The sequence below is a fragment of the Anaerovorax odorimutans DSM 5092 genome (assembly GCF_000426305.1).
GTDB classification, from domain to species: Bacteria; Bacillota; Clostridia; order Peptostreptococcales; family Anaerovoracaceae; genus Anaerovorax; species Anaerovorax odorimutans.
The window spans coordinates 115343-214754 of record NZ_KE384518.1; the positions used below are offsets into that span (position 1 = coordinate 115343).

The 99412-nt window shown below is 32.5% G+C and carries 87 protein-coding genes; 16 read left to right on the forward strand and 71 right to left on the reverse strand.

Features of this window, described 5'->3' with window-relative positions; genetic code table 11:
* Positions 1 to 239: 239 nt before the first annotated feature.
* Positions 240 to 1175, reverse strand: a complete 936-nt coding sequence (locus K292_RS17250) for a hypothetical protein (protein ID WP_037373224.1) — start codon at positions 1173 to 1175, stop codon at positions 240 to 242.
* A gap of 95 nt (positions 1176 to 1270) precedes the next feature.
* On the opposite strand from K292_RS17250, the gene K292_RS0113280 reads away from it, so the two are divergent.
* Positions 1271 to 2263 (forward strand): glycosyltransferase, encoded by a 993-nt coding sequence (locus K292_RS0113280; protein ID WP_027400234.1) that lies wholly within the window; start codon positions 1271 to 1273, stop codon positions 2261 to 2263.
* Between the two features lie 2 nt (positions 2264 to 2265).
* Here the strand turns inward: K292_RS0113280 and K292_RS0113285 are convergent, their stop codons facing one another.
* From K292_RS0113285 to K292_RS0113295, 3 genes are read right to left on the reverse strand one after another with little or no spacing between them, the layout of a single operon-like run.
* Entirely contained in the window at positions 2266 to 2910 is a 645-nt protein-coding gene (locus tag K292_RS0113285; protein WP_027400235.1) for an IspD/TarI family cytidylyltransferase, read from the reverse strand.
* A gap of 17 nt (positions 2911 to 2927) precedes the next feature.
* Positions 2928 to 3797 (reverse strand): glycosyltransferase family protein, encoded by an 870-nt coding sequence (locus tag K292_RS0113290; protein WP_027400236.1) that lies wholly within the window; start codon positions 3795 to 3797, stop codon positions 2928 to 2930.
* A gap of 59 nt (positions 3798 to 3856) precedes the next feature.
* Positions 3857 to 4426 carry an N-acetylmuramoyl-L-alanine amidase family protein gene (locus K292_RS0113295; RefSeq protein ID WP_027400237.1) on the reverse strand — a complete coding sequence of 190 codons (570 nt, stop codon included), beginning with the start codon at positions 4424 to 4426 and terminating at the stop codon, positions 3857 to 3859.
* Positions 4427 to 4795: 369 nt separating this feature from the next.
* On the opposite strand from K292_RS0113295, the gene aroF reads away from it, so the two are divergent.
* A complete protein-coding gene (gene aroF / locus K292_RS0113300; RefSeq protein ID WP_027400238.1) occupies positions 4796 to 5806 on the forward strand; it encodes a 3-deoxy-7-phosphoheptulonate synthase in 1011 nt (336 codons plus the stop codon).
* Between the two features lie 22 nt (positions 5807 to 5828).
* Positions 5829 to 6659: a prephenate dehydrogenase gene (locus K292_RS0113305; RefSeq protein WP_027400239.1), complete on the forward strand. Its 831-nt coding sequence runs from the start codon at positions 5829 to 5831 to the stop codon at positions 6657 to 6659.
* Between the two features lie 113 nt (positions 6660 to 6772).
* Here the strand turns inward: K292_RS0113305 and K292_RS0113310 are convergent, their stop codons facing one another.
* The gene (locus K292_RS0113310; protein ID WP_027400240.1) at positions 6773 to 7765 is read right to left on the reverse strand and encodes a YeiH family protein; all 993 of its coding nucleotides are present in this window, start codon (positions 7763 to 7765) and stop codon (positions 6773 to 6775) included.
* A gap of 118 nt (positions 7766 to 7883) precedes the next feature.
* Between K292_RS0113310 and K292_RS0113315 the strand changes: the two genes are divergently transcribed.
* Complete coding sequence (locus K292_RS0113315) at positions 7884 to 8762, forward strand: LysR family transcriptional regulator (RefSeq protein WP_027400241.1); 879 nt, start codon at positions 7884 to 7886, stop codon at positions 8760 to 8762.
* 51 nt (positions 8763 to 8813) lie between these two features.
* Here the strand turns inward: K292_RS0113315 and K292_RS0113320 are convergent, their stop codons facing one another.
* The 5 genes from K292_RS0113320 to K292_RS0113340 form a co-directional block, all read right to left on the reverse strand.
* Positions 8814 to 9371 carry a hypothetical protein gene (locus tag K292_RS0113320; protein WP_027400242.1) on the reverse strand — a complete coding sequence of 186 codons (558 nt, stop codon included), beginning with the start codon at positions 9369 to 9371 and terminating at the stop codon, positions 8814 to 8816.
* Between the two features lie 164 nt (positions 9372 to 9535).
* Positions 9536 to 10207, reverse strand: a complete 672-nt coding sequence (locus K292_RS0113325) for an NAD(P)H-hydrate epimerase (RefSeq protein ID WP_027400243.1) — start codon at positions 10205 to 10207, stop codon at positions 9536 to 9538.
* Between the two features lie 18 nt (positions 10208 to 10225).
* Positions 10226 to 10720: a DNA-deoxyinosine glycosylase gene (locus K292_RS0113330; protein ID WP_084146024.1), complete on the reverse strand. Its 495-nt coding sequence runs from the start codon at positions 10718 to 10720 to the stop codon at positions 10226 to 10228.
* Positions 10721 to 10746: 26 nt separating this feature from the next.
* Positions 10747 to 11130, reverse strand: a complete 384-nt coding sequence (gene crcB / locus K292_RS0113335) for a fluoride efflux transporter CrcB (protein WP_027400245.1) — start codon at positions 11128 to 11130, stop codon at positions 10747 to 10749.
* Between the two features lie 11 nt (positions 11131 to 11141).
* A complete protein-coding gene (locus tag K292_RS0113340) occupies positions 11142 to 11828 on the reverse strand; it encodes a Crp/Fnr family transcriptional regulator (RefSeq protein ID WP_051280752.1) in 687 nt (228 codons plus the stop codon).
* A gap of 148 nt (positions 11829 to 11976) precedes the next feature.
* Here K292_RS0113340 and K292_RS0113345 point away from each other — a divergent pair, with 148 nt between their 5' ends.
* Complete coding sequence (locus K292_RS0113345) at positions 11977 to 14514, forward strand: FAD-dependent oxidoreductase (protein WP_027400247.1); 2538 nt, start codon at positions 11977 to 11979, stop codon at positions 14512 to 14514.
* 151 nt (positions 14515 to 14665) lie between these two features.
* Here the strand turns inward: K292_RS0113345 and htpG are convergent, their stop codons facing one another.
* Positions 14666 to 16588: a molecular chaperone HtpG gene (htpG, locus tag K292_RS0113350; RefSeq protein WP_027400248.1), complete on the reverse strand. Its 1923-nt coding sequence runs from the start codon at positions 16586 to 16588 to the stop codon at positions 14666 to 14668.
* A 355-nt stretch (positions 16589 to 16943) separates the two neighbouring features.
* Positions 16944 to 17108: a zinc-ribbon domain-containing protein gene (locus tag K292_RS0113355; protein WP_027400249.1), complete on the reverse strand. Its 165-nt coding sequence runs from the start codon at positions 17106 to 17108 to the stop codon at positions 16944 to 16946.
* A gap of 288 nt (positions 17109 to 17396) precedes the next feature.
* Between K292_RS0113355 and K292_RS0113360 the strand changes: the two genes are divergently transcribed.
* Positions 17397 to 18950, forward strand: a complete 1554-nt coding sequence (locus K292_RS0113360; protein ID WP_027400250.1) for a phosphohexomutase domain-containing protein — start codon at positions 17397 to 17399, stop codon at positions 18948 to 18950.
* A gap of 635 nt (positions 18951 to 19585) precedes the next feature.
* On the opposite strand, the gene K292_RS0113370 is transcribed toward K292_RS0113360, so the two are convergent.
* The 22 genes from K292_RS0113370 to K292_RS0113480 all read right to left on the reverse strand — a co-directional run bounded on the left by K292_RS0113370 (position 19586) and on the right by K292_RS0113480 (position 43177).
* The gene (locus K292_RS0113370; protein ID WP_027400252.1) at positions 19586 to 19954 is read right to left on the reverse strand and encodes a VOC family protein; all 369 of its coding nucleotides are present in this window, start codon (positions 19952 to 19954) and stop codon (positions 19586 to 19588) included.
* Between the two features lie 84 nt (positions 19955 to 20038).
* Positions 20039 to 20389 (reverse strand): helix-turn-helix transcriptional regulator, encoded by a 351-nt coding sequence (locus K292_RS0113375; RefSeq protein ID WP_027400253.1) that lies wholly within the window; start codon positions 20387 to 20389, stop codon positions 20039 to 20041.
* Between the two features lie 505 nt (positions 20390 to 20894).
* Positions 20895 to 21290, reverse strand: a complete 396-nt coding sequence (rpsI, locus tag K292_RS0113385; protein ID WP_027400254.1) for a 30S ribosomal protein S9 — start codon at positions 21288 to 21290, stop codon at positions 20895 to 20897.
* Positions 21291 to 21308: 18 nt separating this feature from the next.
* Positions 21309 to 21737, reverse strand: a complete 429-nt coding sequence (gene rplM / locus K292_RS0113390) for a 50S ribosomal protein L13 (RefSeq protein ID WP_027400255.1) — start codon at positions 21735 to 21737, stop codon at positions 21309 to 21311.
* 235 nt (positions 21738 to 21972) lie between these two features.
* Positions 21973 to 22719 carry a hypothetical protein gene (locus K292_RS0113395; protein WP_027400256.1) on the reverse strand — a complete coding sequence of 249 codons (747 nt, stop codon included), beginning with the start codon at positions 22717 to 22719 and terminating at the stop codon, positions 21973 to 21975.
* A gap of 90 nt (positions 22720 to 22809) precedes the next feature.
* Positions 22810 to 24138, reverse strand: coding sequence for an ABC transporter permease (locus tag K292_RS0113400; RefSeq protein WP_027400257.1), 1329 nt, complete (start codon positions 24136 to 24138; stop codon positions 22810 to 22812).
* Entirely contained in the window at positions 24131 to 26176 is a 2046-nt protein-coding gene (locus K292_RS18050) for a COG1361 S-layer family protein (protein WP_051280755.1), read from the reverse strand. Before K292_RS18050 ends, K292_RS0113400 begins: the two co-directional genes overlap by 8 nt.
* 111 nt (positions 26177 to 26287) lie before the next feature.
* Positions 26288 to 27049, reverse strand: a complete 762-nt coding sequence (locus tag K292_RS0113410) for an ABC transporter ATP-binding protein (protein WP_051280757.1) — start codon at positions 27047 to 27049, stop codon at positions 26288 to 26290.
* 348 nt (positions 27050 to 27397) lie between these two features.
* Positions 27398 to 28627, reverse strand: a complete 1230-nt coding sequence (gene tyrS / locus K292_RS0113415) for a tyrosine--tRNA ligase (RefSeq protein ID WP_027400259.1) — start codon at positions 28625 to 28627, stop codon at positions 27398 to 27400.
* An 11-nt stretch (positions 28628 to 28638) separates the two neighbouring features.
* Positions 28639 to 29268 carry a uracil phosphoribosyltransferase gene (gene upp, locus K292_RS0113420; RefSeq protein WP_027400260.1) on the reverse strand — a complete coding sequence of 210 codons (630 nt, stop codon included), beginning with the start codon at positions 29266 to 29268 and terminating at the stop codon, positions 28639 to 28641.
* A 73-nt stretch (positions 29269 to 29341) separates the two neighbouring features.
* Entirely contained in the window at positions 29342 to 29773 is a 432-nt protein-coding gene (rpiB, locus tag K292_RS0113425; protein WP_027400261.1) for a ribose 5-phosphate isomerase B, read from the reverse strand.
* A gap of 11 nt (positions 29774 to 29784) precedes the next feature.
* The gene (locus K292_RS0113430) at positions 29785 to 30861 is read right to left on the reverse strand and encodes an L-threonylcarbamoyladenylate synthase (protein WP_027400262.1); all 1077 of its coding nucleotides are present in this window, start codon (positions 30859 to 30861) and stop codon (positions 29785 to 29787) included.
* Positions 30862 to 30880: 19 nt separating this feature from the next.
* The gene (prfA, locus tag K292_RS0113435; protein WP_027400263.1) at positions 30881 to 31948 is read right to left on the reverse strand and encodes a peptide chain release factor 1; all 1068 of its coding nucleotides are present in this window, start codon (positions 31946 to 31948) and stop codon (positions 30881 to 30883) included.
* A gap of 219 nt (positions 31949 to 32167) precedes the next feature.
* Positions 32168 to 32368 (reverse strand): 50S ribosomal protein L31, encoded by a 201-nt coding sequence (gene rpmE / locus K292_RS0113440; protein ID WP_027400264.1) that lies wholly within the window; start codon positions 32366 to 32368, stop codon positions 32168 to 32170.
* Positions 32369 to 32592: 224 nt separating this feature from the next.
* Positions 32593 to 33468, reverse strand: coding sequence for a peptide chain release factor N(5)-glutamine methyltransferase (prmC, locus tag K292_RS0113445; protein ID WP_037373226.1), 876 nt, complete (start codon positions 33466 to 33468; stop codon positions 32593 to 32595).
* A 21-nt stretch (positions 33469 to 33489) separates the two neighbouring features.
* The gene (locus K292_RS0113450; protein ID WP_051280759.1) at positions 33490 to 34509 is read right to left on the reverse strand and encodes a DUF1385 domain-containing protein; all 1020 of its coding nucleotides are present in this window, start codon (positions 34507 to 34509) and stop codon (positions 33490 to 33492) included.
* A gap of 35 nt (positions 34510 to 34544) precedes the next feature.
* Entirely contained in the window at positions 34545 to 36119 is a 1575-nt protein-coding gene (gene rho / locus K292_RS0113455; RefSeq protein WP_027400267.1) for a transcription termination factor Rho, read from the reverse strand.
* Positions 36120 to 36216: 97 nt separating this feature from the next.
* Positions 36217 to 37239, reverse strand: coding sequence for an LCP family protein (locus tag K292_RS18055; protein ID WP_051280761.1), 1023 nt, complete (start codon positions 37237 to 37239; stop codon positions 36217 to 36219).
* 193 nt (positions 37240 to 37432) lie between these two features.
* Complete coding sequence (locus K292_RS17270) at positions 37433 to 38407, reverse strand: LCP family protein (protein WP_051280763.1); 975 nt, start codon at positions 38405 to 38407, stop codon at positions 37433 to 37435.
* Positions 38408 to 38532: 125 nt separating this feature from the next.
* A complete protein-coding gene (locus K292_RS0113470; protein ID WP_027400268.1) occupies positions 38533 to 39381 on the reverse strand; it encodes a 3-hydroxybutyryl-CoA dehydrogenase in 849 nt (282 codons plus the stop codon).
* 553 nt (positions 39382 to 39934) lie between these two features.
* Positions 39935 to 41227, reverse strand: a complete 1293-nt coding sequence (locus K292_RS0113475; protein ID WP_027400269.1) for a glucose-6-phosphate isomerase — start codon at positions 41225 to 41227, stop codon at positions 39935 to 39937.
* A 30-nt stretch (positions 41228 to 41257) separates the two neighbouring features.
* Positions 41258 to 43177: a polysaccharide biosynthesis protein gene (locus K292_RS0113480; RefSeq protein ID WP_027400270.1), complete on the reverse strand. Its 1920-nt coding sequence runs from the start codon at positions 43175 to 43177 to the stop codon at positions 41258 to 41260.
* Positions 43178 to 43562: 385 nt separating this feature from the next.
* On the opposite strand from K292_RS0113480, the gene K292_RS0113485 reads away from it, so the two are divergent.
* Entirely contained in the window at positions 43563 to 44012 is a 450-nt protein-coding gene (locus K292_RS0113485) for a hypothetical protein (RefSeq protein WP_027400271.1), read from the forward strand.
* Between the two features lie 149 nt (positions 44013 to 44161).
* Here K292_RS0113485 and K292_RS0113490 read toward each other — a convergent pair whose 3' ends face one another.
* From K292_RS0113490 to K292_RS0113500, 3 genes are read right to left on the reverse strand one after another with little or no spacing between them, the layout of a single operon-like run.
* Positions 44162 to 44911 carry a DUF4367 domain-containing protein gene (locus tag K292_RS0113490; protein WP_027400272.1) on the reverse strand — a complete coding sequence of 250 codons (750 nt, stop codon included), beginning with the start codon at positions 44909 to 44911 and terminating at the stop codon, positions 44162 to 44164.
* Positions 44892 to 45446 carry an RNA polymerase sigma factor gene (locus K292_RS0113495; protein WP_027400273.1) on the reverse strand — a complete coding sequence of 185 codons (555 nt, stop codon included), beginning with the start codon at positions 45444 to 45446 and terminating at the stop codon, positions 44892 to 44894. Before K292_RS0113495 ends, K292_RS0113490 begins: the two co-directional genes overlap by 20 nt.
* Positions 45430 to 45813, reverse strand: coding sequence for a helix-turn-helix domain-containing protein (locus K292_RS0113500; RefSeq protein ID WP_027400274.1), 384 nt, complete (start codon positions 45811 to 45813; stop codon positions 45430 to 45432). Before K292_RS0113500 ends, K292_RS0113495 begins: the two co-directional genes overlap by 17 nt.
* 213 nt (positions 45814 to 46026) lie before the next feature.
* Here K292_RS0113500 and K292_RS18755 point away from each other — a divergent pair, with 213 nt between their 5' ends.
* The 3 genes from K292_RS18755 to K292_RS0113515 all read left to right on the forward strand — a co-directional run bounded on the left by K292_RS18755 (position 46027) and on the right by K292_RS0113515 (position 49828).
* Positions 46027 to 46191: a hypothetical protein gene (locus K292_RS18755; RefSeq protein WP_156900545.1), complete on the forward strand. Its 165-nt coding sequence runs from the start codon at positions 46027 to 46029 to the stop codon at positions 46189 to 46191.
* A 217-nt stretch (positions 46192 to 46408) separates the two neighbouring features.
* Positions 46409 to 47590: a TolC family protein gene (locus K292_RS0113510; protein WP_027400275.1), complete on the forward strand. Its 1182-nt coding sequence runs from the start codon at positions 46409 to 46411 to the stop codon at positions 47588 to 47590.
* Positions 47591 to 47845: 255 nt separating this feature from the next.
* On the forward strand, positions 47846 to 49828 hold the full coding sequence (locus tag K292_RS0113515) for an O-antigen ligase family protein (protein WP_027400276.1): 1983 nt from the start codon (positions 47846 to 47848) through the stop codon (positions 49826 to 49828).
* Between the two features lie 151 nt (positions 49829 to 49979).
* Here the strand turns inward: K292_RS0113515 and K292_RS0113520 are convergent, their stop codons facing one another.
* The 19 genes from K292_RS0113520 to K292_RS17280 form a co-directional block, all read right to left on the reverse strand.
* Entirely contained in the window at positions 49980 to 51128 is a 1149-nt protein-coding gene (locus K292_RS0113520) for an aminotransferase class I/II-fold pyridoxal phosphate-dependent enzyme (RefSeq protein ID WP_027400277.1), read from the reverse strand.
* Between the two features lie 22 nt (positions 51129 to 51150).
* Positions 51151 to 51777 carry an acetyltransferase gene (locus K292_RS0113525; RefSeq protein WP_027400278.1) on the reverse strand — a complete coding sequence of 209 codons (627 nt, stop codon included), beginning with the start codon at positions 51775 to 51777 and terminating at the stop codon, positions 51151 to 51153.
* Positions 51778 to 51783: 6 nt separating this feature from the next.
* Positions 51784 to 52392 carry a sugar transferase gene (locus K292_RS0113530; protein ID WP_027400279.1) on the reverse strand — a complete coding sequence of 203 codons (609 nt, stop codon included), beginning with the start codon at positions 52390 to 52392 and terminating at the stop codon, positions 51784 to 51786.
* Entirely contained in the window at positions 52376 to 53584 is a 1209-nt protein-coding gene (locus K292_RS0113535) for a glycosyltransferase family 4 protein (protein ID WP_027400280.1), read from the reverse strand. The genes K292_RS0113530 and K292_RS0113535 overlap by 17 nt, the downstream gene beginning before the upstream one ends.
* A gap of 23 nt (positions 53585 to 53607) precedes the next feature.
* Positions 53608 to 54732 (reverse strand): non-hydrolyzing UDP-N-acetylglucosamine 2-epimerase, encoded by a 1125-nt coding sequence (gene wecB, locus K292_RS0113540; protein ID WP_027400281.1) that lies wholly within the window; start codon positions 54730 to 54732, stop codon positions 53608 to 53610.
* Between the two features lie 2 nt (positions 54733 to 54734).
* Complete coding sequence (locus K292_RS0113545; RefSeq protein ID WP_027400282.1) at positions 54735 to 55880, reverse strand: capsular polysaccharide biosynthesis protein CapF; 1146 nt, start codon at positions 55878 to 55880, stop codon at positions 54735 to 54737.
* A complete protein-coding gene (locus K292_RS0113550) occupies positions 55880 to 56902 on the reverse strand; it encodes a nucleoside-diphosphate sugar epimerase/dehydratase (RefSeq protein ID WP_027400283.1) in 1023 nt (340 codons plus the stop codon). Before K292_RS0113550 ends, K292_RS0113545 begins: the two co-directional genes overlap by 1 nt.
* A gap of 61 nt (positions 56903 to 56963) precedes the next feature.
* On the reverse strand, positions 56964 to 58211 hold the full coding sequence (locus tag K292_RS0113555; RefSeq protein ID WP_027400284.1) for a hypothetical protein: 1248 nt from the start codon (positions 58209 to 58211) through the stop codon (positions 56964 to 56966).
* Positions 58208 to 59302, reverse strand: a complete 1095-nt coding sequence (locus tag K292_RS0113560) for an N-acetyl sugar amidotransferase (RefSeq protein WP_027400285.1) — start codon at positions 59300 to 59302, stop codon at positions 58208 to 58210. The genes K292_RS0113555 and K292_RS0113560 overlap by 4 nt, the downstream gene beginning before the upstream one ends.
* On the reverse strand, positions 59299 to 60015 hold the full coding sequence (locus K292_RS0113565) for an acylneuraminate cytidylyltransferase family protein (RefSeq protein ID WP_027400286.1): 717 nt from the start codon (positions 60013 to 60015) through the stop codon (positions 59299 to 59301). Before K292_RS0113565 ends, K292_RS0113560 begins: the two co-directional genes overlap by 4 nt.
* Before the next feature lie 10 nt (positions 60016 to 60025).
* On the reverse strand, positions 60026 to 61186 hold the full coding sequence (neuC, locus tag K292_RS0113570; protein ID WP_027400287.1) for a UDP-N-acetylglucosamine 2-epimerase: 1161 nt from the start codon (positions 61184 to 61186) through the stop codon (positions 60026 to 60028).
* A gap of 22 nt (positions 61187 to 61208) precedes the next feature.
* The gene (neuB, locus tag K292_RS0113575; protein ID WP_027400288.1) at positions 61209 to 62222 is read right to left on the reverse strand and encodes an N-acetylneuraminate synthase; all 1014 of its coding nucleotides are present in this window, start codon (positions 62220 to 62222) and stop codon (positions 61209 to 61211) included.
* Positions 62223 to 62237: 15 nt separating this feature from the next.
* The gene (locus K292_RS0113580) at positions 62238 to 62912 is read right to left on the reverse strand and encodes a NeuD/PglB/VioB family sugar acetyltransferase (protein WP_027400289.1); all 675 of its coding nucleotides are present in this window, start codon (positions 62910 to 62912) and stop codon (positions 62238 to 62240) included.
* A 4-nt stretch (positions 62913 to 62916) separates the two neighbouring features.
* A complete protein-coding gene (locus tag K292_RS0113585; RefSeq protein WP_027400290.1) occupies positions 62917 to 63960 on the reverse strand; it encodes a nucleotidyltransferase family protein in 1044 nt (347 codons plus the stop codon).
* Positions 63961 to 64077: 117 nt separating this feature from the next.
* Positions 64078 to 65058 (reverse strand): NAD-dependent 4,6-dehydratase LegB, encoded by a 981-nt coding sequence (locus K292_RS0113590; protein ID WP_027400291.1) that lies wholly within the window; start codon positions 65056 to 65058, stop codon positions 64078 to 64080.
* Positions 65059 to 65060: 2 nt separating this feature from the next.
* Complete coding sequence (murJ, locus tag K292_RS0113595) at positions 65061 to 66584, reverse strand: murein biosynthesis integral membrane protein MurJ (RefSeq protein ID WP_245570875.1); 1524 nt, start codon at positions 66582 to 66584, stop codon at positions 65061 to 65063.
* 18 nt (positions 66585 to 66602) lie between these two features.
* On the reverse strand, positions 66603 to 67010 hold the full coding sequence (locus K292_RS0113600; RefSeq protein WP_027400293.1) for a nucleotidyltransferase substrate binding protein: 408 nt from the start codon (positions 67008 to 67010) through the stop codon (positions 66603 to 66605).
* Positions 66997 to 67287 carry a nucleotidyltransferase family protein gene (locus K292_RS17275; RefSeq protein WP_051280765.1) on the reverse strand — a complete coding sequence of 97 codons (291 nt, stop codon included), beginning with the start codon at positions 67285 to 67287 and terminating at the stop codon, positions 66997 to 66999. Before K292_RS17275 ends, K292_RS0113600 begins: the two co-directional genes overlap by 14 nt.
* Positions 67288 to 67375: 88 nt before the next feature.
* Positions 67376 to 67654 (reverse strand): DUF4236 domain-containing protein, encoded by a 279-nt coding sequence (locus tag K292_RS17280; protein ID WP_051280767.1) that lies wholly within the window; start codon positions 67652 to 67654, stop codon positions 67376 to 67378.
* 348 nt (positions 67655 to 68002) lie between these two features.
* Between K292_RS17280 and K292_RS17285 the strand changes: the two genes are divergently transcribed.
* From K292_RS17285 to K292_RS0113625, 3 genes are all read left to right on the forward strand, one after another.
* Positions 68003 to 69046, forward strand: a complete 1044-nt coding sequence (locus K292_RS17285; protein ID WP_051280769.1) for a tyrosine-type recombinase/integrase — start codon at positions 68003 to 68005, stop codon at positions 69044 to 69046.
* 144 nt (positions 69047 to 69190) lie between these two features.
* The gene (locus K292_RS18060; protein WP_027400294.1) at positions 69191 to 70276 is read left to right on the forward strand and encodes a tyrosine-type recombinase/integrase; all 1086 of its coding nucleotides are present in this window, start codon (positions 69191 to 69193) and stop codon (positions 70274 to 70276) included.
* 41 nt (positions 70277 to 70317) lie between these two features.
* Positions 70318 to 72828, forward strand: coding sequence for an S-layer homology domain-containing protein (locus K292_RS0113625; RefSeq protein WP_027400295.1), 2511 nt, complete (start codon positions 70318 to 70320; stop codon positions 72826 to 72828).
* Positions 72829 to 73099: 271 nt separating this feature from the next.
* Here the strand turns inward: K292_RS0113625 and K292_RS0113630 are convergent, their stop codons facing one another.
* Complete coding sequence (locus K292_RS0113630) at positions 73100 to 76645, reverse strand: S-layer homology domain-containing protein (protein ID WP_027400296.1); 3546 nt, start codon at positions 76643 to 76645, stop codon at positions 73100 to 73102.
* 442 nt (positions 76646 to 77087) lie between these two features.
* Here K292_RS0113630 and K292_RS0113635 point away from each other — a divergent pair, with 442 nt between their 5' ends.
* Positions 77088 to 77270 (forward strand): hypothetical protein, encoded by a 183-nt coding sequence (locus K292_RS0113635; RefSeq protein ID WP_027400297.1) that lies wholly within the window; start codon positions 77088 to 77090, stop codon positions 77268 to 77270.
* A 91-nt stretch (positions 77271 to 77361) separates the two neighbouring features.
* On the opposite strand, the gene K292_RS0113640 is transcribed toward K292_RS0113635, so the two are convergent.
* From K292_RS0113640 to K292_RS0113650, 3 genes are all read right to left on the reverse strand, one after another.
* A complete protein-coding gene (locus K292_RS0113640; protein WP_027400298.1) occupies positions 77362 to 78774 on the reverse strand; it encodes an S-layer homology domain-containing protein in 1413 nt (470 codons plus the stop codon).
* 76 nt (positions 78775 to 78850) lie between these two features.
* On the reverse strand, positions 78851 to 79510 hold the full coding sequence (locus tag K292_RS0113645; protein ID WP_027400299.1) for an S-layer homology domain-containing protein: 660 nt from the start codon (positions 79508 to 79510) through the stop codon (positions 78851 to 78853).
* Between the two features lie 89 nt (positions 79511 to 79599).
* Entirely contained in the window at positions 79600 to 82008 is a 2409-nt protein-coding gene (locus K292_RS0113650) for an S-layer homology domain-containing protein (RefSeq protein ID WP_027400300.1), read from the reverse strand.
* Positions 82009 to 82217: 209 nt separating this feature from the next.
* Between K292_RS0113650 and K292_RS0113655 the strand changes: the two genes are divergently transcribed.
* On the forward strand, positions 82218 to 85091 hold the full coding sequence (locus K292_RS0113655) for an S-layer homology domain-containing protein (RefSeq protein WP_027400301.1): 2874 nt from the start codon (positions 82218 to 82220) through the stop codon (positions 85089 to 85091).
* A gap of 132 nt (positions 85092 to 85223) precedes the next feature.
* Positions 85224 to 86744, forward strand: a complete 1521-nt coding sequence (locus tag K292_RS0113660) for a DUF1846 domain-containing protein (RefSeq protein ID WP_027400302.1) — start codon at positions 85224 to 85226, stop codon at positions 86742 to 86744.
* A gap of 105 nt (positions 86745 to 86849) precedes the next feature.
* Here the strand turns inward: K292_RS0113660 and K292_RS0113665 are convergent, their stop codons facing one another.
* The 11 genes from K292_RS0113665 to tadA form a co-directional block, all read right to left on the reverse strand.
* Positions 86850 to 88343 carry a S41 family peptidase gene (locus K292_RS0113665; protein ID WP_027400303.1) on the reverse strand — a complete coding sequence of 498 codons (1494 nt, stop codon included), beginning with the start codon at positions 88341 to 88343 and terminating at the stop codon, positions 86850 to 86852.
* 25 nt (positions 88344 to 88368) lie between these two features.
* Positions 88369 to 88797: a DUF1934 domain-containing protein gene (locus tag K292_RS0113670; protein WP_027400304.1), complete on the reverse strand. Its 429-nt coding sequence runs from the start codon at positions 88795 to 88797 to the stop codon at positions 88369 to 88371.
* Complete coding sequence (locus K292_RS0113675; RefSeq protein WP_027400305.1) at positions 88766 to 89842, reverse strand: D-alanine--D-alanine ligase family protein; 1077 nt, start codon at positions 89840 to 89842, stop codon at positions 88766 to 88768. Before K292_RS0113675 ends, K292_RS0113670 begins: the two co-directional genes overlap by 32 nt.
* A gap of 14 nt (positions 89843 to 89856) precedes the next feature.
* Positions 89857 to 90774 carry an Hsp33 family molecular chaperone HslO gene (gene hslO / locus K292_RS0113680; protein WP_027400306.1) on the reverse strand — a complete coding sequence of 306 codons (918 nt, stop codon included), beginning with the start codon at positions 90772 to 90774 and terminating at the stop codon, positions 89857 to 89859.
* Positions 90775 to 90944: 170 nt separating this feature from the next.
* Entirely contained in the window at positions 90945 to 92717 is a 1773-nt protein-coding gene (locus tag K292_RS0113685; RefSeq protein ID WP_027400307.1) for a phospho-sugar mutase, read from the reverse strand.
* 143 nt (positions 92718 to 92860) lie between these two features.
* The gene (gene spoIIR, locus K292_RS17295; RefSeq protein WP_051280771.1) at positions 92861 to 93532 is read right to left on the reverse strand and encodes a stage II sporulation protein R; all 672 of its coding nucleotides are present in this window, start codon (positions 93530 to 93532) and stop codon (positions 92861 to 92863) included.
* Positions 93533 to 93648: 116 nt separating this feature from the next.
* Complete coding sequence (locus K292_RS0113695; RefSeq protein ID WP_027400308.1) at positions 93649 to 96033, reverse strand: DUF3794 and LysM peptidoglycan-binding domain-containing protein; 2385 nt, start codon at positions 96031 to 96033, stop codon at positions 93649 to 93651.
* Positions 96034 to 96172: 139 nt separating this feature from the next.
* Complete coding sequence (locus K292_RS0113705; protein ID WP_027400309.1) at positions 96173 to 96835, reverse strand: GntR family transcriptional regulator; 663 nt, start codon at positions 96833 to 96835, stop codon at positions 96173 to 96175.
* A 19-nt stretch (positions 96836 to 96854) separates the two neighbouring features.
* The gene (ispE, locus tag K292_RS0113710) at positions 96855 to 97808 is read right to left on the reverse strand and encodes a 4-(cytidine 5'-diphospho)-2-C-methyl-D-erythritol kinase (RefSeq protein ID WP_027400310.1); all 954 of its coding nucleotides are present in this window, start codon (positions 97806 to 97808) and stop codon (positions 96855 to 96857) included.
* A 62-nt stretch (positions 97809 to 97870) separates the two neighbouring features.
* Entirely contained in the window at positions 97871 to 98713 is an 843-nt protein-coding gene (locus K292_RS0113715; protein ID WP_027400311.1) for an Ig-like domain-containing protein, read from the reverse strand.
* A gap of 2 nt (positions 98714 to 98715) precedes the next feature.
* A complete protein-coding gene (tadA, locus tag K292_RS0113720; protein WP_027400312.1) occupies positions 98716 to 99186 on the reverse strand; it encodes a tRNA adenosine(34) deaminase TadA in 471 nt (156 codons plus the stop codon).
* Positions 99187 to 99412 lie beyond the last annotated feature (226 nt).

The following is a 99412-nucleotide window of genomic DNA, read 5'->3' on the forward strand; positions in this document are numbered from 1 at the left end:
TACAATTGACGAATATATTATATTTATATTCTACATATGACGAATTTAAATGTCAACATTATTTATCTAAAATTCTTTTATAATTAAAAACTCTGTTTGCTCTTTCAGTTAGAAACTCTGAATTCTGCCAATTATTAATATAATTTTATTATCATTCCTCACATAAAAAAGGAGTATAGCTGCACTATATCTCCTTTTTTACGTTTGGGCAATGGGACTTAACCTTTTTAAAAATATGGCTATATATCAAAATCAATATTTCCCGATATTCTAACAGTCATATATACATATCTGTAAGGTTCAACATAAGGATCACCAATAAATTCATTATTAAAATTATTCCTAAATTCATTATTAGATTTATTACCAAACTCATCATCAAATTCATCATCAAATTCATCATCAATTAAATCATATTTATCTAAACTAGGATTGTAAGGTCGATCGAAACAAAAATCACTGCATGGATTGGAAAAGTCATTATCACACGGGTCATAGAATTCATCCAGACAAGGATCGAATTTTTGTTCAAAACAAATGTCATCATCATCACAGATATCATCGTAAAAATCACAACATGACGGCTTTCTTAGGAATAAATCCACTGGATATGCTTTCGCTTTTATAAAAATCTGGCTGCAACAATCCGGTTCACAAATAAAGTCCTCACAGCATAAATCCGACTTGCAGTTATACAGATGTACTTGGCTGTAACAACTAGCGCCTGCATTAATATAATCTTTTGGTCTGCTTGCTTTTAAAGACTCTAAATATGTTTTTGGACAATCTTTTACTTTCAAAGCTCGATCATTTATATCAAATAACTGTAATTTGAATTTAAATTCGTAATAAATTTCCATATTCCAACAATTTCTTTCATGTGAAGATGGAATAATGTCTATTACTTTCACAGAAGTTATGCAAAAACTACCTTTTAAAATTTCAGCATATACAGCCTCTTCCGGTGCTAATACAGGCTCCCCAGGTGTAATAACTCTTCCAAAGCTCTTGCAATTTTCATAAGACGACACAATTATACAGTCATTACATTCTTTTGATACTATAGGTCCTACTGTAATACAGTCTTTAAAAATACATCTCTCAAACATATTCAGATTTATATTTGAAGAATTATTGCAACAGCAACGATATTTTACTTTATTATTGCGAGACAAAAAAATCCCTCCTTTACTCATTATTAAAACATTTCTCATATATACTATGTACATATGAGAAACGTTGCTACTCAAAATTTAAAAGGGGGATTAAATTGAAAATTTTATTATGTATAAGAAAGGACTATCTCACTAATATGGCAGGGGATTCTGTTCAACTGCTGAAAACAGCTGAATATTTAAAGGAAAAAGGTTTATTTGTAACTATTAATGACGGAACAATACTAGATTATACGGAATACGATATTATCCATTTATTTAATCTTACAAGACTTAGTGAAACATATAAATATTTTAAAATTGCACAAAAATTTAATAAGCTCATTGTATTAACACCCATATATTGGGATATAAGTAAATTTTATAAATATGTGAACGATATTCAAAACATAAAGCAGTGGGAATATGAAAAACAGTTCAGGCAAGAAATAATAAAAGGATGTACACTTATATATCCTTCAAGTATGCTTGAAATGGAAGCATTAGAATTAGATAATGAAAATAATTTCCCCTATGAAATTATTTATAGTGGTGTATCAGAAAATAATATAACAGCATCCGAGTCTTTAGAAATGTCACAAAAAATCAATTCCGTTAAGCCTTACATCCTATGCGCCGCAAGAGTATGCCCCAGAAAAAATCAATTATTATTATGTCAAATGGCAAATGAACTAGATATCAACGTAATACTTGCGGGAACTACAAATTCAAAACAATATTTAAAAAACTGCCTTACCCTGCCAAATGTTCATTATTGGGGTTTCGCAAATTATAATCAATTACGGTATTTATACCAAAATGCAGAGCTGCACATACTATGCAGCTTCGTTGAAACTCCAGGGCTTTCAAGCCTTGAAGCAGGCTATTTTGGTACGAAAATTATTTCCACACTTGAAGGAAGTGCTGTGGAATATTTTAAAAATATGGCGGTTTACTGCAACCCTTATGATAGATACGACATAAAAAACAGTATTAGTACCTCACTTACTCAAAAAAATAATCCTGGTCTTAAAAAGCATATAGAAGCTAATTTTTTATGGGAAAATTGTCTCTCAAAATTATATAAAAGTTATTTCAATTTACTTTAAGATTACATATTTTCATATATTAATTCAGCCATTTTTATGTCGAGAGGATTCGTAATTTTAAAGTTACCTTCTATACTTTTTACTAACTTCGGAAATATACCCAATTCATTGAAAACAAGTTCCGAATCCTCAATATAATTTTTCCCTACAGCTAATTCATGTGCTTTTTTTAAAACAGTGGTATTAAAAATTTGAGGTAAATGTATGCTAACTAAATCATTTCTGTTTAAATAATATCCATCTTTATGGATTACTGAATATATCTGCTCGCTATATGGAACTATAGCATCACCTTCCATTGATATCAATTCTTGTAAATATTCTTTTGTCACAAAAGGTCTGGCAGCTGCCTGAATAATAACTCTTTCTTCCATACAATATTTAAGTGCATTATACACAGACTGCTGTCTGGTTTCACCGCCATCAACACAAATGATATTTTCAAAATTATATTGCTTTAGTATATTTTGAAATATCTCTCGCATACAAGGTATTACTGCAATTATAATTTTATTTATACCTTCTATTCCATACAACATTTCCACACTATGAATAAAAAGCGGTTTTCCTCCAAGTGACATGAACTGTTTTGGATATTCAAGCTCTGTTCTTGATCCTTTACCCGCAGCTAAAATTATTGCATCCACTTTGAACAGCACCCCTTTTATTTATATGAATTACAAATATCTTTTAATAAATCCGCTGTAACTTTTGCTGAATTTCCTCTTAAATTCCCGGGAAATATTCCTTCAATAAAATTTTTCGTTTCTGTATCCAGTCCTTTTCTAGCCGCAAATCTTACAGCTTCCCATAATTCATCAATAGAATTAGCGTGATATCCAATTTTATTTTTATATATCATTTCAGTAAAAGTATTTTTATTTATTGCTAACACTGCTTCTTTTACAAGCCAATCTGGAAATACAACAGGAATATCAAGGGCAAATGCTTCGTAAATAATACTACTGCAATCGCTGATAACAACGTCAGCCCAATCAAATAAATCTAAAGTAAAAACTCCTTTGTTATTAAATGGGTGCAAAGATGACACAAATTTAATATCAGGCGGAACGATTTTAATACTTTCTATAAGCCTAGGATAACTTGACCGCACATCTTTTAAATTAGTATTATGTGTCGGTGCATAAAGAACATGAATAGTATCGTCTTTATCAAGATGTTTTTTTCTGTTTTTAAAAATATAATCTAATTTTGAGAATCCATTAATAAAGATTTTTTCTTCATCAATTCCTTGATAGATTAGTTTTTCTTTCCAAAATGGTCCAGATACAAATATATAATCATAATCTTTAACCTGCTTCCCATCTCTCCACCCCTTATCTCCTATACCATGAGACATAAAAGAAACAGATTTATGTGATGATTCAATGAAAAAACTTATATTAAGCATTTCAGGCTTTATGGCAATTTCTTTTGTAGCTTGTGGTAAATATTCTAAAATCGGATCAATAATACTGTCTAATAATTTATCGTAGGGTGGATTACAATATATAAAATTAACTCCTTTAAACACGTCTATCCCCTCTTCTATTGCTAATAAGGCGATCGTATAGATCGCCTTTACTTTGGCTTTTATTGCATTAATCCATAGTACATAAGTATCCCATTATATATACCTTGAGCAAAGCTCTGAGGATCTGTAGAAAGTAAATAGGCATCTGTAGGATTAGTAAGATACCCCATTTCCACCAAAACAGCCGGCATATCAGTATTTCTTAATACATAAAGTCTCTGATTAGTCATAACACCTCTGTTAGGTAACCCGGTCCTATAATTTAATCCTTGTAAAATACGTGTTGCCATATAATACGCAGGACTTTCCAACATATATACATAAGCTTCACTTCCGCTAGCTTCCACAATGTTACTTGCATTAGCATGTAAGCTTATAAAAAAATCAGCTCCCCAATTATTTGCACCATCAGTTCTAGCCTGCAAGCTAGTTAAAGTACTTGTTCCCAATTGTTCTGTAGGAGAATTTCTTGATAACCTTGCTTCAAAATTAGGATTATTATTAAGAAGCTCTGCTAATCTGACACCTACTTCATAATTCACATCTTGCTCTATGACTCCGTTTGCTTCTGCACCTGCATTGGGATTTACAGGATTATGACCTTGGTCAATAAATATTTTAATCGCCATAACATTACTCCCATTCTTATTTAATTTTTTAATTGTTATATATAGCCATTATATGAAGAAAATAAAAAATGGTTATATTTACTCATTTACTATTTACAAAATATTTTAATTGTGCTATGATGGTAAAAATTATCTTAATTAGTTTTGGAGATTAAAATGACAAATTGTATTTTTGCAACTGAATGGTATTACGTTAGCTTTATTTCTTATTATTGGAATAAGGCTTATTTGAGTTTCACCGCAAAAATGCACTGTTATTCTTCTTAAACTGATTAAAATTCTAAGAGAAATAATTGGGCTCCGTAGTGAAATTCACTACGGAGCTTTTTTAGTTTAACAAAATATAGTTAAAAAACGGAGGAATAAAAAATGATAGTAATCTTAAAAAACGATTCAAATGAAAAACAACTAAATAATCTTATTACTTGGTTAAAAAGTTTAGATATTGATATTCATTTTTCAAAAGGGAAAAATACAACTATTATGGGGCTCATAGGAGATACCGAAGTTGTGGATATTGATTTAATCAACGCATTGGATATTGTGGAAGATGTCAAGAGAATTCAAGAGCCTTATAAAAATGCTAACAGGAAATTTCATCCAGAAGATACAATCGTAGATATAAACGGTGTGAAAATAGGGGGCGGAAATTTTCAAATTATAGCAGGGCCATGCTCCGTTGAATCTGAAGAGCAAATTTGTTCTATTGCAGAAAGTGTAAAAAAATCCAGAGCAGGGCTGCTCAGAGGCGGTGCTTTTAAACCCCGTACCTCTCCTTACTCATTTCAAGGGATGAGAGAAAAAGGCATAGAATTACTTTTAGAAGCTAAAAAAGTTACAGGCCTTCCTATTGTCACAGAAATAATGGATCTATCTCATCTTCATTTGTTTGAAGAAGTAGATATGATTCAAGTAGGGGCAAGAAATATGCAAAACTTTGAACTGCTTAAGGAACTTGGTAAAACAAATAAACCTATTTTATTAAAGCGAGGTCTTTCAAGTACTCTTCAAGAATTCTTAATGAGTGCCGAATACATCATGGCAGGCGGTAATGAAAATGTTATTCTTTGTGAAAGAGGAATCCGTACATTTGAAACGGCAACAAGAAACACTTTAGACCTTTCCGCAATTCCTTTATTAAAAACTATGACACACTTACCAATTATTGTTGACCCAAGTCATGCTACAGGACTTTCTAAGCTGGTAAAACCAATGTCTCTTGCTGCAACAGCTGCTGGTGCAGATGGATTACTTATAGAAGTTCATAATGATCCTGTTCATGCTCTGTGTGATGGTCCTCAGTCATTGACACCGGAAGCTTTTGATGATTTAGCAAAATGCGTAAATAATATTTTACCATTTGCATTTAATGACAAATAAATTAATTTGGAAGGAGAAAAGAATGAAAGTTGGAATTATAGGTTTGGGACTTATTGGTGGTTCTATTGCAAAAGCTATTAAACAAAATACTGACAACACAGTATATGGGACAGATATTGTAGAGTCAGTTATATATAAAGCACAGTTATTAGAAGCAATTGACGGAAAACTTGAAGAAGATATGATTTGTGGGTGTGATCTAATAATAATAGCTCTCTATCCAAAAGATACGATAGATTTTATTAAGTCACACGCTGATCAATTTAAGGTAGGCTCTATTATTCTCGATTGCTGTGGTGTAAAAGATATAATCTGCGAGACGGTAAAACCCATTGCTGAAGAAAAGGGATTTACCTTTATAGGTGCTCACCCTATGGCAGGAATAGAATACTCAGGTTTTGAACATTCTAAAAAATCCTTATTTAAGAATGCATCAATGGTATTAACACCTTTTACTAATACAAAAATTGAGATTATGGATAAATTAAAAAAACTTCTCGTCGCTTTAGGTTTTACAAATGTTCAAATAGCTTCTCCAAAAGAACACGACAAAATTATCGCCTTTACTTCCCAACTTGCTCATGTAGTCTCCAGTGCTTATATAAAAAGTCCTACCGCAGAAAAGCATAATGGTTTCTCTGCAGGAAGCTACAAAGATTTATCAAGAGTTGCAAAATTAAATGAAGATATGTGGACAGAATTATTTTTATTAAATAACGAAAATCTGGTTTTTGAAATTGATTGTATAATTGAAAAGCTCAGTCAATATCGTAATGCCATAAAAGACAGCAATGAAAAAGAACTATGGAATTTACTAAATGAAGGAACTGAAAGAAAAATTTCTATCGGTTAATACACTGCTTATTTCTTAAAGTACTTTGCAGTGCATAAGATTGAGTATTGCAAAATACTTTAAGAATTTACAAAAATCAAATAGTAAGCAGATAGCTTTATCAAACATATGATTTAAATATTAAATAATATCTTTTGAACCACAAGTGAAGTAACTGATAAAACAAACCAGCAAATAAGACCTAATAGTATTGGCTTTGTACCACTTTTTATAAGCTTTATCAGATTAGTATTTAATCCGATTGCAGCCATAGCCATTACTATAACGAATTTCCCTATTTCTACCAAAACTTCGCTCATACCTGTTGGAAGTGAATAAAAGGTATTAATAACTGAAGCTATCACAAACCCAAGTACAAACCACGGAAAGATTTTAACAAAACTATAACTTCCCTTCTGATCTTCCATTAATCTTTTTGAAGTATAAAAAGCAAGCACAAGTGTTATAGGTACAATCATTAATGTTCTCGTCAGTTTAACAATAACTGCTAAATCTCCTGCTGCATTACTAAAAGAGTACCCTGCTGCTACTACTGATGAAGTATCGTTAACTGCTGTTCCAGCCCATATTCCAAAGCTTTGATCACTCATCCCAAATACATGACCTAAAAAGGGGAATAAAAAAGCAGCAATAACATTAAATAAAAATATGGTAGAAATAGATCTTGCTACCTCTTCATCATTTGCATTAATCACAGGTGCCGCAGCTGCAATGGCAGATCCACCGCATATTGCCGATCCCACACCGATTAGAGTCTTTGTATTCCCATCTAATTTTAATGCTTTTCCTGCTAAATATGCAGTTAAAAAAACTGATGTCAAAGTAAATATCATTAAAACTAATGTCAGTTTTCCCACCTTAAAAACATTATATAAATTCATATTAAATCCTAATAGTATAATAGAATATTGTAATAATTTTTTCGAAGTATATCTAATTCCCTCATTAAATTGCTCTGGTCTTTTAAGAAATGCTAAAAGCATTCCGAATAAAATACCTAAAACAGGACTGCCTATAATTGGGAACTCTTTTCCAAGCAGCCAGGCAGGAACAGCAATTACAGCAGCAAGTCCTATACCAGGCAGTTTATTTATAATAGTGTTCAATTTTGTATTCCTCCTTTTTCTTTCAATCTTATATTACACCTTGACCATTTATAAGTAAAATAGTATTATTTAATTGTAATAATAAGTGATTACTTATTTATGAGGAGGAGGATTTAATTTGACTTTAAGACATTTTAAAATATTTGTTGCGGTATGTGATAAAATGAATATGACATCAGCCGCAAAATCTCTTTTCATGTCACAATCAGCTGTAAGTCAAGCCATTGCAGAGCTTGAAAAATACTATGGTGTTCGTCTTTTTGAAAGATTATCAAAAAAACTTTATTTAACACAAGCAGGGGAAAAATTATTAAGTTATGCATGCCACATTATCAGCATCCATACGGAAATAGAAAGTGATATGAAATTACTTCATAAAAACAGTTTTGTTCGAATTGGTGCCAGCGTTACAATAGGAACCTATATATTGCCTAAATTAATTTCAACTTTTAAAGAAAAAAATAATCAATCTCATATTGAAGTCTTTGAAAACAATACACAGATAATTGAATCCATGATTCTTCATGATCAAATTGATATGGGAATTGTGGAAGGAGAGCTTACATCATCAGATATCATATCTAAACCCCTTATGGATGATGAATTAGTTCTGATATGCGGGAAAGCACACTCATTTGCTAAAAGATCAATAATAGAACCAACTGCGCTTGAAAAAGAAGAATTTATTATTAGAGAAAAAGGCAGCGGTACCCGTAAAACATTTGAAGATATTATGACTGCAAATCAAATAAAATGGAAAGGTACGTGGACATGTAATAATGCAGATACTATAAAAATGGCTGTAATTGAAAACTTAGGCATCTCTGTTATTTCCAGACTTGCGGTACTAAATGAAATTAGAGCAGGATTACTCTATGAAATACCAATTAAAAATATACAATTTAAAAGGCAGTTTAAAATAATATATCATAAAAATAAATATTTAACAGAAACGATCAATGAACTTATAGAATTGTGTATGAGAAAATATAGTTAAATTAAAAGAAGTAATAAAAAACGAATGATTTTTAAAAAATAAAATATTTTATTATGGATAGATAATATTTTCCTCTACATCATAGGCTTTAAATTGTAGATTAGTTAAAATATTATCTGTATCTGTAATTGTAAAGAAAAAAGTATTATTTATTGTTTTTATTATAGTATTTTTTACTATTGTATCATTGTTTAATAATGTAACTTTTTTAATATTAGGATCAAATATTTTCCCTCTAAATAAATAATAATCATTGTTTTTTATTGTAGTTATTTTCATTAAATCATATATATAAGATGACTCGGTTTCAAAATCAAGAAAACAGCATAATCTTTTATATGACCACTCATCATTATTTTTAGAAATACATGCAACTGATAAAGCGTTATCTTTAGTTATAAAAATTAGTTTTTCAGAGTCTTTAATTGATTCAATATACAATATATCATTTTTTGTTAATCCATTATCTTTTAATCCAAGTTCAAGTGTGTCTTCATACTCGTTAGAGCTAATAAGTGCTGGATTTTGTGTATAATTTAAAATGAATGATATAGATATAATAACAATTATAAAAGTTAATATAAAAACTAAAAAGTATTTATTTCTCATTTATAGCCCTTTCCGGAAAAAATATATTAATTATAATCAGTTAAAAACAATACATAACCCCCCTTTAATTATAGCAATTTGAACTGACTCCAAAAGTTAGACCTAAAAATTCAACTTTTAGGAGGTTACCTAAATTTAGGGGGGATTTTTGTTATTTTCATTTATTACTTATTTAAAAATTCATAACATGATTCATTAATTCCAATATCAACGCACACTGTCTCTCCTAAATGAAATGCCAATTCTTTCATAACATGAGCAGGTTTACAGCTGTCAAAGGCTATTGTATAATCTGCATAGACAGCCTCTAAATCCACTTCACCCGTATCACCATTTACACCGCTTGGGATATCCAATGCATAAACCTTGGCTTTGGAACGATTTATTAATTTAGCTGCTTTTCTTGCGTTTTCTCTTAAAATTCCATGAAATCCTGTTCCGTAAATAGCATCAACAATAATATCCGCTTCATCAAGGGATAACGAGTTCTCATTTTCCTCTTCAATATTTGTAATCTCAATTTTTAATTTTTTTATAAGCTCATAATTTTTTACGGCATCTTCAGTTAACGGCTCACCATCAACTAATAATACTTTAACATGTGAACTATATTGAAAAGCCTGCCTTGCAACTACAAATCCGTCTCCCCCGTTATTACCCTTACCACAAAAGATTAAAATCTTTTTATTTTTCAGAGTTTCTCTTGATTTAATAAAATTCAAAGCTTGAGTTCCTGCATTCTCCATCATTTCATAATAGGATAAACCGCGTTCAGCTGCATTTTTTTCTATTTGTTTCATTTGAGATGCGGTAACTACTCTTTTTAAATTATTCACATAGATTCCCCCTTTTTTCTACAAATAAAGTTTAATCTGCCTCCATTTTTCCATAAATTCAGACTTTGCCTGCTGAGCTCTGTTAGCAGGACTTGTAGACGGTAAATAAATCGCCTCCCTTCCTACTCTTTCCGAACATTTCTTGTTAAACAGCTCCGTTGCTGCTTTACCCGTTGTAAAAATAGCTTTAATCTTAGAATTATTTAAAATATCATGAAAATCATTGACCTTAGCATTTTTTATACTTTCATCCCTTGCTCCTTTTATTTCGCAGCTAGCCAAAACATCCCAAACAGCTATTTTGTTTTTTATTAGAAATTCCCTGCGCGCATCAGGACTGTTTTCAGGCTCATCATCCTCCAAAACTTGTGCTAAAGTCTTCCAAAAAATATTTTGAGGATGACCGTAATAAAAATTTACTTCTCTTGATTTAGGTGATGGCATACTCCCTAAAATCAGTATCTTTGATTCTTTATTATAAATGGCATCCCAAGGATGCTCTATGTATTCCATTTTAATTACCTCTGTTTTCAACACTATTATAATAAAATTCTACCCATTATTGTTCTCCCAATCAAAACAAAAATGAGACAAATAACCACATTTAATACTATATTACATACAGCAATAAAAGTCTTTCCACAAGCAAACAAAGTTATTGTTTCAAGGGAGAAAGATGAAAAAGTAGTAAAGCCTCCACATACTCCAACCATTAAAAATAATTGAAGGCTGCTTCCGAAATTACCGCTTTCAAGGAAATATTTTTCTGCCATTCCTATAACCAGTGCACCGATTACGTTAACTGCAAGAGTATTTATAGGAAATATTACAATAGGATATAACCTCCCATTTAACAATCCCAGTGAGTACCTGCCTGCTGCACCGATAAAACCTCCAAGTCCTACAATTAAAATATTTAACATTTCAACTCCCATTACATCATTTTCATTAATTTTTCTCTGTCTAAAAGTTTAATCCCTCTTCGTGAAACACTTATCATACCCTCACCTGAAAAATATTTTAACATTCTGGATATGACTTCCCTTGCACTTCCTAAATGATCAGCAATTTCCTGATGTGTCAATTTAATAATATCTGATTCCTCAAGGCTTGATTGCTCTATGAGAAAAATTGCCAGCCTTCTGTCAAGCTTCATAAACAAAATCTGTTCCATTATCCACATAGCTTCAGAAAACCTCATAGAAATCAATTCATTCATAAAGGAAGATGCCGCCGTATTTTCCTTTGCAATTTTATCATATACAGAAGGGTTTACAATTAACAGTTCCATTTGGCTTTCTGCTTCTACTTGTATTTCAAAAGAAATATTTTTAACAATACAAGAAGCTGAAAGAATACAAGTATCCCCTTGTAAAAGTCTAAATAAGGTAACTTCTTTGCCTTCTTCAGAAAGTAAATAAACTCTTAACCTTCCCCTTTTAATCCCAATCAGTCCGGTACAATTCTGACCTCCGCCATGAATATGCTCACCTTTTTCATAATTACGCAGATTTGTATTTCTGGCAAACTCATCTTTTTCTGCTTCGGTAAGATCCTTCCAAAAAGGAAATATCTCTTCTAATAGTTTAAAATCTAATATTCCCATATATCTATCCTCCATAATTTATTCTCCTATGTACTATCGTATTTGTCAAGTAAATGTGACTTTATCACTGACCAAATTTTTATTTCCTAATAAAATGGGTACAATAAAAGAGATTGTTATTAAAAAAACAAATTTATAATAAAACTTGATGGGAGATTTTGATATGAGTAAAAAAGTAGTAATTATTGGTGGAGTTGCCGGTGGAGCAACCACTGCTGCGAGATTAAGAAGATTGGACGAATCTTTGGAAATTATCATTTTAGAGCGTGGCGAATACATTTCTTATGCAAACTGTGGTCTACCATACTATATCGGAGATGTTATCAAAGAAAGAGAAGCTTTATTGCTTCAGACTCCGCAAGTGATGAAAAGTCGATTTAATATCGATGTAAGAACAAGTAATGAAGTCGTTTCTATTGATAAAAAACAAAAAAGTGTTGTTATCAAAAATGTAAAAACTCAAGAAGAATATGTGGAAAACTATGATACTTTAGTTATAGCAACTGGTTCTTCTCCTTTAAAGCCTAACATCCCTGGTATAGACGGTCCTGGAATTAATACACTATGGACAATTCCTGATACAGATGAAATAAAAGCCTTTATAGAGCAAAAAAAGCCTAAAAGAGCTACCGTTATAGGCGGCGGATTTATAGGTCTTGAAATGGCAGAAAATCTTCACGCATCAGGATGTGAGGTAACACTTGTTGAAATGCAAGATCAGGTTATGGCACCAGCAGACTATGAAATGGCACAGCTTCTTCATGAAAATATGAGAATGAATAATGTGAACTTGTTATTAGGTGACGGTGTAAAATCTTTTTCACATAACAATGGAGTTACAACTATAGAACTTCAAAGCGGAAAAACTATTGATACAGAATTAGTTATTTTATCCATTGGAGTAAAACCTAACAGTCAGCTGGCAAAAGATGCAGGATTGACATTAAATAAACGAGGCGGAATTGTTGTCAATAAAAATTTAAAAACTTCTGACCCTAATATATATTCTGTAGGTGATGTAATAGAAGTTGAAGATTACGTATTAAAAAATCCTACTATGATACCTCTTGCAGGTCCTGCCAATAAACAAGCAAGAATTTGTGCAAACAATATTTTTAAAGAAACTCACGGAGCTAAAGATAAGCTGGAAGAATACAAGGGTACTCAAGGAACTTCTGTTGCAAAAGTATTTGACTTAACTGTTGCAACTACAGGTATAAATGAAAAAACATTGATTAAAATGGGTAAAAAAGTAAATAAAGACTATTATGTTGCTCTTATCAATCAAAAGTCACATGCAGGATATTATCCGGGAGCAACCCCTTTAACCCTTAAATTATTATTTGATCCTTCAGGTAATATATTTGGTGCGCAAATCGTTGGCTTAGAAGGTGTTGATAAGAGGATTGATGTAATCGCTTCTACTCAGCGTATGGGTGGAACTATTCACGATTTATGTGAATTAGAACTAGCTTATGCACCTCCATATTCTTCAGCAAAGGACCCTGTAAACATGGCAGGCTTTGTAGCTGAAAATATATTAAATGGCTTAGTATCATTTACTTCTTGGGATCATATAAAAAAAACTCTGAACGAAAATCCAAGTAAACAGATTATCCTTGATGTTGGTGAAGATGCTGAAAGGATGGCTTTTGAAATTCCTAACTCTTATCATATACCACTTGGTCAGCTTCGTCAGCGTTTATCAGAATTGGATAAAGATAAATTAATTATACCTTACTGTGCAATCGGAGTAAGATCTTACAATGCAGCTAGAATACTTATGAATAGTGGATTTAAAAATGTAAAAGTTTATCCAGGAGGAACTACACTTTATAAATCTGTTTTTCACGAAAATACGGAAAAAAAAACGACTGACACATCAGCTTCTGTAAGTAATAAGAAAGATAGCAATGAAAGTAATGAAAAGAAAATAGATTTAAATAATATAGTTGCAAAAAAAGTCTTAGATTGCAGCGGTCTTCAATGTCCCGGACCTATAATGCGTGTTTTCAACACAGTAAACGAAATTGAACCCGGTGATATTATTCAAGTTTCCGCTACAGATATGGGATTTGCTCGTGATATTGATGCTTGGTGCAAGCGTACAGGAAATACACTTGTTAAATCTGAAAGAATAGGAAAAGAAAATATTGTATATATCCAAAAAGGAACAAATAATAATGCAGATACCAATAGCTCGGGTACTCCTTCTGGGGCTGTATCAATTCCGCAAGGAAAAACGATAATTGTATTCAGCGGTGATTTAGATAAAGTTTTAGCCTCCTTTATTATTGCCAACGGTGCAGCTTCATTAGGAAGACCTGTAACTATGTTCTTCACTTTCTGGGGTTTAAATGCTCTAAGAAAAACAGAAAAACAAAATATAAAGAAACCATTTATCGAGAATATGTTCGGCTCCATGATGCCAAGAGGAACAACTAAATTATCTCTTTCAAAGATGCATATGGGCGGCATGGGAACTAAAATGATGAAAAAAGTAATGAGAGATAAAAATATTGATTCTCTTGAAGATTTAATGAAACAGGCAATGGCAAATGGCGTAAAATTAATAGCCTGCACCATGTCTATGGATGTTATGGGCATTACAAAAGATGAATTAATTGATGGTGTAGATTTTGCAGGAGTTGCTGCTTATTTAGGTGATGCAGAAGAATCCAATGTAAATCTATTTGTTTAATAAAAGAAAAGAATAAAAGAAAACCAGAAAACGTCAGCTTAAAAGCTGACGTTTTCTGGTTTCTTCTTGTAAATATAAAGCTAACACTTATAAGAAAATTTATCTTCTAACCTTGAAATTTCAATTTACATCGTTTAATGCCGATATAGAATTAAGATACCATTAAGTCACATATTGCATTGGAAAATGCCACAGGATCGTCAACCGGCATTCCTTCTATTAACAATGCTTGATTATAAAGCAGTTCTGCATAAACCTTAATCTTGTCCTTATCTTCATCAAAAGCTTTCTTTAAAGCTTCAAAAATAGGATGTGAAGCATTTATTTCAAGAACCTTTTCTGCTTTTATTTTTTCATCTGTAGGCATGGAATTTATTACTTTTTCCATTTCTATTGAAAGATCTCCACCACTTGTTAAGCAAACGGGATGGCTCTTTAATCTTTGAGACAATTCCACCTTGGAGATTTTATCTCCTAATGCTTCTTTCATTAACTCAAATAACTCTTTGTTGTCCTCTGCCTGTTTTTTTAATTCTTCTTTTTCTTCTTTACTTTCTTCAATACCAAGATCTCCACTTGATGCTGATTTAAATTCTTTTTCTTCAAATTTATTTAAAATACGTATTGCAAATTCGTCTATATCATCAGTAAAGTAAAGTATTTCGTAACCTTTATCTTTTAAAAGCTCCGTTTGAGGCTGTTTGTCCAGTTTGTCTACTGATTCACCGCAAGCATAATAAATGTACTTCTGTTCTTCCTTCATACGGGAAACGTATTCTGATAACGTAACCATCTTTTTCTCACTGGAAGAATAGAACATTATTAAGTCTTTCAATAAATCTGCCTTAGCACCAAATTTATCATAAATACCAAATTTAAGCTGCAAGCCAAAATTTTTAAAGAATTCATCATATTTTTCTCTCTTGACATTAAGCATTTCCAAAAGTTCACTTTTAATTTTCTTTTCCAATCTTGATGCTATAGCCTTAAGCTGTCTGTCGTGCTGAAGCATTTCTCTTGAAATGTTTAAAGATAAATCCTGTGAATCTACAAGTCCCCTTACAAAGCTAAAACAATCAGGTAATAAATCAGGGCACTTGTCCATAATAAGTACACCGCTTGAATAAAGCTGTAATCCCTTTTCATATTCCTTTGTGTAATAATTCATAGGTGTCTTAGCAGGAATATATAAAAGAGCATTGTAAGTAGTAACACCCTCTACATTTGTATGAATTACTTTTGCAGGATCAACAAAATCATAGAATTTTTCCTTATAGAAGTTGTTATAATCCTCATCTGTCAGTTCATTTTTATTTTTACGCCAAATAGGAACCATACTGTTTAAAGTATCTTCTTCATAGTATGTCTCATATTCAGGCTGCTTTGGCTCCTCTGTGCTATCCTTTTCTGACTCTTTATCTGATTCCTTAACTCTATGTTTTTCAACCATCATTTTAATAGGATAACGGATATAATCAGAATAACGTGTAATAAGACCTTTAATTCTATATTCTTGTAAAAATTCATCATATTTTTCGTCTTCTGTATTTTCCTTTATAGTTAAGATAATATCTGTTCCTACACTATCCTTTTCACATTCTGTAATGGTATATCCCTCTGCACCGTTTGATTCCCATTTGTATGCTTGTTCTTCACCATATGCCTTTGTAATAACAACCACATTACTGCTAACCATAAATGCAGAGTAAAACCCTACGCCGAATTGACCAATTATATCAATTTCCTCTTTAGATTCATTTTCATTTTTAAATGCTAATGAGCCACTTTTTGCAATTGTACCAAGGTTTGATTCAAGCTCCTCTTTTGTCATACCGATACCATTGTCTGATATTGTAAGCTGCCTATTATCTTTATCCACTGAGAGCTTAATATAAAAATCTTCTCTCCCAAGTCCAGTATTGTTTTCTTTAAGGCTTTGATAATATAATTTATCTATGGCATCACTGGCATTTGAAATAATTTCTCTCAAAAATATTTCCTTATGTGTGTAAATAGAGTTAATCATCAAGTCAAGCAATCTTTTTGATTCCGCTTTGAATTGTTTTTTTGCCATATTTATCCCTCTCTTTCAAATTCCTTTTTGGCACTCACTAAACCAGAGTGCTAACAATATAATAAATCAATTATTCCAAATAATCAAGGGAAAAATAAAAAAATCTTCTTTTATATGTCATAAAAAGCTGTTTTATAGTGTATATAAAAAAATAACTATTAAAATAGTTATACATTTAGGATAATTTTAATTATTTAATTTTCATTTGGTTATAGCCTTTCCCTTAGCTTTATGGAAAAGACTTCTGGTATTTATTAATATTTACTAATCATAGAAAGATGGTTAGATATTTATATCTAACCCCCAAAATTGACAAACAATTTTAAAAAGCAGACTTTACAGTCTGCTTTTTTGATTAATAATTTCTATTATTGTTTCTTTGTCTTTTTCTTGCTGCTCTGCATTCAGGGCATCTTACTGGTTCGTTTTCGAAACCTTTTTCTTTATAGAATTCCTGTTCGCCTACTGTAAAAGTAAACTCAGCACCACAATCCTTGCAAACAATTGTCTTGTCTTCCATATATCTTACCTCCTTAATAAAATTGGATTTCTATTTCATTTCCGTTTAACTCCAAAATATTAAAGAGTGTTTTGTTATGAAAAAAAATATCCTTAATGACTTATGTCATTTAGTTCATTATAACATAATTAAATAAAAATACAAGATTTCTTTTCAGAATTTTCCATAAAACTTTAGACAAAATTTGACATAAATTGCCCATCTGAATTTTAATAAAATATAGCATACATGTCTATTTTACTGTATACTTATTTTGTTAATAATTAATTCCAAAGGAGTAGTATACGCATGTTAAGAATAAATTTAAAAAAACTACAAAACGGAAGTGATATTCGTGGTATTGCTATAGAAGGAGTTTTGGGAGAATCTGTGAATCTTAATGAATTTACTGCCGGTCTGCTTGCTAAAGGCTTTGTTACATGGTTAAGTGAAAATACAGGTAAATCTGCCGAAAATTTAAAAATTTCCATAGGTCATGATTCGAGAATTTCCGCTTCTCAGCTGAAAAATACCTTGATACAAAATATGACTGACTGCGGCGTTTCAGTAATTGACTGCGGCCTTTCATCTACCCCATCTATGTTCATGTCAACAATATTCCCTGACTTTACATGTGATGGTGCAGTTATGATTACTGCAAGTCATCTTCCTTATAATAGAAACGGCTTTAAATTTTTCAATAAAGATGGAGGATTAAATAAAAAGGATATTTCACAAATCATAACCTACGCAGAAGAGCTTGAAGAAAATGATGCAAATGAAGCTTGCAACAAAGCCGTATCAGGAACAGTTATTCAAGCAGATTTAATTAAAGTTTATTCTGATTTTTTAAAAGACAAAATAAAGGAAGGTATAAATCATAAGACTAACTATGAAAAACCCCTGACAGGACTAAAAATATTAGTAGATGCAGGCAATGGTGCCGGAGGATTCTATGCAGACAAAGTTTTAGCACCTCTGGGAGCAGATACATCTTGCAGTCAATTTTTAGAACCTGATGGAACATTTCCTAATCATATACCAAATCCTGAAGATAAAGAAGCAATGGAATCAATCTGCAGAGCAGTAATTAAAAGCAAAGCAGATTTTGGTTTGATCTTTGATACTGATGTAGATCGCTCCTCCGCAGTAGATAAACACGGCAATGAAATCAACAGAAATTCTATTGTTGCCCTTGCATCAGCATTAGTTGCCGAAGTACATCCGGGAACTACTATTGTAACAGATAGTGTCACATCCGATGGACTTACAGAATTTATTGAACAAAAATTAGGTTGTAAGCATTTACGATTTAAAAGAGGTTATAAGAATGTTATTAACGAATCAATCCGCCTAAATAACGAAGGTACTGACAGCCAGCTGGCAATTGAAACCAGCGGTCATGCAGCTTTAAAAGAAAACTATTTTTTAGATGATGGAGCTTATCTTGCAACTAAAATAGTTATCAAAGCAGCTAAATTAGCTATGGAAGGAAAGACTTTAGACAGTCTTATTGAGGATTTAAGGCAACCTATGGAATCTAAAGAATTCAGATTTGCAATCAGTGGGGAAAACTTTAGTGAATATGGTGATAATATCATATCAGAATTAGAATTATTTGCTCATGTTGGTCCTGGCATGACTGTTACATTTCCTAACTATGAAGGGGTACGTATTTCTTTTGATACAAGCAATGGAAACGGCTGGTGTCTTTTAAGAAAATCTCTTCATGATCCCATTATGCCTATGAATATTGAATCTGACAGCCCTAATGGCTGTAAAATAATATCAAATATACTTTATAGCTTCTTAAAAAAATATGATAGATTAAATCTTACAAAGATAGAAGATTTTATTAAATAAGGCTTATAAAATTATTATTGGAAAGCTTCCATATATAAATAAAAACATCTAAAATCAAGACTTTATTTCTTGATTTTAGATGTATACTTTTAAAGGAGAAAATATGATAAAGGAGAATAAATTATTTTCATTGTTCTATATTATATGGATATTATTTTTAATTTTAGTAACATATTTATTTAAAACCGAAAATTTATTTCTAAAACAAACTAATATTATTTACTCTATATTATTAATTTTAATACTAATACTATGCAACATATTTTTATTTAAAATATTTTCTTATCTTTTGCTTTTTAAAAAAGAGAAATCAAAAGATAATGCAACTACTTTTGAATCCGATACACTTTTATTAATAAATGATGATATACATGTAATCCCAAATAGAAAAAGTACCTTGATAATAATGATTAAAGTTTTTCTAATCTTCAGCTGCTCTTTTAGTATTTTTTACTTATTCAGTGACGGCAATTCTACAATTTTATCATATTGTTTTTTTATTTCTAACTTAATTATTGGACTTATGAGTACTTTAATATATCTAATTTATTCTATATATATTACTGTTAAGGATTTTAAACATTTATCATAATTTAAAAGAGGCATTAAGCGGCCTCTTTTAAATAATCCTTATATTATCTCTTTGGAACAATCTCAACCCAGTAACCATCAGGATCTTCAATAAAATAAACACCAAAATGATTATTTTCAAAGCAGACTACTCCCATAGCTTTATGTTTAGCTAAGGCAGCCTCATAATCATCTGTAACAAATCCTATATGAATTTCATTATCTCCCAAATTATATGGTTCTTTTCGGTCTTTTAGCCATGTAAGTTCAATTTGATGTGTTGCATTTTCATTGGCAATAAACGATAAAATATAATTTCCGTCCTTGTCTGTTAAACGTCTTACTTCTTTCATACCTAAGGCTTCTTCATAAAATTTCAAAGAACGTTCTAAATCCAATACACTAATACAATTATGGGTCAATGTAAATCTCATAACATTATCCTCCTGTTTCTTATTGCCTTATTTTACACCTATTCATGCAAATTTTCCAGTTTTAATAAAAAAGTTTCAAAGTCATCATATTTTTTCGTTTGCTTCATTACCTGATTCCTCTTTTTTAGAACTACATTGAATTGAAGTATCATTATAATTTTCCTCAAAATTTAATTCAAATTTCCAATCTAGTTTTTTTGAGATTCTAAATAAAAACTCTATAGAAGGATTATATTCCCCACTTTCTAATTTTGAAACCATTGCTTGTGTTATATCTAACTTACTTGCCAAATCTTTTTGAGTCATATTATGATCTAGTCTATAATTTATTATTTTACATGCAATATCAACAAGTATATTGGATAATTCAAATTCTTGTTTTGTTTCTTCATCAATATCATTAAAAAGATCCCAAGGATTTTTTAAAATATGCATATTTTCCCTCCTAACCTTTAAAAAAATGGATTATTTTATTTTTTCTAATATTCCCAACTATTTTCTCACTTTCATAATCAGATTTATTTTTTTCTTCAAAAACATTTAATAAAACTACCTTACTTATACTATTAATATTAATAAATGAAAATAAAATCCTTATATTCTTTTCTCCAAATAATCTAATACTATATAAGTTATCTTCTTCGACTAATTTCTCAAACAAATTACTATTTCCAATATAACATCTTTCCTTTAATCCTTCTAAAAACTTTAAACTCTTTTGATATTTTATTAAAATTATATAACTTATAAGTTATATTTGCAACTTTTTATTGCTTTGGTTTATTTAGGAATATTTTACCATAATTTTGCTAATAATGTAAATATATTTTCCAGAATTAATTGCATCAAAAAACCGTCAAGGTATAGATTCCTCGACGGTTTTGGTTGATAACAAGCTTCTTTAAATATAAGCAAGCTTGTTTGTAATCCAATATAATAATTAACGTTTTGAGAATTGTGAAGCTTTTCTAGCTTTCTTAAATCCGTATTTCTTTCTTTCCTTCATTCTTGGATCTCTTGTTAAAAATCCTTTTGCTTTAAGTAAAGGTCTGAAAGCTTCTTTATCAACTACGCAAAGAGCTCTTGAAATACCATGTCTCAATGCTCCTGCTTGACCTGTAAAGCCACCGCCTCTTACAGTTGCGATTACGTCATACTTTCCTTCGCATCCTGCAACTTCAAAAGGTCTTTTTACTTCTCTTTTAACTATTTCCATACCGAAATAATCATCAAGAGGTTGTTTGTTTATAGTAATATCTCCTTTGCCAGGGATTAATCTTACTCTAGCAATGGATGATTTTCTTCTTCCTGTACCTTGGTACTGCATTTTAGCCATTTTTGATTCCTCCCCTTATTAAAATTCCCAAACTGTAGGTTTTTGTGCTTCATGCATATGTTCTGCACCAGCATATACCTTAAGTTTTTTAAACATCTGTCTTCCTAATTTTCCGTTAGGCATCATACCTTTTACAGCATGTATAATAATTTCTTCCGGCTTTCTTTCTTGTAACTTTTCAAAAGTTAATTCACGAAGACCTCCTGGATATCCTGTATGTCTTTTGTAAATTTTATCAGTTCTCTTTTTACCAGTTACTTCAACCTTTTCAGCATTTATTATAATTACATAATCACCAGTATCAACATGTGGTGTAAAAATTGGTTTTCTCTTACCTCTTAATATTGAAGCTGCTTCGGTAGCTAATCTACCAAGAGTTTTGCCCTCAGCATCGATTATATACCATTTTCTTTCAACTTCATGAGGCTTTGCTATAAATGACTTCATTTGTTAATATCTCCTCATTCATTAAAGTAAATACAACTTGCCAGAGCGTTTCACCCCACCCTAGCGGCTTATTATATAAAAAAATCTGGGCTAATAGATTTTTTCCTTTAAAATCTAAGTATTGCTTTGAATCTATGCAATACGCATTAAAAATTATAATATAAATAAACTACAAAGTCAAGATTATTATTACAATGAAGACATAATTTTATGATTCATTTATGAATATCTTAATTTATAAACTTAAAGTACTCTCATCCTTTGACATATTATCATTTTCATGTTCTCTTAAAATCAAATCATCATTTTTATCTTCCGTAGCCTTAGCTTCCAAAGTATCATTCTTTGTGTTTATATGGTCATTCACGCCCTCTAATTTAGAAGAAATTGTTTTACTTATATCATTAATTCTGTTTTCTAATTCCGAAAGTTTTGTTTTTTTACTTTCTAAAGCCTTATTTCCATCAGTTTCAATTTCACTAGCCCAAACTTTTGCCTGACCTTCCATTTTAGTTTTAGCAGAAGAAACTGCATTAACATGTGAAAGATTATTTTTCAGAGAAACAATATTATTTAATTTTTCATTCTCTAAGTCATCCTCACTCTTCTTATCATTTGTATTATCCATATTGCTTTTTTCTTGTTTATCTGTTTCTTCTGTTATGGATTTAGCTATTTGTTCATCAATATTTTTAAGCTGCTCATCATATGATTCGAGCTGAGTTTTGATACTTTCTATGGAACCACCATTTTCTAAAGTTCTTCCCATAAGGTCATTTTTACTTTTAATTATATTTTGTTTCTGTTTCATCAAAGATTCAATCAAATTAAAGGCTTTTCCCCTTGAGCTTATGGAGGAAGTATCTTTTCTTTCCTGTTTTATTCCTTTAATCAAAGAATTATCACTCTGAGTTAACCTATTATTAATACTATTCGGATTAATAAAACTGTTTCTTACTCCAATATCTATATTAACACGCATATTCCTAATCCCCCTTTTCAAATTAGCTTACAATTAATGTATCGACAACTTTATAACAAAAGTTAATATAACTTACTTTAATTAGTATTTTTATTCATTTCTTAAGCTTTCTAAAGCACTTAAACGCATTGCCCTTTTCGCTGGATAATAACCTGCAAGTAACCCTATTATGGTGGAAAAGCCAAGAGCCCCCAAAGCTACCCACCAAGGAATAATAGAAACAGTAGAACCATATCCTCCTGCAATTTCTCCAAGAGCCTGTCCCATCACTTCACTGAGCACAGTATTCATAAGAAGAGATAAGGTAAAGCTTATTATTAATCCTATTAGACCTCCTATAAAGCCTATCATTCCTGCTTCCAGTAAAAACATCTTTCTGATGTCAGTTAAATTGGCACCGATTACCTTCATAACGCCTATTTCTTTTGTTCTTTCGTAGATAGACATAATCATAGTATTAGTAATACCCAAAGCCGCAACAAATAATGAGATTCCTCCTATGCCACCTAAAATACCTTGTATCATGTTTGCTGTTTCTTGCATAGATTTCAGCCAGTCATTTAAGCTGCTCGTCTGAAATCCCATATCCCTTATTGCATTGCTTACATCTTCAACATCATTTATATTACCTACATATACCATTGCATTTTCATAGCCTGTAGACTTACTTTTTTTGGGTTCTTTTTCAGCTCTGGCTGTATCCTGTTCGATTGCTTTCACTATATCCAATGGCATAAAAGCACTGTATGCCGAATCATCATTAGGATTTGCCAGTACGCCCACACACTTTGTCTTATATTCTTTATAGGTTATCTTTTCTTCATCTTTAGGTCTTTTTTGTCCGTAATATTCATCTGCCGTTATAATCATTTTATTAGTAATAACATCGACTTTAGGCTCATCACTCCATTCATTGCCTTGTGATTTTTTTGGATTGAAAAACATTAATGGAATTTGATTTCCCATTACCATAGTATATTTATCTCCAGTTCTTAAAAGCCTTCCATCTTGTAATTCATAGTTAAATTTCTGCATTACTTCGGGTCTGAGCCCTATGACTTCATTGTTGCAAATATATTTGCCAATAGCGAAAGTAAGATAAATGCTTTCTTTTGGTGACGCTGCATCTACACCTTCTATTTTTTCAATTGCAGCAATAGCTTTATCATCTAAAACTGCAGGTTTACCATTATTCATACCACCCATCATCATACCACCATTACTGTATATATCTATTAAATGCAGATTTCCATAACTTTCAATCTGTTCTTGAAAATTTGCAGAAAGGCCAAATCCAATGGACAGCATAACAACAATAGCACAAGTACCTACCACAACACCAATTACAGCTAAAAAAGTTCTTGTTTTTCGCCTAAGCAAGTTGCGAATACCTAGACCAAATAAGTCTCGATTATTCATCTATCTCAAGCTCCTGCATCTTTCTTTTTTTACGCTTTTTAAATATAATAATGCCGACTATTGCTATGACAGCTGCAACCAAGCTACCTATAATCCACGGCAAATACTTTTTAAACCCACTTTTTTCCTCTTGCGGCGCCTCCATATCTTCATCAAAAGTAGGCATTTCATCCATGACTTCAAAAGAAAAAGGAACAGAATATGTTTGTTTATCTCCGGAAACATCTTCATAATTAAAGATTATTTCACCCTCAAGAGGACCTCCTTGTCTTGGAATAAAAGAAAAATCATATGTATCGCTTTTACCTGCTTCCATATTACCTACATAGTAATTTATGGATTCCTGAGTGTCAAAATCCCCTTTTGCAGTTACTCTTAAATTGTTTAAAACAGTCTTTCCCATATTATAAAATTGTACAGAAGCAGAAGCAGGCATTCCCATATACAGCTCCGTAGGAGGAACAATATCATCTACCACAAGTCTTGTCTCCTGCATTATTGGAATTGTAATGACATCTTTAGAAGTAAATTCATTTTCCGATCCATCTTCATAAGTCATATTTACTTCCAAGGATGTGGTTTTTTGCTCTGCATCAGGCTTAACACTTAGCATAATATTATTACTTGTATGCCCTTTTTTATCTATACTATCAATAAAGAAAGAATTACTACCGTTTACAGGAACAAAAATTCCATCTTCTGAATTTAAGGTAACCTTAATATTTGACAATGTCTTTTTGCTTGTATTATAAAGACCTAAATTCAATCTGAAATTTGTACCTGCCTGAACATAAGACCCTCCGTAGCTATAACGTTCTACCATTAACTGTGGAGTCTTGGTATTTCCTCCTATTTTTTTAAGCATAATGCTTGCATATTGTATTACCGCATTTGCATCCGCATCTTCTCCTTTTTGAGGTTTTGCTGTGATCTTTATGGGGTAACTTTTCTCCTCAGCTGAATCCAGGCTGAAAAAAGTTACAGAATAACTTTTACTGCTTCCTTTCTTTATACTTCTTTCTGTAAAAATACTTTTGGTTTTATTACTTATACCTTCCGGTGGTTCAACAGAAATTATTATATCCTCAGTATCGAATTTACCATTATTTATAACATCAAAAGTAAGTTTAAAATCCTCACCGGCTACACTTTGCTGGGGAATATTCATATTTGTAATGTCTAAATCCATCATAGAATAAGCACCGCTGCCGATTACAGGTATAAAAAAAGTCCTTTTAAAATCCACATCATTTTCATCTGTATCTTTTCCCTCAATATTAACTACTATAGAATAGTTTTTACTCTCCATTTTTTTATCAGCAGTAATAGGGAATTTTATAGTTTTCTTATCCCCCGGCATCATATATCCCACAAATTGGTTGGCAAGAGAATTATTGATAGACATACCTTCCGGTAAAGTTAAGCTGACATCTATATTTTTTACAACACAGTTACCTCTATTAAAAATAGTCACATTTAAATCATTTGTACCACCTGCTGTGATACCTTCTTCATCTTTTAAGAAATAATCCGCATCCATGGATGCCAAACAATCTCTGTCAGAATGATTACTGGCGCTCTTCTCACTTATTCTAATATCTGCCGAGCAGCTGGCAACTTCATCACCTGTGCTCTTATCAAATACTTTTATAGGTATATTTTGTAATTTTACATCTGCTGACCTATTTACATCAACATATAATCGAAGAATACCCGAACCATTATTGGGATCAATAACAATTGCCTCACTTTTTTCTTCGTCAGTGGAAAATTCACTGCTCAAACCGGCTAAATCCAGTTCGCCATAAACCGTAACATTATCTGAAGTATCCGTATTTACTACTGTAATTTGAATCTCTACATCATTGTCTCCCTGCCGTGCCATTGGAATTGCTCCAAGCTGACTTGCGCTTACACTTGCCGCATACACTTCCTGCGATGTAACTCCTGGGAATATACAAATTCCCAAAATCATTACAATAATAAGAATTACTGCGCCTAATTTCTTCATCATTTTGTACATACACTTACTTTTCATTTTCCTTTAAATTCCCTTCTTTTCCCTTTTAAATAATATTTTTTATTTTTATGTATAACTTAAAACATAAATTATACAAAACCGTTCTATTACACTATGACAAAAATCATATTAACACTCTTCTTTGCACATATCCTTCTTGTTTTGTTCTTTTACATTTAAAATATTTCCGTCTTGAATAGTAACAACCTTATCAGCGTAATCTGCAATACTCCTGTCATGGGTTACTATTATTAGAGTCTGATTGTTATCCATTACCATATTAACTATTAGTTTCATTACTTCTTTAGTCGTATTAGTATCTAAATTACCTGTAGGCTCATCTGCAAAAATAATCTTTGGCTTTCCAACCAAAGCTCTCGCAATTCCAACTCTTTGCTGCTGACCTCCACTCATCTGGGACGGCTTTCTGTTTTCATATCCTTTTAGTCCAACAGCTTTTAGCATATCTTTTGCCATTTTATTTCTCTTTTTCTTTTCAATTCCACCGAAAATAAGAGGTAAGCTGATATTTTCCATGGCAGTTAACATTGTCATCAAATGATATGCCTGAAAGATAAAGCCTATATTTTTCTGCCTAAAGAGTGTAATCTTTGCTTCATTTAATTTATGTATTGGAATACCGCCAATAAAAATCTCTCCCCTCGTTGGTTTTTCAAGTCCGGCAACCATATTCAAAAACGTAGATTTCCCCGAGCCCGAAGTCCCGAGGAAACATACTATTTCGCCTTTATATATGGTAAGGCTAACGTTATCTAGAGCGATGACTTTTTCATCCCCCATACGATAAACCTTACGTACATTTTTTACTTCAATTAGTGGTTTTCTGTCAATTTTTGTATCTTGCTTTATGTGATTTTTTAAATCAGACATTATATCTCCCCCTATTACTTATTCTAATTAATCCCTAAAATTCCCAATTATATTTTAGCACTACTTAAAAGTTTATGCTAGACAAAATTTTACAAATTTCCTTAAATATTTTAAAATTCTTTTTATAATTTTAAAGCTAAAAACTAAAGAGACTAATTATAAAATTAAAACTTCTCATTTAAATTGATAATTTAATAATCTATATTTCTAAATTCCTGATGCATTTTTTCGTTTTTAATATTTTTAATAAATTTTAAATTTAAAAAAGTATAAAAAAAGATGATTTAGCTTAGTTACATTCTAAATCATCATTTTCTTAAAAATATTTTCTTTTATTTCAAAAAATTTTTATATTATCTCTACCATATGGAATTTCTTTTTTCCTTTTTTAATAAGCATCTTTCCATCGTTAAACATATCTTTTGTTATCATCAGTTTCTTATCTGTTATTTTCTGATCTTCAATGGAAAGTCCACCTTGCTCTATAGTTCTGAATCCATCAGAATTACTTGATACCAATCCAAGTTCTTTGATTAAAGAAACCACTCCTACGCCTTCTCCTTCAAATTTACTTGCTTCAAATTGTGTTTTAGGAACATCGGTCATATTTCCGCCGCCTGAGAATAATGCTTTTGAAGCTTCCTGAGCTTTCATCGCTTCTTCTTCTCCATGAACCAAATTTGTAACTTCAAATGCAAGGATTTCCTTAGCTTTATTAATTTCCGCTCCTTCTAGTGCAGATAGTCTGTTTACTTCCTCCATAGGAAGGAATGTTAACATTCTAAGACAAGTATTTACATCTGCATCTTCAACATTTCTCCAATATTGATAGAATTCATACGGTGAGGTTTTTACAGGATCAAGCCACAATGCTCCTGCTTGTGTTTTTCCCATTTTCTTGCCTTCACTTGTAGTAAGAAGTGCAAATGTCATTCCATAGACCTGTGCACCTTCTTCACGACGTACCAAATCAACGCCATGAATAATATTCGACCATTGATCATCTCCGCCAAATTGCATTTTACAACCATATCTACGATATAATTCCAAAAAGTCATAAGATTGCATAAGCATATAATTAAATTCCAAGAAGGTAAGTCCTACTTCTAATCTTTGTTTAAAACATTCTGCTGTCAACATTCTGTTTACAGAGAAATGCTTACCAATATCACGAATAAAATCAATATAATTTAAATCCATAAGCCAGTCAGCATTATTTACTGCAATTGCTTTATCATCTTCAAAATTAATAAACTTACCAAAAGTTTTTTTAAAATTGTTGCAGTTTTGAATAACATCTTCCTTTGTCAGAACCTTTCTCATGTCAGTTCTTCCGGAAGGGTCTCCAACCATGCCCGTACCGCCACCTACTAAAACAATAGGCGTATGTCCGTATTTCTGCATATGCATCATAATAATGATCTGCATAAAGTGACCTACATGCAAGCTGTCTGCTGTGGGGTCAAAACCAATATAAAATTTAATTTTTTCTTTACCAAGAAGTTCTCTTATTTCTTCCTCATGTGTTGTCTGCTTTATAAATCCTCTTTCTTTGAGGACATCAAATACATTTTCCATTTATTTACCTCTTATTTTGTTCCGTATAATCTGTCTCCTGCATCTCCCAAACCTGGCACAATATAAGCATGTTCATTAAGATGGCTATCCTTTGATGCAATAAAGATATCCACATCTGGATGAGATTTTTGAAGTACTTCAATTCCCTCCGGTGCAGCAATAAGGCACATAAAATGAATATTCTTGCCTCCTCTTGCTTTAATAAAATCAATTGCAGCTGACGCGGAACCACCTGTTGCCAGCATTGGATCAACTACAATAACCTGTCTATTTTCAATATCTGAAGGTAATTTACAATAATATTCAACCGGCTGATGAGACTCTGGATCTCTGTATAATCCAACATGTCCTACTTTAGCATTAGGAATCAATGCCAACATACCGTCTACCATACCAAGTCCGGCTCTTAAAATGGGAACTATAGCAAGATCTTCGCCTTTTAACATTTTAACCTTAGTCTTACATACTGGTGTTTCAATATCCACATCTTCCAAAGGAAGATTCCTCGTTACTTCATATGCCATTAACATGGATATTTCCTTTACAAGATCTCTGAAATCCTTAACACTGGTGTCAACTTTTCTTATCATTGCTGTCTTATGTTGAATTAGCGGATGATCGAATACATATACTTTTCCCATAATTTTAATACCTCCATTTACTTCTCTCATATTATCTTATTTTAAATACAACAAATATTATTTTATCTTATTTTTACATTTCATTGAGCATATCTACTCTTCTTTGGTGCCTTCCACCTTCAAATTCAGTATCAAGCCAAGCCTTTGTTATTTCAAGGGCTTCCTGCTTTGATAGAATTCTACCTCCCATAGCAAGAATATTTGAATCGTTATGCTTTCTCGTCATTTCTGCCATATGAGTATTAGTGCAAAGGGCACATCTTATACCTTTTACTTTGTTCGCTGCAATGGAAATTCCAATGCCTGTACCACAGCATACGATTCCCTTTTCAGCCTGACCTGAAGAAACTGCATCACCACAAGCTTTTCCAAAAGAAGGGTAATCTACAGATTCTGTAGAGTTTGTACCTAAATCCAGTATTTCATAATTCCTGCTTTCCAGGTATTTTTTAATTTCCTCTTTTAATTCAAAGCCGCCGTGATCACTTGCCAAAGCAATTTTCATTTTAATTCCTCCTAAACCCTTGCAATATTGTATCCTGCCGATTTCAACATTCTATTCATAACTGCAAATCCTACTTCATTTTGATCGCTTAAAGCTCCTGCTAAAATTAAATCAACATTTTCATCATCCAGCTGTCTTAATCTTGCAAAGAATTCATGTGCAGCTACAACAAAATCTTTTTCTTCAAAAAGTATGACTCCAACCTTAAGGCCAATTCTTTCATTCAGAGCTTTTAATCTTTCAATTTCCTTTTTAACATTACCTCTTTCACCTTCAATAACAGTCATCTGAGCTTTAGGTGCATAATGAGTATATTTCATGCCCGGTGCCTTTGCCGGTTCGGACTCATCTCTTGGTCTGTTTAAGATTAAAGCAGGGTCCATTTGAACTTTACCGCCAATTACCGCTTGTATATCTTCGGAAGTTATTATCCCGGGTCTTAATATAGTAGGTGTATCTACTGTTAAATCCAGTACCGTGGATTCTATACCTACCCTGCAGTCCCCTCCAACAAGTACAGCATCAATTTTACCATCTAAATCTGCTATTACATGGCTTGCTTTTGTTGGACTTGGTCTTCCTGAAATATTTGCACTTGGTGCTGCAATTGGATATCCTGATTTTCTGATAAGCTCAAGAGCAATTGGATCATCAGGCATCCTAACAGCCACAGTGTCTAGTCCTCCTGTAGTAACATTAGGAACATTATCTTTCTTTTTTAAAACCAACGTTAATGGTCCCGGCCAGAAACTATCTACCAATTTAATAATTTTGGATGAAAGCATTGGAGTAAGCTGTCCTATATCACTTGCTCTTGCTATATGAACAATCATAGGATTATCACTAGGTCTTCCTTTAGCTGAATATACCTTTCCTACTGCTTTTTCATCTAATGCATTTGCACCAAGACCATAAACAGTCTCTGTAGGAAAAGCCACCAAGCCTCCATTTTTAATAATTTCAGCTGCTTCATCAACTTTTTCAAGTGAAGCATCGATTTTAGCCTGAGCTATGTCATCACTTTTTTCCATAGCGGCTTTTAAATTTTCTTTATTTAAATCTTGTACCTCTAATATTTTAGTTTCCATTTTATTCACCTTGTGCTTCTTAAAAATTTTTCATTTTTTCAGCTTGATCAGATGTGATTAATGCATCAATAATTTCATCTAAATCACCATCAAGAAAATAATCCAGTTTATATAATGTCAACCCTATTCTATGATCAGAGACCCTTCCCTGAGGGAAGTTATAAGTTCTGATTCTTTCACTTCTGTCTCCGCTTCCAACTTGACTTTTTCTTTCAGCTGAAATTTCTTTATTTTGTTCCTGAATTTTTGCATCATAAAGTCTTGATCTAAGTACTTTAAATGCTTTTTCTTTATTTTTGAGCTGAGATTTTTCATCCTGACAAGTTACTACTAATCCAGTTGGCATATGAGTAAGTCTTACCGCTGAATCTGTGGTATTTACACATTGTCCTCCATTACCTGATGCACGATAAACATCTACTCTTACATCATTGGGATTTAAATCAACTTCTACGTCATCTATTTCGGGAAGTACAGCTACAGTAGCAGCAGAAGTATGAATCCTTCCGCTTGATTCTGTTTCAGGTACACGTTGTACTCTGTGTACGCCACTCTCATACTTTAATCTGGAATATGCACCATGCCCCTTTATCAAAATAACAGCTTCTTTTATTCCCCCTATGCCCGTATCGTTTACTTCCATCATTTCTGTTTTCCATCCACGTCTTTCAGCATATCTCATATACATTCTAAGAAGATCACTTCCAAATAATCCGGCCTCTTCTCCTCCGGTTCCTGCTCTAACTTCAAGAATTACATTTTTATCATCATTGGGATCTTTTGGAAGCAATAATATCTTGAGTTCATTTCCTAAGGTCTCGATTTTCTCTTCTAATTCCGACAGCTCTGCTTTAGCCATTTCCTTAAGTTCATCATCAAGTCCACCCTCATCAAGCATTTCTTTAGTATCGCCAATTTCCCCTTTAGTTTTTTTATATTCTTTATATTTATTTACTATAGGTTCCATTGCTGCCATTTCTTTAACATGCTTCTGCCAAACAGCCTGATTGTTTATTACATCAGGATCAGAAACTTTAATTGATAATTCATCATATTTTTCTTGTATGAAATCTAACTTATCGTACATATATTCTCATTTCTCCTAATTCGTGTTCCATTTTTATTTAAAATATGGACAACCTTATTATTATCATTCCTAAATTTATCCCAAATATTATACCACACTATGAATAATTAATTTATATTTTAATAATAATTTATTGCAGTTCACAGTTTTTCATGTTGGATTATACCATAATTTCAACCTAAAAAAAACTGGAAATATTAATTTCCAGTTTTTAAGCCGCTATTCCATATTGAACTTTTTCTTAAATTTCTCAACTCTGCCACCACGGTTAATAAATTTTTGCTGTCCTGTAAAGAACGGATGACAAGCAGAACAAACGTCTAATTTAAGTTCTTCTTTTGTTGATTTAGTAACAAATGTGTTTCCACATGCACAAGTTACTTTACACTCTTTGTAATCTGGGTGTATACCTTGTTTCATTATTTTCACCTCTTTCTTGCTTGTATAATTTGCATTTCACAAATTAGCTGCACAATATGATTAGTATATATATAAATATTTTACTTTCCGAATCACAGCTCTTTCATGTTATCATAATTACACTGATTTATCAAGTATTTTTTAATATTTAACATTTTTAAATATTGAATATTAAATGTCCTTTTAAAAAAATTTATAATGTACATTTTAGTATTTAAGTATAATCAAATATGGCACTTTATAACTCTGTCCAGTCCCGATAAATCCTTTATTATACAAGCATCCTTAAGCTTGCCGCCATCTGATATCAGCTGTAAAATGTTAGCTCCTTGATCGTGACCGATTTCCAAATAGAGCTTTCCCTCTTTTTTCAAATAATCAGGCGCATGTTCGATTATCCTTTTATAAAATTTTAATCCATCGTCTCCGCCATCTAAGGCTATAATGGGCTCATGTTCTTTAATCTCTCGCTGTAAAATTGGTATTAGATGAGTTGCTATGTATGGGGGATTTGAGATGATTATATTAAATTTTTGGCCGAAAACTCCTGATTTTATGTTATCAAATAAATCACTTTGGATAAATTTAACCTTTTTGCTCACTCTCATATTTTTGCCATTTTCTCTGGCTACGTTTAAAGCTTCCTCACTGATATCTGTAGCTACAATTTTTGAATTCGCAAAAAATCTGCTTAAACTTATTCCTATTGCACCACTGCCACAGCATAAATCTAATATATCGTTATGCTTTTTTATTTTATCACTCTCTTTTATATCTTTTATAACTTCCTCTACCAAAGTTTCCGTATCTTGTCTCGGTATTAAAACATTTTCATTCACTTTAAATGTAATACCCATAAATTCTTGCTGCCCAGTAATATACTGTACAGGTTTTCCGCCGGCTCGAAGATCTATTAAATTAAAATATTCCTCACAACTGCGTTCATCCAATAATTTAGAACGCCTTAAAAATAATTGTGTTTTATCTATAGAAAGCATATAGCAAAAGAGCATTTCTGCATCTAATTTAGGATCCATACAATGGCTATCCTGAAGTCTTCGTTCTGCTATTTGTAATATTTCTTTTACTAATAAACTCATGGTCTGCTCCTTGAAATATTTCTATTCTGATTCTTTATTGCTTAGTTCATCTAATACTATTAAATTACCCTCTAAATCACAAGTTCCCTCATATGTAGGTGTATCTTTTGGAACCATTACTGCTTTCATAGCGGCTATGGCAACCTCAAGCTGTCTATCATCAGGCTGATTTGTAGTAAGTTTTTGAAGTGTTAAACCCGGCAGGCTTAATATTTTTACTAACATGGAATCGCTTTTTCCTGCCCATCTCAAAAGTTCATAAGAAAGTCCTGCAATAATGGGTATAAGAAGCAGTCTTGATAATATTCTAATTAAAAGATTTGGCCATCCAAGAAGTGAAAACAATAATAAACTTATTACCATAACAAACATAAGAAAACTTGTACCGCATCTTGGGTGCAAAGTCTCAAACTGCTGGCAGTTTTTTGGTATAAGCTCTAAATTATTTTCAAAACAATGAATACACTTATGCTCGGCTCCATGATATTCAAATACAGTTTTAATATCTTTCATTTTAGAAATTACTGCAATATATAAAACAAACATGACAATTCTAAGTACACCTTCAATAAGATTAAGGGCAATTTCATTAGGTACGATACTGCCAAACAAATTAACAACTGCTGTGGGTGCAATAATAAAAATTCCCACCGTAAACAATACAGCAAGAAAAACAGAAAAATACAGCATTATATTTAAAGAAGTTTTTTCTCCAAACTTATTTTCCATCCACAGGGTCAACTTATCTTTTTCGTATGTTTCGTCAGAGTCTCCTTCTTCTAACACTTCAGCAGAATACAGAAGAGTTCTTGTCCCAGTTACCAAAGCATCTACAAATACAAAAACTCCTCGCAGAACAGGTATCTTACGAATCCAATTCGGCTTTTTTAAAAGCTCAGTTTTAATATGAAGGTCTGAATTGGGCTTACGAACTACCACCGCAGTTCTGTCTTCACCCTTCATCATAATACCCTCTAATACTGCTTGTCCTCCTATTTTTGTAGGAGAAGCGTTTTTAATAAATATCTTATTTAAATCCATTTCATCCCTTTCAAACTTAACGTTTATTCCCTTTATTATTTTAAATTTTCAAATGTTTTCTTGATCACTTGTATAAAATCAGCATTATTTCTTGTATGGGACAAATGATCGATAATAGTCTCTGTAACTTCTTGTGTCCCTATATTGCTCATAGCTCTTCGCATAGTCCAAATTGCTTCCAATTCCTCTGTATTCATAAGTAAATCTTCTCTTCGTGTTCCAGATTTGTTTAAATTAATAGCAGGGAAAATTCGTTTTTCCGAAAGCTTTCTGTCTAAATGAAGCTCCATATTCCCCGTTCCTTTAAATTCTTCAAATATCACATCATCCATACGGCTTCCTGTTTCAACAAGTGCTGTAGCTAAAATAGTAATACTTCCGCCTTCTTCCATATTTCTTGCTGCACCGAAAAACTTCTTTGGCTTGTGCAAAGCGCCGGGATCCAATCCACCTGAAAGAGTTCTTCCCGAAGCCGGAACAACTAAGTTGTATGCTCGTGCAAGCCTTGTAATACTATCAAGCAAAATAACTACATCTTTGCCATGCTCAACTAAACGCTGTGCTCTTGCAAGTACCATTTCAGCAACTTTAACATGATTTTGAGGAAGTTCATCAAATGTTGAATATATTACTTCTCCCTTTATTGAACGCTGCATATCTGTTACTTCTTCCGGTCTTTCATCTACAAGTAAAACAATCATTTCCACTTCCGGATGTATTTTTTCAATGCTGGATGCTACTTTTTTCAAGAGAACTGTCTTACCTGCTTTTGGAGGAGCTACAATTAGTCCTCTTTGGCCTTTTCCTATTGGTGCAACTAAATCAATTAATCTCATGGATAATTCAGAAGTGCCATTTTCAAGTGTTATTCTTTCATTTGGAAATATTGGAGTCAAATCATCAAAATCAGGTCTGCGAATAGATGCGCCAGGTTCATCACCATTTACGGTCACAACATAGAGAAGAGCGCCAAAACGTTCATTTTCACCGGGTTTTCTTGTAATTCCCCTTATTTTATCTCCTGTCTTTAGATTAAATCTTCTAATCTGAGCAGGGGATACATAAACATCTTTGTCACTTGTCAGGAAATTATGAAATCTCATAAATCCAAATCCGCCATCGGCGATGTCTAAAATACCTTCAACTTCAGGTCTGTCTTCTTTAGATGGTGTTTGTACTTTTACTTTGTCTGCAGCTTTTTGATTCTTTTTTAATACATTTTTTTTCCCATCTTTGCCTGTTTCTTTATCTTCTTCATTCTTTGATAAATTTTTTTCTTTATCTTTTAATACGTCCTTATCTTCATCTTTTGCTTCGATCTTATCATTATCCTTTGCTACAGTTTTATTTTCATCCTTTACTGCATTTCTTTCTTCATTCTTTATTACTATTTTTTCTTCATTTTTTAATACATTCTTTTCATCTATTTTGTGTTCTTTTACCATTTCAGGAGCTTCAGTTTCCATTTTAGCTTGCGTCTCCCATCTTGCTTTAATTAAAGCATTAATAAGATCAGCTTTTTTAAGTTTTTCATATCCTTCAAGTTTAAAAGTTTTTGCTATTTCACGCAATTCTGCAACTTTTTTGCCTTTTAAAGTTTCAATATTCATCTTTCTCCCCTATTCTTACAATTTCTTGGAAATGGTTTAGAAGCGGGGCGGTACCCCGCTTTTTAGATTAATAAAAGAATTAAAAATTTTAGAAAAATTAATTTTTTATTGCTGTTTCAGAAGTATTATTTGATTCAATAGAATAAATTTCTTCGATCATGTCTCCGATTTCTTCACTCTTTGGATAAACATAAAATGGAGCTTCCGGCTGAGGAGTATAAGGAATAGTATAAGTAGTAATATCTTCGGAATTCATTCCCATTCCCTTTGTAGCTAAACTAACAGCTGTTCCTATATTAATATCAGATGTTACATTTTGGAAAACAGTATTTGCTATCTTTGGAAGATCAAAACTTAAACATTGTTTAAATGCAGATTTTACAAACCTCTGCTGTGCTTTTACACGTCCAATATCTCCCTCGGCATATCCATGTCTGTATCTTAAAAACTGTACTGCATGCTCACCGTCCAAAACTTGATAACCTTTTGGAATATTAATTCGAAGCGGCGGTTTATCATAAGGATCATTATAAACCATATGAAAGTCTATATCCATGGGAACGCCACCCATAGCATCTACAATATTGGAAACTCCTTTGTAATCAATAACGGCATAATAATTAATAGGCATACCCAGAAGTACATCGCTGACCGCTTTTGCCGTATTTACCGGATCTCCTTTGTATGCGGCATTGATTTTACATTCTGCATCACTGTCAAATCCGGGTCTGTGATAATACGTATCTCGAGGTACGGAAATTACATCTACTTTTTTTGCTTCTTTATCAAAACTCACAAGCATTATAGTATCAGTAAGTCCGGAATTTACTCCTAACAGTAATACATTTACTCTTTTACTTTCTTTAAAAGCATTGAAAAACGGACTCGTAGAAGAAACCAGCACATCTTCCATCTCTTCTTCCAATACTGGATTATCATCTCCAAATGGATTATATTCAGCAACTCCTCCTAATACAGTCATCATAGGAGTAAAAATTATTATAAATATTATAAATGCACCTATGAAGGTTTGAAGAAAACTTTGTAATGCTGATTTGTTTTTCTTTGATTTACTAAGTTTCTTTTTCTCGTTCACTTTTCTCTCCAATTCTTTTTCCACTAATAATTTCTCCCTATAAACATCATCTCTTTTTCTTTATTTTGCCCTTTTATTTCATAAATACTAATTATAAATATAAAAATTTTAATTATTAACTAATACATTTTATACTTTTTTTTTGTAAAAATATAGAGAAAATTAAATTTCCTATGTTAATTTTTTATTACAAAAATTGACTTAATATGTATGTTTTTTATTTTTCTTCTGTTTTATCTTTTGTTTCGTCTTCAGATGAGCCATATATTTTCATAAGCATAGCTTCAATTTTATCATTATCAGCAAACCAATACGATAGATTATTTCTTGTACCTGATTCACCTTCCACAGTCCAAGCTTTCAGATCTTCACTTTTTAAGCCAAGTGCTTTTGTTGCAATTCTTGTTGCCATACCAAGGGGTAAATCAGAATCCACATTTTTCATTACTGTTGCTGCCACCTTTGGAAGTTTCAAACCCAATGCTTCTTTAAATGCAGATTTTACAAAATTCTGCTGAGCTTCAACACGTCCCACATCTCCTTGTGTATAGCCATATCCTTTTTTATCATCTTTTCTGTAGCGAAGAAAGCGTACTGCATCTTTACCATCTAACGTAGTCGGCCCTTCTTTAAAATGAATTGATAGAGGAGGTTTATCTCTCGGGTCATCATAATCCATATCAAAAGGAATATTTACAGGTACTCCCCCTATGGACTCTACAATATTTGATACGCCTTCATACTTTATTACTGCATAATAATTTATTGGCATACCCATAAGCAGATCGCTGACAGCTTCAGCAGTTCCAACAGCACCATCACGACCATAAATTGCGTTGATTTTCTTGCTTGCTGGAGTTGTTGCACCTTCTTTAGGAAAATAAGTGTCTCTCGGAATAGATATTATATCAACTCTTTGATTTTTCATATCATAACTTCCAAGCATTATAGTATCTGTCATGTGACCGTTTATACCCATAAGCAGTACATTTACTCTTTCTGATTCGCTGAACTGCTCAAAAAATTGGCTGTTTTTATCCACCACATAATCCATATCTCTCATCAGGTTTTCTTCTCCGCTGAAGACTCTAACATCCCCTGCTTTATTTAAAGCATAATTTGCAGGTGTCATTATTACTAAAAATATCACAAATGCAACTATAAATGTTTTTATAAAAATTTTCATATTCATCTCAATCCTCTTATTTAAAAATCAACTTTACGTGTTTTTTAACTTTCTCCCTTATTATAACATACTTATTTACTATGTTATTAAAAAAAGCCTATCAAATGATAGGCTCCTCTTTGTGTATTTAATTACTTAGCATAATTGAAGAAACCTTCTCCAGTTTTTCTTCCAAGTTTTTGAGCTCTTACCATCTTCTTAAGAAGTGGATGAGGTCTGTATTTTGTATCACCGAATTCAGTGTAAAGAACTTCCATTATTGCAAGGCAAACATCAAGTCCGATTAAATCTCCTAATGCAAGAGGTCCTATTGGATGATTAGCTCCAAGCTTCATAGCTTCATCAATATTTTCTGCTGTAGCAACGCCATCTGCTAAAATTCCAATTCCTTCGTTTATCATTGGAATCAAAATTCTGTTTACTACAAATCCTGGCGCTTCTGCAACTTCTACAGGAGTCTTCTTTAAATTACTTGTAAGCTGTAAAATTGTATCTCTTGTTTCGTCTGAAGTTGTAAGACCCTTAATAATTTCAACAAGTTTCATCATTGGAACTGGATTAAAGAAATGCATACCGATGATTTTATCGGGTCTGTTTGTTGCAGCTGCAATTTCTGTAATTGAAAGTGATGATGTATTTGTCGCAAGAATTGTTCCCGGCTTGCAAAGTTCATCAAGTTCTTTAAATAATGCTTTCTTAGCTTCCATATCTTCTGTTGCCGCTTCAATTATAAGATCAGCATCTTTAACGATAGCAATGTCTGTTGAGCCCTGAATTCTTCCCATGATTTCTGCCTTATCTGCTGCAGTAATCTTTTCTTTTGAAACTAATTTTTCTAGATTCTTGTCAACAGTAGCAATTCCTCTTTCTACTGATGTTTCTCTTCTTGCTCTTAAAACCACTTCATAACCATTTTGTGCAAGTACCTGAATAATTCCAGCACCCATGGTGCCAGTGCCTAATACACCGATTTTTTTCATAATATTTATCCTCCGTTTTATCCAATTTTATAGGTTAAACTAATATAAACATAATCCATTGTTGAAGTCTTTATACTTCACCTATGATATAATTTATTATATTTTAAATATAATTTCAATATTTTTTTCGATAATTTTTTAAACTAATTATAAGTTGTAATTTTCTGATTTTTACATTTATTGTAATTTTTCATGTCAATTTCATGCTATTTTTTTCTGTACCTCTTGAGATATTAGATTAAACCATCTTCCTTAAATTTAAATTGAAAAAAGTTAATCTGCTTCTCAGATTGGGTAAAGGTGTATAACAATTTCTAACATTCTTTGAAAAATCTAAAGATTTTCCCCCGAATGTAGACAAGTGTTCTTCCGTCTGGCTGTTCCAATCTGCTTCTCAGATTGGGAGCCAAGTGTATAACAATTTCTAACATTCTTTGAAAAATCTAAAGATTTTCCCCCGAATGTAGACAAGTGTTCTTCCGTCTGGCTGTTCCAATCTGCTTCTCAGATTGGGAGCCAAGTGTATAACAATTTCTAACATTCTTTGAAAAATCTAAAGATTTTCCCCCGAATGTAGACAAGTGTTCATCCGTCTTTTGTATTCTTCTACTCCTGGTTGGTTGAATGGATTTACTCTCATGAGGTATGCGCTTAATGCGCAGCTGGTTTCGAAGAAATACACCATTTGTCCGAAATAGTATGGTGTCAATTTTGGTATTTCTACTTTTATGATTGGAATTCCTATGTCTTTATGGGCTGCTATCACTCCATTGACTGCTGCTTGATTTACTTCATTTATACTTTTTCCTTTTAAAAGATCACTGACGCTTTCAGGAACTTTTAAATCTGTATTCGGCTTTGTAACATTGAGTACGGTTTCAAAGAAAATCTGATTTCCTTCTTGTAGAAACTGTCCCATAGAATGAAGATCTGTTGTAAATTCCAAGTTTACAGGAAATATCCCTTTACCGTCTTTTCCTTCACTTTCTCCGAAAAGCTGTTTTAACCATTCTGCAAAATATCTAAGTTTAGGCTCATAATATTCAAAGACTTCAATAAGCTTCCCTCTATCATAAAGAATTTTCCTCATTGCTGCATACTGCCATACATTTTCCATTACAATTTTACCGCTGTCTGTCTCTTGTTCATCCAGTTTTGCCGTAATATCAGCAGCACCTTTCAGCATTTCTTTAATATCAATACCTGCGGCTGCTATGGGAAGTAACCCTACAGAAGAAAGTACCGAATATCTTCCTCCAATATCTTTTGGAACAACAAAGCTTTCATAACCTTCGGTTACAGCTTCTTCCCTAAGAATTCCTTCTGTTTTATCAGTTATAACATAAATCCTACCAGCAGCTTTCTCTTTGCCATATTTTTTCTGAAGAAATTCTTTAAAAATCTCAAATGCAATACACGGTTCTGTAGTTGTACCTGATTTTGATATAACACAAATGCAAACATCTTTATCTTTTAACTTTTGTAAAAGCTCTGAATGATAATTTCCACTTAAATTTTGCCCTGCAAAATAAATTTCAGGAAGATTAGCGCCTCTACTGTTACTATTAGCAGACAACATCTCTATTGCAGCTCTTGCCCCCATATAAGAACCACCAATACCAATGATGATAAAAGCATCACATTGTTTCTGTATCTTCTCTGAAGTCTTTATAATCTTTTCAATCTCTGCTTTATCATAATTTAAAGGAAGTTTTACCCACCCTGTAAACTCCTCCTTTTCTGACCAAAGCTTTGATTCTCCTTCTTTAAGACTTTCTCTTTGACACAAGATTTTATCCCTATCAATCTGTGTATCAAAAACTTCTAACCCCAAATAATTATTCATTTTTTCCCCTTTCTTATTATCTTATTCCCTTTAAATACCCCTTCCTTCTTTATAATTTGGAACCATTTGGTGCAGCCATACTTTTGCTTCTTCATCTTGACCTTCCAATAAGCTTTTAATCTTATTCTCCACAGTCTCATCTGAAGAGTCAGCTTCTTGTTCTGCTTCAAGCAAATGACTTAGTTCAGCCGTTGCCGGAAGCGGATGACCCACATAAATCTTATCATGTGCCGTCTTTTCAATTCCTTCTTCATCAAGAAGAAGTTCTTCGTACAGCTTTTCCCCCGGTCTTAATCCAGTAATTTTTATATCAATGTCTACGTATGGAACGTAGCCTGATAACCTAATAACATTTTCTGCCAAATCTTTAATACGTACGGGTTTACCCATATCAAGTATAAATATCTCTCCTCCTTCTGCCATAGCGCCCGTTTGTATAACAAGCTGGACTGCTTCCGGAATCGTCATAAAATATCTTGTAATCTCTTCATGAGTTACTGTTACAGGTCCGCCCTGCTCAATTTGTTTTCTGAATATAGGAATAACACTTCCGTTACTTCCAAGTACATTTCCAAATCTTACAGCTGAAAATCTTGTACGTGAAGTTTTGCTTTTAGTTTGTAATATCATCTCCGCAACTCGTTTTGTTGCTCCCATTACATTTGTAGGATTTACTGCTTTATCCGTAGATATCATAACAAATTTATCTACAGCATATTCCTCCGACAAGTCTATCATGTTCTTTGTTCCCAATATATTATTTACAATTGCCTCTTTCGGATGTGATTCCATAAGTGGTACATGTTTATGTGCAGCAGCATGAAATACAACATGAGGCTTATATTTAATAAAAACTTCTCTAAGTCTCTCTTTACATCTCACAGAACAAATTGTAGCTTCAAACTCTAAAAATGGATGCTTTGTTTTTATTTCATTTGCAAGTTCAAAGACGGAATTTTCATATATATCAAGGGCAATAAGCTTTCTTGGCATAAATTTGGCAATCTGCCGGCACAATTCTGAACCAATAGAACCGCCTCCCCCTGTAACTAAAACAATTTTACCTTCAATATATCCGCTGATTTCCCGCAAATTTACTTGAACAGGATCTCTTCCCAAAAGATCTTCTATATCAACATCACGAAGCTTACTGATACTTACCTTTTCATTTATTAAATCTATTAAAGCAGGTAATGTTTTCAACTTACATCTTGTCTTATTACCTTCGTTTATAATCTGCTGAATTGCTTTTTGGCTTGCGGAAGGAATTGCAATAATAATCTCATCTATATTATATTTCCTTGCAATACTTCTTATTTGGCGATGTCCTCCTGCGATTTTTACTCCTGCAATTCGTTTCCCTTGTTTTTCCGGATTGTCATCTATTACTACAACTACCTTTTTACTATACTCCGGGTGATTTCTAATTTCTCTTATCATGGTAGCACCTGCATCGCCTGCGCCTACAACCATAACCTTTGTAATATTATTTCCAATAATATCTTTTTTCCCAAACCTCATCATAAAATTATTAAAACTTCCGGGATTTCTGAGATTGCGAATATATCTGTAAAGAAAACGTACTCCACCTATCATTACCACATCTAATACACAAGAGAACACATAGACACTTCTCGGGAAATAATCCTGTACAAGTTCTAAATAAAGTACCGATCCTGTAGTAGCTACAAATCCTGCAAATACAATTTTTATGACTTCTTCTGTTCCTGCATATTTCCACAAACTATTATATAAACCAAACAACCATAAAATTATTAATTTAACAATAGTAAGAAATATAAGATTATCAATGTATACTGAAAACCAACTTGAAAAAACATTTGATTCTACTTCAAATTCAAAACGCAAAAGAAATGAGATAATATATGCTAAGTTTATACAAATTGCATCTGCAAATAATAACAATGCAACTCTTGTTAATTTTACCATTAAGCCAATTTTTCCTTTCTAATACAAGCTGTTATTATTTTACTATTTTTCATAGTTTGCTGCAAGTTAAGATTAAATTACAATATTTTTAAAAATTATGTGTTTTTTTGTTGTATTTTTGAAACTATTTTTGCGTTTTTCGTATCTAATATATAGAGTGTCAAATTAGTTAACTTTTTTATCGGCAAAAGAGGTTAGCTCATATTTTTCACTTATGGTTATGGTTTATGTGTGTTTATGTTGTGGGTTATGGTTTATGGTGTCATGGGGTATTGGTTATGATTTATGGGGTTATCAGTTATGATTGTGGATTAGGGGTTATGATGCTTTTCACACTAATCAGAGTGTGAAATCAAAATTATTTTATTTAAAGGAGGACATAAAAATGTCAAAATCAAGAAAACTATTTTGTATGGTGCTGGCTCTAGCACTGGTTTTAGCAATGAACGGCACAGTATTTGCGGCAACTCCTGAAGTAACCTCAACTAATCAATCAAACTCTGGAATTTCAGTAAATTCTGTAGGAAGTATTGGAAGTGAATTTGAACGGGAAAGCAACACTTCTGCCTACTCAATAATAAGTGCCAGCACTTATACTACTGCTTCATACATAAAAGGTACCGTAACTCTTCAGGAGTATGATTCCGGCTCTTGGGTTACAGCCTCCGGAGTATCTCCAATAACTCAAACACAAACTGAATATGATACAGCAGGTTTCTATATGGTGAGCAATTGGAATCTTCAAAAAGGTAAAAATTATAGACTTAAAATCGTTATAAAGGATAAATGTGGCAGCGTTACATCAACAATCACTAGATATTCCAGTTCGATTTAAGCCTGTTGCTTGCTGAGAAGAAAGTGGCATATCTCAGCACAGTATAATGGTTTAAATATAAAAGAGCCTCCTATATATTCGAAAGTTTTATTTTCGAATAATTGTTTCCCACAAAACAAAAGGAGGTTCTTTTTTTATTCTCTATATATTTAGTTCTTTAAATTCAATATGATTTTTTCCAGTTCTTCTTTCGTTATATTCCCTGATATATCAATTTTGTTATTATCTGCCTTATAAATTGCCATTAAATTATTTGTGAAATTGTCTTTCGATAAATAAATTGTCATATCATCTATAATCATTTTTTCATCATAGTCTGATATTGTTAAATTAACTTGCTTAGAATCATTATATTCATACTGATTAATAATTAGTTTTTCTTTATTATTACTTTTAAATTCATATTTTATACAGTAAAAACTTTTATCTCTTTTTTTAATAGTTAAATTATTAAATTCATACCTTTTCGGAATATATTCCGGTATATAAATACCTTCACAATATTTTTTTGCCCCGTCAAGATCCCTCCAATCTTCAATTAGAAATTCTTTTTCTACGCCTTCTTCAGTTAGATTTAAATTGTCCTTTTCAGTAATTAATGTATCATCTTTATGTAAAAGAATCTGTTCCAACTTGCCCTTTACTGCGCTTACAGGTGTATTGTTAACCATAATCACCATAATATTTGTCATAAGAAAAAATGCTGACACAACTGCTGCAATGGCAATAATTCTTGTAAAACAGTTGCGATTTTTCTTTTTACTTTGTTTTTTTCCTGCAATAATTTTTTTTATATATTCTTCGTCTATCTTTGTATATTTTAAATCTTTATAAAATCCTACATTTTCAGGCTCATTTTCTGTTGCCCCTTGTAAAATCTCACTTATCCTTTTGTTCATCAGTTTGCATCCTCTCAAAATATAATCTCTTTAAATCTCTCAAAGCCCTGTTGTTGTATGTTTTTATTGTGTTATAGTTGGTCCCAAATATTTTTGCTATTTCCACAAGTGAAATTCTATATATGTAATGTGCTCTTAATACTCTTGCGTATTTTGGTTTTAGCTTGCTCAATAATTCCACTATTTCTTCTTTTCGTTCTAATTTTGCTAAAAAATCCGCAACATCCCCTTCAGCACTTTCATCTTGAACTTCTTCAAGATCTACATCCTTCCATTGGTTCCACTTCTTCTCTATATTATAATACCTCGCTGTTTCGTTTTTTGCAATTTCAAAAAGCCAAGAAATCATTTTACTTGGCTCTCTAAGTCTGTGCAAACTTTCGTATGCTTTCATCATTGTATTTTGAAGAATATCTTCTTTTGCAAAATTATCATATGTTAAAGTGTATATAAATTTTTGAACATCGTTACTGTTTTTTATAAGCTCTTTTTCTAACAAATCAAAGAGCTCTTTCTTGTCATCCTTCTTCCTCATCTCCGTTTTCACCTTCATTTACTGCTGCAACAAAAATTCTCATCATTTGCTCTGCACGTTTTAATTGCGCATTATTACATACACTGAGAGGAGCTAAAATACTTTCCTTTATAAGATCGTTTTTATCCGTAATTTCCTTATTACTATATTCATAACCTTTTATTATATAATCAATAGATAAATTTAATATTTTTGAAAGCCTTACAAGTGTATTTACTGACATACCCTTTGTTCCATATTCAATATCACCGCAGAATTTACTTGAAACACCAAGTTTTTCAGCCAACTTTTCTCTTGTAAGATTTAGGCTTTCTCTTTGGGTTCTTATTCTCCTTCCAATCTCTTTCAGATCTAACTCATCATTCATATTAAATCTCCATTCTATTCTCTGAACTTTTATATTTCTATTGTAATGTTAAAGGAACTTATTCAAAATAAACTGAAGATAGTATTATGTATAACTGTCAGTGTATTTTTATCATTTTTAGGCTGTTTTATACCCTTTAAAGTTAAAATTTGAATATTGAAAAAGAGAATTGTTTTTACTATTTTGGTTAAATTAATAATTGGAGGTGTTAAAATGACTGCAAAAAAAAGAAGACATGAAAAGTCTCAAAACTTTGTAAACAATAATTCAGAAAATTTTAATGACATTAAAAGTACCTATCTCCCCGGCACAATTAAAAATCAAAACGTGGGGCATAACTCTAAAAAAGAAGGATTAGGGTTAAATATTGAAAAGTAATATTCTCAAGGCATCTGCCTTGGGAACTTTTTTAATAATCTTTTTAATTTTTCAATAAATCTCTTTACATAATAAATTTGTCTTCTTATTAAAGTAAATAAACTAAAATTGGAAAAAATAAGAGCAGCTAAGCACTATTGACAATTTACTGCAAATTAGAGTAAAATATTTGTGACCCATTGGTCGGAATTTGAAGAAATACAAAGGAGAGGGATTAATGAAAAAACAAATATCTGTAATAGTTCTAGTATTACTTTTAACTGCAAGTATAGGAGGATTTGCCTACGGAGCAGAAGAAGAACCTGTTGATACAGATACAACTACTATTGTACCTGATATGAATTTTACTGGTACTGAAATTAAATTATCACTGGAACAAGCTACAAAACTGATGATGACAAGCAGTTCCGGTATCAATGATGCAAAAGTAAAGCTAGAACAAGATAAAGCTTCTACAGAAAAAACTGCTCGTCAAGTTTCTCTTTTAAGGAAACAAGACAGAGAATCAAAAAGTACGGATTTTGTAGGCTCAAGTCCATCAAAAACTGAAAGAGAAATGGGAAAGCTAACTGTAGAATATCTTAAAGCACAAGCTGAAAATAACTACGAGGCTGCTGTAAATAATTTAAAATCAAAATTATTTAAAATCTATTATGAGCTCCTGCAAGCAGAGGATCAAGTAAGAATCAGTAAAGAAAATGTACAAATTCAAGAAACTCTCTTAAAAAATGTACAATTAAAATACAGCTTGGGTACTGCTTCAAAACAAGATACACTACAGGCAGAAGTAGCTTTAAATCAGAAAAAAGTAGATTTACAGACTGCTGAAAATGATCTAAAAGTGAAAAAAATGGAATTTAACCAATTTTTCGAATATCCTTTAATGCAAAATGTAAAATTAGCAGATACACTGGAAGCTCCTAAGCCTTCAAATATAAAACTTGCCGATGCTATAAAGCTTGCACTTAAAAACCGAAATGAAATTGCAGCTGCAAAATTCGGAGTTGAATATAAAACTTTAAATTTAAAAGAAACGGGAAATAATTACTCCGCAAGTTCAGGATATTATGTAACAGCTAAGGCTGAATTGTCTGAAGCCAAAAAAACAAATAGAGATACTCCGGGAGATATTGAGTTGGATGTTCGTTCTAAGTATATGGATATGGAAGCCAGTAAATCAGCTGTTGATTTAGCAAAAAAAAGTTTGGAAATGAGTAAGGAATCCTTTAGATTGATGCAGCTATCATATGATGCAGGTCTAAAAACTCTTACAGATGTACAGAAGACACAAGTAGAGGCTTATAACGCTGAAGTATCTTACTCAAAAAGTCTCTTAGCTTATAATTTGGCAACTATGGCTTATGAACAAGCTACAACTGTTGGCACAAAAGCTTTCTAAGGGTAATTACCTAGAATACCTTACAAATATAACAAATAAAAAATTTAACCCTTCACAATTAAGTGGAGGGTTTTGTTTTAGCCTGCGCTGCGAATAAAGTAACAGAACTTTAACTTGAAGAAATCACCCCCATATTATATAATATATTGGAAATTTTGAAGATAATGAAAAACTGCATTTTATTATATTAAATAGGAATCTCAAGTTAAAATAAATTTTATATATTACTTATTCATATATAATTGGAGGATGAAAATGGCAAAAAAAACAAATGAGTCTAAAGAAAAAAAGCAGGCTCTTAAACAAAAAAATTCCGAATATTTATGGTCCATGAGCTTAGCTCCCAAAATAGGTGAAAGCACACCTTGGATTCAGATGCTTGTTATTTCTTTTTTTACTGCAATAATAATTCTGATAACAAGATTGCACTCGTATAAGAGAGATTTGAGTGATTTTTATTGGAATGGCCCTCATGATGATTTTTCAGATTTTTTCAGTTACTTCAAAATGACAGCAATCTGTATATGTGCAGGTTTAGTTATTATCTTTCTCTTATATCGAATATTTTCCCAATCCCTATATGTAAAAAAAAGCTTTGCCTATATTCCTATGCTTATATATTCCATATTTGTACTTTTATCTTATCTTTTTTCAGATTACAAGGAATTTGCTTGGTTAGGCTGGAATGATAGATTTGAAGGTACTATTGTATTATTATCTTATATGATAATGCTTTTCTTTATTGTAAATTCTGTTAACACAGAAAAAAATGTAAAATGGATTATCTACCCTTTGGCCGGATCAAGTGTATTACTGTCACTATTAGGTCTTTCACAAGCTTTAAACAAGGACTTTTTCAGAACAGTTATCGGGCAGAAATTACTCGTACCAAATGAGCTTACAAAAGAAGGCTATGTATGGGATTTAATCGATAAAGCGAAAGAAAACGGTAAGCAATACCTTAGTTTTACCTTTCAACATAAAGAAATTTACCAAACAGTATATAATACCAACTATGTATCTTTTTACCTGACGCTGCTCATACCTCTATTTGGAATGTTGTTTATCAGATCCATATCAAAGGGAAAAGAAGCTCCTTTATGGACTAAAATTTGTTGGGGCGTGTTATTTGCACTAACTATATTCAACTTGATAGGCTCAGCTTCTTCCGGTGGGCTCTTAGGTCTTGCGGTGCTTGTAATAGTGGGTATAATTGTATTGAATAAACGTATTCTTACATGGTGGAAACCCGTTATTATGCTTATTATTATTACAATAATTATAAGTGGAATTACTTATCAACGTTGGAGTACTGAATTATTAAGTGCTGTAGACGGTGTAATCGGTAAAAATGTTCAAACAAATGAGGCTGTTAATAATGATAAATCTGATAGTGAAACAGTAAAGCATCATATTGACTATATGGAAACTACAGGCTCTGCTTTAGCTCTCAGCATAGAGGGAAATGAACTCACTGTCAATACTTATATAGATGACCCTCTATCAGTGAAAATTTTGGATTCTGATGGTAAAAATCTTTCTTTAGCTGAAACAGATGTATCACCTGTTTATAAGATCGACGATAAACGATTTAATATGATTACAATCAGACCAGCACAAGATAAAGATGGCAATAATTATATTATCGTTGGTACAGATGAATACGAATGGCCATTTAGGCTTACAAAAGGCGGTATCAAATACAGAACAGGAATGGCTACTTATACAGATCTATATAGAATTCACTCTATTGGATTTGAAAACAATCAGGGATTCGGCAGTGGACGTGGCTATATCTGGTCAAGAAGTCTGCCGTTAATAAAGGATACTCTGTTTATAGGTCATGGAGCTGATACTTATTGTGCATATTTCCCACATAATGATTATGTCGGTAAATACAACACACGTTTATTCTCTAGTAATATAAATATTATTGTAGACAAACCTCATAATATGTACATTGGTATGGCAATAGGTACAGGATGTATTTCTGTTCTGGCACTGCTTGCATTATGGGCAATGTACATTATACAAAGCATCAAAATATACTGGAAAGAAAATTATACCACATATAATTCATATGTAGGTATTGGTATTTTCCTCGGTATTTGCGGCTTTTTAATATCTGCCATCGTAAATGACAGTTCCGTTTCAGTCATGCCATTATTCTATGGACTGCTTGGAACAGGTATGGCAATTAATATAATGTTAAAACAAGCAAAAGAATCTTTATCGTAAAGACAATTAATTTTCTAAAAATGAATTATGAAATTAAAGATTTTTATTTGTAAATATGAGAAATATAATATCTTGATTTTTGCTTATTATTAATGTGATTTTGTTATATTTCATCTATAAGCAAAGCAAACATTAAAAAAATAGTGAAGTTTTATTGCTTCACTATTTTCTTTATCATTTCACAAACATGTTTTACTTCTTCCGTTGTCAAGCTTGTGGAACAAGGTATGTTTAATATATTTTTTTCATAATAAGGTGCTTTTTCAATTTCAAAAGCTTCATATCTCTCATATGGGCACAAAGTATGAATCAGTTTCCATATTGGCCTGCATTGAATTCCATTTCCTATTAATCTATCCATTAGCTCATTTCTTCCTATTCCCAGCTTTTCTTCATCAATCAACAATGAATAAAACCAATGGTTTGCACGCAATCCATCGTTAAACGGCAATAGGCGAATCCCTTGTAAACCTTTGGGAGAATCCTCATCAAGTAATTCTTTATACAAGTTATAATTTATTATTTTAGTTTTAATAAATCTTTCAATTTTATCTATCTGCGATACTCCAAGGGCTGCTTGAGTATTTAACATTCTGTAATTATATCCAACTTCATCATGAATGAAATACAATGAATCCGTCTTAGCTGTTATACTGAGGTGCCTCATATGTTCCAAAATTTCTTCATCTTTGGCAACAATCATGCCTCCCCCACCTGTAGTTATTATCTTATTTGCATTAAATGAATATATACCTATATCTCCTATGGTTCCAGCGTAATGACCCTTGTACTTACCCTCTGTCACATAGGTGCCCAGAGCCTCTGTCGCATCCTCTAAGACCTTTAAGCCATACTTCTCTGCCAATTCCATTATACGTTCCATATTTGCCAGATTACCGAAAATATGGACTGCTATAACAGCCTTAACTTTACCTCTGTTCTTTTTTAAGTATTCTTCTAATTTATTTGTATCAATGCATAAACTGTCATCACAATCCATGAACACAGGTATCGCACCCTGATAAATAACAGGATTAACAGCAGCTACAAAAGTAAGGCTAGGAACAATCACTTTATCTTCTTTTCCTATTCCTAAAGCTTTAAGTGCTAAATGAATACCTGCCGTTCCACTTTGTGTAGATACAGCACTTTCCACTCCCACATATTCAGCTATCTTTTTTTCAAACTCACCAATAAATTTTCCACCAGTAGAAACCCATCCTGTTTCTATACATTCACGAAGGTTTTCTACTATTTCAATATCTAAATTTGGTACGCTTAATTGTATTTCTTTTTTCATACGAATACTTCTCTCCAATTTTTTAAATCGCTTTAGCCGGAATACCTATTGCTGTTACATTATGGGGAATATCTGAAACAACTACAGCTCCTGCTCCAATCATAGTATTTTCACCAATTTTTATTCCTTGTATTACTTTAGTTCCCGTGCCTAACATAGTCACATCTCCTACAGTTACATTTCCTGCTGTAGTTACTCCTGATGCTAAATGTACAAAGTCACCTATTCTATTATCATGTTCCACAATCGCCCCTGTATTAATAATTGTTTTTTTACCGATTTTGCTGTCAGCATTGATGATTGCACCCGGCATTACCACCGTACCCTCTTTAATTTCAACACCGCTTCCAATTATGGCACTGGGATGGATAACGCTCTGCCATTTGATTCCCTTATATTTGTCATAAATCTTCTTTCTTACGACATTTGAACCAATACCATCAATAACAGACACGTTGGAATCATTCTTATATTTTACTATATCATCAATCATGCCAAGTATAGGATATCCCTTTATTTCTTTTTTGTTTATATCATCATCAAGAAAGCCTAAAATTTCTAAGTCCTCTTTTAAAATTAATTTTCTTGCAAGTATAATGTCTAAAATAACCTTGCTGTTTCCTCCTGCACCTAAAATTATGATCTTCATATTTCTCTAATCCTCTTCATTTCCCATAAACTCACTCATAGTAGCTTCACCATGGGCATTTACTCCTGATCTTTTAAACACTACCATCAAAGTCATAAAAATTATCTTTATATCAAATAAAATTGACCAATGATCCACATACCATACATCTAATTTAAACTTCTCTTCCCAACTGATTGCGTTACGTCCATTGACCTGCGCCCATCCAGTAAGGCCCGGTCTCACTTCATGTCGGCGTGCCTGCGTTTTAGAATACCTATCTAAATATTGCACAAGCAATGGTCTTGGTCCTACAAAACTCATATCTCCCTTTAATATATTAAATAGCTCCGGTAATTCATCTATGCTTGTTTTACGTAATATCTTACCAAAATTAGTAAGCCTATCCGCATCAGGCAGCAAATTTCCCGCTTTATCTTTTGCATCTGTCATGGTTCTGAATTTATACATGGTAAAAATTTTTCCATCTTTACCTGGTCTTTTCTGTTTGAATATAACAGGACTTCCAAGCATTACTTTTGCCAAAAAATACATGACAAAAATTAATGGAGACAAACAAATAATCAATATTAGGGAAAAAACAATATCCAAAACTCTTTTAATCAAATTTTTCATCAATATCCTGCTCCATTATTCTATTATATGTAGTTTGAACAGTCCAATTCTTCTCTAAATATTTTCTGCCGTTACGTCCCATCTCTTTTCTTAAAGATTCATTACTTAACAATTTTTGCAGATTAGCTTTATAGCTTTCCAAATCACCTGTAACAGACCATAATCCTGCTTTAGCATCTTCTAATATTTTGCCGTAATCAGTATTTTTATCGACTGATGCTAAAATAGGTAATTCAACTGCAAAATAGCCTACTGTTTTTGATGGTATATTGGGAATTGTAAACCTTCTGTCCAGATTAATCAGACCGATATCACATTGTTTTAATAAACCTTCATAATCATCTCTTGGAATAAAATCCCTGATTATAACATTTGAAAGATTATTATTAATAACTTCTTTTTCTATATAATCTTTTAAAACGCCTTTTCCTATAATTAAAAAAATCAAATCTTCTCTATATTTGTATGCCTTTGCAAGCTCCAATAAAAAAGTTAATTCCTGAGGCCATCCGATATTACCTCCAAACACACAAACGATTTTTCCTGTCAATCCGTATTTCTCTTTAAAATCAATTTTTAAATTTTCTTTTTCATCCTCAAGTTTTATCCAATTTGGAAGCAGCTCCAGCTTATCTACACTAACTTCCGGATTATATTTTTTTACATAATCTATATTACCTTGTGACATGCATCCAATACGATCAGATATATGATACATATACTTTTCTTTTCTTCTAAAGAAATTATACATCATATTATTCTTGATTAATCCAATATCTTTTGCATTTTGCGGAAAAATATCTCTCAGTATCAAATATGATTTTGCATTATCTCTTAATTTAATATAATTTACTACCTTTGCAAAAGTAATTGGAGGGGTGGGCATAATTACCAAATCAAATTTAACATGATTAAAGTATGTATTTATGGCTTTTTTAAATTTAGATTCTAAAGATAAAGTGGTAATACCTTTTTCTATGGCTCCAACACCAAACATATTACCTGTTTTAACTTGAAGAATATTAATACCATCTGTTTCTGTAATTTTTGTCTCTTCACCATACTTTTTTTCTTTAATGGTAGCGCCATAAACAAGGTGACCTCTGTCTCTAAATTCTTCCATTAGGTCTGTATAAAGATTTGGGCTGTTCTTAATGTCAATGGGCAGTATCATTAAAAATAAAACATTCATTCCATATGGCTCCTTCTATTTAATTATTTATTCCAAATAACCTTATTTATAATTTTTGTATAGCTTTGTATCAATCTTACAATTTTAGTTGATACATTTCGGTCTTCATAATCTAAAACAGATTCTAAAATATCATCATCTCTCCATAACTGCACTGCCAAATCTATAGATTGCTCTACATCTTTCCCTTTGATTCCTCCAATAATAATTGTACCTTTATCCAAAACCTCCGGTCTTTCCGTAGATGTCCTTATGAGCACTGCCGGGAATCCCAGCATAGCACTTTCTTCCGAAAGTGTACCACTATCGGAAAGTACACAATATGCACCTAATTGAAGTTTGTTATAGTCAAAAAAGCCAAGGGGCTTAATATTTTTCACTAAAGAATGAAATTTGAATTTTCTCTGCTCTATATATTTCATACTTCTCGGATGAGTAGAATATATAACAGGTAATTGATATCTTTCTGCCACATTATTTATTGCAGTCATTAATGACATAAAATTTTCTTCATTATCAATATTTTCTTCTCTATGGGCAGATACAAGTATATATTTGCCCTCAGTTAAATTTAACTTATCTAGGATATCACTGGACTCTATACTATCAAAATTTTTTTCTAAAACTTCATGCATAGGTGATCCTGTTACAAAAATATGTTCTTTTCTAAAGCCTTCGCTGAGTAAGTATCTTCTGGAATGTTCCGTATACGGTAAATTTATATCTGAAATATGATCAACTATTTTTCTGTTTATTTCTTCCGGTACATTTTGATCAAAACAACGATTGCCTGCTTCCATATGAAATACAGGAATTTTAAGTCTCTTTGCAGATATGGCAGACAACGCCGAATTTGTATCTCCTAAGATTAATAAAGCATCGGGCTTCTCTTTTTCCATTACTTCATACGATTTTGATAAAATATTTCCCATAGTCTGTCCAAGATTTTCTCCTACACTATCAAGATAATAATCAGGTTCTCTGAGTTCTAAATCTTGAAAAAACACTTTATTTAGAGTATAATCCCAATTTTGCCCAGTATGTACTAAAATATGCTCAAAATACTTATCACATGCCTTAATACAAGCAGAAAGCCTTATTATTTCGGGTCTTGTCCCAAGTATAGTCATTACCTTTAATTTTTCCATCGTTATACCTCCAAATAATATGTATCCGGCTTATCAGGATTAAATGCTTCATTTGCCCACATAATAGTCACCATATCTGAATCACCCATATTACTTATGTTATGAGTATACCCAGAAGGAATATCTATAATTTCAAGTTTTTCGTCACTAACCTCATATTCTATGATTTCATCTTCAAAAGGTTTTCTAAATCGCACTACCCCTTTGCCTTTCACCACAAGAAATTTTTCATTCTTCGTATGATGCCAATGGTTTCCCTTTGTAATCCCGGGTTTTGAAATGTTTATGGAGACTTGCCCTCTTTCTCTTGATTTAAGGAACTCTGTAAATGAGCCTCTTTCATCTTTATTCATTTTAAGAGGATAGGAAAATTTGTCTTTAGGCAGATAACTTAAATATGTGCTGTATAGCTTCTTGGTAAATTCATCACCCATATCTGGTATATATAGTAATTGCGATATATTTTGGTCTTCAGAACTTGCCGCCTTTCTGCTTTGGTGAAATGAATATATTAAATCAGCAATTGCACCCAGCTTCACAGGATATGCTGTAATTACATAATACAATCCATCATTTGCACTTTTTTCTTTTCCTTCAATGGCAGAAATAAAAGTGTTTATCACATCATCAATATACACTAAAGTAATACTTTGTTCTCTATCATTTACTTTAATTGGCAGATCATTTGCAATATTATTACAAAATGTTGCAACTACACTGTTATAATTTGGCCTGCACCATTTACCAAAAACATTTGAAAGCCTGTAAATCAATACTTTTGAACCTGTATCTTTTTCATAAGCTAACAATAAATCTTCCCCAGCCTTTTTACTCTTGCCGTAAGGATTATCTAAAATTGCTTGGATAGATGATGTCATAAGTATAGGGCAATGGTTTTTATTCTTTTTTAAACTATCCAATAAAGTAGAAGTAAATCCAAAATTTCCTTCCATAAATTCCTTTTGTTCTTCAGGTCGGTTGACCCCTGCCAAGTGGAATACAAAGTCACAAATTTTTGTATATTCATTTAGCTGCTCGTAAGTCGTATCTATATCACAAAGAAACAGGTCTTCATATCCCCTGTTTCTTAATTCTAAAGTTAAGTTTTTGCCTATAAATCCCTTTGCTCCTGTAATGAGTATTTTCATTATTCGTTCCTCCAAGATTTAAGTTCTTCTCTTATATAATCAAGCTGTAATAGCTTTTGTTTGATTTCTTCCACATTAAGAAGCTTAGTATTATTTGAATTAAATTCCGATAATGCACTTCTGCTCGTCTCTCCGTCTACAAAGTATTTATCATAATTTAAATCTCTGTTATCGGCAGGGACTCTATAAAAACTTCCTAGATCAACAGCATGGGCACATTCTTCATTTGTAAGTAAGGTCTCGTACATTTTTTCGCCGTGCCTTATACCTATAATTTTTATTTCATTATCAACATCAAATAATTCCTTTACAGCCTGTGCCAAGTCGCCAATAGTGGAAGCAGGTGCTTTTTGCACCATAATATCACCGCTTTCGGCGTTATCGAACGCAAAAATAACAAGTTCAACTGCTTCTTCAAGACTCATAATAAATCTAGTCATATGAGGATCGGTAATAGTCAAAGGCTCTCCTGATTTTATCTGCTCTATAAATAAAGGAATCACTGAACCTCTGGAGCACATAACATTTCCATACCTTGTCCCACAAATAAGGGTTTTTTCAGAATTCACAGTTCTGGATTTGGCAATCAAAACCTTTTCCATCATTGCTTTTGATGTACCCATAGCATTGACAGGATATGCAGCTTTATCAGTTGATAAGCATATAATCTTTTTAACTCCTGCATCAATAGCTGCTGACAACACATTATCTGTGCCTATTACATTTGTCTTTACCGCCTCTAACGGAAAAAACTCACAAGATGGCACTTGTTTTAATGCCGCAGCATGGAAAATATAATCAACCCCATGCATGGCATTTCGAACGCTGTTTACATCACGTACATCTCCAATATAATATTTTAACTTATCATTATTATATTCCTTACGCATATCATCTTGCTTTTTTTCGTCACGAGAAAAAATACGAATTTCTCCGATATCAGTCTGTAAGAAACGAGCTAAGACAGCATGGCCAAAAGAGCCCGTGCCGCCCGTGATAAGTAAGGTTTTATTTTTGAACATAATTGTACCCTCGTTTTTAATTAATTTAATAAATATTATATTCTTTACTAATATTTTTTTATTAAATATATTTTTTATGATATATTGGATGCTCATATTTATTCATATCAAATGAGAATGGCCATTTTATATATTTTATTATTCCAAGCCTATAAAATGTATAAAACGCTATATTGGCAATAATACTAGAATATTTTTTCTTATTATTTACATTACAATTAATAAACTGTGTCTTGTTTTTTGACATAGCTAAAATACTATTTATTTCATAAACTAAACTTTCTACTGTATTATTTTTTATCTCTCCTATATAATCTTTGTAAAGCCCTTTTACTACTTCTTTTTTATCAATCAATATATCTTCTATATCCTCTACTGTTTGACATGTTGAATATTCACATACTCCCACAACTTCATATTTGAAATATACCGGCTTTAGTACAAAAGATTTTATTCCCATTGCATCACTCTCAAAAATAGAGGTACTATACGATACAATATTAGCTTCAACATGTTGAAACCAAGTATATACAGAATAATCTCTAATTATCTTAATTTTACTATTAAATTGACTAGAATCAAAATCTTTAACTCCCGGATGTAATCTAAAAATTATTTCAAAATCTTCCTTATGCTTATCTATAAAATCACCAAGGATTTCAACAGATTTAACATACGTATCGGCATATGGCTTGACCATTTCATTTAATTCAGTTGTTCCACCAATTAGGGTAGTGGCTTTTTGGCCTTTTTGTTTCATATCATAAAAAAGAGCTCCACCACTGTCACAATACAGCAGCCACTTTTTATCCGGATCAAGATTATATTTTCTTGCAAGTTCTTCTCTATTTACTTTTTCTGCTTTTATATAACCCTCTTGCAATCTAATACTACCCGTTTTTATAATGAAATCCTCTGAAACACCATGATCTATTAAATTTTGCTTAAAATATTCTCCCCATGCCAAGTGATACATTGTGTTTTTACATAAATCTTCATTAGGTATTAAATAGTCATCCTTCAGTCCTACATATCCTATCTGCTCATTATGCATACATAATATTGTTGTATTCATATTTAAATTTTTAAATGGCATTACTACTCTTTGGTAATCTGCTCCTGTATAACAACTCGGTATGATTAGTAAATCAATTAAATTATTTTTTGCAACAGATAACGCTTTATAATATTCAAAATTCCATTGAAATAAATATACAGAATAACCTTGATCTTTAAGAATTTTCATTAATTCATTACATGACCAATACTCTCTTGCAATTAAATCATACAATATTATTATATTTTTCATTTAAGCTTCCATTCTCCATATTTATTTTTTTCAAAGATTTCTTTATTATAAAATTTATCAATTATTTTCCAAAACTCAGTCTCTGCATATCCTGTAAAATCACAAAAATCTTTAATCGCTTTTGGGTCTAAAGCATGGTCTTTTTCTGATACGAGCTTCTCTGCTTCTTCTCTTGTCATCATACCATATCGAACAAATCTGCTTGCATAATCTGTCGCACAGGCATGTCCAAATTTAGGATATTTCATCCATGCATGAACTAAATAAGCATAACTGTCAACTTGATCAAAATTTTCTGCACACATAGTTCTATCCCATTCATGCGTTAAATCATGGAATCCTCTACTTTTAGCAAAGATATAGTTTTTATAACTGTTCCATTCTATAAAATAGCTTAAATAAATGGGGTCCAGCTTATTTATATCTTCTATTGAAGGAGCAATTGTTAAATGTAAATCTTTTTCATTTATATCTTCATCTATCAGTTCTTCTAATGGTATATCTGAAGCAACTCCATTACTTAAAATTTCTCTTGCAGAATATGTTTCAACAGCATCTGATCCGCCATATTCATAACTTACATTTTCTCCGTAAACAAGCAAAGGTGTATTAAATTTAATTGCCATTTGCAGAGGATACGTATATATTAAACGATCAATATACCATGTGGGTTTTCCATATTTTTCAAAAGTTTTTCTCATTAGTTTTTTCTGTAATTTTATGTTCGGCTTTATAGATATAATATCACAACCAAATTCTTCAGAAATATTTTTAAGATTATGTTTTCCTGCCTCAGTCATGGTAAAATTATCTTCCACAGAAAATAAAATAGGATTCATATTTAAAAGTTCTTTCATAACGTAAACTTGATAATGACTATCTTTTCCTCCACTGACAGCTATAGCGCAATCAGGCCCGTTTCCATTAATTCCTCTATATTTATCGCAAATCTTTTTTAATTCTTCAAATCTTTCATCATAATTAATCTTTTTCTTTTTCTCTTGAGTATTACATGCACTGCAAACACCATTTTCATCAAAAGAGATTCCCGGTCTAGTGTCAGGCATAACACATTTTTTACAATATTTCATATTTTAACCTCATCATTTTTCTTTTTTATTAAAAATTCAGCATATAAAAAATCATTTATATTATCAATATCTATAGAATTTTCATTATTCATAATAAATGCTAAACTATCTTTCATAATAAATTCTTTAGTTTGTAATAATATTTCAGTATTTAACAAATATATCGCTCCATTTATGCGATAATATTTAGGTAAATTCTGTCTTCTTGCATTTTTATAATCCAGAGCTTTTATTTTACCAATTTGTAAGTTATCATCAATTGTTGTACATAAAAGTGGGGAAAATTCACATTCACAAACACTTATTAATGATATGGCTTTTTTTTCTATAAATAAACTATAAGCATCTTTAATATTATTATAATCTCTCAATGGTGACGTTGGTTGAAGTAAGCATACAGAATCAAAAACCTCTCCTCGGTCCTTATAATAATCAATACAATGTTCAACAACATCTATTGATTTTGTATCATCTTGTGAAATTTTTTCAGGTCTTAAAAATGGCACTTCTGCACCACATTTTCTAGAAATATCTGCAATATCTTCCCCGTCTGTTGAAACAACAACCTTATTAAAAACTTTACTTTTAACAGCTGCTTCTATTGTATAATCAATCAATGGTTTCCCACATAGACTCTTTATATTTTTACCTGGCAACCCTTTACTTCCTGCACGAGCAGGTATTATAGCTATTGTATTTTGTTTTTTTATCATTATAAACTATTTACCTCATATCATAAAACTCTTTTTCCAAATTAATATTTCCTTCCATAAGAGCTTGTTTTATTATCTTTACAATATTTTCAGATGTATTTTCACCTTCTAACGGGCTTTTTACATCCTTTATGCTATTAATAAATTTTTGTTGTGAAGCTTTATTTATTGCTTCTATAATGTCTACCGATTTTGGATTACAATTAATTATTGATTTTGCCTGCAATCTTCCCTTCTGCCTGTTACCAATGTTAATAGTAGGTATATGAAAACTAGGTGCTTCGTATATTCCGCTTGAAGAATTACCTATGACCATTTTAGCATATTTCATTGCAGAGAGATATTTTAAAGTTCCAAGAGAATTAAAAGCAATACAATTAGACTTATCCTTAACAAATTCATCTACCATTTTATTAATTATTCTCCCTTTAGCATCTGAATTGGCTTTTGTAAATATAAAATTAATATTTGATAATTTTTCCATTGCATTGAATAATTCTTTAAGTTGTTTCTCTTCATTCCCATATTCCATTGTCACAGGATGAAAAGTGACTAATGCATATGGAATATTGAGTTTAAAATCAAGACTTTCTTCTAACTGTTCCTTACTAAGAAGTTTCATTTTTAAGATATTCTCAATACCGGTAGCTCCAACATTAAATACTCTTTTTGGATTTTCTCCAAGCTGCTGTACTCTTTTTTTAGATTGTTCATTACTTACAAAATGCAAATAACTCATCTTTGTAATAGAATGTCTCATAAACTCATCAACAGCACCTTCTGTAGTATCCCCCCCATACAAATGTGCAATTGGAATTTTCGCCATAGCTGCTGCAACGGCACAAGCAAATATTTCATACCTGTCACCTAATAAAATTAGCATATCCGGGTTTCTTCTGTTAAAATACTCTGAAAAAGAAAACATAGCCATCGCTGTGGATTTAGTCATTCCTACAATTGTATCAGAACTTAATACACATTCTATTTTTTCATCCACCTTGAACCCATCGTCATGAATTTCTTTAATTGTATATCCAAATTCAGAACAAAGATGCATGCCTGTGACAGCCAGCCTAAGTTCTAAGTCTGAATCATCATTAATCTTCTCAATTACAGGTTTTAATAATCCATATTCTGCTCTTGTCCCTGTTACTACGCATATAGTTTTCATTCTTTTCACCATCATATATTTCTTAAAGCTCTATTAACTCGTCCTTTTGATAATCTTTTGTTGATATCAGTCCTAAAACATCAAACCACCTTGTTGGACTGATACCGCTACCCGGACGTTTTACAGTAATATTCTCTTCAGTAAAATATTCTCCTTTACTTATTGCTTTTTTAGCAACTATACTTTTTCTTGCAACTTGAATATTTTTAATTTCTGATTCAGAAGGCTTCTTTTTTCCATTTCCTATGGCCATTTCAATATTTCTAATAGCTGAAATCATCTTTTTTAGTTCATCTGGCTCTAAGCTAGATTTATGATCAGGTCCTATCATATTTTTATCAAGAGTAAAATGCTTTTCAATTACTTCTGCACCCATAGCCACTGCTGCTATTGGTGCTTCTATTCCAAGTGTATGATCAGAGTAACCAGTTCTGCAATTAAATGTTCTTTTTAGAGTATTCATTGCTGCTAAGTTTACATCTTTAAAAGGAGTAGGGTATTCTGTATTGCAATGAAGCAAAGAAATTTCTCCCGAACCATTTTCTTTAAGTAATTTCACTGCAAACTCAACCTCTTCTAAAGTGCACATTCCTGTAGACATTATTACTGGTTTTCCAGTATTTGCAATCCTATTCAAATAAGGTACATTTGTAATTTCCCCGGAAGGAATTTTCCAAAATGGAATATTTAAATGATTTAAAAATTCAATACTTTTAAAGTCAAATGGCGTAGAAATAAATTGAATTCCAATTTTATCACAATGGCTTTTTAATTCTATAAATTCATCAAAAGATATTTGAATTTTTTTTACCATATCTAACTGGCTTTCTTCTGCCTGAGTATTCTTTTTTTGATATTCTGCTTTACTTGCAAAATTAGAAATACAATCTTCCGCTATAAAGGTTTGAAATTTCACAACATCTGCACCTGCATTTTTTGCAACTTCAGCCAATAATTTTGCAGTTTCTAATTTTCCATTATGATTTACTCCTGCTTCTGCAATTATAAATGTTTTACTATTTGTAATATAATTCATACTTTTACCTTTAAATTATTTATCTTTAATTGATCTTGCAGGAATACCAACTAATACTTCACCTGCTTTTGCATCTTTAGTTAGTACTGCTCCTGCACCTATTGTAACATTATCTTCAATTATGAGCTGCTGTAAAACTGTACTCCCCGCACCTATAAGACAACCATTACCTATTGTAACATTTCCCGAAATAGCAGTTAAAGGATTTATTGTATTAAAATTACCTATTATTACGTCATGTCCTACGGTACAAGTTATATTTACTAAATTAAAGTCACCTATTTTCAATCCGCATGATAAAATAACACCTGCTGAAATAATATTTCCTTGTCCTAATTTAGTTATCTTACTATCAAATAGTACGCTTGGATGAATAATATTGGGGAAAAATATATTTGAAAAAGTTTTAATTCTTTCATAAATTTTTATCTTAATATGCGGATCACCTATAGGGATTATACATCCTATTTTTTCATAGTCTTTAATAAAATTTTCTATTGTATCATCTGATGCAATTATTTTTTGATTATCAAAAATTTTCTCTCCTATTTTTTCTTTTTTATCCTCTACAAAACCTAAAACATTAAAAAACCTTTCACAATTGGCTTCATTTATTTGCTTTATACAATAATAAACTTCTTTGGACAATCCGCCTGTACCATATATCAAAACAGAAATTTCTTCCTTCATAGTTTTACCGATCCAATCTTTTTTTCATTTTTTCCATATCCTCAAATTGACCCATGTCCATCCACGCATCCTCACTAATTGGATATGTCCCCACTCTTTTATTATCACGCAAACATTTTGCTATCAAATCTGTAATATGCATAAATTCATTGTCATTTAAATAATTCAAAACATCTGGTTCCACAACATATACCCCTGTATTTACCAAATAATCTGCAGAAGGCTTTTCGATTAAAGAATTAATACTACCATCAGAATTTATATTTACCACTCCATACGGGACAGTATATTTTTTTAATGAAGTAACAACCGTTATTATATTTTTACTTGTCCTATGGAAATTCATTATATCTGCATAATCTGTTTCTAATAAAATATCACAATTGCTTACAAAAAATGTGGAGTTTATATCATTTTTTAAAAAATATAAGCTTCCGCCGGTTCCAAGAGGTTTATCTTCTTCAACATACTTTATTTTATAATCTTTATCTAGTTCTTCAAGATAAGCTTTGAGCATATTTTTTTTATAATTTACAGTTATAAAAAACTCTTTACAGCCATAATTTTTAAAACTATCTATAACAAGTTCTATTATAGGTTTTTCCCCTATTGGAATAAGGGGTTTAGGTACAATACTTGTATATGGCATTAATCTTTCACCTTTACCGCCAGCCATAATTACAACTTTAGCATTAATTGTTTTTTGGCAATCTAAGTCTTCTTCTGCCCAAAAACATATATCTATAATTTTTCTATTCTCTTGAATAATAGGTATTGCCGTTATACCTTTTTTTCTCATAATCATCATAGCTTTTTGTAAATCTTTTGTGTTCAAAGTTATTGGATTTTTGTTCATTATTGAATCAACGCCAGCATCTAAGCTCCCGTTTTTCAATATCCATCTGCGAATATCCCCATCACTCAGTGAACCTATAAGTTTACTGTCTTCATCAACTATAAATAAGACTTTTTTAGAAGCATTATCTATAGCTTGCATTGCTTGTCTGATATTTTTATTTCTATTTATAATAACTTTATTAATATCCATTTATTGTCCCTTATTATTCCAGAGTTATTTTTTTAATTTAAAGGCATCATCTTTTTATATTCATTTTTATTTAATAAATTATTTCAATATTGCTTCATTTATCTCTTTATTTAAAATTTATATATTATATATTTCTGTTTTATATTTATCCAGATTATTTTTTAAAAACTCTATTGTCTCTGAAATACCTTGTTTAAAAGTATATTTAGGTTCCCAATTTGTAAGCTCTTTTATCTTTGAATTATCTCCAAGTAATCTGTTTACTTCACTTTTTTCAGGTCTTAGTCTTTGCTCATCACAAATAATTTTTGACTGTGGATTAATTTGATTAATAAGCTCTTGAGCAAGTTCACCTATAGAAATTTCTTGCTGTGTTGCTATATTAATCTCCTGCCCGATTGTTTTTGATGATTTTGCTATCTCTACAAATCCATTCACAGTATCTTTTACATAATTAAAATCTCTAGTAGGTGTTAAAGATCCTAATTTAATTTCAGTTTTTCCAGCTAAAAGCTGTGTAATAATAGTAGGTATAACTGCCCTTGCAGATTGTCTTGGTCCAAAAGTATTAAAAGGTCTTACTATAGAAATTGGCATATCAAAACTACGATAAAAGCTTTCTGCTATCCTGTCTGCACCTATTTTGGTCGCACTATACGGTGATTGTCCTTGAAAAGAATGTTTTTCATCAATCGGCACATATTGAGCAGTTCCATAAACTTCTGAAGTAGAAGTTACTAAAATTCTACTTGTATTTAAATCTCTGCCTGCCTGAAGTATATTTAGGGTTCCTTTTATATTTGTATCAACATAAGCATCAGGTGAATGATAGCTATATGGTATAGCTATTAATGCTGCTAAATGAAAAACTTCTTCTATTCCTTTCATAGCTTGTCTTACACCATTTGGATCTCTCACATCACCAGCAAAAACTTCAATTTCATTAAGTATATTCTTTGGTAAAGTATCTAACCAACCCCAGCTGTTAAACGAGTTATAATATACAAAAGCTTTTACTTTTTTTCCTTCTTCAATTAACTTCTCAACTAAATGGCTGCCAATAAAACCATCTGCTCCTGTTACTAATACATTTGTCATATTTACCTCTTTACAATCTGTTTTATTATCCCTATTTCATCAACTTTAAAAATTTTCAGCATAATTAAATACACTATCCCTGCTGTCAATATAGAAATCCCCAATTGAACAGTTCTAATATAAATAATATTTGCAATTGTCCCAATAATTATGTTGTATACCATATATGAAAGTCCTACTGCAATAACAGCTGATAAAATAATCTTTAAAAGCTTCTTTTTGGATTTTAATATTTCTATATATGGATAGCTTCTCTTCATCCCAATAAACAGCATTATTGTGTTTGCCATATATGCAATACTTGTTGCCAATGCTAATCCATTATGCTGCATAAATTTAACTAGTATTAAATTCAAAATTATATTAATTATAACACCAATCCCTGCAAAAATCATCGGTATTTTCATATCCTGCATAGAGTAATATGCTCTTACCATCAAATCATTAAACGACATAAATATAAGACCTATAGCGTAATAGAAAAAGGCTGTGGAAGTCATGGCAGTAGCTGCAGGATCAAAGGCACCTCTTTCATATACAATCTGCACAATTTGATGACTGTAAACCATAGCTCCCAATGCACATGGTACTGCTATGATAGCCACCAAAGTTATCCCTGTTCCTATTAATTCACTAAGCCTGTTATATTGCTTTAAGGAATTTGCCTTATTTAGCTTTGGGTAAAGAATTGTGGAGAGTACGGTTATTGTAAGACCCGTAATAAGAGTTATTAAAATCATTCCGTAATTTAATGCTGAAACACTTCCCTCGGGAAGACCCGAAGCTAAAGTTTTATCTACAAAAGTATTTATCTGTTGAATATAACTGCCAATAAATACCGGAATCGCAATTACAGTTATTCGTTTTATGGTATCATTTACTGAAAAGTCAGGGGTATAATCAAATCCCTTTTTCTTTGCAATTATCATAAGGATAATTACTCTCATCCCATGAGCTAAAAGCCATCCAACAGCTAAATAATAATAGCTTGTAAAAGCACTGATTATCATAACCGCTATAACTATTATATTTTGTATATATCCAATGGTAATTTGAACTAAAAACACTCCCTTATATTGTAAATAAGCTTCTAATATGCCCGCTGCAGAGGTAAAAAGTACATAAGCAAAAGTAACTTTTATAAAAAAGCTCGTAAGTTTTGCTGTTTCTCCCACAAATCCGCTGGCAAAAATACTTACTATCTGGTCTGAAAAAACCAGCCCTATTATTGCTGATATAATTGATACGATAAGCAGCAGATTTATTACCTCACTTGTAAATTTATTTCCTTGCCTGTCTCCATTATTTTCTACAATTTTTGAAAATAACGGCATATATGCCGTTGCAACTGCAAGAAAAATGCCGCCAAAGATTACACTAGGCACCGCAATAGCCATAACATAAGCATCTGTTATATACGACGTACCAAAAAAATTTGCCATGACCATTTCTCTTACAAAGCCAAAGCATTTTGATATTAAGGTTAATATTGCCATTAATACAGCTGTCTGTGCTGCTGTTCTCATTGTTTTCAAAAGTCTCTCCTAGTCAAATTTATCTATAGATTCATCTATATTTTTTATTAATTCTTTTATTGCCGGTAAATATTCCGTTACCACTCTATTGGCTATTTCATCAGCCAATTTTTCATTATATATATGAGACGTCATATTTCTGTCCTGTATCAATCTGATCCATACATCTTCTCTTGATATTAAATTATTTGCATATGCTTTTTTAAATATGGCTCTTGGAAATGTATCATCTAAAAAAACTCCCATATATTTCATATATTCTTGCAAAGTTTTATAGCAAAACTCGTAGTTTAATTCAAATCTTTGTATCAAGCTGTCACGAATAAGAGCATCTTTGCCATCATAAAGATTACAAGCTTCTTCAAGTTTTTCATAAGTTTTTTTTAAATTGCTGTATTTAAATTCAAAGTTTTTCATATAGATACACCCCATCTTTTTTTATCTGCTCCAAAAGAAGCTTGTCTAAACCATCCCTTACAAAGGTTATATCAAATTCAAGTAAAGTGTCAACATTTTCTTCTAAATCATAAGCAAATTGTAATTCTTCACTGTCTGCATAAATTGCTAAATCAATATCGCTTCTTAAAGAATTATCCCCTCTTGCTCTGGAACCGAAAAGTACAATTCTATTTATCTCATTGTATTTTTTTCCAATTTCAATAATTTTATTGATAATATTTTTTTCCAGATGCATATTCATCCTCTTTTCAATCTATCTGTTCTTATATTTTTTTCTTATATCCCCGGATTTTACTTTTTGTCCTTATCTATAATTATATCATTTACAAAAACTCTGTAATAATCCAGTATACTGCTACAATGGCAAGAAGAATCCATGACAATATAACAGTTATTCGCCTTGCTCTGTATTTTCTGGGAAATGATTTCTGCTTAGAATAGGACATACCACTTCCCGGAATTCCCACACTGCCCCTTACACCCTTTTTATTTACCGTAACTCTTATACCTTTTTTACCAAAACTGAGACCAGGTCCATTTTGTGTCATATTTATACGAAAACCTTTTCCTATATTTTTTGATTTCCTGTAATTAAAACCCATATGTACCTCCAAATATTTCTGCAATTTTTATTATGACTAAATCTAACCTTTAATTCACACCAATTTTATATTACCGTTTGACTTATGACAAGTCAATGAATATCCTTTATTTTTTTACTAAACTAATTTTACGGCTTTATTATTTATATACAATTTATCTAAGTTGATAAATTCAATTTTATCAATTCATAAAAAGACATATTTCGACAAAATTTGGAAAGTGTATATTTACTTTATTAAAACGTAGCCATATAATTACTTTTGGATGAAATGATTGTAAATTAAATCAAATTAAATCAGACCAATTGAAATTAAATAAAACAACACTAGGGGAAATAGGGGGAACTTATGAACGATATAGAGATTCAGTCAGAGAAATTTTTAAAGTATTGTAAAAATCAAAGAAGGCTTTCAAGTGCCACTGTTAGAGCATATCGCTTTGACATTTCACTTTTCGTCAGATTCTTAAACACACTTGAACCACCTATAGAAGAAAATATAAAAGTTACAAAAGATATCTTAGGTGAATATTTAGACTATTTGAACGAAAATTTTGCAGTTAAAACTGTTAGAAGAAGAATTGCAAGCATACGATCACTGTTTAACTATTTAGAATACGAAGAAATCGTTCCAAATAATCCATTTGAAAAATTTCATATGAATATAAAAGAGCCTTTTCGTATTCCAAAAACAATGTGCCTTGAAGAAATCAGCAAAATATTATCTACAGCTTACAGTGACTCTCCTACCTTAATGCCTGTAATGGATAAAAAGTATGCGTCTCTTCCTATGGGTGCCAGACCTAGGATCAGAATAACGTCAAATGAATTTATATGGGCAAGAGATATTGCAGTCTTGGAGCTGCTCTTTGCAGGCGGTTTACGAGTAAGCGAACTATGTGACTTAGAATTAAGTGATTTTAGTGCCGACCATTTAATGATACGAATTAAAGGCAAAGGAAATAAGGAAAGAACAATATATTTAGAAAATGTTGAAGTAGTCAATGCTTTAAACAGATATTTACTTTTTAGAGATGTAGCCGAGGTAGACTGTTCTCATATCTTTATAAGTAAATTCGGGAAACCTTTATCTACACAGGCAGTAAGAAATCTAGTGGAAAAATATACAAAGGAAGCAGGAATAACAAAGAAAATAACACCTCATGTATTCAGACATTCTTTTGCATCTTTATTACTTGAAGAAGGGGTTGATATAAAATATATTCAGGATTTTTTAGGACATAGCTCCATATCCACTACACAAATTTATTTACATACAACAAGTAATCAAAAAAGAAAAATCATGTCTACCAAACACCCAAGACAAAAACTGATTTTATCTGATATTGCTCCAATGGCAAATGCAGAAAGTCATGTCTTAAAACATGATTAGGATAATATTAATAAAATTTTGAAATATCCTCTGTCATTATATTAAAATTACTTTTATGCGAGTTACGGTAACTCGCATTTTTTTATTGCAATTTGTCAACAATACATATTAAGTAGGTTAATTCATATATAGGAGGATGATTTAATGATTGATAATAAAACTATAATTAAACAATTTATTCAATACTGCCAAAACCAAAGAAGACTTTCAGCCAGTACTATCAAAGCATATAACTTTGACATTGCCTGCTTCATATCTTTTTTAAAAAAGAGCGAGTCTGAAAATTTCAATTTGACTGATGTAACTAAACCCACATTGGAACATTATTTAGATGATATTAATCAAAGACTTGCAGTTAAAACAGTAAAGCGAAGATTTGCATGCCTGCGATCTCTTTATAATTATTTAGAATATGAGGAACTCATTGAAACTTCACCTTTTGACAAATTCCATTTTAATATGAGAGAACCATATAAGCTGAGAGAATCCATGACCTTAGAAGAAGTAAATCAAATTTTAGCTACTGCCTATAAACAAATGCCACCATCCATTCCTTTGGAAGTAATAGACGCACAAGATAATTATAATAAAACAAATGGCAAAATTACATTCAGAAATGATGTAAGTCTATCTTCTGAGGAATATATTTGGGTAAGGGATATCGCAATATTGGAATTGTTGTTTGTAGGTGGCGTTAGGGTCAGTGAACTTTGTGATTTAAAGCTAGAAGATTTCAAATCTGTTCATATGGCTTTGCATGTGCACGGAAAAGGCAATAAGGAAAGGCTTGTATATCTAGAGAATGATGAAGTAATCATCGCCCTCAATCGTTATTTATATTACAGAATGGCATCGGGAATAAACCTTCCCGGAATATTTATCACTAGGTTTGGCAAGAAGTTATCTTCACAAGCAGTTAGGAATCTTGTTACTAAATATTCTCATTTAGCAGGAATCAAAAAAAATATTACACCTCATGTTTTCAGACATACGTTTGCCACATTATTATTGGAGGAAGGTGTTGATATTAAGTACATTCAAGACTTTCTTGGTCATAGTTCCATATCCACTACGCAGATTTATCTGCATACTACTAATAGGAAAAAAAGGAAAATTATTTCAGAAATGCACCCTCGTCAAAAGCTTTCTTTATCTAAAATTTCTTCTATGGATAATGTCAAATTATCTTCAGAAGGGGACGATAATTTGAGTAAAATTACAAAAGAATGAACCCCTTCGAAGAGTATTACCTTAAAGGAGGAATTTAAAAAATGAGAAAGATACTTTCATTTGTACTAGTATTATCACTAGTATTAGGAAGCTTCTCAATGGCATTCGCTGCAGATTCCACTGCTTCAACTGCAGGATTAAGCGATATTGAAGGAATTGCCAATGAAGATGCTATTCAAGTAAATTATGATCTTGGGATTGTAACGGGTAACCCTGATGGAACTTACCTTCCTGAGAAAGCTGTAACAAGAGCAGAATTTGCTGCATTGATTACAAGAGCATTAGCTATTCCTGACAGTGCACTTGCTGGATATAAGAACACAAAGTTTAAAGACACTGTTGGATATGGTTGGGCTGTACCTTACCTAGGTTTCTGTGAATCAAAGGGTATTATCCTTGGTGATGGTAACGGAAACGCAATGCCGGGAAGAACAATTAACACAAACGAAGCAATGACAATGGCTCTTAGAGCGATTGGTTACACTGCAAACTCAGCAGAGTTAGTAGGAACATGGCCTTCAAACTACGTTACAGTAGCACAGAACAACAGCATGTATGATGATGTTGCTAAGGTTACAAATGTAGACAAGGCAAATGCTGCACAGATTATCTACAATGCATTAACTGTACAAAAGGTATCTGTAAATTCTGATGGTGAAACAATTGCACTTTGGGATGACTCTGCAAAGACAGTTCCGGCTAATTTACTTAGCACTGGATTAAATTGTGACTCAGAGGAAGATAAAATCATAACAGGAGCTGACTATGACAGTGCTGTTATGAATATTACAAAGTATATGGGTGCTTATGGTACTGCATACACAAATGATGACGGTGATATCGTTGCATTTACTGTAGATTCTACTCCTCTTACAGGTTCATTTGATGGAGATAAGTTTGAAGCTGATGGTGTAGAATACACTCTTGGAACAAACACATTTACTACACCTAAAGCTATCTCAAATACTGATGCTGTTGATACAGCACTATTAACAAAAGCAGGAATCGAAGCTTTCGCAACTGCTTCTGCTGACGATGATGTAACAATCAACGTTGATCTTTCAGGAAAAACAATCAAAGATATCTATTCAGTTGTTGGTTGGACTGCAACTTCTGCAAATGTAGCTGACGATGCTGACGTTGAAGATATTGCTGATGATAATTCTTTATTAGGATATGACTTCGTAGAAGATGACAATAATGATATTGATACTGCTTCATTCACACTAGTTGGTGTTTCAAACTTAAACAAGATTAAAGAAGATAATGTAGTATATGTATATACTGACGCTGATAATGATATCAGAAAGGTTGCAGTAGGTACAGAAATTGTTGAAGGTATTGTAGCAGAAGAAAATACAGGATCAGATGCTTACGTTATTATTGATGGCAAGAAGTATGAACAAGCAGAATTTGTAGGCGGATCAGCTTGCGCTGCTGATGCTCTTCCATCACTTGATGACTCTACTAAGTTATCATTAGATGCTTATGGCTATGTATATGATGTAGATTCTTCAAGCTCAACTCCTGATAAATTTGCTGTAACAAAAGTATTCGTAACTCCTGCAGGAGTAGACAATGCAAAAGCTAAGATCTACACTTCTGATGATGCTACAAAAACAGTAACATTTGAAGATTGGAATGCTGAAGACATTGACTTTACAAACAACGTATCTGCCCCAGCAATTACTGCCGGTGCTTTAATCGGATATGACGTAGATGCTGAAGGTATTGTTGATACTCTTGACCTTACTGCAGTACACCCTGCTTCAGCAGAGTTACAAAGTTCAAAGGTATTAAAGATTGGTGCAGGATATCTTGATATCGCAAAAAATGTTGCAGTATTCACATACACAGGTGCGACAAATGCTGCTATTGATTTATCAACTACTGAATTAGACGTAGTAAATATTTCTGATATCGATACAGGTGATGTATTCAGTAACGACTTCCAGTATATCTACAATAGTAGTGACAAAGAAGTAGTTGCAATCTTAGTAAATGACACTTACAATAATGGTGGATCTGATGACATCTTCGCAGTATTAAACAGTGCAACTAAGGTTAAAGACGGAAGTGACACAGTTCAAAAACTTGTTGGTTTTGTAGCTGGCAAAGACTATACTAAAAATGCAGACAGCGACAGCGCACTTAGCACAGCAGACTTCAATGCAGTTCCTACAATAGCTGCTCTATACAAGATTGAAGAAACAGGTTCAGGCGATGTTAAAACTGCAACATTAGTAGGTGCTCCAAATGGAGATGAAGCTTGCATGTTAGCAGGCGGAACAAATGGTCTACTTGTTACAGATGTAAATTCTGACAGAACTGTTGTAACTGTAACATCAGGTGGTGTTGAATCTAAATATACAGTAGAAGCTGGTGCTGTAGTTTACAAGATTAACATGAAAGACAGCAACACTGCAGTTGACTATTATGAAGTTTCAAAACTTTCAAGCTTAAAGAGAAATGCAAACGTATGGTTATACGATACTAAGACTGGTGATGACCATGATGGTATCGCAAATGTAGTAATCTACGTAGAATATTAATCTTAAGTTAAAGAAAATATAGATTTCAATAAAACATGGGGCGTGTTCGCCCCATGTTTTGTTATATACAGAATATTGGGGAAATATAAGCCTAGTACATTAAATAAAGCATTGTTAAAGGTGGAAAACAAGCCCATACACAACGTTAAATTTCATTTAGGTAGAAATTCCTTGACTTTAATAAAAATAGGTAAAAAAAGAACCCCGTTGGATTTCTCCATTGGGGGCTCTTTCTGTTGTGAACTTTTTTAATTTTCAGTGTCAGATTTAATTATAATTCAACATCTGAAGAATTTGCAAGATCTACTGCATTTCCAGTATCCTTTACAAAACTAATAGAGGTAATTTTCTTACCAGCAAATGAGTAATCTGCTGATAATTGTGCTGCTGAAATTGTAATTGTTGCGGTTTTAGTACTTCCCCAAATTACAGATACATTATATTCTTTTCCATCAATTGTAATTTTTCCTGTTGTATCAGCTTTCATGTCAAGATCAAATGTTAGAGCTAATACAACATTTACTGCAGCAGCGCCACCACTAGCTGATACATCTGCTGCAACTGCTTTATCAGCAGCATTAGCTGTACCAACTGATAATTTAAGAATTTTACTTGCATTTGGATCTGCATTTACCGCATTTACAACGTCTTGTAATGTTGTAACAACATTTCCTGCAGAATCTATCTCTAGATTAACAGTAACCTTAGGATCTGCAACTACTATTGAGAATGGTGTGTTAACAGCACCCTTCGAAATTACTAAATTTGCCGAATTTCCAGGTGTTCCTGCTTTAATAGCAACACCTGTGATATTACCAGCAGTTAATGTTGCAGTCGTTAAAGCATTATCAGTTGTTATTGCAGCACCTGTCATCTTAGGATTAACTGGGTCTACATTTTTAACAACTTTACTTGAAACTTCAGCATAAACACCAGAAACAACTTTGAAAGTTTTTACTGTATAAGTTGCATTTTCAGTTCCTGGTTTAAGTATTCCAAGATCATTTGCTGTAATTTCTTTTGTCGCTAATGTTGTTATACCAGCATTTAATTCCTTATTACTACTATCAAATGCTTTAACATTATAAATATCTTTGTTTCCACTAGGTAATGTAAGTTTTGCAACTACATCAGTTCCTGCTTTAATTGGTACATCAATATAAGTTGTTACACCTGTAGTTACAGTTGAACTTCCACCATTATTTGTAGCCTCTTTATCAAAATCAGCAAAGATTACTACATCTGCTATGCCATCGTGATCGCTTCCATCTTCAGTATCATACATCCAAATTCTGTCATACTTACTAATGTTAGAAAGCTTAGCTACTTTATAATAATCTACTTTTTCCTTATTGTCCTTAAGAACTGCTTCGTAAACGATAGCATTATCTTCTGCAGTATATTTTTCAGTACCACATGTGAATACAGTTCTATCTGAGCTTATATCTGTAACAGTTTTATTTGCAACTTCAACAGTTGGATCTTTTGTTTTATTTTTATCATTATCTTCAGCTGTATTAGTTATAGGATAAGCCTTTTTGATTTCATTTGAGTTATTAACTTCGATTTCATATAAAGAAATTTTTGAAAGGCTACTACCCTTATAGCTTATCTTATTGTCATCTGTAGTTGTCTGAGTATATTCTTTACCGTCAACAAATCCTACAGCTTTCTGAATTGTATCAGAACCATCTTTAACATCTGTTACAGTATTAAATACTCCAAAGATATCATCTGAATTTGCATCAGTATTAACTTCATTAACTAACATTGCCACTACTTCTTCTTCATCAGCATCATAAATATACTGGAAGTATGGTGAATTACTCAACACTTCGTTAGTATTTACATCTTTAACACCAATAATATCAAAATCATGTGGAGTTATTGATCCTACTGTTGAATAAGTAAATACTACAACATCCTCAGAGATATCATAATATTTTCCATTATCAATCAATACTTTTGAACTTTGTACTTTTACATCGTTAGAAGCAAGTTCACCTAAATTTGTACCGTGATTGATTGTATCAATTACACCTTCGCTATTAACATCAAACCCGATTAAAACAGCAGTATCTTTATTATTATCAGCCAAACCCTTTGTTGCGGCATCCTTAAGAGCTGTAGTTGTTGTTCCGTTACTGTCAAAATCAATGTCATTTTCGTTCCAATCTTCGAATGTATAAGTCTTGGTTGAATCCTCTGAAGTATAAATCTTTGCCTTTGCATTATCTACGCCTGCAGGGCTTGTAAATACTTTAACAACGCCATACTTATCGGCAATTCCACCAGTCTTATCTACACCGTAGTATTTTCCGAAAGCATCTAAAGATAATTTAACAACAGCATCTAATTTAGGAGCTTTGTCAGCCTTTAAAGTACCATCATGGAATTCAGCAGGCTTATATTTCTTTCCATCAATATAAACTTTTACTTTATCACCATTATCATCAATTTCGCCTACAGTACCTTCAACAACTTCAGTACCTACAGCAACCATTCTGATGTCATCACTTTTATCTTCATAAACGTAAACAACATTACCTTTTGCAATCTTATCTAAGCTTGTTACGCCAACAAGTGCGAAAGATGTTGTATCGATGCCACCATCATTATTTTCATCAAAGTCAGCACTTAGTAATTCATTATCCTTAATGTCATCAAGATCAGTCTGATCTACAGTGTCAGCCTGTGTTGCCTGCCATCCAACGATAGAATATACTTCGTTGATAGTCTTTCCTGAAACATCTGCGTTAATTGTAACAAGATCATCAGCATAAGTATCATCCATATCTTGAATCATAGCTTTGATAGTAGACTCTGAAGCAGTTCCAGTATTCTTAGTATTCTCAATCATAACAGGTTTATTTACTTTGCTAAAGTTGTCTGCTTTTGATGAGATTGTATATTTTACATCGTCTACTTTAAAATCATCTCCGTCCATTTCGCCAGTTAAAGCTACTGAATCCTTTACTGTGAAAGCAACGATATCTCCATCATCATTTTTATATGCAGTACCATGAGCACCCATATACTTTGTGATATTGATTACAGTGTTGTCATAATCATCACCATCAATGATTGTATCCTTTTCTTCTGTGCAATCTAATCCTGTGTTCATAAGGTTTGCTGCAATTTTATCCTTAGAATTAGTTGAATCTGGATCATCAATTTCTAAGTATTTTGTTTCACCGTCAGCATTTACAGCTACCTTCTGTACAGTAAGTAAGTTGTAAATAATCTGTGCAGCATTTGCCTTGTCAACAGCTGTTGCATTCTTTTGAACATCGTCATACAAGCTGTTGTTTTGTGCTACTGTTACGTAGTTTGCAGGCCATACACCAGTTAATTCTGATGAATTTCCAGTGTAACCGATAGCTCTAAGAGCCATTGTTACAGATTCATTTACAGTAACAGGTCTTCCCGGCATTGCGTTTCCGTTACCATCGCCAAGGATGATACCCTTTGATTCGCAGAATGCTAGGTAAGGTACAGCCCAGCTATATCCACTAGTATCTTTAAATTTACTAGTTTTGTATCCAGCAAGTGCGCTGTCAGGAATAGCTAGCGCTCTTGTAATCATAGCAGCAAACTCTGCTCTGGTTACAGACTTTTCAGGTAGGTAAGTTCCGTCAGGATTACCTGTTACGATTGCTAAATCGTTACATACCTGAATTGCATCTTCATTGGCAATTCCCGCAATATCACTTAGTCCTGCAGCTGAGGTACTTGAAGTAGAATCTGCGGCAAAAGCCATTGAGAAGCTTCCTAGTACCAGTGATAACACTAGTACAAACGAAAGTACTTTCTTCATTTAAAATTCCTCCTTTAAGGTGTTTCTTCTGAAGGGGAGGATAAATAGATTTTTTATTACGCAAACAACTTCTCCCCTTCTATAAGTAATTTGACATTTTATATAGAAACGCGAACAAGATAACTTGTGCAATTCTATCACAATGGATTATACCCTCTCAAGACGTATGAAGTCAACAACTTGTATTAACTGTAATATAACTGTAACACACTTAATTAATTGCAGGCTCACCGTCTTTTCCTCTGATATATATTCATTTATCATATATTATAACAGAGTATCACAATATGTCTATTACAGACAGATTACAAGAATGTTAACATTCAATGCAAAAAGTTTTCAATCAATAATTCACACATACGGTTTACATGGAATAAGATGTATAAAGCGACAGTTTTATAAGCTTTTATAACGCTATATATACGCACAGGGAAGGATGAATATGATGTGTAAAGATTTACCTAAACCATGTGATGAAATAAATAAAAATACAGTTAAAGAGAAAAATATAAATATAACTTTGGATAACGAGGGAAATGCTTTTGTAAATGGAAACAAAATGCACAGAGAAGATTTAAATAACGGGATCAAAGTTTTTCTTTTTAAAGATAGTGAATTAGAATAAACCATAACCAAATAATCAAAGATTATAAAAGGATGATTAGCCTTGCCAATCATCCTTAATCTGTTTTTGTTTATTATTAAAATATTTTACCTTATTTTTGTATTACTACAACAGAAGCCATACCTTTATCTTCCAAAATATTATAAGCTCTTATCTTAACATCTTTTTTAATATCACTTTGCTTACCTACAGTATATTCATCTCCATCATCAGAAAGAACATATATAGAAGCGTTATTTGCAACTTCAAACTTAGTGCTGCCACTTTGTAAGGTTACAACTCCGTCTTTGTAGCTTTCCACTTTTTGTGTGAAAGTGGAATCAGTCAATTCCGCAAAATCTTCATGATGTCCTGAATCACTTGCTTTGTACATTTCCTTTACTGCACCGTTTTTGGTAACCATTTCATATATATCACCCTTTAGGAATTCAGCGTCTGAGCTTGGCAGTCCTGTAATACTGCTGTCCTTTGTAAGCCAATTCACTTCTTTTCCTGCTGAAAGAGAATTTATTACACTTACTTTATCACCGCTTCCATTTAACATACTTGATACAGAATTGATCACGCCATATACTCTGCCGCTGAAACCTACATCCATAGGAATAACCATAGTTACGATTTCACCATCTGCCATATTATAAAAACAAGGGGTTTGAGTATTCTTGTATTTATTCACAGTATCTAGTTTATAATTGGATTTATCCGTTGACAAAGTCATCCCTGACTTATAATCTGACTGTTTTCCGTAAGTATATACCACAACATCTTTGCTGATTTTCTTCCCTGAATAAGCAGTCATGTTATCATTAAAACTGCCTGTTCCAAATGTCAGCTTTGTAACCCCCGGCTTAAATTCTCCACTGTTTGAATCAGTATTTTCTCCTGCTTTTTCTGAATTTGCTTTTTTTATCTCATCAAGAGCATTATATGTCAAATGTGCTGCTGCTATTTTTGTTGCAGGATTAGGAAGCTTTTCCACTTCACCCATATCAGCAAATAATTTGACTTCCTCAGCTTTTTTCATATAATTTTCAGGCCATGTTCCTTCTAATGACTTATCACTATATCCTGCGGCTCTTAGGAGCATTGTAACCATTTCTTCTGTTGTTACCTTATCTGCCGGAGCAAACTTATTTCCGCCAATGCCTTTTGTAATGCCTTTACTTACTGCATATCCTACATATCCATCAGCCCAGCCGTAACCTCTCATATCAGAGAATCCGCTCTTTGGTACTTTCTGTGTAGCTGTTCCCACTACTTCAGAGGATTCAGGATTCATAGCTTTAACTACTATTACACACGCCTGTGCTCTTGTAAGTTTATCATTTGGATGAAACAATCCATCATTGTCGCCTGTAATGATTCCTTTATCCATCAAATCTGTTACTACTTTTTCATAGGTCTGTCCTTCAATATCAGAAGGTACTGCTGCAAATGCCATTGTAGTTGCGGCCAATGCTACAACCAAAGCAAATACTAAAGTTTTTAAAAATCGTTTTTTCATTTTTCTTTTCCCCTTTTTTATTTATTATCATATTTTTCCAAATAGCCTTGTTATATTTTAATTTTGTCAGCACAATTTACTTTTCATCTTCTTTATCTTTATCGGTTGTGCTGCTCTTTGGCATAAATCTATACATAAGCTTTGCCATATCTCCTCTTGTAGCCGGTGCACTCCAATCTGTTACATATACATCGCCCATAAGGTTATACATATTTGCGTACTTAATATAGTTATCAGGCCAGCTGCCCATATTTTCAATTTGTGATACATCACTGTTTTTTGATCTGATCAAAAGGGTAATCAATTCAGCATAGCTGATATTCTTATCAGGGGAATATGTAGTTTCGGTTGTCCCTTTAATAATACCTTTATCAGATAAAACGTTTACAGAACCTCTCGCCCAGTCATAGCTCGCTGTATTTAAATCTGTAAATTTATTTTTGTTTTTTGCTGTTTCCGCATCCTTCTCACGATTTGTCATTTTTGTAAGCGCCACTGCAATTTGCGCCCTTGTAACTAACTTCTCCGGCTTAAATGTTCCATCGGGATATCCTGTAATAATCTTTTTATCGATTAACTTCTTTACCGGAGTAAACAGTTCAGTATTCACAACATCCTGCGGATAAGCAGCCTGTGAATTCCACTGATTATAATCTATGTCCGCAAAAGCAACCGCCCCTGAAGCAAAAACTAGCGAAACAGCTAAAACCGTTGATAATAATTTTTTCTTTATCATAATAATAAATCTCCTTCCACTACCAAATTACCGTTTTTTTCTATGTTAATATTATATCAAAGCATGATTCAAAGTCCATTACATATATATTACATTTCAACAATGCATGGATATAGGTATACATCATCTAAATCTGATTCCTTAATAACGTTTCCTTTAATATCTGTAGAATATTCTTCAAGAGGTCTTACAATTCCTCCTCCATCAGAAATAACTGTAGTCTTTTTGTCAGTGGCTTTTGATGTCATTCTATATATATATTCCCACACATCGTCAGTGCCGGAGTTATTTGAGTTCATTACATCAATAACCATAACATAACCTTTAGATGTTTTCATCTTTTTCTGTCCTGAAAGTTCTTCATGAGATAATGATTTCACTATATCTTGACTTGCTGCTGTATCTGACATGCCAACCGCATCTGAGCAGCTGTCTTCAAGCCAAAAAGAATTTTTTAACTTTCCTATGTTCCTGCCAATCAAGCTTCCGGCTCCATTATCACCTGTTACTTTCCCGGCTCCGTATACATTTTTAATAGTCCCTTCATTTTTTCCTGCAATGCCTCCAATAGAATTTGTACCTTTAACTTTCCCCGAATTATAGCAGTTATTTATTTCCGTTCCATTGGTTCCTGCAATTCCTCCTGCATAACTGTTAGAGGTTACAGATCCTTCATTATAGCATTTTGTAATCACGGCTCTGTCATTTTGAAATGCTGTTATGCCCCCTGCTTCCACATTTCCTACTACATTACCTTTATTATAGGAATACTGTATAGTACCTTCATTACTGCCTGCAATTCCGCCTCCGCTTCCACCTGTTACAGATCCTTCATTATAACACTCTGTAATGGTTACCTTTCTGCCTTTTACATCTCCTACAACTCCGCCATTAACGCCGCCGCCTGCAATAAGACCTTTATTATAACAATTTTCCACGGTTATTTCCCCTGAATTTGCATCAATATATCCAATAACTCCGCCTGATCTGTAAGAGCCTACATTAACATCTCCTTTATTGCTGCAATTTTTAACAACGGGATCTCCGTCAACGTTAACATAAATTGTACCTATCACACCTCCGGTTCTTTCTTTTCCGTTAACCTCTCCAACATTTACACAGCTGCTTATTGTATCCTGTGATGCATATATGTATCCTGCCACACCTCCCGTACTACTGTCGCTGCCTGTTACAGTTCCTTTATTTATATTACTTACGAGAGGTTTTTCGCTGTAGCCTACAATGCCTCCTGTATATGTTTTACCTGTTACCTTTGCATCCTCACCTAAGATACAGTCTTTTATTGTTCCCAGATTATAAGCTGCAATGCCTGCCGTATATCGTCCTCCTTTTATAGTTGATTTATCTACAGTCAAAGAAACAACAGAGGCATTTTTTCCAAGATACCCGAACAAAGCTGTATTTGCTGCGTAAGCTCTTTCGCCCCCGTCAGATCCCACACTTCCTCCTTCAAAACCTATAATTTCCAGTCCCGATATTGTATGCCTATCCCCATCTAAGTAGCCTTTAAATGGATTTTCCTCTGTTCCGATGGGCTCAAAGTTTCCTTCGCTCCAATTCTGCTCCTTTGAAGCTATAGCAGGTACTCTGGTTGCAAAGTCTTTGGTTATCTTTATATCGTTTGTAAGTATATAAAAAGCTGCTTCGTTTGCATGTACTCTCAAGTGATTTAGCTGCTTCTCTGTGGATATCTGATAAGGATCATCCTTTGTTCCGTCTCCCTTTGTAAAAGCTCCATCTTCAGCCTTATGAATTTTCAAACAGCCACTCATTGCCAATTCATCAGCATTTGCTGCAATAATCTCTTCTTTTTTACTTATATTCAATAATATAGTTGTTGCTTCTGCTCTTGTTATTGCATTTGTAGGACGGAAATTACCTTCTGTGTCACCCTTCATATAACCTTTTTTGAACATAATATCTACATAAGGATATGCCCATTCACCAATTTGGTTTTTATCCTTAACAGATTCTGCTCCCTTTGCACCTTCGGGAACATTATTGACTTGAATAACTGAAGCGGCAACCTTTGCGGCTTCCTGTCTGCTCATCATCTTTCCTATTCCAAATGTGCCATCTTCATAGCCTTGTGTTAAATTCCCTGCCACAGCAATTTTTATTGTAGGGACATACCATTCATCTGCCACCACATCTTTAAATTTAAGATTTACATTGCTCGCATCAGGAGTTTGTGTAAGTACATTTGTAATCAATTTAAAAAATTCTTCTCTCTTTATTAAATTATCCGGTAAAAACTTTCCGTCAGGATAGCCATTAACTATTCCCAATTTTACTGCCTCTTTTATATTGGTCTCTGCCCAATGTCCCTTTATATCTGTAATTCCTTCACTCTTAGTTGTAGTATTATCACTATTTGTATTAACATTATTATCTGCAAAACTCATATTTAGTCCAACGGTCATAACCATAACTATGACCAATAAAACAGATATGCTTTTTCTTCTATTTATCTTCATTATTATACCTCCCTCTTTTCTTAACATTATAGCTTCTGCTCTTTATAGTGTCTAGTGAAATTATGGTAATGTAAATTTAATACATTTTACCTTGTTTTAGATAGTATGAAATGTTAAAATTTAGTTATTATACTTTATAATAGTTAAAGATTAATGTGTGGTGTATATGTTAAAATTAATTTTATTAAATCATTAAGGGGAAGTTTAAAATGAAAATGAAGAAACTTAGTTGCTTATTGCTAGCTTTAGTAATGATATCTACTTTATCATTACCTATGAATGTATCAGGTTACAGCAAGTTTTCTGACATAAGAGGACATTGGGCAGAACAATATATTAACAAAGCTGTAAGCGAAGGTATTATTGAAGGTTATAAAGATGGTACATTTAAACCTAATAATGCTGTTACGCGTGCCGAATTTATCAGTATGGTCAACAGAGCGCTTGGGTGTACGGGCACGGCAAACATTACATTTAATGACGTATCCTACAGTAAATGGTACTATAGTGATATTACCAAAGCCATTGCAGCTACTTATGTGGCAGGATACAGCAGTACATCTTTTAAACCGAATAATCCTATTTCGAGACAAGAAGTTGCAGTAATGATTTCAAGGTTTGTACCTACTCACGGTTACAACGGTAATCTTAGAGCTTATTCGGATTACATGTCTGTCAGTAATTGGGCTTATACTGCATTTTCAAAAATAAACGGTAAAGGATATCTTGGTGCTTATTCCGACGGAAAACTGCACCCTCTGGATTCTCTTACTCGCGCACAGACTGCTAAAATCCTTTGTGATATTGTAGATAAAGAAAACATTGTTACTTCTGATCCCGTGGTAAAAAAAGACGGCACAAGACTGAGTAATAAAATTTATTCCAATAATGTAACTATACATAAGTATCTTGATGATGATGATATGAGTTTGGAAAACTGTGTAGTATTGGGAACGCTAAAAGTTCAAGGCGGAGGAACAGATACAGTCACCGTAGAAAACTGCCGTATAGCAAACAGTGATGTGGATAAAAGCAGTGAACCTGTAAGAGTACTAGCTATGGGAGAGACCACAATTGTAAATCTCTCAGCTTCCAATGACTCCATATTGCAGACGTCTGGCCTAGACAACGGAACCTATGGGCTTGGTTTTGCTAAAGTAAATATTAATAATTCCGCAGATACTACCTTGCGTGGCCGTTTTCCTAAAGTATTTATATCAGGCACTTCATCAGATACCACACTAGAGTCTGGTTCTATTGATGAATTAACTGTGGAAAATTCGGGAAAAAGGTCAGAGATTACCATAGACAGCGACGCAAAAGTATCTAAAGCGGTAGTCAATGCTGAGAGTTCTTTTAAAGGCAGCGGTACTATATCAGAAATGGATATTAATTCTGATGATGTAACATACGAAACAAGGCCAAAAAAAGTATCTGTTAAATCAAACGTAGATGATCCTGAAGAATCAGATTCTGGTCTGACAATAACCTTTGATCCCTCAAACAAAGAAAAAAGGGTGGATTTGGATACGGATATTACTATAAAATTTAATACTGCTGTGACTAAATATAACGGTAACAAAATTTATGATTCCGATATTTCTGATTTTATTTCTCTCAGAAAAAGCAGTATAAGCGGAAGATCTATATCTTTCGATGCTTCTATAAACAATTCAAAGAGAACAATAACTTTAGAACCTGACGATGATCTTGATGATGATACTAAATATTATATTGTCATAGACAGCCGTTCGGTGAAAGATTCTGACGGGAACAGCAATTCTCGTGAATACAGCTATTTTTATACAGGAGATTCAACAGATGATGATGACGATATTTCATTTTCACCTTCTAACAAATCAACTTCTGTTTCCCTTGATCCTGACATTTCCATTGAGTTTCCCGAAGCAGTGGTAACTTACAGGGGCGGAAAAAGCCTTTCTAAAGCTGATATTGATGATATCATTTCCTTTGAGGATTCAGATGGTTCGGATATTCGCTATGATGTTTCAAAAGTTACTTCTAAAAGAATTGTAATTACTCCTAGACATGATCTGGATGTAGGCACAAGATATGAGGTAAGCATTAATTCAAAATCATTAAAATACGCTTCTGATGGTGACACTGTTCCTGATGATTCTGTATATTGGACTACTGAAGGGGATCCAGCATTAAGCAATTTCAGTACGTCTGCATACGAAAAAAGTGTAAAAGTTTCTGCAAAGTCCAATTTGTGGGGCAGACTTTATGCGGTGGCAATATCAACAAGTGCCAGCTCTCCTTCTGCATCTCAGGTAGTTTCGGGGAGAGACGGAAACGGTACTTCTGCAGTCTCTGCAAATAATGTAAATATTTACGAGAATAGTTATGCTACTGTGGAACTAACCGGACTTAGCACAGGAACAACTTATAAGATTTATGCTGTTTTAAAAGATGATTCGGGAAATCTATCAAGCATCAGCTCTGCTACAATAACAACTAAAGAAAGCTCTACTCCTACCCCTACACCTCCTGCGGAAACAACTACTGATATTAAACTGTCAAAATTAACAATTTCTAATAGTGAAAATTTTAATTTCAGTCCTACAGTTTATACTTATAATAATGTCCTTGTGCCTTATGGTACTTCATCAGTAACAGTTAGCGCAGATGCAGGAAATTTTGTAGGAACACTTACTGTAAACGATTCTAAAAGTCCTGCAAAGGTTTCTATTGAAGATGGAGAAGCAACTGTTACAGTATCAATTAATGAGCTTGACAAAACACCGAGGGAATATACGGTGCATATTAAAGAAAAAGGTTCTGCTGATCTTTCAAAAATATCCATTAACGGTACTGGTTATACTATAGGAGATACTTTTGCTTTAGCTTCACCTACAACTTCAAGTGTTACTTTAAATGTAGAAGCTTCTGACAGCAGATCTTCTATAACAATAGATAATAAATCTGTTGATCAGGAGGAAGATATCGTGGTTACATTGAGTATCAGTGAAGATGCACCAGCCATTACTTTAAAAATTACATCCTATGATGGCCTTGTTAAAACTTATCCAATTAAATTTTCCAGACCTTCCGCACCTTAATGAAAAAAATTAAGGAAATTGCCTATTTTTAAAAACATAAATCTTTCTGTTGTATGCTATATCAATTTCTGCTATAATAGGCACTGTTGTTTTTTTAAGATAGAAAGGTTTTTTAGAAAGAGGTGAGGTAAAATGACTTTAGAAAAAATAGGTTTTGATGCACACAAATATATTGAGGAACAATCAAAATTTATTCTGGAACGCATTAATGCCGGGAACAGTGAAAGGCTTTATCTGGAATTTGGAGGAAAATTGGTTCACGATAAGCATGCCATGAGAGTTCTTCCCGGATTTGACGAAAATGCTAAAATAAAATTATTGGAAAAATTAAAAGATCAAGCGGAAATTATTATTTGTATCTATGCCGGGGACATTACAACAAGTAAAACCCGACAAGATTTTGGAATTACTTATGATTTAGAAGTTTTAAGGCTGATTGATATTTTCAGAAAATATGACTTATCCATAAACAGCGTTGTTATTACCAGATATGAAGATCAACCTGCTGTCAATATGTTTATTAATAAATTAAACAGAAGAGGGATTACCACTTACAAGCATACTTTCACAAAAGGTTATCCAACTGATGTAGATACCATAGTCAGCGATGAAGGTTATGGCGCAAACCCAAGAATTGAAGTAACAAAACCACTTGTTGTTGTTACAGGTCCGGGGGGCGGCAGCGGAAAGCTTGCTACATGCCTTTCACAGCTTTACCATGATTATAAATTAGGTAAAAAAGTTCGATATGCGAAATTTGAAACATTTCCTATTTGGAATCTTCCTCTGAAACATCCTGTAAACGTGGCATATGAAGCAGCAACAGCGGATCTTAAAGATGTAAATATGATTGATTCTTTTCATCTAGAAGCGTATGGTGAAAAGGCCGTTAATTATAACAGAGATTTGGAGGTATTTCCCGTAGTAAAAAGAATTATAGAAAAAATTACCATGCAGGAGTCGGAATATAAATCTCCTACAGATATGGGCGTAAATCGTGTAGGCTTTAGCATTACTGATGATGAAGTTGTAAAAAAAGCATCAGGACACGAAATAATAAGAAGATATTTCATTGCACAATGTGATTATAAAAAAGGAAAAATTGATGAAGAGTCGCTGGAACGTTCAAAACTGCTAATGGACAATTTGGGACTTTCTGTTAAAGACAGAGCTGTAGTACAGCATGCCAGAGACTATGCAGAATATAAAAGAGAATGTGATAAAAGATATGAAAATGTAGTCTGTATGGCTATTGAAATGCCTGACGGTTCTTTTATTACAGGAAGAAGCTCAAGAAGAATGGTTGCCGCAGCCGCAGCAATTTTAAATGCTATAAAGCAGCTTTCAGGTATTTCTGATGATATTTATTTAATATCACCTAATGTTTTACAAACTATTCAACATTTAAAGACTGACATTCTGAGAAATGAAAAATCCAGTCTTAATTGTGAAGAAGTTTTAACAGCTCTTACTATTTCAGCAACTACTAATCCTTCCGCACAGGTTGCCGTTGAGAAATTATTATTGCTTCAAAGATGTAAAGCTCACTGTACAGCAATATTAAGTGACAGGGATGAACAGACTTTAAGAGATTTAGGTCTTGATGTAACATGTGATCCTGAGTATTTAACAACTAACTTATATTTTAATTAAAAAACTAGCCACGCTCTAACACGTGGTTTAACTTATAATAAAAATGACACTTAATATTAATAAGTGTCATTTTTATTTATATTGTCCTTATATTTTTATAACAATTTATTTTAACTTGCTAACTTTTCCTTCTTTAATAAGCTTTATAGCTTCTTCAAGCTGCAAGTCTTTATCGTCTGTTATGCCATTAATATAACTTAAAGTTTTAACTTCTATCTTTTTCATTGTTGTATAATCCAATACTCCATATGGATTTAATCCCTCTTCACTTTGAAATTTACGAACTGCGGAAACAGTCTTATCATCCATTACACCATTTACATCAACGTTATATCCTATTAACAAAAGTCTCTGCTGTGCACCATATACATTTAACCCTGTATCCCCTTTCTTAGGCTTAACCTTTTCTATCATTGGGGCAAATTGGGAATATATTTCTTTTAAAGTATCTGTATCAACACCAATTGCATTTTCTACAGTGTAATCGGGAGTTATACCTACATGATCTATAGTCTCTTTATTCGGTGTTAAAAAATAGTACATGGATAATTTCATTTTTGCTTCCTTCGATACAGAAACAACTTGCTGTGCAACACCTTTTCCAAAAGTTGTAGTTCCTACCAAAGTAGCTGCATCATTATCTTTTAAAGCTCCTGCTAAAATTTCTGATGAGCTGGCACTTCCTCCGTTTATAAGAAGTACTGTGGGATAAAAATCTTTTGTATTTCCTGAAGCTGATATAGTTTCAACTGTTTCTCCCTGGTGAACAAGATGCGTAATATATCCTTCTGGCATTAGCTGGTCTGCAATCTCTGCTGCTGTATTTATAAAGCCTCCGGGGTTATTTCTAATATCTATGATAAAAGAAACTGCTCCTTTTTTAAGAAGATTTTCCTTAGCTTTACTGAATTCTAAATTTGCATCCATATCGAAGCTTGTTATTTGTATATATCCTATATTGTTATCAAGCATTTTATAATTTACAGCTGTAGTTTTTATCATTTGCCTTTTGAGAGCAAAGTTTGATGTTTGTCCCTCATAACTTACTGCTATATTTACTACAGTATTTTCCTGGCCCCTAAGTAAATCAACAACCTCTAAAAGATTCATCCCTGTAGTATCTTTACCGTCTACTTTTATTATAATGCTTCCTGCCATTATTCCTGCTTCCTCAGCAGGGCTTTCTGCCATAGTAGATACAATCTCACATTGTCCATCTGTTTCCTGAAGCACTACCCCTATACCGGAAAAAGTACCTGAGACGGCATCTTCAAATTCACTGCTTTCAGCTTCTGTTTTATAGTAAACGCTATAAGGATCTCCAAGTGAATTTATCACTCCGTCAAAAGCTCCATTCACAAGCTGCTCTGTAGTAACAGCATCCTTATAATTTTTTTGAATATACCTTATTAAACTTTGTAAAGTATCCGTTTCTGATTCTAAATATTGCTGATCATCTTTTTCCGCAGCATAAACTACTGTTCCTTCAAAACCGAGCATTGGAAGAAAAGCTATAAAGGAAAACGATGTTATAACCATTGCAATAACTATTATAAGTGCTATTAATTTAGCCATTTTCTTAGTCTTATACGGATTCATTTTTTATCCCCCTTGTTTTTTATTTTTAAATTATAACAATATCCAGTTTACTTCGTCCCTCAGAAAGTCCACGTAAACTTATATGATAATCGATATTTAAAGATCCTGCCGCTTTGGATTTTTCAATATTATTTTCAATACTGTTTGTTAAAACCTCCATTTCAACAGAACCATACGGAGTATCATAATACCCTTTAAAACGCTTGCCTTTTTCAAATTCGATCTCTGTATCTAATTTTATATTTGTACCAAAGCGTTTCATTTTAATTATGTCCCCTGTAATTTTTAAGCTTGTAGTACAGCCTTCCATTCCGGAAAATTCACTCTCATCATATAATAAATAAATGGATTCACCTTTTTCATAATATTTTCCTTCTGTTATAAATTCAAGCTTATCCTCTTCAGAATCTCCCGACATTTGCTTACCTGTTATCTTTAGCATGATATCTTTCATATCCTAACTCTACAATCCTTTCAATAATATCCGGGCATGAAACTCCTGCCTCTTCCCATAATAATGGAAACATACTGAACTTTGTAAATCCCGGTATTGTATTAATTTCATTTAAATATATCTTATTTGTTTCTTTTTCCAAGAAAAAGTCTACTCTTGAAAACCCTGCACAATCAATAAGCTTATATGCCTTTACTGCAATTTCTCTTATTTCATCTGCGGTTTTTTGGGGAATATCAGCAGGAATACAGATTTTAGACTTTCCACCATCGAAATATTTTGCTTCATAGTCATAAAATTCCGCTGATGGCAAAATCTCTCCTACTGCTGCAGCCTCTGCATAAAAATTACCTACAACTGCTGTTTCAAGTTCTCTGCAATTTATATACTCTTCTATAATAAGTCTTCTGTCATATTTCATTGCTTCTTTTAAAGCGTGCTTTAATTCTTCATTGCTTTTTGCCTTTGTTATCCCCACACTTGAACCCATATTGGCAGGTTTTACAAATACAGGATATGGTAGGTTTTCTTCAATTTTTTCTATTGTTTTTTGAAAATCATTATCCAATTCTTCTTTAAATACTGCAATATGTTTACATACCGGTATACCGGCTCTCATAAATATTTCCCGTGCAATAAGTTTATCCATTGCAATTGCCGAACCTGTTATTCCACACCCTCCATATGGTATATCTGCCATCTCAAGAAGACCTTGAACAGTTCCGTCTTCTCCGTATGGACCATGTAATATAGGCAGAGCAAAATCAATCAATTCTTTTATAGACTTGCCTCCTGCTCCTAGTATAGTTATGTTATATTTATCAGGATTTTCTTTTAACGCCTTTTCTGCTTCTTCCTGCCAAGTACCATCTTCAACATGATCTGCATCTCCGTCGTATAATAACCATTTACCTTCTTTTGTTATGCCAATTTTTACTATTTGAAATTTATCCTTATTAATAGCTCTTATAACAGAAGCTGCTGACATCAATGAAATCGAATGTTCTCCGGAACGTCCTCCAAAGATTATTCCTATTTTTTTCATATAAAAATCTCCTTTTATTGCCTACATTCATTTAACAAACGTGTTAAATGTTCTTTGTCAAAATGATATTTTTTTTCACAAAACTGGCAAACTAATTCTGCCTGCCCATCTTCCTCTATTATATCCTTTAAATCTTTTTGTCCAATGCTGATTATTACTTTTTCCAATCTTTCTAATGAGCAGTCGCAATTCCAGCCAAGCTCTCTGTATTCCAAAGGTTCTACTTGATATTCTACCGGTAATTTTATGAAAATATTTTCCAATAAAGCTAAAATCACTGCTTCGGGTGTTTTTCCTTTTGAATTGGCAGTAATATCTTCAAGCATACCACTTATTGGCGGCATTTTATCTAAAAGTTCTTCCAATGCATCCACAGACTTTGGATCTGCTTCCGGCAACATTTGTATAATCATACCTCCTGCTGCAATCACGCTTCCATCCACATCAATCTTTTCTGAAAGGGCAACTGATGATGACTGCTGCTCTGATATAAAGAAATATGCTGTTAAATCGTCTGCAACTTCACCGGTAACAAGGCCTATTTTTCCAATGTATGGCTCTTTTAATCCTAAATCCTTAATTACAGTTAATTCACCAATTCCCATAGCACCACCAACATCAAACTTACCATCTCTAAGAGGTAATTCTATTTTAGGATTGGAAATATACCCTTTAACACTGCCATCACCTTTAGCAGTTGCCAAAATCTCTCTTGCAGGTCCATCGCCTTTGAATTGTATCGTAAGCTTATCTTGTTCATTCTTAAGAAGTAATCCCATGAGCCCTGCACCTGTTAATACTCTGCCCATTGCAGCTGTGGCAAGAGGCGAGGTATCATGGATTTTTCTTGCATCTTCAACCATAGTTGTAGTAATCGCAAGATATACACGAAAAGATTTACTTTTATCTATTGCAATCAACGCCTTGTTCATTATATAAGGTCTCCTTTAATTATATTCATTTTCTTTTATTTTAACAATGTTAATATGTTAATATATTATATCATGTCTTTATATTCTGCAAGCCACTTATAACTATTAATTATATAAAAATCACTCTGCCCATTACTTCCTTTGGATTAGGCAAAGTGATATATATTTTTTTAATTCTTTTTTAATATAAACTCTGTCAATTCTTTTTTCATTTCATTAATGATATAAACAGATTCCTCATTTGTTTCTCCTTTTGATGATAGATAAACTTTCAATTTTGGTTCTGTTCCTGATGGACGTATTATGAAGCTACTTCCATCTTCTAATACGTATTCTAAAACATCAGCTTTGGGGAGATCTATAGGTTTTGTTCCTACAGCTAAGTCACAATGTCCGCTGCTACCTAAAATCCTGCGAACTGATGTTTGATAATCGGCTATCTGCACAATTTTTTTGCCAATTAATTGTAGGCTGAGTTTTTCTTTGAATCGGTTCATAATATCCGACATCTCTTTCATACCTGCCGCACCTTCAAACATAAATTCAATAAGATCATTTTTGTAATAGCCATACTGCTCATAAAGCTCTTTCAATCTATCTATTAATGTTTGGCCTTTTGATTTATAATACGCAGTCATTTCACATATGAGCATGGACGCATTTACCGCATCTTTGTCTCTCACATATGATCCTGATAAGTAACCATAACTTTCTTCAAAACCAAAAATAAATCTGAAATCTTCTTCTTTTGATTCTAAAATTCCAATTTGCTCGCCAATAAACTTAAATCCTGTAAGTACGTCAATCATTGAAACTTCATAGTGTCTTGCCACATCATCTGCCATTTTACTTGATACTATTGTTTTCATTGCAATGGGATTTTCAGGCATTTTTTTATAATTTCCCTTTGCATCAATTCTTCTTTGACAAATAAAATCAAGTAATAAAATACCCACTTCATTTCCCGTAATAAGTCTCAACTCATCTTTTCCTTCATTGGTATGTCTTACTGCAATACCAACTCTGTCACAATCGGGATCTGTAGCTAACAACAGGTCTGCATCTTTTCCTAATTTCTTGCACAAAGAAAGACCCAATTCCAAGGCTTCTTTCTTTTCAGGGTTAGGATAAGGACATGTAGGGAAATTTCCATTAGGTAATTCTTGCTCTTTTACTATGGAAACTTTTTGTACTCCAATCATATGTAATATTTTTCTTACCAGCAAATTTCCAGTTCCATTTAAAGGAGTATATACTACTGAAAGATTTTCACAGCCTACAGGTCCAGTACTTTCTTTTTTTACTCTTTCCAAATATTTGTCTGTAACTTCATTGGGAATCATTTCTAATTGTCCATCACCCATTTTAACATCATTAAATATATCAATTTTTTCTATTTCATTATATACCTCTGCTGCTGCCTTAAGGGTCATCTGGCACCCTTCATTATTGTATACTTTATATCCATTATACTTTGCAGGATTATGACTTGCTGTTACCATAATACCTGCCACGCATTTATAATATCTTACTGCAAATGAAAGCGCCGGTGTAGGCATTAATTGTGAATAAAGATATACTTTAATATTATTGCCCATAAGTACCTTTGCTGCTTCCATTGCAAACAAATGTGAGTTAATTCTGCTGTCATATGCAATGGCAACAGAAGGGATATTATCTTTATTTTCTGAATCAGCCTTACTGTAATGTTTATTAATATAATTAGCTAGACCTTGTGTCGCTCGTCTTACGGTATATATATTCATTCTATTGGTTCCGGCTCCCAAAATTCCACGAAGGCCGCCGGTACCGAATTCTAAATCTTTATAAAAGTCCTCATAAATTTCTTCATCGTTTTTTAATAATAAAAGTTCTGATCTCAAGTTATTATCTAAATCTTCATAATCTAACCATCTATTAAATTTTTCAATAGCTTTTTTCATAATCTTCCCTTTCATACGGAATAAAATCCAATATATATTCTAATTATTAATTCCGCTCTTATTGTACCATATATTTATTTTAAAGGAAAAAGAAAAGTGACCCCTTAAGGTCACTTTTGTTCTCTAAGGTATTATAATTTAATTTATTTTCTATCTAGTTCATCAATTAATTCTAATGATTTAAATTTTAATTTTAAAGTTACAGGCTTTCCATCATTTTTTAAGATCACATCATATTTCGCATCAATACAATCAGTATTAATTGCAGTTTCAGGGTTTGCTTCAGTTGGCTGTGATACACCGATTAAGCATAATGGAGGGAATAGCACACACCACCAGTTTTGACCCTTGCCTTCTCCGATTATAAGATTTAAAGCTTCATAATTTCCGGCAGGAAAAGTTACATCTCCATATGTCTTTTCCGGAATCCAGCGTACTCCAAGTTCAGCCTTTACTGTATAATCATAGCCATTCTCTTTTACGATTTCTTCTGCTGCTGTTTCTATATCCTTTAAATTTTCTTTTATGTACTCCCTGGATTGTTCAATATTTAAATTGGCAATATCAGAATTTCCATCATGCCTTGCCATAGCTTCTACAGCTAAATCTTTGTTTACTTTAACCAATACGCCATCTCTGACTTTTAATTTTAATGCCTGATCTTCTTTAGTATCGCTATTTGCGATAACATGAAAACGAATAAAATCTTCATTGCTCAATGAATTTTGTTTATTGTAAACATTCCAGCTGGTATATAAAAGTATTGTTATAATAACTAATGCAAATATTATAATTTGCTTTCTCCTAATCTCCATAAAAATCCTCCCCACAGATTGTTTTGTTATTTTAAGTTTTACCAAGAAGAGGTTTTTTATACAAAAATAATTGAATTTTATGCAATACTTTAAATTTAATAATTTTATAACCTTTACTAATGACTCTTTGATACGATAAGTAGTTTTGTTCCCGGTTTAATTTCATTGGCATATTCTAATTCATTTATTTTTTTAATTTCATCTATTGTAGTTCTATATTTTTTAGCGATTTTCCAAATATTATCTCCGTCTCTTGTTATATATAATATAATACTAGGTGCTGTATGGTCTCCCTCTGGCATTTCAATAAAGCTAACATTCTTAATAAGTTTATGCTTTTCTTCTTTTGACACGGTTGTGGTTAAAGCAATTCCTGCATTTACTTCTATCTGTCTATTATTGATTTTATCAAACCAAATATCTTTTAATGTAAGTTGATTGCTGCTTTGCATATCCGGTTTTGCTCCCGGTATATCGATACTGCTTCTAAATGGTATTTCCTTTTTTAAATTAAATGCAGTTTTGTTCTCATCCTCTGCAATACAAATAAGATTAATAGTAGCTAATCCTTCAACAATACTTTTGCCTTCATCTACTATTGAATTTGTTTCTTTAATATCTCCGGACATATATGCAATTCGATCCACCGCACCATTTTTTTCAGGAACATTGATTATCTCCCTTACGGATACTTCAGAAGCACCGCTGCCGCTCAGGGACATGAGACCTAATTCTTCAGTCTCATACTGTATATCTTTTACGTTATGATATACATCTGTAACAATTTCCTTTTCTATATTTTGATAAAGCTCTACTGATGTATCAATTATGGATTCAAGATCAAAACTTGTTGCTTTTCCGTCCTCACTTTCTTTTTTAGCTAAACTAAAGCTATTTATATCAAAATCAACCTTGCTTCCCACTAAATTTTTACTTTCTGTATCTATATCATCTGATAGTTTTATAAATTGAGTAAATTCTGTCTTTCCTTGGAACAGAACAGGTTCAAGTGGAATTTCTGCACTTTCTTCGCTTGATTTTAAAGATTCTTTTTGTGATTTACCTAAATACATAACATTACAATAAATAGATGCGTTAATTACTGCTTTTTCTTTTGATATCTGTTTATGATTTTCTACTACATTAATATCTGATTTTAAAATTGTATCAATTTCGGGCATGGACTCTTTTAAAGCTAATTCTTCTTTGACTTCCATTGTCTGAGATTTTCTTAATGCCACGTCTGTAACACGAATTTTTTCTTTCAACATTTGAACTTCTTCGCCTTTTACGCCTTCGAAAAGATCTACGTCCAAATTACCGTATTCTTTTAACCCTAACGTAACTTCAGATTTTATTCTGACTTTACGTTCATTAATAACTATATATTCAATACTGTCAATTTGTGGTGTTATCACAAGATTTGAGTATGGTGCGGCTCCTACATTACATTCGCTCTTAAACGGAAGCTTTGATTCAATGCTTATAATCTGATCTCCATTATCACTTGTATCAGGAAGATATAGTGTCTCTACAACTAAATCACCTGTAACTTTTACAGAATCGGCTCCATTTTGGCTTACTGAAACTTCTTTTTCCGATAATTTAATTTTTCCATCTACTGCAAGTACTGTAGATAAATCAGGTTTAACATCCGGTACGAGTATATCTTCTTCTATGTATACCTTTGTTTTCGGCTTATCTTTAATATCTACAAGTTTTAACTTACTGCTTTCTAATGATCCAACCAATGGAATAATTTTTACCGGTGCTACCTTACTTGGAGGCGCTGATACCGGAACAGCCTCTGGCTCTTCTTCTCTTGGAGGTGCTGATGCCGGAACTTCCTCTGGCTCTTCTTCTCTTGGAGGTGCTGATACCGGAACTTCCTCTGGCTCTTCTTCTGAATTTGAAACTGTATCAGCTGTAGTTTCTTCCATAGATTCTGCATCTTTTGGATCTTCAGCTTTAATACTCTCCACAGGTTCAGGTTTTATTGTCTCTTCTGCTTCTATTTCTTCTTTCGGCATTGCCGCCATTGTTTTTTCCTCTTGTATTTCTTCTATGGTTTCTACCTTAGCTGTTGCTTCTACATTATTTTTTTCTTCACGTTCTGCTATAACTTTTTCTGCTGTGTTAATTTCTTCTATAGGTTCCGGCTTTTCTTTTTCTTCTACTTTTATTTCCTCGTCTATTTTTATTTGTGATATTTTTTGCGGCATCAATTCTATTTCTTTAATTGGTTCTATTTTTTCATTTACAAGTTTCTCCATTGAAGGAGGAGAAACAGAGGCAATATTGTTACTTAAATTCGAGTCTAGATTTAAAGCTGGAATTTCATGTTCTTTTATAACCGACTCTGATGCACCTAAAATTCTATCGTAAGCTGTTGGGTCAAACTGATCTGCTTCACTATTATCTATATCTGGTGCTTCCCGAGCGGGTTTTAATGCATAATCAGGAATATTTTCATACTCAAATGGTTTTTTTTCGTATGTCATGGTTATTTCCCCCTCTATTTTACCTAAAATCAATTGTTACAGTGTATTCATCAAAAAGGCTTGTTATTCCATAAAAAAATGAAACAGCAATATAACTTTGCTGTTTCATTGTAATTTTCCCCTTTATAGGCATAAAATTTTATTCGAAACTTTCATCTTTTAATATCATTTCTTTTAATTTATCAATATGATTTACTGCTCCAAATCTTGCAGTTTCCTCTTCACAATTTAAAATTGCGCTATAAATAATTTTATGTTCTGCAGGCATTTCTTCTGCTCTTTTAAAATCTTTAAAATAGATATACCTAAATCTTAGAACTAGTTCTTGCAATTGTTCTACCATATGCATAAGATAATTATTTTTGCAACATTCTACTATATAATGATGAAATCTCGTGTCACTGCTGATCATTCCTGCCATATCTCCTGCTGCTACTGCCCTGTCAAAATCATCAGAAATAGATAAGAGAGTTTGTTTTTCTGTATCATTCATTCTGGTAGCTGCAAAATAAGCTGCAAGACCTTCTAAATTACCCCTAACTTCAAGAATGTCTACCATATCTTTGACAGAAACTTCTGAAGCATAAGCACCTTTTCTCGGCTCAATTGTAACCAATCCTTCTTTTTCAAGTTTACGAATGGCTTCTCTTATTGGTGTCCTGCTTACCCCCATATCTTCTGCCAGTTCAATTTCCATCATCCTCGTTCCAGGCTTAATTTTCCCTGTTAAAATTAAACTTCTTAATTCTTCGTATACGATTTCTCGTAGAGGTCTGTGACTTTGTATATCAAAGTTTAACATAAAATTTTCTCCTTTCTGTTTATAGCAATTTGACTAAAAAGGTTTCATCATTAATCTCTTTTAATTTACTATATATTCTTTTTGCCTTATTCTTATTGAAATATAGAGAAAAAACTGTTGGACCACTACCGCTCATAAGTGCTTTATGTCCTTTTTGTATCTCTTCAAATTTGTTCTTTGTATACACAATGACAGGATACTCTTTTAAGCTAACACTTTCAAGTACATTTATCAAATTTTTCGAAATTTTATAAAAATTGTTTTCTTTTAAACCTTTAACGAGTTGGTTTGTGTTTGGTCTTTTAGTAATTTCATTTAATTTAAGCTCTTTGTATACTTTAGCAGTTACTACACTAATAGGAGGTTTTGAAAGCACTACCCATGCAGCAAGCCCATTTATTACTTCAAGCTTTTCACCTATTCCCGACGCTATGGCACAAGTCCCTATTTTTCCTTCTTCTTTCAAAAATTCCAAATTTGTATTTAAAGCAGCTTGTCCCATAATGCAAAAGGGTACATCGGCTCCTAATTGTTTTCCTAAATCCATAAGATCTTGAATATTTAAATTTAAGTTCCAAAGTTTGGATAAGGCATGAATTACCGCTGCTCCATTTGCACTACCTCCTGCAAGACCAGCTGCCACAGGTATTTTTTTATCTATATCTATAGTTATGATTCCTGAATCTCTCTTATATTTTTCACACATCAATAAAGCTGCTTTATAAGCTATATTTTTATCATCTGTAGGAAGGTATTCTAAATTTGTTCCTAATTTAATTATAATATTATTTTTTTGATTTTGTAAGTTTTTATCATCTGAAAATTCTAAATTTTCGTAATAAACTTTTACCGTATCATATAAATCAATTTGCTGCATAACCATAAGTACTTCATGATAGCCATCGGAACGTTTTCCTAATACATCAATAGATAGATTAATCTTAGCATAAGCTTTTAATACAATTGAGTTCATATTATTCCCCTTCTTGCAAAAAGCGGGCGAATGACTTCGCCCACTTTATAATTTTATTTCTCTTATTTTTTCTTTTTATTTTTATTCTTTCCCGTCATATTTTTAGGATTTGTACTTTTAGATTTTCTTTTTTCTGCTTCTGCTTTTCTTCCTGTTATATAAGTACTTCCTGTCTCCGAAATAGGCTTTGCCCTTTTAACTCTCTTTACATTAGGGTCATTATTTTGTTGTGCCTGATTTTCTTCTTCTATCTCTATATTTTCAGAGCTTCTTTTAGCTCTTCTTTCTCTTTTATCTTTCTCTTTTTGAGTTTTTGCAACTATTGCTTCAACTGATTTCCCTGTTTCTTTTGCTACTTTATAAGGGTTAACTTTGTCAGCTTCATTCTTTTCTTCTTCTTCTTTTTTCATCTGCCTTTTCATAGCCCTTGAGGAAAAGAATAACATAGCTACAACCATTAGACCCATTATAAGCATATTTACATTCATATCTGTTTTTGTATTTCTTGTTTCAAAATTAATAATAACATCTTCGCCAAGTTTATCTCCATTTGATGATTGAAAATCACCGGATAGAGTAAATGTATACTTTGAATTTTGCTCTAAGTCCTTATCTACAATTACCAAAAGATCCTTTGGCTTTGACTCCGTATGTAGAAGTTTTAGTGAGATAGGTTTTTTATCTTTTCCTGTTAACTCCATACATGCCTTATTCGCCTTTTGTATATCTTCCTTTGCTACATCTTCATTAAAATGTAATTTAAATGCCACACCTATCGGCTGAAGCCCTCCTGTTCCATCTTTGGGATAGCTGTCAACAAGCTCAAGCCCTGAAGCAAAACATGCTGAACAGGAAAATATTACGATTAAAATTGAAAGGCTTAATATTATGCCTATTCTTCTCATAGTTACTCCTCCGATTTCTTCTTCCTTAGTTTTTTAAAAAAAGTTTTCATTATCTCTTCACACTGTTTTTGTTTAATTCCGGTTTCTATTTCCACATAATGATTTAATCTATCATCTTGTAAAATATTCATAAGTGAACCGCACGCCCCTGTTTTTTTATCCATAGTACCAATATACACTTTTTTTATACGTGAAAGGACAATAGCACCGGCACACATTGAACAAGGTTCCATAGTTACATACATATTACAGTCTAAAAGGCGCCATCCTCCTAAATTTGCAGCGGCCTCTTTAATTGCAATAATTTCAGCATGACTTGTTGGATCCTTCATAGATTCTGTTCTGTTATAACCTCTGCCGATAATATTTCCATCTTTTTCTATAATGGCTCCTATAGGTACTTCTCCTATTGAAAAAGCTTTTTCAGCCTCCTTTAATGCTTCCTCCATTAAAGATTCTTTATAAATATTCATAGCCTTTCAATTTTATCATATTAATTAAAATTTTTCAAATAAAATATTCTTTTATCAGCTCACGTTTCATATTATCTATTTATTATTATTAATCATAAGAATCATTAAAACTATGACAACAGCTGTCCAAGCATGTTTCAATGGTTCCCACCTCTCAGCAACGCTGTTTCAATCATAGGAACCATTATAACATGACAACAGCTTTCCAAACATGTTTCAATGGTTC

Coding starts and splice junctions, on each gene's coding strand:
- K292_RS0113470 (WP_027400268.1), bottom strand. CDS start 39,381: ATGAAAAAAATCGGTGTATTAGGCACTGGCACCATGGGTGCTGGAATT.
- K292_RS0113450 (WP_051280759.1), bottom strand. CDS start 34,509: ATGGATTTAAATAAGATATTTATTAAAAACGCTTCTCCTACAAAAATA.
- K292_RS18755 (WP_156900545.1), top strand. CDS start 46,027: ATGACTGCAAAAAAAAGAAGACATGAAAAGTCTCAAAACTTTGTAAAC.
- htpG (WP_027400248.1), bottom strand. CDS start 16,588: ATGGCAAAAAAACAATTCAAAGCGGAATCAAAAAGATTGCTTGACTTG.
- K292_RS0113590 (WP_027400291.1), bottom strand. CDS start 65,058: ATGACAAATGTATTAGTAACAGGAGCAGATGGTTTTATTGGCAGCCAT.
- upp (WP_027400260.1), bottom strand. CDS start 29,268: ATGGGAAAAGTATATGTATTCGATCATCCGCTAATTCAACATAAGACA.
- K292_RS0113525 (WP_027400278.1), bottom strand. CDS start 51,777: ATGAAGATCATAATTTTAGGTGCAGGAGGAAACAGCAAGGTTATTTTA.
- crcB (WP_027400245.1), bottom strand. CDS start 11,130: ATGTTAAATATTTTAATTGTAGGACTTGGAGGTTTTATCGGTGCAGCA.
- rplM (WP_027400255.1), bottom strand. CDS start 21,737: ATGAAGTCATTTATAGCAAAGCCTCATGAAGTTGAAAGAAAATGGTAT.
- K292_RS0113430 (WP_027400262.1), bottom strand. CDS start 30,861: ATGGAAACTAAAATATTAGAGGTACAAGATTTAAATAAAGAAAATTTA.
- wecB (WP_027400281.1), bottom strand. CDS start 54,732: ATGGAAAAATTAAAGGTAATGACTATACTTGGGACAAGACCCGAAATA.
- K292_RS0113400 (WP_027400257.1), bottom strand. CDS start 24,138: ATGAATAATCGAGACTTATTTGGTCTAGGTATTCGCAACTTGCTTAGG.
- K292_RS0113375 (WP_027400253.1), bottom strand. CDS start 20,389: ATGCATATTTTAAAAAATCCTTGGGATCTTTTTAATGATATTGATGAA.
- K292_RS0113495 (WP_027400273.1), bottom strand. CDS start 45,446: ATGAGGAAGAAGGATGACAAGAAAGAGCTCTTTGATTTGTTAGAAAAA.
- K292_RS0113545 (WP_027400282.1), bottom strand. CDS start 55,880: ATGAAAATACTCATTACAGGAGCAAAGGGATTTATAGGCAAAAACTTA.
- K292_RS0113305 (WP_027400239.1), top strand. CDS start 5,829: ATGAAAGTTGGAATTATAGGTTTGGGACTTATTGGTGGTTCTATTGCA.
- prmC (WP_037373226.1), bottom strand. CDS start 33,468: ATGAGTTTATTAGTAAAAGAAATATTACAAATAGCAGAACGAAGACTT.
- rpsI (WP_027400254.1), bottom strand. CDS start 21,290: ATGGCTAAAATGCAGTACCAAGGTACAGGAAGAAGAAAATCATCCATT.
- K292_RS0113550 (WP_027400283.1), bottom strand. CDS start 56,902: ATGTTCAAAAATAAAACCTTACTTATCACGGGCGGCACGGGCTCTTTT.
- K292_RS0113600 (WP_027400293.1), bottom strand. CDS start 67,010: ATGAAAAACTTTGAATTTAAATACAGCAATTTAAAAAAAACTTATGAA.
- K292_RS0113630 (WP_027400296.1), bottom strand. CDS start 76,645: ATGAAGAAAGTACTTTCGTTTGTACTAGTGTTATCACTGGTACTAGGA.
- K292_RS0113475 (WP_027400269.1), bottom strand. CDS start 41,227: ATGAATAATTATTTGGGGTTAGAAGTTTTTGATACACAGATTGATAGG.
- K292_RS0113370 (WP_027400252.1), bottom strand. CDS start 19,954: ATGAGATTTACATTGACCCATAATTGTATTAGTGTATTGGATTTAGAA.
- K292_RS0113410 (WP_051280757.1), bottom strand. CDS start 27,049: ATGTCTGATTTAAAAAATCACATAAAGCAAGATACAAAAATTGACAGA.
- rpiB (WP_027400261.1), bottom strand. CDS start 29,773: ATGAAAATTGCTTTGGCAAGTGATCACGGCGGCTTTGAATTAAAAGAG.
- rho (WP_027400267.1), bottom strand. CDS start 36,119: ATGAATATTGAAACTTTAAAAGGCAAAAAAGTTGCAGAATTGCGTGAA.
- aroF (WP_027400238.1), top strand. CDS start 4,796: ATGATAGTAATCTTAAAAAACGATTCAAATGAAAAACAACTAAATAAT.
- K292_RS0113565 (WP_027400286.1), bottom strand. CDS start 60,015: ATGATAAAAAAACAAAATACAATAGCTATAATACCTGCTCGTGCAGGA.
- tyrS (WP_027400259.1), bottom strand. CDS start 28,627: ATGGAAAATGTATTTGATGTCCTCAAAGAAAGAGGATTTATAAAGCAG.
- K292_RS0113480 (WP_027400270.1), bottom strand. CDS start 43,177: ATGGTAAAATTAACAAGAGTTGCATTGTTATTATTTGCAGATGCAATT.
- K292_RS18050 (WP_051280755.1), bottom strand. CDS start 26,176: ATGAAAAGTAAGTGTATGTACAAAATGATGAAGAAATTAGGCGCAGTA.
- K292_RS0113500 (WP_027400274.1), bottom strand. CDS start 45,813: ATGAATGATGAGTTAGATCTGAAAGAGATTGGAAGGAGAATAAGAACC.
- hslO (WP_027400306.1), bottom strand. CDS start 90,774: ATGAACAAGGCGTTGATTGCAATAGATAAAAGTAAATCTTTTCGTGTA.
- tadA (WP_027400312.1), bottom strand. CDS start 99,186: ATGAATATTTATAAAGAATCTTTAATGGAGGAAGCATTAAAGGAGGCT.
- K292_RS0113640 (WP_027400298.1), bottom strand. CDS start 78,774: ATGAAAAAACGATTTTTAAAAACTTTAGTATTTGCTTTGGTTGTAGCA.
- neuB (WP_027400288.1), bottom strand. CDS start 62,222: ATGAATTATATTACAAATAGTAAAACATTTATAATTGCAGAAGCAGGA.
- K292_RS0113485 (WP_027400271.1), top strand. CDS start 43,563: ATGTCAAAATCAAGAAAACTATTTTGTATGGTGCTGGCTCTAGCACTG.
- K292_RS17275 (WP_051280765.1), bottom strand. CDS start 67,287: ATGCATCTGGAAAAAAATATTATCAATAAAATTATTGAAATTGGAAAA.
- K292_RS0113625 (WP_027400295.1), top strand. CDS start 70,318: ATGAGAAAGATACTTTCATTTGTACTAGTATTATCACTAGTATTAGGA.
- K292_RS0113645 (WP_027400299.1), bottom strand. CDS start 79,510: ATGATAAAGAAAAAATTATTATCAACGGTTTTAGCTGTTTCGCTAGTT.
- K292_RS0113520 (WP_027400277.1), bottom strand. CDS start 51,128: ATGAAAAAAGAAATACAATTAAGCGTACCAAATTTAGATATTGAAATA.
- K292_RS17280 (WP_051280767.1), bottom strand. CDS start 67,654: ATGGGTTTTAATTACAGGAAATCAAAAAATATAGGAAAAGGTTTTCGT.
- K292_RS0113555 (WP_027400284.1), bottom strand. CDS start 58,211: ATGAAAAATATAATAATATTGTATGATTTAATTGCAAGAGAGTATTGG.
- ispE (WP_027400310.1), bottom strand. CDS start 97,808: ATGAACTCAATTGTATTAAAAGCTTATGCTAAGATTAATCTATCTATT.
- neuC (WP_027400287.1), bottom strand. CDS start 61,186: ATGAAAACTATATGCGTAGTAACAGGGACAAGAGCAGAATATGGATTA.
- K292_RS0113345 (WP_027400247.1), top strand. CDS start 11,977: ATGAGTAAAAAAGTAGTAATTATTGGTGGAGTTGCCGGTGGAGCAACC.
- K292_RS0113580 (WP_027400289.1), bottom strand. CDS start 62,912: ATGAAGGAAGAAATTTCTGTTTTGATATATGGTACAGGCGGATTGTCC.
- K292_RS0113330 (WP_084146024.1), bottom strand. CDS start 10,720: ATGGAATACATAGAGCATCCTTGGGATGCCATTTATAATAAAGAATCA.
- K292_RS0113395 (WP_027400256.1), bottom strand. CDS start 22,719: ATGCGTGTTAATATAGATATTGGAGTAAGAAACAGTTTTATTAATCCG.
- K292_RS0113675 (WP_027400305.1), bottom strand. CDS start 89,842: ATGAAAAAAATAGGAATAATCTTTGGAGGACGTTCCGGAGAACATTCG.
- K292_RS0113355 (WP_027400249.1), bottom strand. CDS start 17,108: ATGGAAGACAAGACAATTGTTTGCAAGGATTGTGGTGCTGAGTTTACT.
- K292_RS0113685 (WP_027400307.1), bottom strand. CDS start 92,717: ATGAAAAAAGCTATTGAAAAATTTAATAGATGGTTAGATTATGAAGAT.
- K292_RS0113650 (WP_027400300.1), bottom strand. CDS start 82,008: ATGAAGATAAATAGAAGAAAAAGCATATCTGTTTTATTGGTCATAGTT.
- K292_RS0113670 (WP_027400304.1), bottom strand. CDS start 88,797: ATGAAAGATATCATGCTAAAGATAACAGGTAAGCAAATGTCGGGAGAT.
- K292_RS0113715 (WP_027400311.1), bottom strand. CDS start 98,713: ATGAGAAGAATAGGCATAATATTAAGCCTTTCAATTTTAATCGTAATA.
- K292_RS0113320 (WP_027400242.1), bottom strand. CDS start 9,371: ATGAGAAATAAATACTTTTTAGTTTTTATATTAACTTTTATAATTGTT.
- K292_RS0113560 (WP_027400285.1), bottom strand. CDS start 59,302: ATGAAATATTGTAAAAAATGTGTTATGCCTGACACTAGACCGGGAATC.
- K292_RS0113705 (WP_027400309.1), bottom strand. CDS start 96,835: ATGTTAAACTTTGATATACAAAGTCACAGACCTCTACGAGAAATCGTA.
- K292_RS0113535 (WP_027400280.1), bottom strand. CDS start 53,584: ATGAATGTTTTATTTTTAATGATACTGCCCATTGACATTAAGAACAGC.
- spoIIR (WP_051280771.1), bottom strand. CDS start 93,532: ATGGAGATTAGGAGAAAGCAAATTATAATATTTGCATTAGTTATTATA.
- murJ (WP_245570875.1), bottom strand. CDS start 66,584: ATGAGAACAGCAGCACAGACAGCTGTATTAATGGCAATATTAACCTTA.
- K292_RS0113510 (WP_027400275.1), top strand. CDS start 46,409: ATGAAAAAACAAATATCTGTAATAGTTCTAGTATTACTTTTAACTGCA.
- K292_RS0113360 (WP_027400250.1), top strand. CDS start 17,397: ATGTTAAGAATAAATTTAAAAAAACTACAAAACGGAAGTGATATTCGT.
- K292_RS0113655 (WP_027400301.1), top strand. CDS start 82,218: ATGAAAATGAAGAAACTTAGTTGCTTATTGCTAGCTTTAGTAATGATA.
- K292_RS17270 (WP_051280763.1), bottom strand. CDS start 38,407: ATGAATATGAAAATTTTTATAAAAACATTTATAGTTGCATTTGTGATA.
- K292_RS0113695 (WP_027400308.1), bottom strand. CDS start 96,033: ATGACATACGAAAAAAAACCATTTGAGTATGAAAATATTCCTGATTAT.
- K292_RS0113295 (WP_027400237.1), bottom strand. CDS start 4,426: ATGGCGATTAAAATATTTATTGACCAAGGTCATAATCCTGTAAATCCC.
- K292_RS0113340 (WP_051280752.1), bottom strand. CDS start 11,828: ATGGAGGATAGATATATGGGAATATTAGATTTTAAACTATTAGAAGAG.
- K292_RS18060 (WP_027400294.1), top strand. CDS start 69,191: ATGATTGATAATAAAACTATAATTAAACAATTTATTCAATACTGCCAA.
- K292_RS0113515 (WP_027400276.1), top strand. CDS start 47,846: ATGGCAAAAAAAACAAATGAGTCTAAAGAAAAAAAGCAGGCTCTTAAA.
- K292_RS0113660 (WP_027400302.1), top strand. CDS start 85,224: ATGACTTTAGAAAAAATAGGTTTTGATGCACACAAATATATTGAGGAA.
- K292_RS0113585 (WP_027400290.1), bottom strand. CDS start 63,960: ATGGATATTAATAAAGTTATTATAAATAGAAATAAAAATATCAGACAA.
- prfA (WP_027400263.1), bottom strand. CDS start 31,948: ATGTACGATAAGTTAGATTTCATACAAGAAAAATATGATGAATTATCA.
- rpmE (WP_027400264.1), bottom strand. CDS start 32,368: ATGAAACAAGGTATACACCCAGATTACAAAGAGTGTAAAGTAACTTGT.
- K292_RS0113665 (WP_027400303.1), bottom strand. CDS start 88,343: ATGAATCCGTATAAGACTAAGAAAATGGCTAAATTAATAGCACTTATA.
- K292_RS0113490 (WP_027400272.1), bottom strand. CDS start 44,911: ATGAACAAAAGGATAAGTGAGATTTTACAAGGGGCAACAGAAAATGAG.
- K292_RS0113530 (WP_027400279.1), bottom strand. CDS start 52,392: ATGAAAAATTTGATTAAAAGAGTTTTGGATATTGTTTTTTCCCTAATA.
- K292_RS17285 (WP_051280769.1), top strand. CDS start 68,003: ATGAACGATATAGAGATTCAGTCAGAGAAATTTTTAAAGTATTGTAAA.
- K292_RS0113635 (WP_027400297.1), top strand. CDS start 77,088: ATGATGTGTAAAGATTTACCTAAACCATGTGATGAAATAAATAAAAAT.